Annotated in this window: 94 protein-coding genes (2 of these 94 running past the window's edge); 28 read left to right on the top strand and 66 right to left on the bottom strand. The window is 37.5% G+C overall.

The window, feature by feature from the left end; all coding sequences use genetic code 11:
- The 7 genes from H1R81_RS05000 to H1R81_RS04970 all read right to left on the bottom strand — a co-directional run.
- On the bottom strand, positions 1–739 hold the beginning of the coding sequence (locus H1R81_RS05000; RefSeq protein ID WP_181839564.1) for an LruC domain-containing protein. It extends 1,334 nt beyond the left edge of the window; the window shows 739 of its 2,073 coding nt (coding positions 1–739); its start codon is at positions 737–739; the stop codon falls past the left edge of the window.
- Between the two features lie 118 nt (positions 740–857).
- Positions 858–2,921 carry an LruC domain-containing protein gene (locus H1R81_RS04995; protein WP_181839563.1) on the bottom strand — a complete coding sequence of 688 codons (2,064 nt, stop codon included), beginning with the start codon at positions 2,919–2,921 and terminating at the stop codon, positions 858–860.
- Positions 2,922–3,389: 468 nt separating this feature from the next.
- Positions 3,390–4,916: an aldehyde dehydrogenase family protein gene (locus tag H1R81_RS04990; RefSeq protein WP_181839562.1), complete on the bottom strand. Its 1,527-nt coding sequence runs from the start codon at positions 4,914–4,916 to the stop codon at positions 3,390–3,392.
- Positions 4,917–5,120: 204 nt separating this feature from the next.
- Positions 5,121–7,793 carry an MGH1-like glycoside hydrolase domain-containing protein gene (locus H1R81_RS04985; protein WP_181839561.1) on the bottom strand — a complete coding sequence of 891 codons (2,673 nt, stop codon included), beginning with the start codon at positions 7,791–7,793 and terminating at the stop codon, positions 5,121–5,123.
- A gap of 187 nt (positions 7,794–7,980) precedes the next feature.
- Positions 7,981–8,577 (bottom strand): tRNA-(ms[2]io[6]A)-hydroxylase, encoded by a 597-nt coding sequence (locus H1R81_RS04980; RefSeq protein WP_181839560.1) that lies wholly within the window; start codon positions 8,575–8,577, stop codon positions 7,981–7,983.
- A gap of 3 nt (positions 8,578–8,580) precedes the next feature.
- Entirely contained in the window at positions 8,581–9,252 is a 672-nt protein-coding gene (locus H1R81_RS04975; RefSeq protein ID WP_181839559.1) for a hypothetical protein, read from the bottom strand.
- A gap of 66 nt (positions 9,253–9,318) precedes the next feature.
- Positions 9,319–10,515: a class I SAM-dependent methyltransferase gene (locus H1R81_RS04970; RefSeq protein ID WP_181839558.1), complete on the bottom strand. Its 1,197-nt coding sequence runs from the start codon at positions 10,513–10,515 to the stop codon at positions 9,319–9,321.
- A 207-nt stretch (positions 10,516–10,722) separates the two neighbouring features.
- Between H1R81_RS04970 and H1R81_RS04965 the strand changes: the two genes are divergently transcribed.
- From H1R81_RS04965 to acs, 9 genes are all read left to right on the top strand, one after another.
- Positions 10,723–12,213, top strand: coding sequence for an alpha/beta hydrolase (locus tag H1R81_RS04965; RefSeq protein WP_181839557.1), 1,491 nt, complete (start codon positions 10,723–10,725; stop codon positions 12,211–12,213).
- Positions 12,214–12,858: 645 nt separating this feature from the next.
- The gene (locus H1R81_RS04960; RefSeq protein ID WP_181839556.1) at positions 12,859–14,439 is read left to right on the top strand and encodes a SulP family inorganic anion transporter; all 1,581 of its coding nucleotides are present in this window, start codon (positions 12,859–12,861) and stop codon (positions 14,437–14,439) included.
- Positions 14,408–15,082 carry a carbonic anhydrase gene (locus H1R81_RS04955; protein WP_181839555.1) on the top strand — a complete coding sequence of 225 codons (675 nt, stop codon included), beginning with the start codon at positions 14,408–14,410 and terminating at the stop codon, positions 15,080–15,082. The genes H1R81_RS04960 and H1R81_RS04955 overlap by 32 nt, the downstream gene beginning before the upstream one ends.
- Positions 15,083–15,284: 202 nt before the next feature.
- The gene (locus H1R81_RS04950) at positions 15,285–16,604 is read left to right on the top strand and encodes a hypothetical protein (protein ID WP_181839554.1); all 1,320 of its coding nucleotides are present in this window, start codon (positions 15,285–15,287) and stop codon (positions 16,602–16,604) included.
- 642 nt (positions 16,605–17,246) lie between these two features.
- Positions 17,247–17,669, top strand: a complete 423-nt coding sequence (locus H1R81_RS04945; protein WP_181839553.1) for a terminase gpP N-terminus-related DNA-binding protein — start codon at positions 17,247–17,249, stop codon at positions 17,667–17,669.
- A 51-nt stretch (positions 17,670–17,720) separates the two neighbouring features.
- Positions 17,721–19,283 carry an MFS transporter gene (locus H1R81_RS04940; protein ID WP_181839552.1) on the top strand — a complete coding sequence of 521 codons (1,563 nt, stop codon included), beginning with the start codon at positions 17,721–17,723 and terminating at the stop codon, positions 19,281–19,283.
- Positions 19,284–19,295: 12 nt separating this feature from the next.
- Positions 19,296–19,529: a DUF6814 family protein gene (locus tag H1R81_RS04935; RefSeq protein ID WP_181839551.1), complete on the top strand. Its 234-nt coding sequence runs from the start codon at positions 19,296–19,298 to the stop codon at positions 19,527–19,529.
- Entirely contained in the window at positions 19,526–20,578 is a 1,053-nt protein-coding gene (locus tag H1R81_RS04930; RefSeq protein WP_181839550.1) for an acyltransferase, read from the top strand. Before H1R81_RS04935 ends, H1R81_RS04930 begins: the two co-directional genes overlap by 4 nt.
- 82 nt (positions 20,579–20,660) lie before the next feature.
- Positions 20,661–22,562 carry an acetate--CoA ligase gene (gene acs, locus H1R81_RS04925; RefSeq protein ID WP_181839549.1) on the top strand — a complete coding sequence of 634 codons (1,902 nt, stop codon included), beginning with the start codon at positions 20,661–20,663 and terminating at the stop codon, positions 22,560–22,562.
- A 205-nt stretch (positions 22,563–22,767) separates the two neighbouring features.
- Here the strand turns inward: acs and rplS are convergent, their stop codons facing one another.
- A complete protein-coding gene (rplS, locus tag H1R81_RS04920; RefSeq protein ID WP_181839548.1) occupies positions 22,768–23,121 on the bottom strand; it encodes a 50S ribosomal protein L19 in 354 nt (117 codons plus the stop codon).
- Positions 23,122–23,377: 256 nt separating this feature from the next.
- Complete coding sequence (locus H1R81_RS04915; RefSeq protein WP_181839547.1) at positions 23,378–24,427, bottom strand: VOC family protein; 1,050 nt, start codon at positions 24,425–24,427, stop codon at positions 23,378–23,380.
- Positions 24,428–24,605: 178 nt separating this feature from the next.
- Between H1R81_RS04915 and H1R81_RS04910 the strand changes: the two genes are divergently transcribed.
- Complete coding sequence (locus H1R81_RS04910) at positions 24,606–26,123, top strand: NAD(P)H-hydrate dehydratase (protein ID WP_181839546.1); 1,518 nt, start codon at positions 24,606–24,608, stop codon at positions 26,121–26,123.
- Positions 26,124–26,230: 107 nt separating this feature from the next.
- On the opposite strand, the gene H1R81_RS04905 is transcribed toward H1R81_RS04910, so the two are convergent.
- Entirely contained in the window at positions 26,231–27,505 is a 1,275-nt protein-coding gene (locus H1R81_RS04905) for an OmpA family protein (protein WP_181839545.1), read from the bottom strand.
- 167 nt (positions 27,506–27,672) lie between these two features.
- On the opposite strand from H1R81_RS04905, the gene H1R81_RS04900 reads away from it, so the two are divergent.
- Together H1R81_RS04900 and H1R81_RS04895 are read left to right on the top strand one after the other, a co-directional pair.
- Positions 27,673–28,164 carry a peptide deformylase gene (locus H1R81_RS04900; protein WP_181839544.1) on the top strand — a complete coding sequence of 164 codons (492 nt, stop codon included), beginning with the start codon at positions 27,673–27,675 and terminating at the stop codon, positions 28,162–28,164.
- Positions 28,165–28,244: 80 nt separating this feature from the next.
- Positions 28,245–28,424, top strand: a complete 180-nt coding sequence (locus H1R81_RS04895) for a hypothetical protein (RefSeq protein WP_181839543.1) — start codon at positions 28,245–28,247, stop codon at positions 28,422–28,424.
- A gap of 95 nt (positions 28,425–28,519) precedes the next feature.
- Here H1R81_RS04895 and H1R81_RS04890 read toward each other — a convergent pair whose 3' ends face one another.
- The 7 genes from H1R81_RS04890 to H1R81_RS04860 all read right to left on the bottom strand — a co-directional run bounded on the left by H1R81_RS04890 (position 28,520) and on the right by H1R81_RS04860 (position 35,585).
- Positions 28,520–29,428 carry a flavin reductase family protein gene (locus H1R81_RS04890; RefSeq protein WP_181839542.1) on the bottom strand — a complete coding sequence of 303 codons (909 nt, stop codon included), beginning with the start codon at positions 29,426–29,428 and terminating at the stop codon, positions 28,520–28,522.
- A gap of 11 nt (positions 29,429–29,439) precedes the next feature.
- Positions 29,440–30,606 (bottom strand): cation:proton antiporter, encoded by a 1,167-nt coding sequence (locus H1R81_RS04885; protein WP_181839541.1) that lies wholly within the window; start codon positions 30,604–30,606, stop codon positions 29,440–29,442.
- A 58-nt stretch (positions 30,607–30,664) separates the two neighbouring features.
- Positions 30,665–31,891, bottom strand: a complete 1,227-nt coding sequence (fahA, locus tag H1R81_RS04880) for a fumarylacetoacetase (protein ID WP_181839540.1) — start codon at positions 31,889–31,891, stop codon at positions 30,665–30,667.
- 38 nt (positions 31,892–31,929) lie between these two features.
- Positions 31,930–32,361, bottom strand: a complete 432-nt coding sequence (locus H1R81_RS04875) for a MarR family winged helix-turn-helix transcriptional regulator (RefSeq protein ID WP_181839539.1) — start codon at positions 32,359–32,361, stop codon at positions 31,930–31,932.
- A gap of 156 nt (positions 32,362–32,517) precedes the next feature.
- The gene (gene phhA, locus H1R81_RS04870; protein WP_181839538.1) at positions 32,518–33,249 is read right to left on the bottom strand and encodes a phenylalanine 4-monooxygenase; all 732 of its coding nucleotides are present in this window, start codon (positions 33,247–33,249) and stop codon (positions 32,518–32,520) included.
- Between the two features lie 16 nt (positions 33,250–33,265).
- Positions 33,266–34,396 (bottom strand): 4-hydroxyphenylpyruvate dioxygenase, encoded by a 1,131-nt coding sequence (hppD, locus tag H1R81_RS04865; protein ID WP_181839537.1) that lies wholly within the window; start codon positions 34,394–34,396, stop codon positions 33,266–33,268.
- Positions 34,397–34,424: 28 nt separating this feature from the next.
- On the bottom strand, positions 34,425–35,585 hold the full coding sequence (locus H1R81_RS04860; RefSeq protein ID WP_181839536.1) for a homogentisate 1,2-dioxygenase: 1,161 nt from the start codon (positions 35,583–35,585) through the stop codon (positions 34,425–34,427).
- 620 nt (positions 35,586–36,205) lie between these two features.
- On the opposite strand from H1R81_RS04860, the gene dapF reads away from it, so the two are divergent.
- From dapF to H1R81_RS04840, 4 genes are all read left to right on the top strand, one after another.
- Positions 36,206–36,982, top strand: coding sequence for a diaminopimelate epimerase (gene dapF, locus H1R81_RS04855; protein ID WP_181839535.1), 777 nt, complete (start codon positions 36,206–36,208; stop codon positions 36,980–36,982).
- Between the two features lie 202 nt (positions 36,983–37,184).
- A complete protein-coding gene (locus tag H1R81_RS04850) occupies positions 37,185–38,732 on the top strand; it encodes a putative maltokinase (RefSeq protein ID WP_181839534.1) in 1,548 nt (515 codons plus the stop codon).
- 1 nt (position 38,733) lies between these two features.
- Complete coding sequence (locus H1R81_RS04845; RefSeq protein ID WP_181839533.1) at positions 38,734–39,174, top strand: DinB family protein; 441 nt, start codon at positions 38,734–38,736, stop codon at positions 39,172–39,174.
- Between the two features lie 25 nt (positions 39,175–39,199).
- Positions 39,200–40,147, top strand: a complete 948-nt coding sequence (locus H1R81_RS04840) for a threonine/serine dehydratase (protein WP_181839532.1) — start codon at positions 39,200–39,202, stop codon at positions 40,145–40,147.
- A gap of 33 nt (positions 40,148–40,180) precedes the next feature.
- On the opposite strand, the gene H1R81_RS04835 is transcribed toward H1R81_RS04840, so the two are convergent.
- Positions 40,181–40,624: a hypothetical protein gene (locus H1R81_RS04835; protein WP_181839531.1), complete on the bottom strand. Its 444-nt coding sequence runs from the start codon at positions 40,622–40,624 to the stop codon at positions 40,181–40,183.
- 28 nt (positions 40,625–40,652) lie between these two features.
- Positions 40,653–42,299, bottom strand: coding sequence for an adenine deaminase (gene ade, locus H1R81_RS04830; RefSeq protein WP_181839530.1), 1,647 nt, complete (start codon positions 42,297–42,299; stop codon positions 40,653–40,655).
- Positions 42,300–42,528: 229 nt separating this feature from the next.
- Here ade and H1R81_RS04825 point away from each other — a divergent pair, with 229 nt between their 5' ends.
- Entirely contained in the window at positions 42,529–42,894 is a 366-nt protein-coding gene (locus tag H1R81_RS04825) for a hypothetical protein (protein ID WP_181839529.1), read from the top strand.
- Between the two features lie 101 nt (positions 42,895–42,995).
- Here the strand turns inward: H1R81_RS04825 and H1R81_RS04820 are convergent, their stop codons facing one another.
- The 21 genes from H1R81_RS04820 to H1R81_RS04720 form a co-directional block, all read right to left on the bottom strand.
- Positions 42,996–43,541 carry an NADH-quinone oxidoreductase subunit J gene (locus H1R81_RS04820; RefSeq protein WP_181839528.1) on the bottom strand — a complete coding sequence of 182 codons (546 nt, stop codon included), beginning with the start codon at positions 43,539–43,541 and terminating at the stop codon, positions 42,996–42,998.
- Positions 43,542–43,572: 31 nt separating this feature from the next.
- Positions 43,573–44,124 (bottom strand): NADH-quinone oxidoreductase subunit I, encoded by a 552-nt coding sequence (locus H1R81_RS04815; protein WP_181839527.1) that lies wholly within the window; start codon positions 44,122–44,124, stop codon positions 43,573–43,575.
- A gap of 59 nt (positions 44,125–44,183) precedes the next feature.
- On the bottom strand, positions 44,184–45,359 hold the full coding sequence (gene nuoH / locus H1R81_RS04810; RefSeq protein ID WP_181839526.1) for an NADH-quinone oxidoreductase subunit NuoH: 1,176 nt from the start codon (positions 45,357–45,359) through the stop codon (positions 44,184–44,186).
- A gap of 10 nt (positions 45,360–45,369) precedes the next feature.
- Positions 45,370–46,464 carry a 2Fe-2S iron-sulfur cluster-binding protein gene (locus H1R81_RS04805; protein WP_181839525.1) on the bottom strand — a complete coding sequence of 365 codons (1,095 nt, stop codon included), beginning with the start codon at positions 46,462–46,464 and terminating at the stop codon, positions 45,370–45,372.
- Between the two features lie 35 nt (positions 46,465–46,499).
- Positions 46,500–47,834: an NADH-quinone oxidoreductase subunit NuoF gene (nuoF, locus tag H1R81_RS04800; protein ID WP_181839524.1), complete on the bottom strand. Its 1,335-nt coding sequence runs from the start codon at positions 47,832–47,834 to the stop codon at positions 46,500–46,502.
- Positions 47,835–47,894: 60 nt separating this feature from the next.
- The gene (gene nuoE, locus H1R81_RS04795; RefSeq protein WP_181839523.1) at positions 47,895–48,392 is read right to left on the bottom strand and encodes an NAD(P)H-dependent oxidoreductase subunit E; all 498 of its coding nucleotides are present in this window, start codon (positions 48,390–48,392) and stop codon (positions 47,895–47,897) included.
- Positions 48,393–48,408: 16 nt separating this feature from the next.
- Positions 48,409–49,647, bottom strand: coding sequence for an NADH dehydrogenase (quinone) subunit D (nuoD, locus tag H1R81_RS04790; protein ID WP_181839522.1), 1,239 nt, complete (start codon positions 49,645–49,647; stop codon positions 48,409–48,411).
- 61 nt (positions 49,648–49,708) lie between these two features.
- Positions 49,709–50,209 carry an NADH-quinone oxidoreductase subunit C gene (locus H1R81_RS04785; RefSeq protein WP_181839521.1) on the bottom strand — a complete coding sequence of 167 codons (501 nt, stop codon included), beginning with the start codon at positions 50,207–50,209 and terminating at the stop codon, positions 49,709–49,711.
- Between the two features lie 175 nt (positions 50,210–50,384).
- On the bottom strand, positions 50,385–50,927 hold the full coding sequence (locus H1R81_RS04780) for an NADH-quinone oxidoreductase subunit B (protein WP_101726045.1): 543 nt from the start codon (positions 50,925–50,927) through the stop codon (positions 50,385–50,387).
- Positions 50,928–51,148: 221 nt separating this feature from the next.
- Entirely contained in the window at positions 51,149–51,526 is a 378-nt protein-coding gene (locus H1R81_RS04775) for an NADH-quinone oxidoreductase subunit A (protein WP_181839999.1), read from the bottom strand.
- A gap of 230 nt (positions 51,527–51,756) precedes the next feature.
- Complete coding sequence (locus tag H1R81_RS04770) at positions 51,757–54,702, bottom strand: T9SS type A sorting domain-containing protein (protein ID WP_181839520.1); 2,946 nt, start codon at positions 54,700–54,702, stop codon at positions 51,757–51,759.
- Positions 54,703–54,816: 114 nt separating this feature from the next.
- Entirely contained in the window at positions 54,817–57,534 is a 2,718-nt protein-coding gene (locus H1R81_RS04765; protein WP_181839519.1) for a sialate O-acetylesterase, read from the bottom strand.
- Positions 57,535–57,820: 286 nt separating this feature from the next.
- A complete protein-coding gene (obgE, locus tag H1R81_RS04760) occupies positions 57,821–58,819 on the bottom strand; it encodes a GTPase ObgE (RefSeq protein WP_181839998.1) in 999 nt (332 codons plus the stop codon).
- A gap of 180 nt (positions 58,820–58,999) precedes the next feature.
- A complete protein-coding gene (locus H1R81_RS04755) occupies positions 59,000–59,578 on the bottom strand; it encodes an adenylate kinase (protein WP_181839518.1) in 579 nt (192 codons plus the stop codon).
- A 175-nt stretch (positions 59,579–59,753) separates the two neighbouring features.
- Positions 59,754–61,481 carry a hypothetical protein gene (locus tag H1R81_RS04750; RefSeq protein WP_181839517.1) on the bottom strand — a complete coding sequence of 576 codons (1,728 nt, stop codon included), beginning with the start codon at positions 61,479–61,481 and terminating at the stop codon, positions 59,754–59,756.
- Between the two features lie 250 nt (positions 61,482–61,731).
- Positions 61,732–62,631, bottom strand: coding sequence for a PstS family phosphate ABC transporter substrate-binding protein (locus H1R81_RS04745; RefSeq protein WP_181839516.1), 900 nt, complete (start codon positions 62,629–62,631; stop codon positions 61,732–61,734).
- Between the two features lie 150 nt (positions 62,632–62,781).
- Entirely contained in the window at positions 62,782–63,024 is a 243-nt protein-coding gene (locus H1R81_RS04740; RefSeq protein ID WP_220275167.1) for a hypothetical protein, read from the bottom strand.
- 2 nt (positions 63,025–63,026) lie between these two features.
- Complete coding sequence (locus H1R81_RS04735) at positions 63,027–63,854, bottom strand: energy transducer TonB (protein WP_181839515.1); 828 nt, start codon at positions 63,852–63,854, stop codon at positions 63,027–63,029.
- A 27-nt stretch (positions 63,855–63,881) separates the two neighbouring features.
- The gene (locus H1R81_RS04730) at positions 63,882–64,433 is read right to left on the bottom strand and encodes a biopolymer transporter ExbD (protein WP_181839514.1); all 552 of its coding nucleotides are present in this window, start codon (positions 64,431–64,433) and stop codon (positions 63,882–63,884) included.
- A 33-nt stretch (positions 64,434–64,466) separates the two neighbouring features.
- Entirely contained in the window at positions 64,467–65,072 is a 606-nt protein-coding gene (locus tag H1R81_RS04725; protein ID WP_181839513.1) for a biopolymer transporter ExbD, read from the bottom strand.
- Between the two features lie 53 nt (positions 65,073–65,125).
- Positions 65,126–65,890 carry a MotA/TolQ/ExbB proton channel family protein gene (locus H1R81_RS04720; protein WP_229251070.1) on the bottom strand — a complete coding sequence of 255 codons (765 nt, stop codon included), beginning with the start codon at positions 65,888–65,890 and terminating at the stop codon, positions 65,126–65,128.
- Between H1R81_RS04720 and H1R81_RS27395 the strand changes: the two genes are divergently transcribed.
- On the top strand, positions 65,775–66,236 hold the full coding sequence (locus H1R81_RS27395; RefSeq protein ID WP_229251074.1) for a hypothetical protein: 462 nt from the start codon (positions 65,775–65,777) through the stop codon (positions 66,234–66,236). The two genes, H1R81_RS04720 and H1R81_RS27395, sit on opposite strands and share 116 nt — an antisense overlap.
- A gap of 88 nt (positions 66,237–66,324) precedes the next feature.
- Here the strand turns inward: H1R81_RS27395 and H1R81_RS04715 are convergent, their stop codons facing one another.
- Positions 66,325–67,941, bottom strand: coding sequence for a M28 family peptidase (locus tag H1R81_RS04715; RefSeq protein ID WP_181839511.1), 1,617 nt, complete (start codon positions 67,939–67,941; stop codon positions 66,325–66,327).
- A 106-nt stretch (positions 67,942–68,047) separates the two neighbouring features.
- Between H1R81_RS04715 and recQ the strand changes: the two genes are divergently transcribed.
- The gene (gene recQ / locus H1R81_RS04710; protein ID WP_181839510.1) at positions 68,048–70,189 is read left to right on the top strand and encodes a DNA helicase RecQ; all 2,142 of its coding nucleotides are present in this window, start codon (positions 68,048–68,050) and stop codon (positions 70,187–70,189) included.
- 33 nt (positions 70,190–70,222) lie between these two features.
- Here the strand turns inward: recQ and H1R81_RS04705 are convergent, their stop codons facing one another.
- The 4 genes from H1R81_RS04705 to H1R81_RS04690 all read right to left on the bottom strand — a co-directional run bounded on the left by H1R81_RS04705 (position 70,223) and on the right by H1R81_RS04690 (position 74,919).
- Positions 70,223–70,906: a hypothetical protein gene (locus H1R81_RS04705; RefSeq protein ID WP_181839509.1), complete on the bottom strand. Its 684-nt coding sequence runs from the start codon at positions 70,904–70,906 to the stop codon at positions 70,223–70,225.
- Positions 70,907–71,007: 101 nt separating this feature from the next.
- The gene (locus tag H1R81_RS04700; protein ID WP_181839508.1) at positions 71,008–71,481 is read right to left on the bottom strand and encodes a YdeI/OmpD-associated family protein; all 474 of its coding nucleotides are present in this window, start codon (positions 71,479–71,481) and stop codon (positions 71,008–71,010) included.
- A gap of 108 nt (positions 71,482–71,589) precedes the next feature.
- Positions 71,590–73,020 (bottom strand): hypothetical protein, encoded by a 1,431-nt coding sequence (locus H1R81_RS04695; protein ID WP_181839507.1) that lies wholly within the window; start codon positions 73,018–73,020, stop codon positions 71,590–71,592.
- 66 nt (positions 73,021–73,086) lie between these two features.
- A complete protein-coding gene (locus H1R81_RS04690; protein WP_181839506.1) occupies positions 73,087–74,919 on the bottom strand; it encodes an ABC transporter ATP-binding protein in 1,833 nt (610 codons plus the stop codon).
- 246 nt (positions 74,920–75,165) lie between these two features.
- On the opposite strand from H1R81_RS04690, the gene H1R81_RS04685 reads away from it, so the two are divergent.
- From H1R81_RS04685 to H1R81_RS04675, 3 genes are all read left to right on the top strand, one after another.
- A complete protein-coding gene (locus H1R81_RS04685; protein ID WP_181839505.1) occupies positions 75,166–75,657 on the top strand; it encodes a hypothetical protein in 492 nt (163 codons plus the stop codon).
- A gap of 11 nt (positions 75,658–75,668) precedes the next feature.
- Positions 75,669–76,979: a cation:dicarboxylate symporter family transporter gene (locus tag H1R81_RS04680; protein ID WP_181839504.1), complete on the top strand. Its 1,311-nt coding sequence runs from the start codon at positions 75,669–75,671 to the stop codon at positions 76,977–76,979.
- Positions 76,980–77,104: 125 nt separating this feature from the next.
- Positions 77,105–79,381 carry an NADP-dependent malic enzyme gene (locus H1R81_RS04675; RefSeq protein ID WP_181839503.1) on the top strand — a complete coding sequence of 759 codons (2,277 nt, stop codon included), beginning with the start codon at positions 77,105–77,107 and terminating at the stop codon, positions 79,379–79,381.
- A gap of 99 nt (positions 79,382–79,480) precedes the next feature.
- On the opposite strand, the gene H1R81_RS04670 is transcribed toward H1R81_RS04675, so the two are convergent.
- The 7 genes from H1R81_RS04670 to H1R81_RS04640 all read right to left on the bottom strand — a co-directional run bounded on the left by H1R81_RS04670 (position 79,481) and on the right by H1R81_RS04640 (position 86,510).
- Positions 79,481–79,879 (bottom strand): DUF2752 domain-containing protein, encoded by a 399-nt coding sequence (locus H1R81_RS04670; protein ID WP_181839502.1) that lies wholly within the window; start codon positions 79,877–79,879, stop codon positions 79,481–79,483.
- Positions 79,880–79,888: 9 nt separating this feature from the next.
- A complete protein-coding gene (locus H1R81_RS04665; protein ID WP_181839501.1) occupies positions 79,889–80,359 on the bottom strand; it encodes an RDD family protein in 471 nt (156 codons plus the stop codon).
- A gap of 152 nt (positions 80,360–80,511) precedes the next feature.
- Positions 80,512–81,330, bottom strand: a complete 819-nt coding sequence (locus H1R81_RS04660; RefSeq protein WP_181839500.1) for a hypothetical protein — start codon at positions 81,328–81,330, stop codon at positions 80,512–80,514.
- 78 nt (positions 81,331–81,408) lie between these two features.
- Positions 81,409–82,128 carry a bacillithiol biosynthesis deacetylase BshB1 gene (gene bshB1 / locus H1R81_RS04655; RefSeq protein ID WP_181839499.1) on the bottom strand — a complete coding sequence of 240 codons (720 nt, stop codon included), beginning with the start codon at positions 82,126–82,128 and terminating at the stop codon, positions 81,409–81,411.
- Positions 82,129–82,353: 225 nt separating this feature from the next.
- Positions 82,354–83,475, bottom strand: coding sequence for a M23 family metallopeptidase (locus H1R81_RS04650; RefSeq protein ID WP_181839498.1), 1,122 nt, complete (start codon positions 83,473–83,475; stop codon positions 82,354–82,356).
- Positions 83,476–83,565: 90 nt separating this feature from the next.
- Positions 83,566–84,507: a thioredoxin-disulfide reductase gene (gene trxB, locus H1R81_RS04645; protein ID WP_181839497.1), complete on the bottom strand. Its 942-nt coding sequence runs from the start codon at positions 84,505–84,507 to the stop codon at positions 83,566–83,568.
- Between the two features lie 128 nt (positions 84,508–84,635).
- Positions 84,636–86,510: an OmpA family protein gene (locus H1R81_RS04640; RefSeq protein WP_181839496.1), complete on the bottom strand. Its 1,875-nt coding sequence runs from the start codon at positions 86,508–86,510 to the stop codon at positions 84,636–84,638.
- An 88-nt stretch (positions 86,511–86,598) separates the two neighbouring features.
- On the opposite strand from H1R81_RS04640, the gene hemJ reads away from it, so the two are divergent.
- Positions 86,599–87,141 (top strand): protoporphyrinogen oxidase HemJ, encoded by a 543-nt coding sequence (gene hemJ, locus H1R81_RS04635; protein WP_181839495.1) that lies wholly within the window; start codon positions 86,599–86,601, stop codon positions 87,139–87,141.
- A 165-nt stretch (positions 87,142–87,306) separates the two neighbouring features.
- On the opposite strand, the gene H1R81_RS04630 is transcribed toward hemJ, so the two are convergent.
- Both H1R81_RS04630 and H1R81_RS04625 read right to left on the bottom strand, forming a co-directional pair.
- A complete protein-coding gene (locus H1R81_RS04630) occupies positions 87,307–87,906 on the bottom strand; it encodes a porin family protein (RefSeq protein WP_181839494.1) in 600 nt (199 codons plus the stop codon).
- Between the two features lie 144 nt (positions 87,907–88,050).
- On the bottom strand, positions 88,051–89,997 hold the full coding sequence (locus tag H1R81_RS04625) for an LTA synthase family protein (protein ID WP_181839493.1): 1,947 nt from the start codon (positions 89,995–89,997) through the stop codon (positions 88,051–88,053).
- Between the two features lie 85 nt (positions 89,998–90,082).
- On the opposite strand from H1R81_RS04625, the gene H1R81_RS04620 reads away from it, so the two are divergent.
- From H1R81_RS04620 to H1R81_RS04605, 4 genes are all read left to right on the top strand, one after another.
- Complete coding sequence (locus H1R81_RS04620) at positions 90,083–90,376, top strand: hypothetical protein (RefSeq protein WP_181839492.1); 294 nt, start codon at positions 90,083–90,085, stop codon at positions 90,374–90,376.
- A 49-nt stretch (positions 90,377–90,425) separates the two neighbouring features.
- The gene (locus tag H1R81_RS04615) at positions 90,426–92,300 is read left to right on the top strand and encodes an ABC-F family ATP-binding cassette domain-containing protein (protein ID WP_181839491.1); all 1,875 of its coding nucleotides are present in this window, start codon (positions 90,426–90,428) and stop codon (positions 92,298–92,300) included.
- A gap of 79 nt (positions 92,301–92,379) precedes the next feature.
- Positions 92,380–92,832, top strand: a complete 453-nt coding sequence (locus H1R81_RS04610; RefSeq protein WP_181839490.1) for a VOC family protein — start codon at positions 92,380–92,382, stop codon at positions 92,830–92,832.
- Positions 92,833–92,864: 32 nt separating this feature from the next.
- Positions 92,865–93,530: a DedA family protein gene (locus H1R81_RS04605; RefSeq protein WP_181839489.1), complete on the top strand. Its 666-nt coding sequence runs from the start codon at positions 92,865–92,867 to the stop codon at positions 93,528–93,530.
- Positions 93,531–93,579: 49 nt separating this feature from the next.
- On the opposite strand, the gene H1R81_RS04600 is transcribed toward H1R81_RS04605, so the two are convergent.
- From H1R81_RS04600 to H1R81_RS04555, 10 genes are all read right to left on the bottom strand, one after another.
- Complete coding sequence (locus H1R81_RS04600) at positions 93,580–93,933, bottom strand: LytTR family DNA-binding domain-containing protein (RefSeq protein WP_181839488.1); 354 nt, start codon at positions 93,931–93,933, stop codon at positions 93,580–93,582.
- A 267-nt stretch (positions 93,934–94,200) separates the two neighbouring features.
- Positions 94,201–95,673: an arylsulfatase gene (locus H1R81_RS04595; protein WP_181839487.1), complete on the bottom strand. Its 1,473-nt coding sequence runs from the start codon at positions 95,671–95,673 to the stop codon at positions 94,201–94,203.
- 105 nt (positions 95,674–95,778) lie between these two features.
- The gene (locus H1R81_RS04590; RefSeq protein ID WP_181839486.1) at positions 95,779–96,819 is read right to left on the bottom strand and encodes a cellulase family glycosylhydrolase; all 1,041 of its coding nucleotides are present in this window, start codon (positions 96,817–96,819) and stop codon (positions 95,779–95,781) included.
- 49 nt (positions 96,820–96,868) lie between these two features.
- The gene (locus H1R81_RS04585; protein ID WP_181839485.1) at positions 96,869–98,581 is read right to left on the bottom strand and encodes a GMC oxidoreductase; all 1,713 of its coding nucleotides are present in this window, start codon (positions 98,579–98,581) and stop codon (positions 96,869–96,871) included.
- A 129-nt stretch (positions 98,582–98,710) separates the two neighbouring features.
- A complete protein-coding gene (locus H1R81_RS04580; RefSeq protein ID WP_229251047.1) occupies positions 98,711–100,012 on the bottom strand; it encodes a vanadium-dependent haloperoxidase in 1,302 nt (433 codons plus the stop codon).
- 285 nt (positions 100,013–100,297) lie between these two features.
- Positions 100,298–103,690 (bottom strand): VCBS repeat-containing protein, encoded by a 3,393-nt coding sequence (locus tag H1R81_RS04575; protein ID WP_181839484.1) that lies wholly within the window; start codon positions 103,688–103,690, stop codon positions 100,298–100,300.
- Positions 103,691–103,777: 87 nt separating this feature from the next.
- Positions 103,778–105,637, bottom strand: a complete 1,860-nt coding sequence (locus H1R81_RS04570) for a RagB/SusD family nutrient uptake outer membrane protein (protein ID WP_181839483.1) — start codon at positions 105,635–105,637, stop codon at positions 103,778–103,780.
- Positions 105,638–105,656: 19 nt separating this feature from the next.
- Positions 105,657–108,788: a TonB-dependent receptor gene (locus H1R81_RS04565; RefSeq protein ID WP_220275183.1), complete on the bottom strand. Its 3,132-nt coding sequence runs from the start codon at positions 108,786–108,788 to the stop codon at positions 105,657–105,659.
- A gap of 571 nt (positions 108,789–109,359) precedes the next feature.
- The gene (locus H1R81_RS04560) at positions 109,360–110,382 is read right to left on the bottom strand and encodes a FecR family protein (RefSeq protein WP_181839481.1); all 1,023 of its coding nucleotides are present in this window, start codon (positions 110,380–110,382) and stop codon (positions 109,360–109,362) included.
- 46 nt (positions 110,383–110,428) lie between these two features.
- Positions 110,429–110,986 (bottom strand): RNA polymerase sigma factor, encoded by a 558-nt coding sequence (locus H1R81_RS04555; RefSeq protein ID WP_181839480.1) that lies wholly within the window; start codon positions 110,984–110,986, stop codon positions 110,429–110,431.
- A 548-nt stretch (positions 110,987–111,534) separates the two neighbouring features.
- On the opposite strand from H1R81_RS04555, the gene H1R81_RS04550 reads away from it, so the two are divergent.
- Entirely contained in the window at positions 111,535–112,689 is a 1,155-nt protein-coding gene (locus H1R81_RS04550) for an MFS transporter (protein WP_181839479.1), read from the top strand.
- Positions 112,690–112,735: 46 nt separating this feature from the next.
- On the opposite strand, the gene H1R81_RS04545 is transcribed toward H1R81_RS04550, so the two are convergent.
- Both H1R81_RS04545 and H1R81_RS04540 read right to left on the bottom strand, forming a co-directional pair.
- Positions 112,736–114,670, bottom strand: a complete 1,935-nt coding sequence (locus H1R81_RS04545) for a heparinase II/III family protein (RefSeq protein WP_181839478.1) — start codon at positions 114,668–114,670, stop codon at positions 112,736–112,738.
- 88 nt (positions 114,671–114,758) lie between these two features.
- On the bottom strand, positions 114,759–115,343 hold the end of the coding sequence (locus H1R81_RS04540) for a heparinase II/III family protein (protein WP_181839477.1). The gene runs 1,278 nt beyond the window's last position; only the last 585 of its 1,863 coding nucleotides appear in the window; its start codon lies beyond the right edge, outside the window — the gene reads right to left on this strand; the stop codon is at positions 114,759–114,761.

Below are 115,343 nucleotides of genomic sequence, written 5' to 3'. Positions count from 1 at the left end.
ACCAATCGGCACCTTCATGTACAAATGTGACCCAAACATCAGACAACTCCTTGATATACAAAACATTACGATTAAAAGTATTAAGGTAAGAAGGATGAGTCCTGGTAAGCGGGTCTCCTTCTGGCAGACTTGCATTGATATTATCTAAAAATCTGGAGGTAATTTCATCTCTGTTTTTTTCCAGATATTTAGGAACTCCCAGGGCATTCCAGCCTCCCAAGTATTCAAAGGAAGGATAATCCTGAGCAATAGCTCTTGCACCTGATAACTCCTGAGTTCTTAATGGCGAAGTAATTACATTGGCCGAAGTTTGAGGCTCTTTGCCTCCTAAGGTCAAAAGAACTTTATTGTTAACTATCTCAACAACGACTTCAATAGGTAATCCGATATAATTGGGTCTTATGGCAACTTTGGTAATATAAGTTGGTATTTTCTGGACAAAACTCAATGAGCCGGAAGACGAACTTGCCCCTTTAAATAATAATTTGTTTTCAGGATAACTAAAAACCGAAATTACAACACCCTTAATGGGTTTATCCGCATTGTTAAGTGTACGGACATCAAATTTTATTTCACTACTTGTATTAAAGTTAAAATTTGAGGGGATTGCCAGTTTATCCATTTTTGTATTCGAGCTTCCTTGTTGATCAGACTCAGGCATTAATTCAGTCAGTTTTGGCGCACAGGCATTAACCAATAGTATAAAAATTACAGACAAGCAGGTAAGTGTTTGTTTCATAGCTTTGTAATCTGATGGTAATACACCAGATTAACAGCAATTATGTTGCCATCTTTTATAAAATAAAATCGCTACCGTCAGCCGACGATAGCGATTCCCTATCACAAATTTTTATCAATTATTTACTCTTAAATATCTTGCTTTCGTCTGTATATCCGGTTTTCTGAAGATACCAGTCCGGATAAGACGTTCCCCCACTTTCTGCCCATTCTGCAAACTTCAGATAGCTATCAATAATAGCTTGTGTTTCTGCAGGATACCTGAACTCTGTTGTAAAATCAAGTGCCCACGGTAAGCCTGTAGCTGTTTTATAGTAAATACCCTTTGTTGGTTGCGACTGATCATTACCTGTACCAAATAAAGATAGATCAGCCCTACTGGTTGGAGCCATGTTTGGTAAATGTACTTCTTTACCTCTTTCATTGGTTCTGAAACTGAACGGATTGAACGGAGCATTACCTAACGTACTTTTATTGACAGGACTCGTAAATACAATATTTAAATTTAAAGTATCTGTAGGGGCTACAATAGACGACCCTTGTGCCGTATTAACAAACCCGTCATAAGATTTCATTCGCTTAAAGGCATTGTCAAAGGCAATCACCACGGCATATTTCTGATCTGCTTCTAAACCATTCGAAGCAGTTTTAATCTTACCGTCTGTTAATGATGCTCCTGTTACCGATTTCACTGCTGATGGATCAATTGGGATCTGGAATCCCCATCCACTGGCAAACGAAGCACCAATAGCCTTAACATATGCCTTCACCTTCATTTCAACTACCTGATTCGAGGCATTTAATACTTCCTGAAACTGATAGTTCACAACAAGGTCATTCAAATCGTAATCGCCTTGGGACGGCCACAAATCTTCATAAGCCAAGGTGCTGTATGTGTTTTTTGATGGAGTGTAATTGTTTATTGCTCTTGCCGGATCATTCGGATACTCATCACGGCTGTCACCTACTCCATCTCCATCGGTATCTTTTGCTGAATCTACTACAGGGACATTATCTGTATCAATAGCTTTAACCGGATTCGATGTGGCAAAGAAAATGGCATCGTTAAAGTCGTTATCACAATTAATTGGAGTATTCTGGCGGCTAACATCCTCAAAAGCAAGTACCATGCGATTTGTCTCAGGGTCGTTCAACACAATCAAATGACGACGAAGATTTGCTTGCGTTTCAATATTTAAGGCATCCTGGCTATAATGTGCGTAATAGCCTTTACCGACAGTGTTTGAGCTGTAGGCATTTGCTAAAAGAACAAATCCGATTGCAGTATTAGCATTGAATCTGCCTAATTTTACTTTATCGCCTGTCACTAAACCACCACCATCGCCTTTGTAGGAAACATTTGGGAAAATGATATTAATTTTTGATATATCCGATGGCTTGGTTGGTGGAGCCGCCGGATCAAATGTATAGTAGCCTAAGGTATTTAACCAACCAGCACCTTCATGCACAAATGTTACCCATACGTCTGATAACTCTTTAATAACCAAATAATTGCGATTAGCAGTATTCAAAAAGTCCGGATGCGCCGATGGAACTGGCTGCCCTTCAGGAACACTTGAATTGATTTTCTCTAAAAAGCTTGAAGAAACGGCATCTCTTGTACTTTCTAAATATTTAGGCACACCATTGCTATCCCAGCTACCCATATACGAAATAGGCGGATAATCTTGTGCATTAGTTCTGGCTCCGGCGATCATAGTTGGAATCGCTGGCTCAACTACATAACCGGATATTTGCGGGTTTTTGCCACCTAAAGTCAATTGCACTTTATTGTTGGCAATTGTTACAATCATCTGTGAAGGCAATCCGATATAATTTGGTTTTATAACTACTTGTTTGACATAAGTAGGTATTTTCTGGCTTATACTTAACAAACCCGCAGATGAAGTAATGCCTTTAAATAATAATTGCTCTTCAGGATAACTATAAACCGATACTACCACACCCTTTATTGGCTTGTCTGCATTATCAAAGGTGCCTATATCAAATTTTATTTCTCCACTTGTATTAAAATTAAAATTGGCTGGAATACTCAATTTATCCATTTTAGAGGCAGAGTTGTTAGTACCAGGAGTAGGTACTAAGTCTACGATTTCCGGGGCACAGGCATTTAATAAAATAGCAAAAGTTACTGTCAATAATTGATAAAATCTTGTTTTCATCGTTTAAATAATATTTATGATCGTTAGATAAAATAGCAATTTTCAAGCCATTTTACATGACAAAGGTCAGCTAATAAAAGATGAAAGAACGGACTTTTCGATATTCAGAAGAAAAAGAGGGATATTTGGTAAGTTTTATAGGTTAAGCCAAAAAACAAGAAAAAAATTGCACTTTTTTAAGTTATTAAAAGGTGACACTTAGAATTTTGGCATAAAATTCGTAGAAAAAAAATCCTTTTTTAACAAAAAAACCGAAGCTATTGCTAACATCGGTTTTGGTGTAATAGATAATATGTTCTGAACTCTGATTTATTAGTGCCTGATTTGCTTTTTTATTAAATCATAAGAGTAGTTAAGCACTTCTTTCGAATATTATTCCGACAAGTAGGCAAGGTTTTTTTTAACAGTCAATAAGCCATAAATCAAAGTAACCATACAAATCAGTTAACTCCATTTCAAGGCTATTTGTCATATATCAAACTTAATGCCCTGTGCCAATGGTAAGTTCGTACTGTAATTGATTGTATTAGTCTGGCGACGCATATAGTTTTTCCAGGCATCAGAACCACTCTCACGCCCCCCTCCGGTTTCTTTTTCTCCACCGAAAGCCCCACCTATCTCGGCACCTGATGTACCAATATTTACATTCGCAATTCCGCAGTCTGAGCCATTTGCCGACAGGAACTGCTCTGCTTCACGAAGATTAAGTGTAAAAATAGCTGAGGATAATCCTTGGGGTACACCATTCTGTATGGCTATGGCCTCGTCAAGCGTTTTGTATTTTATTAAATACAGAATTGGAGCAAAGGTCTCATGGCAAACCATTGGAGTCTGATTAGCAACCTCTACAATGGTTGGTTTTACATAGCAGCCTGATTCATACTCACTACCATTTAATACCTCATTACCAAAAAGTATATTTCCACCTTCATCAGCTACTCTTTCAATCGCAACTTTATAATTATTTACTGCATCAGTGTCAATCAACGGACCTACATGGTTATCGGTATCTAAAGGGTTACCAATACGTAATTGCGAGTAGATTTTTATTAGCCGGCTCTTAACATTTTCATAAATATTTTCATGAAGAATAAGGCGGCGTGTAGTAGTACATCTTTGTCCTGCCGTACCTACTGCGCCAAAGACAACCGCAGGAATAACAATCTGTAAATCAGCATTTTCTGTTACGATAATAGCATTATTGCCACCTAATTCCAGTAGACTTCTGCCCAAACGACCTGCTACTGCCTGGCCTACTGCTTTGCCCATGCGGGTAGACCCTGTGGCAGAAATTAGTGGCACTCTTAAATCGTTCGATAACCACTCACCTACTTTTCTGTCACCGACAATTAAACCTGATATTCCTTCAGGCACATTATTACTGCGCAACACTTCCTGAATAATATTCTGACAGGCAATAGCCGACAAAGGTGTTTTTTCAGAAGGCTTCCACACGCATACATCACCACAAACCCAGGCCAACATAGAGTTCCAGGACCAAACAGCAACCGGAAAATTAAAAGCTGAAATGATTCCTACAATTCCCAACGGATGCCATTGCTCATACATCCGATGCTGTAACCGTTCAGAATGCATACTTAGCCCATATAACTGACGAGACAACCCCACTGCAAAATCGCATATGTCAATCATTTCCTGTACTTCTCCCCAACCTTCTTGCAGACTCTTACCCATCTCATAACTTACCAGTCTGCCCAGATTATCTTTATTGGCACGAAGCGCATCTCCCATCTGGCGAACAATTTCACCACGTTTTGGTGCAGGCACCTCTCTCCATATTTTATAGGCTTCTTCGGCTTTAATAATTACCTTTTCGTAGTCATCATGTGTTGCTTGCCGGACCTTTCCTATAAGTTCTCCATCAACCGGAGAGTAAGAACTCAGAATCTTACCGCCTCCTGCCCAATTTTCCACCCCTGTACTTACTCCGTTGTTAACAGCCTTGATATTTAATGCTTTTAATACTTTTTTCATTGCTGGTTTTGTTTGTTGGATTAATTATACAAAGATATGAAAGTGGAATACTTAAAAGAAGATTGAACGAAATATTATTTGGAATTAACCTCTACAATCCAGGTTTTCCCTTAAGAAATGCTATAAAAATGCCCCTCTTCCAGCAGTACAAAAGAGAGGCAGAAGGAATACCCAAAGCAATGCCAAATAATATTTGGCAAATTATTAAACCAGACTCTTGCTTAAGTCTGTACTTACTGCGCTATACTCGCTTACAGCATCAATTAAATCAGCTACAAGCCCTGTCCACCCACACTGATGGGCAGCACCCAATCCTGCCCCGTTATCCCCATTAAAATATTCATAAAAAAGATAGAGGTCTTTAAAATAAGGATCATTATCAAATCTGTCAACGCCTGTCATGGCAGGTCTTTGATTAGTCTTATTCATCATAAAAATATTAATAAGGCGTTGAGCTACCATCATTGTAGCATCTTTTATTGACATGATATTACCCGAATTGGTTGGGTATTCAATCTCAAAATCATCACCATAATATTCGTAGAATTTCAACATGGCATCAATTATCAGATAATTGATCGGAAACCAGATTGGCCCACGCCAGTTGGAGTTTCCACCCATTATACTCAGGTCTGATTCAGCAGGTGTATATTTGACACTCAGCATCTCTCCCTGCATATTAAATTTATAGGGATGCTCGTCATGACACTTCGATAAAGAGCGAAGACCATAATCTGATAGAAACTCAGCTTCATCGAACATACGTTTCACAACCATTTTCATTCGATGCCCTCTCAGTAACGATAACAGGTGTGTCTCACCCTTTCCTGGCTCGTGCCAACGCGAAATCAGAGAAGCTAAGTCCGGCCGGTTATTTAATACCCATTCGAGTCTTCTTTTGAAATCAGGTAATTTTGCCAGGGTTTCTTCATTCAGCACTTCAACTGCACAGAGAGGAATCAGCCCTACATAAGACCGGATTTTCATAAAGATAGTCTCGCCATTAGGAGCGTGTAATTTATCATAATAGAATTGGTCTCCCTCATCCCACAAACCTAAATCATTTCCTTTGATAGGCTTATTGATAGCTCCTGCAATATGCAGAAAATGCTCAAAAAACTTGGACGCCATGTCCTGATACACAGGCCTTTCAAGTGAAATTTCACAGGCAATACGCAGCATATTCAAGGTGTACATCGCCATCCACCCTGTGGCGTCAGCCTGTTCCAGCTTTACACCCGGAATCTGTGTATTACGATCAAATACCCCGATGTTATCAAGGCCCAGAAAGCCTCCCCCGAATATATTGTTACCTTCTTCATCTTTCTGATTAACCCACCAGGTAAAATTCATCAATAATTTATGAAAAACCTTCTCTAAAAACAGGATATCCCCTTTACCATTATTCTTTTTATCGATTTCATAGACTTTCCAGGTTGCCCATGCATGTACCGGAGGGTTTACATCAGAAAAATTCCACTCATAGGCAGGTAATTGCCCATTGGGGTGCATATAATACTCGCGAAGAATAACGGCTAACTGTCTTTTGGCAAAATCAGGATCAATACGGGCTAAGGTAAGTGTATGAAAGGCCAAATCCCATGCCGCGAACCACGGATACTCCCATTTATCCGGCATTGAAAGGATATTCGCCATATAAGCATGCTTCCATGTATGATTTCGCTGGTAGGCACGGCCTTTAAATTCAAATGGCATTTTCGGATCGCCATTTATCCATTCATTAATATTATAATAGTAAAACTGCTTGTTCCACATCATACCGGCAAATGCCTGCCGCTGGATTTTCTTAAGCTCTTCACCTTGGATGTTTTTTTGTACCTCTGCATAGAAATCTTCTGCATCCTGCAATCTGAGCGCAAATATTTCATCAAAATCTGTAAACGGCTTACTATGCTTATTCTGACTGAATCTGAGGCGGATACTTACCGAACCTTCGGCTGGTATTTTTTTAGTAAATTTAGCCGCTGCCTTTGAACCAATCCGATTCGGATTCACATATTTATCCTTGCCTGTAATAACATAATTACTAATACCATCTTTTACATACATGGTATTATTAGGTTTGCCAAACACCCGCTCCATATTGGTTTCATTCTCACAGAATATCAGTTCATCAGCATCTTCTATATAAAACTTGTATTTACCAACAAGATGATGATTGGCCTCGATCTGTGAATTGGCAATTCCGGTAAGAATCGGTCTTTGCTTGAAATTTTCGTACCCCCACGACCACGTATTTCTAAACCATATAGTGGGCAATATTGTAAGAGGGGCAGCTTTTTTACCACGGTTATGCGCTGTAACCTTAATTAACATATCCGATTCATCAGCTTTAGCATATTCAATAAATATGTCAAAATACTCATTATTATCGAAAATGCCAGTTTGCAGAATTTCAAATTCCGGGTCTTTCCTTGAGCGTTTAGAATTCTCGTCAATAATTTTCTTATAGGGAAATTCGTTATGCGGGTACTTGTAAAGCATCTTCATATACGAATGCGTAGGCGTACTATCAAGGTAATAATACAGTTCTTTTACATCTTCTCCATGATTACCTTCAGAGCCCGCCAGGCCATAAAGGCGTTCTTTCACGATTTTATCCTGGTGATTCCAGAAAGAAAAAGCAATACACAGAAACTGTTTATTATCCGAAACCCCACCAATTCCATCTTCTCCCCATCTATACGCCCACGAACGGGCCATATCATGAGAAACGTAGTCCCATGTGCTACCATATACGCTGTAATCCTCGCGAACAGTTCCCCACTGTCTTTCCGACAGGTAAGGGCCCCATCTTTTCCAGCCTTTATTATCTTTTCTTAGGTTAAGTCGTATCTTCTCCGCCAATTCTGTCATAATAGGTTCATTTAGGTGGTTGTCGCAAAAATAAAAAAAAATGCACACGAAGAAATACCCCTTCTCTAATCACTTGTAAAAATCAAAAAACTTGTTGCTATAATACAATATGAATAGCAAAGTATTCTCCTGCATCAAAAAGCAAGAATTGTTCCTCATAGAAATTAATTCAAAAAAAAAGACAGATTTAATGAAATCTATCTTTTCTTACCTCCAGGTTCCTCATTATTTCTGCTTCCTGCGCCAAAAACGTTTCCCATCTCTTCCTTACTACTTCTTTCGGCATATATTCTTCTGCCAGTTCTATAAAATTGCGGTAATGTCCTGCTTCAGAAATCATCAGTTCATGATAAAACTTCCTCAGGCTTTCGTCTGCTATATTCTCAGAAAGCAATTTGAATCGCTCGGCACTCCGGGCCTCTATTAATGCACATAAAAGTAATTGCTCCAGTAGCCGGATATTATAATCGCTGGTTTTTTGCAAACAGTTCTGTAGTTTTTCTACATATTCATCTTTACGTTTATGTGTCAGTTTAATACCTCGATTCCGCATTTCCTTTAAAACACGCTGAAAATGCCCCCACTCCTCTGCTACAACAGGCGTAAGAATCTCTACCAATTTTTCCTTATCAGGATAACGAACAATCAGAGATATACAAGAAGAAGCTGCTTTTTGCTCACAAAAAGCATGGTCTATTAAAATATCTGCCAGATTCATCTCTGCAATATTTACCCATCTGGGGTCACTTGGCAATTTAAGCCCAAGAGTCGTAAGCGATTGCATCAACTATTGTTTTTTGGTTTTTACTGTACTTAAAGACTTTTGTTTTTCTTCCAAAGCTATTTTTGCATTTTCCAAATCCTGCTTATTGGCAATTTCTTCTTCTAATAGTTTTTCTAATTCTACCTTATTTTCTTCAATTTTGCGCAATAAAGTCTCTTTCTCACGTTTGTTTCTTTCAATATCTCTTGCTATCCGCTTCCCTGTTTTTTCTACTCTGTCAAAATTCTTCTGTGATTCACCTGCATCTCTTTCTGCCAATCTTACATCTTCATTCTGCATGGCATAATTATAAAATTCTTTCATAAATTTTTCGACTTCATAATAACTACCAGAACTACCTGAGACAGGAGTACCACCAATATCAAAAGAGGCAAAAACCTTCGTTTTTGATTTCTGGTCAGAGATAATTTTAGTCAATAGATTGACAGGTTCAGATGTTAGGTCGGGGATACTGGCCGATGCTATATTATATACGTCTCTGTTCTGAGATATACTACCATATTTGGCTAAAAATAGTGGCCAGTCTTTTTCAATAAATTTCTTTTCAACACTCAGGGTCATATAAAACCCATCTTTACGGTCTTTGCCAAAAAGCTCAGAGCCGCTCAAAATAGTCTGTGCATATAACCCTTGGCTCATGTATAAAACTATTAGTAATGTGCCTATTTTTTTCATCACGATTCTTTTTTTATTTTTGACTAAAAATAAACTGTCAGGTAACAACAAAAAACCATATATTCGTCAAACATCAGTCTGAGTAGTTTTCCTGCAAATTAAAACTATTTTCTGTTGATGATGGTTCTCGGTAGCAAAAAGATACATATCTCCTCCATCTTTCAATCCCAATTTCTTTTTAATTTCTTCTGGCTTCATCGGAAAATTTCGGGTAGATATATTTGCCTGATTGCCCGGAAGTTTAGATAAGATTTCTTTTTTATCAAATTTACAAACCGCTTCGCATTTAAATATACGACCTGGAAAGTCAGCTTTCAATTCATCAGAAGTGTAAATATGGCTATTAGGGGCAAGCTTTTCAAGGCCAAATACATTTCCCACAAGCTTAAAGGCTCCCGCTTTTAAAATAGTAGGATTGGGTTCATAAATATATTTCTTTGGCTCACTATAGGAAATGTATGCAGCCTGTTCATATTCATAGCTGAACCTGAAATGCTGAAACGAATCACCAAGAAAATTCGTACAGACAATAGCTGGCTCTGGGATCTCCTTTTGTTTTAGAAATAAAAGTTCCTTCACTTCATTCTCAACTGCTACTACAAATACTTCCGAAATAGGCTTAAGTTGTTCAATTGCTTGTTTTATATCCAGAATTGGCGAATATTTTATCAGATAATTGCCTAATTGGTGTCTTATTTTCAGTATATCTGGTTCGCAATCTTCTATTTTAAATACTTTATTTTTAGCGGCATTTCTTCGAGCAGGGTCTATATAACAATCTGTATCAGGTTCAATAGTTATCTGATTCAGAAAACTGCCTGCTTCTTCGTTAATCACCTTTATATTTTTGAAACCCAGTACATCAAAATTATATCGGGCTATCTGGCACAAGGTCTCATTTCTTTCCACATATATTACCTGATTATAATGCCGGGCAAATGCAGAGGTGTCTACACCCATTCCTCCTGTAAGATCTGTTAATTGTTTATGGGTTGATTTATGAAAAAGTCTGGCTTTGTAATCTGCCGTTATTTCGGAGGACGACTGTTCAACTGACAAAGGAGCCGGGAAAATGATATGGGTATTGGCATACCAGATTGGTAATTTATAACGGGCTTTTTTACGGGCTATCCATTGGTCGGCTACTAATCGCAAGAAATCGGCATCCATCCTTTTCTGATTTTTCAGAATATACGTCTGAATATCCGACTCCTGAATCTGATGTGCCGTATCTCTTGCTTTTTTCAGTATTTCCAAATCCATAAAACCTTTAGTTCTGATATACCATAAATCATAGCAAAAGTACGAGAATTAAAATTTTCGACAAATTCGATTCATAGGTTATAATAATGAGCTTTTTCATATTTCACATTCACGATAAATAGATAATAGCCCTTTTCTACCGAAGAATCGAAATAAAAAAAGTAAATTGCTCCATTGAACTTCACAACCATTCCTCTTTATAAATTTATGATTAAGCAATTAACACTTATCCTATTACTATTCATACACCAACTCCGGGCACAAGAATCACAAAAGCCTGTAAATCAAAACCAGCAAAGTTATCAGGCAGAACTAAAAGCTTTGGGCAAGAAATTCAGTGATAGTTTTTATCCGAATTATAGTCAAATATATGCGCTACCCGAAAAAGCATTTATTGATAAAATAGATTCAGCCAGGAAAGGCTTTGATGCTACCCTTAATAAGTATAAAGCTAAACTTGAGACAGTTTATGTTGAAAATCAACAGTTGGAAATTAAGTATTATTTCGACAAACTATTGATTGACTATCCACTTACACACGAGGTTTATGGAGGAAAGGTTTTAGCCACAACTTCAAAAATACCAGAAATGCTAAAAACTAATCTTACCGACTTTAATAAACCGGAATTACTGAAAAACTCAGATTTCACAAATTACTTTAAAGCCTTTTTATCATTTCAAACCTATCTCGAACTCAGAAAAGGCCTTTATAAAAATCAGGATAACCAACATTTCAAGGCACAATGGAAACTGATTCCAAAATATGTTTCTAATCTTAAATGCAGAGAATACTGGCAATATGAGTATCTTTTCAATCAAATAGATAATAATGGTATTAAGCACATTGATACCATATATAAAGAGTTTAATACAACCTGCAAAGACACAGTTTATCTAAACAAAATAAATAATATCTATACAGAAGATTTGGCAGGAAAAGAAGGGCATATAATTAAAACCTACAAGACAGTAGGATCTTTTAGTTTAGATATACACCTTTTTGTACCTGACAATCAGACTGAGAAAAGACCTGCTATTGTATTTTTTCACGGGGGTAGCTGGTCAGAGGGCAAGCCGGATTGGTTTTTTTCTACTTGCCAGAGCTATGCACAAAAAGGCTGGGTAGCCTGTGCTGTTGAGTACCGGACGTATAGCCGACACGGAACGTTACCATTTGAAGCGGTAATGGACGCTAAATCTGCCATACGATGGATAAGGCAAAATGCCGATGTTTATAAAGTAGATACCACCAGAATTATTGCAACAGGCAATTCTGCCGGAGGGCATCTGGCTTTGACCACTGCTTTGGTTGATAACTGGAACGAAAAAACAGACAATTTAAAGTTCAGTGCCAAACCGAATGCCCTGATAATTAATGCTGGTGTGTACGATTTAACTGATGACCTGACAGCATGGATCAGAAAAGATTTAAAAGATAAAAATCAGGCAAAAGAAATATCTCCGAACTATCTCATAAGAAAAGACTTTCCGCCAGCACTGATTTTTCATGGAACACTCGACAGGAATGTACCCTATCAGTCAGCCCGGAAATTCGGAGAAGACATGGTAACTGCCGGAAACTATAACCTTACATTTTTACCTTTGACAGGAGCCGGACATTTTATCTGGTTTGACTCCCGCCAAACAGAAAAGATGGCAAATGCCCGAAGCAGATTTTTGGAGAAATTGGGTTACTGATTAGCTGCCTGCAAATCAGGATTCAAAATTAAATTCTAATAAAATCTCCACATCTATAATTTTTTGCAAGTATTCCTTTGTATCTTTGAACAAAAGTTCGGGATTTTTCGTTACGCACCTAAATGAGCGATCTCGCATTACCATCGTATGATTAATAGAATTGCAGTCTTATTTCTGTTTCTGATTATCGAGTGTTCGACTTTCAGCGAATACGTCAAAGGTTTCTTTGGCGAGGTAATCTGCTGCAGTGTAGATCCCTGCGAAAGTGATGAAAATGAATGCGAGAATGAAAATCAGGACAAAAAAAGTGAGCCAAATAAGTATCTGATGTCTTTTTTGGGGCTAAACTTTACATTTAAATACTTCTCTTCTGAAAAAAGTATTTACTTTTTCACACAATCTTCAGAACTGTTTCCTATTCGATTGATCCAATCGCCCCCTCCCAAAGCATAATTAATACCCACTATTGCTATAAACAATAGGATTGCTTAAACAAGAAAACACTTGTTTCTTAACGAATGGTGTCTACTATTCTTAATTTATTTATCAGTTGTTCTGCATTATATTTTATTTGATATTTTAAAATTTTAAGATATTAAGCTTAAATAAACTATAGAATTTCTGAACTATCATTCTATATAAAACATGAAATCATTATTAAACTTTTCAAATCTGAAACATGATTTCCCATCTGGGCTTGTGGTCTTTCTGGTTGCACTCCCACTTTGCTTAGGTATAGCCCTGGCTTCTGGAGCACCGTTAATTTCAGGGGTCGTTGCAGGCATAGTGGGTGGTATAGTAGTTGGTGCCATTAGTGGCTCACAAGTAGGTGTAGCTGGGCCTGCTGCCGGCCTTACCGTTATAGTGCTCAACGCCATCACAGAATTAGGTGCATTTGATTCCTTCATTCTTGCTGTGGTTTTAGCCGGATTCATTCAGATTATTCTTGGAGCAGTCAAAGCCGGTGTTATAGGTTACTACTTCCCTTCTTCCGTAATCAAAGGTATGCTCACGGCTATAGGCATTATTATTATTCTGAAACAAATTCCCCATGTTTTCGGTATTGATCAGGATTACGAAGGAGATGAAAACTTTATTCAGAAAGATGGCGAAAACACTTTCTCAGAGTTATTAAACATCACCGATCGCCTGAATGAAGGCGCGCTGATTATTGGAGTCATTTCTATACTTGTTTTGATATTTTGGGATACAGACTTCATCAAAAGAAACAAAATTTTAAGTATTGTTCCGGGTCCTCTCCTTGCTGTACTATTAGGTGTATTTTTAAACAGTGGCTTGAGTATATTACCTCCTAACTTTCATTTACAGAATAATCATTTAGTAAACTTACCTGTTACTAATTCTCTATCTGATATTACAAGTTTCTTAGTCTTTCCCGATTTTTCTGCTATATCCAATCCACTTATCTGGAAAACTGCTTTTGTAATTGCCATTGTTGCCAGCCTTGAAACCCTCCTCTCTGTCGAAGCAACTGACAAATTAGACCCACAAAGCCGACTCACTCCAACCAATCGTGAATTAATAGCCCAGGGCTCTGGTAACATTATTTCAGGTTTAATAGGAGGTTTGCCAGTTACCCAGGTTATTGTCCGTAGTTCTGCTAATATCCAGTCTGGCAATAAATCAAAATTATCAGCAATCATTCATGGTATTATCCTTCTGGTCTGTACTTTAAGTATTCCGGGTTTGCTTAATCTCATTCCGCTTGCCTCTTTAGCAGCGGTTCTGATTATGGTAGGCTACAAACTGGCAAAACCAAGTATGTTCAAATCAATGTTTAAAGAAGGTCCAGACCAGTTTGTGCCTTTTATAATAACGGTTTTAGCCGTTGTATTTACAGATTTGCTTACTGGCATAGCCATAGGTGTGGCCATAGCCATGATATATATTCTCTATACCAACTATAAAGGTTCAATGACTGTCGTAAGACAAGATAAAAACGTGTTAATTACCTTCAATAAAGACATTTTCTACTTCAATAAATCGGAGTTAATGCAAAATCTGGCCACATTAAAGTCTGGTGACCAGGTTTTGGTTGATGGCAGCAAAACCACCTTTATTGATCATGATATATTCCTTACTTTAGAAGAGTTTCAGACAGAAGCCAAAGTCAGACATATCAATATTGAATTTAAAAATATTAAAAGAAGAAAATTAAATTATAGAAAAAGCGATGGAATCGTATCAAAAACTCTTGTTAGCTAATAAAGCATGGGCAGCTGAAAAACTTCAGTTAGACCCTACCTATTTTACCAACTTAGCTGCCGATCAGAAACCCGAATTTCTTTGGATTGGCTGTTCGGACAGCCGTGTACCTGCCGATCAGGTAACAGGTACACAACCTGGTGAAATTTTTGTACACCGCAATGTCGCTAATTTAGTCATACATACTGACATGAGTATGCTAAGTGTATTACAATATGCCGTTGAAGTATTGAAAGTAAAGCATATTCTGGTAGTAGGTCATTATCAATGTGGGGGCGTAAAAGCATCTATGACCAACAATGATTATGGATTGATTAATAACTGGCTGCGCAATATAAAGGATGTCTATGCAAAATACCAGGACGAGCTGCAAAGCATTGATGATGACAAGGAACGTTTTGACCGGTTAGTGGAAGTTAATGTAATAGAACAGGTAAAAAACCTCGCTAAAACTACGATTGTACAAAACGCGTGGAACAACGATGAATATCCAAAATTACATGGTTGGGTACTTAATTTGCACTCGGGTCTTATTAAGACTATTATTGAGATAGATTCAAAAGACAACGATGCTTTAGAAGACGTTTATAACTTTGACTTCAATAAGACAAAAAACAAAAAAGTTGAAGAGGTGAAAAAATAATCTTACAGTTTGCGTTTGTTTCAATAAGGCGCTTATCGATAGGTTTCTCATACGCTTATCGTTTAGGCGTCTTTATTTTAATAAGCTACTCAAAGACTGCCAACTTAATAAATTTTAACTAAAAGAATCTGTTGTTACGTACTCTCAGGCTCAGGTCCAATCAGTTAAACAATTTTTATTGAATCACACCGAAGATAATCTTATGAAATTTGCTAAAACTGTCTTTTTATATCTCATCATTGTTTCATCTCCGCTGTTTTTGCAGGCACAGGTTTTAAAAGATGGAAAACTGACACTCAATGATGACGGCTCTCGTTATGTAAAACTTACAATGGTAAATCAGGCCTGGTTGCGTAACACACAGTTAAATGAGGGCTCAACGATTTTTGGATATGCCTCTTCTAATAAATGGGATATTGGCATCCGTCGTTTCAGAATCCAATTTTATGGGCAACTGACTGATAGAGTCTTTATTTACAGCCAGTTTGGAGAAAACAACTTTAATGGCATTTCAGACCGTAAATTTGGCTTCTTTATTCACGATGCCCTGGGTGAATATGTGCTTATTAAAAACAAACTTTCTTTAGGAGGTGGATTAGCTGCCTGGAGTGGACTGGCTCGTTTTGCATCTCCTTCAGTCGGAAGTATATTAGGTGTTGATGCTCCTCTGTATCAGCAATCAACCAACGATATCACAGATCAGTTCTTAAGGAAACTATCGGTCTACGCCAAAGGCAAATTAGGTAAATTTGATTATCGACTTGCCTTATCAGACCCAATGGCTTTTCAGAAAGCTGCCTCTTATAATAGTGTATTAAGTGCCGATATTGCCAATTTTTCTTCAAAACCACCCAGGTTTCAGTGGAATGGCTATTTCCAATGGCAGTTTCTTGAACAGGAAAGCAACCTTACACCTTATATGACTGGCACATACCTTGGCAAAAAAAAGGTTTTCAATATAGGCGCTGGATTCGTTTATCAGCCTGAAGCCATGTGGACATTAGCTGCAAATAAAATCGATACAGTTCAAACCAGTATGGTACAATTAGCATTAGATGCCTATTATGATGCACCTGTAGGTGCCGAAGGCCAGTCTATAAGTGCCTATGCTTCTCTCGGATACTTTGATTTTGGCAAAAACTACCTTCGTAATCTTGCAGTAATGAACCCTGCCAACGGGAGTTCCAGAAAAGACCTGATTAATGGTTCAGGCAATGGATTTCCGGCTTACGGAACTGGTAATGTCTTTTATACGCAGATAGGTTATAAATTCAAGGATAACCTGATTGGCAAAACTACACTTTTACCTTATATTTCTTTCCAGCATGCCGATTATGAACGCTTGAATCAGCGAATGAACTTCTATGATTTTGGGGTGGTCTGGCTATTAAATGGCCATAATTCTAAACTGACTCTTGCTTATCAGGACAGACCCCTCTTCTTAACCGATAGTAACAACAAAGGCGAATCCAGTAGCAGAAAAGGCTCGGCAATTATTCAATATCAGGTATTTTTCAATTAAGAAGAGGCTCGAATTCCGACAAAAAAATAAGCCCTAAGATTTTCTCTTTAGGGCTTTTACTTTGCGGATTACGTAACTGAAATGCACTGCACTAAAAGTATTCGTTTCTCTAACTCTTTTATAACAGGTTAATACTCTGGCAGTCGTTCTGGTTTTAGCAAAAGTTGTTACTCACTTCTTTTGCTCAAGCACATCCGACTAAGCTACTCCAAGCTTACAACTATTTCGCACCAGTCGAAAAGTGAACAAGAGCGTAAATCATAGCATCATTGTTTTCAATTAAGTTATTACTCAAATAGTCTTTAATAGCAGTAACCTGCTATTAAAGACTTCATTTGGGTTTTAGTTTAAATGGCTATTCAGTTTTTTTCTATAAAGTTGATTACCTAATCAAACATATATACGGAGACTTTAGAAAACCGGATTTATACTTTTCAAAAAAATTTGTCTTTTTTATTTTACCGAAAAAAACCTTGACTTATGCCGACAAGAGTTTCATAAATGATAAATATTCGGCTTTAATTATCATTAATAATAGAAAATAGCAAAGTTTAACTATACCGTGCTATGAAATATAATATTAAGTTGAAACTTTGTATGCTCCTAAAAAAAATTATCTTTGCTAAAAAACTATAGAACACAATGGAACTCCCTCACTGCCCTCAATGTGATTCTAACAATATTTCCAGAAATGGGATCGTCAAAGAAAAGCAGCGTTACAAATGCAAAGACTGTGGATACAATTTTACCGTTGATAAATTGGGTAAAAGTATCGAAGGCTATTTTGTAACAAAAGCGTTACAATTGTATTTAGAGGGCCTCAGTTTCCGTGAAATTGAACGACTTTTGGGTATTAGCCATGTTTCTGTAATGAACTGGGTCAGAAAATATCAGATCATAATTCCCGGCAGAAAAAACAATTACAGGCCAAGCACACTCATTCTGACCTACGCCGAACTAATCGAATTTTATGCCAACAGAGAAAATCTGCGTGGCATTGGCGTTACAGTAACCGAAATTGATGATAAATTTATGCTTATCAAGTGGGAACGTACAAAAAAGTAAAACAGCAACCAACCATTAAAATATCAATCTATTCCCTTAAACTATTAGTACATGTCTCAAAAAAAGCAAAGTTTGGGCTACATTATTGGCGCTTCGTCAGTAGGTACGCTTATTGAATGGTACGACTTTTACATTTTTGGTAGCCTTGCCACAGTTTTAGCTTCAAAGTTTTTCCCGACCGATAACCCCACGGCGGGTTTTCTAAATACTCTTGCCACTTTTGCCGCAGGTTTTGTTGTAAGGCCGTTTGGGGCTTTGGTGTTTGGCCGTTTAGGTGATTTAATCGGCCGGAAATATACTTTCATGGTTACTCTCTTGCTAATGGGAGGGGCTACCTTCGCCATTGGACTTATACCAAGTTATCAAACCATTGGTGCATTAGCTCCTATTCTGGTTCTTTTGCTGAGATTATTACAAGGCCTGGCATTAGGTGGTGAATACGGCGGTGCCGCCACCTATGTAGCCGAGCACTCACCAGTCCATAAAAGAGGTTACTGGACCTCCTGGATACAAACCACAGCTACAGTAGGGCTATTTGTATCATTAGGCGTGATTATGATTACACGAACTTCCATGTCGAAAGAGGCTTTTGATGAATGGGGATGGCGTTTACCCTTCCTTGTATCTATTCTGATGGTATTAGTTTCTTTCCTGATTCGCCGTAATATGTCAGAATCGCCCCTGTTTGAAAAAGCAAAAAAAGAAGGAAAAATCTCAACCAATCCGCTAAAAGAATCATTTGGCAACAAACTGAATTTCAAGTTTGTCTTATTAGCCCTTTTTGGAGCTACAATGGGACAGGGAGTAGTGTGGTACACAGGCCAGTTCTATGCCCAGAGTTTCCTGTTAAAGACCTGTAACATTGATGATGTTCAGGCCAATAGTATCATGATGTGGGCCTTAATTATGGGTACTCCTTTCTTTATTGTATTCGGAGCCTTGTCTGATAAAATCGGTAGAAAAGGCATTATGCTCGCCGGAATGTTATTAGCTGTATTACTATATAGACCTATCTTTGACAAAATTTATCAGACAGTTAATGTTGCTAACAAAATAGAAATTAATACTACTGATAAAACAAATATTCAGGTAGAACTGATTGCTAAAACCATCGCAGATTCGGTAGTAACAACTACAACCATGCACGACTATGAAGATGGAACCATTATGAAAGAAGTAATAAAAACCACTAATCTGGCTGATAAATCTGTTACACCACCAAAAGCAGAAACCAAAAAGACCATTACTATTAACAACACCGATAAGTGGACACTGGTACTACTGGTATTCTGCCTGATTATATTTGTTACAATGGCCTATGGCCCTATTGCAGCTTTTCTGGTTGAAATGTTTCCGACTAAAATCCGGTATTCTTCAATGTCTCTGCCCTACCATATCGGCAATGGAGTATTCGGAGGTTTAATGCCTGCTATTGCTACTTTTCTGGCTACACAGGCAAACGATATAAATACTAAAGCGAAAGCAGCAGGGCAGGCAATGGTATTTGATAAACCCTATCTGCAAGGTTTATACTATCCTATTATCATTGCTGGGGTATGCTTTGTAATCGGATTGATCTACATTAATGGAAAAGACAGAAATATTCACGACTAACCCTTAAAAACTATGAACGCAATCAGAAAAGCATTAGGTATTTTGTGGATTCTAATAGGTGTGAGTGCCGGAATTTACTTAATTTACTTTCAGGCATTACCCCTATGGAAGACCGGAGGCAATGATCTTGTACCTGCTATTATCTATACTTTTATTCTGGCCCCTATCATTTCTTTTGGAATGTCTGTATTCGGCTACTATGCCTTACAAGGAGAGTATAGCACCAGAGATGGTGAAAAACTATGAAAAAATATTGGGTAACAAACCTCCGGGTTTTTGCAACGCTCACAGTTATTTTATTACATGCAGCGGGCTATGGTTCGTTGCATGTTAAGAAAATTCCTTATTCAGACTGGTGGATTTGCCATATCATCAACGTTTTTGGCCGATTTGCCGTCCCTGTATTTGTCATGCTTTCAGGCTATTTACTCATTGGCAAGTATGAAGAGTTAAATAGTTTTCTCAAAAAACGCTTTACCCGTATTTTTGTGCCCTTTCTTATCTGGAGTCTGATTTATATTATCTGGTCTAATTTTAAGGGTTTAGCCAATGAAAGAACCCTCTGGACTGTTGGTGATTTTGTAAAGAAAATATTAACCGGTGGCGGTGGTGGTGCAGGGCATTTATGGTTTGTGTATATGCTTTTAGGCATTTATACTTTTACTCCGGTTATCAGCCGATGGATTAAAGGCACAGAAAATAGCCGAAATCATGATGCCCGGCGCAATGAAATCAGCTATTTTATATTCTTGTGGGTAGTTGGCAATGTAGTTTACACTTTAGTAAACAAGTGGTTGGGATTTGAAATTAAATTTGACATCAGGTATTTCACAGGCTTTGTTGGCTACTTCGTATTAGGATATTGGTTAGGTAATTCTGGCACAAAACTCTCAAAAATTGTGCTTATCCTCTTATTTTTAGCATCCTGGGCACTAATAGCTTATATTTGTTATACAGTTTCGTGGCAGGCTGGAAAATACATATATGATTATACAGATTATTTAAGTCTTCCTGTAATGCTGATGTCTGTTTTCATATTTTTATTGTTTCAGAAAACTTGCAATGTGGATTTTCTGCCCAAAGTTATGACCGAATTAGATACGACAAGCTATGGTATCTATCTGGCTCATGCCTTAATTTTGAGGATATTATCAAGAGAATACCAGATAAATTTTACATGGATTCACCCATTAGTCGGAATTTCTGCTCATTTTCTGATAACTGTTGTTATCAGCTACCTGATAGTAAAAATTATCAGCAAAATTCCTAAAGTGGGCAGTTGGATTGTAGGATAATTATCTGCGATATTTGCAAAGCTATTGTAATAGCACTTTTGGAGTACTATCATTATTTTTCTAATTACCCTCTTATTCAATCATGCTTATTCAAACCTACGAAGAGTATCAAAAAGCCTATGAGGCAAGTGTGCAAGACCCTGAAGGCTTCTGGGCTGAAATTGCTGCCAATAATTTTGAATGGAAAAAACCCTGGACAAAAGTATTAGACTGGAATTTTAAAGAACCTAAAATACAATGGTTTGTTGGCGGCAAACTGAATATAACCGAAAACTGCCTCGACCGACATGTAAGAGAAAAACCTCACCAGCCTGCTATTATCTGGGAACCTAACGACCCTGGTGAAGATAGTATTACCCTTACCTACCGTCAGTTATTTGACCGTGTATGCAGCTTTGCCAATGTGCTCAAACGCAATGGAGTAAAAAAAGGTGATAGGGTTTGCATATATATGCCCATGATTCCTGAATTAGCCATTGCTACTTTGGCTTGTGCGCGTATCGGGGCCATTCATTCAGTAGTATTTGGTGGTTTTTCGGCCTCTTCTATTGCCGACCGTATCAATGACTCTCAGTGTATAGCAGTAATTACGACAGACGGAGCCGTAAGGGGAAACAAGACTATTCCGATGAAAGATACAGTCGATGATGCTTTAATCGGATGTCCGTCGGTTAAAAAAGTAATTGTAGCAACACGCACCCGTACCCCTGTTAGCATGATAAAAGGTCGGGATGTTTGGTGGGAAGAAGAAGTAAAATTTGTAAATTCTGATTGCCCTGCTGAAGAAATGGACTCAGAAGACCCATTGTTTATACTTTATACTTCTGGCTCTACCGGAAAACCCAAAGGAGTAGTGCATACCTGTGGGGGCTACATGGTCTACACAGCTTATACTTTTATGAATGTATTTCAGTATAAAGCAGGTATGGTTCATTTCTGCACTGCTGATATAGGCTGGATAACCGGACATTCCTACATCGTGTATGGACCCTTAGCATGCGGTGCCATTTCATTGATGTTTGAAGGAATCCCTACATATCCCGATGCAGGAAGATTCTGGGAAATTGTCGAAAAACATAGTGTAAACATACTTTATACAGCCCCTACGGCTATTCGCTCTTTAATGGGTTTCGGAACTGAATATGTTGAAGGTAAAGATTTAAGTTCCCTTAAAATATTAGGTTCGGTCGGCGAACCCATCAATGAAGAAGCCTGGCACTGGTATTCTAAAAATATCGGAAAAGACAATTGTCCGGTTGTAGATACATGGTGGCAAACTGAAACCGGAGGTATCCTGATTTCAGCATTAGCAGGCATCACTCCTTTGAAACCGGCCTGGGCTTCACTCCCGTTACCGGGTGTGCAGATGTTGCTGGTTGACGAAAACGGTAATGAGATTTTAGGTGGCAATGTCAGTGGTAATTTATGTATTAAATTCCCATGGCCATCTACTATCCGTACCACCTGGGGAGACCATGAACGATGCCGTACCAACTATTTTGCCGCGTATCCTGACCTGTATTTTACGGGTGATGGCGCCATGCGCGACGAAAACGGTTTTTATAGAATCACAGGTCGTGTAGATGACGTATTGAATGTGTCAGGACATAGAATTGGGACAGCCGAAGTTGAAAACGCTATCAATATGCACACAGGGGTGGTTGAATCGGCTGTGGTAGGTTACCCACATGATATTAAAGGACAAGGCATCTATGCTTATGTAATTTGTGAAACTCATATGAATGATCTGGAGTTAACCCGTAAAGACATCCTGGCCACCGTTTCACGTGTAATCGGCCCGATTGCCAAACCCGATAAAATTCAGTTTGTAAGTGGCTTGCCCAAAACACGTTCCGGCAAAATTATGCGTCGTATTTTAAGGAAAATTGCTGAGGGCGAGACGACTAATTTAGGTGACACCTCTACTCTTCTTGACCCTAATGTGGTTGAGGAGATAAAAAATGGAGCACAGCAGATGCGGTAACTTTATAACTATTTTTTGTTTGAGAAATCCCGCTTTTAAGAAGCGGGATTTTATTTTAAATAGCTTAAATTAAGAACTCCTGTAAACAAAAAAAGCCGCTTCAAAGAAGCGACCTTTTCCCATACAAAATTATGAAAAAGCTATTACTTTTATCTTTAGACATCTGAAACCTTGAATAGTTTAACTATTGTTGGTTTGATGTACATTATTTCTTTAATTCTTTGATACGAGCAGCTTTACCTTGTTTTCCACGTAAGTAGAACAATCTTGCACGACGTACTTTACCATAACGCAATACCTCAATTTTATCAATACTTGGCGATAAAACAGGGAAAATTCTCTCTACACCCACGCCATTTGAAATTTTACGAACGGTAAAACTCTCACCATTTGTACCAGCATTACGACGCTGAATAACTGTACCAGTGTAAACCTGAATACGCTCTTTGTTACCTTCTTTGATTTTAACGTGAACGTTTACAGTATCACCTGCTTTAAAATCCGGTTGTTTTTCTCTTTTGCCAGTAAATTCTGACTCAACCAATTTAATCAAATCCATTGCTTTGTTATTTACTTGATTATTAATTTACTCGTTTAGTGAAGCGGCTGAATCGTACATATCCAGCATTCTCCTAATCGGAGTGCAAAATTAATAATTATTCCTGTAAAATCCAAAAAACGAATGGATTTTTCATTTGTTGTATTTGTTGGTGCTAATATATAAAAAAAAATTACTTGGGTAAAATTTGATTGAAAAAAAATTTAGTTTTTTTTCAATTTCGTATAAAAATATTCGTTACCCCTGCTAAACCCCTTTAATCCTCAGCTTTTACCTTACCCCAACCCATTGTAGCCACCATCCAGTTTGGCAAAGGTTTCTGTGTTTTTCTTTTCTTCAGATCAAGATACCAGCCTATTTTTTTAATAATAGGCACTCTATGTGTTTCAACGAACTCTATCAATGTACCATCAGGGTCTTCAATATAAGTAAACCTGCCACCGGCCTCTCCCATATCAAAGGTATCGCTACTGTCAACCGTAAAAGGAAAACCATTTTTCTGACAGGATTGTTTCAGATTATCCATATTTAATGTGTCGAAACAAAGATGAATAAATCCTAAATCTCCCCAGCTACGATCACCGAATATTTTTCTTGGCCTGGCATCGGTTTCTATATTCTGTATGAGCTCAACCTCTACATTGCCTAACAAGCGGCTGAATGCACCTTTATCTTTAACGGTTTTACGCAATAGCACCCTTCTGAAACGGGTATTACCTTTACCCAAAGTAGCAAAATCATTAAACTCTCCGCTTTTATCATACACTATTTCATTAATACCCAAGGTATCTTTATATAATTTCAGAGCTTTGTCAATATTACTTACCCCGATTATTACGCCAACTACACCACCAGTCAGACTTCCGTTCGGCTTAAACCATGAGTTATCAGACACTATCTGCAACTGATTACCGTAAGGGTCCTGAAGCCAGCTATGGCTTTTATTTTCCGGCGAAACCTCAACCTTTAGTTTTTGGACTTCAGCAAATTGCTTTACATCTAAAGATTTAATCTTGATCGCAAATATACCGTAATCGCCTAATTCAGGAGTAAAATCAGGGGCCAGAGGTTCCGGACGATTCGATTGCCAGATTTCAGCACCGCCGCCCCCTGCCATGTTTAAGGCAAGAATCGCACGGCGTTGTCTGATAATACCGTTGGTATGCGGAGTCATCAATTTAGCTTCTGCCACATCATCAAAAAGAGGTACATTCAACCCTAATATTTTATTATACCAATTGAAAGCTTTCGCTGCATCTCTTACACCAATCCCCACTTGTTGAATTCCACTAATAAATTCTGACATAAATTCGTATAATTAGGTTTAAAAAGTGTTTGTTTTATATAATTAAAGACAAGTAAGAGAGTTGACTCCCCTAAAGGTATTTAATAATTCTTAATCAAGCGTAGAAAAATAATATATCAAAAGCTCATTGTATTTTTGTGATACGAATAAGCTCATTTTTTATTAAAATACAAAATTGATGAAAATTTTATTAACAAGAAAGAAGACGGAGGCAGGCAATTATATATCAGAGATAAAAGAAGCAGACGAATATACCATTGCCCACCAATCTATCGCATCAATCGATTTGATGGAACAGGCATCAAGCGCATTCGTAAGTAACTTCATTCAGCATTTTCCAGTCTCTTACAAAAAAATAATCATATTATGTGGTTTAGGAGATAATGGAGGTGATGGACTCGCCATTGCCCGTATGCTCTATGCTTTGGGTTATGAAGTAAAAGTATATATTATCAATTATTCGTCTAAACAATCTATTAACTTTCAGATAAATCTTGAAAGATTAAAAAATAAAATCCACTCGCAGTGGATTAATAACCCATGTGAAATTCCTGACTTTCTACCTGATGAATTAGTGATTGATGCTATTTTGGGAGTAGGGCTTTCAAGACCGCTCGAAGGTTTAATAAAATCGGTAGCAGAGAAACTAAATAAAACTAATAATGAAATAGTAGCTGTTGATATTCCGACAGGTTTATTTGCAGATTCATTGAATGCAGAAAATGATGCAATCATAAAAGCCACTCAGACAATCACTTTTCAATTGCCAAAATTAGCTTTTGTACTACCCCAGAATGCTGAATTAGTAGGTAGCTGGACAATCGTTAATATTGGGCTTAATGAAAGTTTTATTGAAAAAACGCAAAGTACTTATGTCTATACTGATAATGAAACTGCAAATGCTTTGATTAAACCCCGAAAGAAATTTGCGAACAAGGGGAATTTCGGCCATGCCATGATGATGGCCGGGAGTTATGGCATGATTGGTGCCGCTGTACTTTCAACAAAAGCTTGTTTAAGGTCTGGTGTAGGTAAAATAACAATTTATACACCTGAATGTGGATACGAAATTCTTCAGACAGCTATTCCAGAAGCTATGTGTCTATGCGATAAAAGTTCTGACTTCCTTGAAAGACTTCCAGAATTAGATAATTATCAGGCTGTAGGTATAGGTTGTGGCATTGGCACAAATAAGACCACTGTTGCAATGGTAGAAGAATTATTAAAAAAAGTAAAAGTACCAGTTGTAATAGATGCCGATGCATTAAACATTATTGCAGCCAATAAAAATTTTTTAAAACTTATACCTAAAAGTGCCATTTTAACCCCGCACCCCAAAGAGTTTCAACGCCTGATTGGTAAAAAATGGCAAAACGATTACGAGAAGTTAGAGATTCTGAAAGACTTCGCAATTGAACACCATTGCATTGTATGTCTTAAAGGAGCATTCACATCTGTTGCACTGCCAGATGGAACAATCCATTTTAACTCAACCGGAAACCCGGGCATGGCTAAGGGGGGTAGCGGAGATGTACTCACAGGGATAATTTTAGCACTATTAGCCCAAGGTTACGTGCCAGAAGAAGCTGCCATTTTAGGTGTCTACGCGCATGGATTAGCCGGAGACAAAGCAGCACAACTCAAAGGCACTACTGCTATGATTGCCAGTGATATAATTGAGAATATTAAGTTTTGATGTTTTTCTTCATTAAAAAGCACAGAGAAAAACTGAGCATTATTAGAATTACTCACTTAAACTCTGTGCTATATCATGCACTATTTTTTGCAGTTGTCGAATAACAATCAAGGTTTCAAAATTACAAATTCTACTCTCCTATTCAACTTTTTGCCTTCTTCAGTAGCATTATCTGCAATAGGTTTTGTATCTCCGTAACCCTTAAACTGAATGCGCTTACCTGCAATTCCTTTACTGATAAGATACTCACGTACATTAAAAGCCCGCTCTAACGATAAACGCTTGTTTTGCCCGGGATCGCCAATATTATCCGTATGCCCTTCAATAATAATAGTCATAGTCGGGCTATTTTTCATCATCTTTAAAAGGCCATTCAGTTGCTCAAAAGACTCAGGTAATAACCCCGACTCTCCGGTATTAAAATAGACCTTATCAAGTCTGAATTTATTTTCCTCCACTTTCACCGGGGCAGTTTCTTCTTTGGGCTGGACAACCGTAGAGGTATCAACAACAGGAGATTTAACCTTCGGTTGTTCGACCTCTGAAGGAACTTTCTTTGAAGTTTCTTTCTGGACTGGTTTTGAAACAATTTTCTCAACCACAGGATTCAGGTAGATATTCTGAGTAAACTGCTGATTCTTCTTGATTTTAGACAAATCCAGACTGGCCTGTTCAGACTCGTATCCTTTCGCTATAGCTGTGAATGTGTAAGCATCAGGGCTTAAAGCGAAAGAATAATTGCCGGATGCCGAAACAATTGCAGAACCTTTTTTTGCAGCGTTTTTATCAAACTGATAAACCACTCTGCCCATAATAGGTTTCTGAGTTTTGGCATCTATTATTTTCCCTTTTACAGTCAGGGTGATAGGCCCGGTAGATGCGGTTGGTATTTTTCTTAAAGGATTTCTGATATGAACCCCGTAAAAATTCCAGAATTGCAAAGTTTGCTCAGGAGAGTTTTTACCTTCTATCAGATTAAAAAGCTCAATTCCTGGGTCTAATCTTTCATAATAAACGGTAAAATTGTACACTTGTCCAGGTGAAACAGGTTTTGAATCAGGGAGTTCGGGTATGCCGGTTGCCCTGATATATTTAAAACGTTTGCCGTTTCCGTTCAGGTAGCTCTTAGGATTAATAGAAATAGTAGCGGTAGATTGCTGGGGTCTTTGATTGGGCAAAGGAATCGGAAAATTATAATTCTGGCTTCTTCGATTACTGTATTGATAGCTGAAAGAAATAATTGTAAATTCGTCCCGGAGCTCCACTTTGGTAATATCAGTATCGTAAGTTACCTGGTCATCAATTTCCGGCGTATGCGTAATCGTTTGTCCAAAACTTTGAATGGAGCAAAAGAGGAGGATTATCAGACATATTCTTTTCATGGGCGTAAAATTTATTGCACAGACTTTCGCTCTAACCGTTTCTTAGTTTAACACAAAAGAGTCATATTTGTTAAAAGCTGTTATCAGATATATTACGAAATCTACCCGAAAATTATTATATACAATTTTTGCATCAACAAAAATGCAATATTTTGTTAAAAAATTATATGAAACACCTTGAAGATTTAGTCTTATTAGGCGATCCACGCTTATATGAAGTCTGCGAACCAGTGGTACCTGAAGAATTACCTAAGGTAAAAGAATGGGTAAAAGATTTACACAATGTAATGCAGGAAATACGGGCAAAATATCATTTTGGCAGGGGTATTGCCGCCCCACAATTAGGAATTATGAAACGCCTGATTTACATAAATATTGACACTCCGGTTGTTATTATTAATCCAGAATTTGAAAACATGAGTGATGAAATGTTTGAACTCTGGGATGATTGCATGAGTTTTCCGAATTTACTTGTTTATGTAAAACGCCATAAATCATTAACAATGAAATATTTAGACGAAAACTGGCAGGAAAAAAGATGGCAGGCAGAAAGTGCAATTTCAGAACTATTACAACATGAATACGATCACCTGAATGGAGTCTTGTGCACCATGCGTGCCGTTGACGAAAAATCCTTTCGGTGGAAACCCACTCCTTAAATCTGCAAAACAGTGCATGTGGGCTGGCACAGTTTTTTATGAGTTTTAATTACTTAATTCACTAAAACTTTATAACAGCCATGAAACTATTAAATTATCTTTTAGTCATCTGCTTTGTATTGATTGTTTCCTCATGCGATGCCATTGCTGGTATTTTCAAAGCCGGCTTTAATACAGGCATTGTAGTAGTAATCATTGTGATTGTCCTGATTATAGTAGGTCTTTTCAAAATGTTCGGAGGTGGCGGCAATAAGGGGTGACGCTTAAACTAATCTACTAATTAAACTAAGCCTTACAGGTTTTAGCCCCACTCTTTAAATCGTCAAATTTGCTGATTCGGAGGGTGGGGTTTCCTTTATCGGGTATTGTATCCCAAAAAATCATTGTGGCTTTGCAATAGAACCAGCCATGCTTCTTTTACTTTATTCATTTCTAAAAGCCTTCGCGCCTCGTCATGCAATAGATTATCTAAATAAGCACAACCATTTATAGATTGCTCTATAATATCCTTTATCGTTTGGGTCTTCCGATACGCCATTACCTCGGTTTTATCCGGTAACACTTCAATATTTCCTAATTGTCCTAAATGATTCCCTGTCAGTATTTTCGATAACCGGATACTTTCTGGAATAGCATCGTACCCGATACCAATCTTTGTATTAGGTTTCTCAACCTCAAACATAGCTCCTTCGCTTATATGGGCATACCAGTCTGCCCCCATCCGGGCAACCCAGTTGGTTTTGCGTTGGTCAATTTTTCCATTTTCACCAATAATATCCTCTGCAAAATGCGCCATTATTATCTGGCATATGTATAGATTCATAGTGCCAATTTCGCGCACCTCCAACACCTTGCATTCAAACTGGGCCGGAGATTCTTTTACTCTTGGCGGTGTTACCAATATTGATGGTTCAGGTGTAAATCCTGCCTTAATAAATTCATTAATGCCACGTGGATACTCAATACTCGCCAAAGACATTTGCTGTACCATTGCAAAATCAACCATATTAATAACTACCTCTGGCACTTCGGCAATATTTAAAGCAGTGTCTTTCTTCGAACCGTCACGTCCGCGGTTATTAGGGGCAAACACCAATATTGGTGGATTAATACCCATAATATTAAAAAAACTGAACGGGCTTAAGTTTATATTCCCATGCTTGTCTGTACTACTCACAAACGCAATAGGTCTGGGCGCAACCGTACCCGTCAGATAACTATAAAAAGCTCTTGGCTCTAAGTCTTTCGGATCAAGTGTAAGCATACTCTTTTTAATTAAACAGTTTTTTTATTCCTTATCAGGCCAAACATCATCACAAATGCTGTCAAAAATATAATCTGTGTAAGCAATCCTTTATTTACTTCTAAAACCTGATGTGTTTCAGGTATTGCCAAAAACAACAAAATGGTTATCAATCCTCGTGGTGCAATATAAAGCAGAGGCGCAATCCTGATTTTTAACAGAGTAAAAATCAGATATCTTCCGGCAAAAATGAATACCAGTATCAACAAAGCATTAACAAAATCTGATAAGCTGAGAAGTGCCTCAATATCTGTGTAATAGCCAAACATGATAAAAAAGAAAGATCTGATCACAAATGTTACTTCTGCAATAAGATGTTCAAATGAATTAACCTCAGCTTTTATGCTCTCAGGATTAATCCATTTTTTAACAAAATCAAATTTTATAAGATGTACATTGTTCAGAAACAAGCCAAAAATCAATACCAGAACCAATGAGGGCAAATGATATATTTTTGTAAATATGTAAAGCAATATCAGAATCGTAACAATCGGAATATATTTAATATGATGGTTCAATTTACTGATCATACTACCCAGAGCTATGCTCGCGATAATTGATAAAGCCATGATTATGATAATATCAAATAAGAATGAAGCAAAAGTGCCTATCCCGAAAAAATCATGTAGTACAAGAAAGTTAAAAAAAATAATCCCCAGTATATCCGATATCGAACTTTCATAAACTACAAACTCACGGTTATGAGAATCCAGATTTTTCACACTTGGAATCGCAATAGCACTACTGATAATACCCAGAGGAATTGCATTAATCAGACATGTCAGAAAAGGTTTATCTGTAAGATAAAATAACCCGATTGCTAAGACTGTACTGAAGAGAACCAAACCGGTAAATGCACTTTTTACGGTCGATGTAAATAATTTTCTTTTTTGTGCATTAATTTCTAACTCAAGAGCTCCCTCCAAAACAATCAGAATCAACCCCACCGTGCCGATTACCGGTAGAAATGGTTCTAAATTCGGAACATGAAAATTTGAATAATTCGTGATAATTTTGGCAAGAATACCAACCGAAAGTAATAAGACCACTCCGGGTATTTTAGTGTTTTTGGCAGAAATATCAAATAGGTAAGCTATCAGAATCAGCGAACAAATGATAATGATAATAGTGTTGGTCATTTGGTAGTGAGGTTTAGCAATATTGATGAGAGCTATCAGGTCGTAAATTACAAAAAATTCAACGACTCGCAACTATTTCACCACTCACTTCACCAAATCCTACTCTGATACCATCTTTTTCAGAAAACCCGCCTATTGTCAAAGTATCGCCATCTTCTAAAAAGGCTCTTTCCAGGTTATTTTCCAATACTATGGGTTGTTTCCCACCTATACTCAATTCTAATAAACACCCTGAACTATCTGGAATTGGACCACTGATAGTGCCTGACGCTATTATGTCACCAATTTTCAGATTACACCCATTTATGGTGTGATGCGCTATCTGTTGTGCCAGATTCCAGTACATATATCTGAAATTAGTATTTGAGATTGTATATGCTTTTTTGTCTTTTGTTATAAGATTGACCGCCAGCTTAATATCAAAATTTCTTTTCCCTTCAAAAGCAAGATAGGGTAAAGGTAAGGGGTCTTGTACTGGTGTTGCAGTTCTGAAGTGGGCTAAGGCCTCTAAAGTAACAACCCACGGAGAGATAGACGAGGCAAAATTTTTACCCAAAAATGGCCCTAATGGTTGATACTCCCACCTTTGAATATCCCTTGCAGACCAATCATTAAAAAGAACCAGTCCGAAAATATAGTTTTCAGCATCTTCAGTGCTTATATTCTCACCTAATAAGGAATTTTTACCTATAATCGCACCGATTTCCACCTCAAAATCCATTTCTTTAGTCGGCGAAAAAACAGGATTCAGACTATCTGCTGGCTTAATCTGCCCTTTTGGTCGAACTACTGGTGTCCCAGATACCACGATAGAACTTGCACGTCCATGATAGGCAATCGGTATATATTTCCAGTTAGCAACCAGCGGGTTATCAGGCCGGAACATCTTACCTACATTAGTGGCATGCTCCAGGCTCGAGTAGAAATCTGTATAATCACCTACTTTAACAGGCAAGTGCATTTTTACCGATTCGATTGGATAAAATGCCTCTTTAAAATACCTTTTTAAGGGGGATTTCTCCTTTATAAGCCATTCCTGTAATTGTAAGCGAACGGCATTTGTTTTCTTCTTTCCTAAATTAATAAAATTGTTCAGATAAGCCTGATTACATACATTACGGGGAACTTCTATTAAACCAAATTTCCGTAACTGCTCCATATCTATCACAAAATCTCCGATGCGCACACCCATACGAGGAGACTTCCGGCCAATACTAAATATACCAAATGGAAGATTGTAAATAGAAAAATCTGAGTCTGAAGGAATATTTAGCCAGGAATTCATCACAATTTAAACAAATTAAACAAAGTTTCAGAAACGCATTAACTCACGTTTTTATGAATCGTGTTCATAATTCTAACTAATTCATCATAATCTTCATCAGTTAACCCATCCCATGATTTCATCCTGATTTCCCCGATTACCTCCAGGGCTTTAGTATGTAACTCTTCACCTTCTTCGGTCAGAAAAATATTGAATTTTCTTCGGTCATCATCTGCCATTTGTCGTCTCACTAATTTCTTTTCCACTAATAAATCTAAAATACGGGTTACGGTCGGAGCATCTTTGGCAGTGTCAACTGCCAGATCGTTCTGGCTGACACCCGGTTTGGGTTTAATATGGTCAAGAACTACCCACTGGTCAACTGTCAGATCTATACCATTATCAGTCAGCCCCTTCTGCATAAAACTACGAATACGCTTGATCGTGGTATCTATTTTAAAAAAATAAGAGCGTTGGTCAGAATGTGTCATTTTTTTAGTTTGTCAATACTTTTGTAAAACGGAATGTCAATCCGCTATTGTCATAAAATATAAATTATGTTATTTATATTTCAATACTTAAAAGAATATTCTATTGCGATGCTTTTAAGTGACAAAATATTTTACAAAAGTAGAAAAAACCTCCAATTATTGACATACTAATAATTGTTGCTCCAAAACTTTTTCAAATTCAGACAATGAATGAAATAACTGTTCATAAGAATCAATGATGAAATACTTTTTCTGATACTCATCAATTTTTATTTCTGTAGCAATAATCTCTTCAATAGTAAAAGGTACTCTTTCAGGTATATTGCTATGCAGACTGTACTCACTTTCACCACTTGATGATAAAATACCTCCACCATAAATCCTTAATTCATTGTTTTCTCGCACTAATCCAAATTCCACCGTGTACCAATACAGTCTCTGCATCATTTTGATGGCCGTCTCATCTTCAATATACTTTAATGAAATCTTGCTGAATTCCGCTAAAAAATCACAGAAAGCCTGATTGGTCAATAAAGGAACGTGTCCGAAAGTATCATGAAACATATCCGGTTCTTCCAGATATTCCAGTTGGTCTCTGCTTCTTAACCAGGTCGAGGCCGGAAATTGCCTCGCAGCCATCAATTCAAAAAATTCCCTGATCGGCACCAATCCGGGCACGCCAACTACTGACCAACCCGTCAGGGCTACCAATCTTGGGTTTAGTTCCTTTTCAAAATCCGGAATATGACTTGCCACAAAACCAGCTTTTTCAATACCAGCTAAATAATCTTTACTTGCCAGAGATGGCAATTTTTCTAATTGTCTTTCAAACAACAGTCTCCACACTTTGTGGTCATCTGTCGTATAAGATGAATAGGTTTGGTTCATAATTTTATCTGGTTTATCACAAAGTACCTCTTAACTCCTGCTCTCTTTCAATGGCCTCAAAAAGTGCCTTAAAATTTCCTTTCCCAAATGACCGGGCACCCTTTCTCTGAATAATCTCAAAAAACATAGTAGGGCGCGGCTCAACAGGCTTGCTAAAAATCTGTAACAGATAACCTTCATCGTCTCGGTCTACTAAAATACCCAAAGCCTTTAATTGCACTATCTCTTCATCAATATCTCCTATACGCCCTTTTAATTCTTCATAATAACTATCTGGTACGCGCAAGAATTCTACCCCTCTCTCAAGCAGATGCGTAACGGTCGTAATAATGTCATCAGTTGCTACAGCCAGGTGTTGCACACCTGCTCCCTCATAAAAATCAAGGTATTCTTCAACCTGCGACTTCTTCTTACCTTCTGCAGGTTCGTTTATAGGAAACTTGATCCTGCCATTACCATTCGACATCACCTTGCTCATCAAAGCCGTATATTCTGTCGAAATATCTTTATCATCAAAACTCACCAACTGGCTAAAGCCCATTACGCTGGCATAAAAATTCACCCAGTCGTTCATTTCATTCCAGCCAACATTACCTACCATATGATCTACATATTTGAGACCTACCGGCGAAGGATGATAAGCAGGTGTCCATGCTTTAAAATCAGGTAGGAATACCCCATTGTATTTGCTTCTTTCCACAAAAACATGAACCGTATCACCATAGGTATGAATACCCGAACGCACCACATACCCGTAGTCATCTTCCTCTTCAACAGGCTCAAAATAAGGCTTTGCCCCACGTGAGATAGTTTCATAGTAGGCATCTCTGGCATCATCAACCCACAAAGCAACTACTTTTATACCATCTCCATGTTTGTCTATATGCTTGCCTATTTCAGTACCACCATGCAAAGGAGACGTAAGAACCAATCTGATTTTGCCCTGTTGTACAACATAGCTCTCACGGTCTTTTAATCCGGTTTCAAGTCCGGCGTAAGCTAATGGTTGAAAGCCAAAAGCCGACTGATAATAATGAGCCGCCTGCTTGCAGTTACCTACATACAGTTCTATATAATCAGTGCCATTAATTGGCAGGAAATCGGTATTCCCGATCTCATTCATACGTTTTTTTTGTTGATGAAGCATAATTGCATTAGTTTTTGAGTAGAAATAATTACCCTATCCAGCTACCAAAATATTTACCGTCGTCCAATTTCAGCGCATCCTCTGTAAGCAGAAGGGGTCTGAAAGTGTCAACCATTACTGCCAGTTCCTGAGTTTCTTTTTTGCCGATACTCCTTTCCATTGCTCCTGGGTGCGGTCCGTGCGGAATCCCCCCTGGATGCAAGGTAATATGCCCCTGAGCAATATCATTACGGCTCATAAAATCCCCGTCTACGTAGTAAATCACCTCGTCTGAATCAATATTTGAATGATTATATGGCGCAGGTATGGCTTTAGGGTGATAATCAAATAGTCTTGGACAAAACGAACAAACTACAAAAGCATCTGTCTGAAAAGTCTGATGCACGGGCGGAGGTTGATGAATACGCCCGGTAATCGGCTCAAAATTGTGTATTGAAAACCCCCACGGATAATTATAGCCATCAAAACCTACTACATCAAAAGGATGATACCGATACACTAAACTATGGAGCTTATTTTGTTTTTTTATTTTTATGACAAATTCACCTTGTTCATCATGTGTTTCAAGATTTTCCGGCAATTTATAATCCCGCTCGCAATAAGGCGAATGCTCCAATAATTGCCCGAAATAATTGCGATAACGCTTGGGCGTATAAATTGGTGAATGTGACTCAACATAGAAAATACGATTATCTATTGTATCAAAATCTATCTGATAAATCATTCCTCTTGGAATAATCAGGTAATCGCCATATTCAAAAGAAACATTTCCTAATTGTGTGCGAAGTGTACCAGAGCCTTTATGAATAAATAGAAGTTCATCGGCATCAGCATTTTTATAGAAATAATCGCGGAGAGATTTTTGTGGAGCAGCTAATCCGATTATACAGTCTTTATTGACCAATATTGGCACCCTGCTCTCCAGAAAATCCTCTTTAGGAAGCACATTAAACCCAATAAACTTGCGCATCATTAACTGATTCGTATCAACAATTTTAGGACTTAAATCTATGCTGTCTCCTACCTGTATAACCTCTGTTGGCCGATGTATATGATACATCAACGAAGCCATGCCATCAAAACCAACAGTCCCGAATAGTTGCTCATAGTAGAATCCGCTTCCATCTGGTTTTTCAAATTGTGTATGGCGCTTGGCTGGTATATTCCCGGATTTATGATAAATAGGCATATATTTGCTATAACAATTATTGCTACACAAATTAAAATAAAAATAATTGTTATGACAAATAATTTATTATTATTTTTTTATTAAATAGGATTTATCAGGCAATCCACTTCAAAATTTCATTTAATCATACACCCAGATATTTAGAATCCTGATAAAGTATTCTAAATTTGAAACGCATAAAACTTAAAGTAAGGAAATGATAAAATCTGATACAGATAGTTTATGAGAAAAGAATTAAGTTTGCGGGGAATATGTTATTATTGTAAGGCACAGACCTAAAAAAAGAAATAGTTCAGGCATTCTGTTAAATGCAAATACCTCATTCGGTTTTTTAAGTAAAGCTATGTCGTCAAATAAAAAACGTTTAGTCGTCAACAAAACCTTTGATGTGTGTTCGCAATCTTATTGTGCATTTAAAATGATGTTTTATATACATTTTTAAAAAATTATGTATAAAAAACCGGGATTTATGTTACTCAGAGACGTTTTCTGATTGAAACTTCACCGTGGGCAAAACGTTTTATAATCAACAAAACCTTATCGGCTGACAGAGTTAAAACATTATCATCAATCTAACCGATGAATGTTTAATTTCAACGGCCTGTTACTAATTAAAAAAAATGACCGAACAAAACTATTCCGGAAATTTCTATAAATACCAGGGCACAGGAAATGATTTCGTGATGATTGATAATCGTGACGGGCAATTTCCTGTCAATCAGGCTTATATTGAACATCTTTGCCATCGCCGATTCGGCATCGGAGCAGACGGACTAATTCTACTACAAAATGACCCTGACTACGATTTCAGAATGGTTTATTTCAATGCTGATGGACGTGAGGGTAGTATGTGCGGCAATGGCGGAAGGTGTACAGTGCGTTTTGCCGAAGACTTAGGCATATTTAATGGAAGTACAAATTTTATTGCCATTGATGGTGAACACCAGGCATCGGCCGATTCGGCAGTTATTTCATTAAAAATGGGAAAAGTACATAGCCTTGAACATAATGAGTACTATGACTTTATGAATACAGGTTCACCACATTATGTAAGATACATCTCAGACATTCAGAACTTTGATGTTTTTAACGAAGGCCGAAAAGTAAGATATGCTGTTGATTGGGTAAAACGAGGTGGCACGAATGTAAACTTTGTAGAGGTACTTGATAATGAAACCATCTATGTACGAACCTACGAAAGAGGTGTGGAAGATGAAACCTATTCTTGCGGAACAGGTGTGACCGCCTGTGCCATATCTGCCTATCTGAAATACGGTATGCAAAGCCCTGTCAAAATCATTACCAATGGTGGTAATTTACAGGTATCTTTCGACAATGATTTTCAGAATATATACCTGACTGGGCCTGCTGTCAGGGTTTTTGAGGGGAAATTATAATACTATCTCTCATTTAAGAATAAGCTTATGGATACTATTTAATTTGAGATTTTGTTGTTGAGACACACTTTTCATCAGATTAAACAGACTCACATCTTGCACATTAACTGATCATTAATAAAACATGAAATATCATAAATAATTAAAAAAATGTAAGGTTAACTACTATCTTCGCAAATATTACTTTAACCATCTTGCTACAATGACTGAATTCGTTTTAACCATAGAGTGGAAAGGATTTGAGAAAGATAAGTATGTACATACTGTTTTAGAAGATAATATTCTCCCCCCCTATATTCAACAATGCCGCTGGTTTGCAGGGAAAGCCCGGAAAATCAAACAGTTAAAAGTAAGACACGTTGTACACTTTGAAGAATTTATCTTCATGGTTTTTGAGGCTCGATACGAAGAAGGCGATAGTGAACAGTATCTCTTACCGCTTTCTTTCATTGAAGAAAACACACAGTCAATTCCATCAAAAGGCATTTTAAGTAAAGCGATGATGGATGACAAAACAGGCCACCTGGTTGACGCGATTTATGATGTCCGTTTCCGTAGCGCAATATTCCAAGCTATCTTCAATCAATCTCAGCTCACACAATACAATCAGGATTTACTAAACTTTGCAAAAGGTAAGGCATTTGTTGAAGAATCAGAAATAACAGATTCGGTTCTACCTGATATTGACTCCTCTAACTCCGCCATGATTTTTGGTGGCAAATACTTTCTGAAACTCTACCGTAAACTATTTTCAGAGACTAACCCTGAAGTAGAGATGGTTGAATTTATTACGCAATACTCTGAATTCAGAAATATCCCATTATTTGCAGGAAGTATTACCTGGAATCGAAAAGATGAAGCCGCTACTACTTTTGGTGTAATGGTGCAAGTAGTAGAGAATATCAAAGACGACTGGAGCATGACAGGCGATTACCTGAATGACTTCTTAGAGGCCTTTGTAGAGGGAAATTTCCAGATTAAAGAATCAGTTTTTGATAAAGTCACCCAATTGGCCCATCGTACTGCGCAAATGCACCTTGCCTTGTTTGCTTTGCGTGGAGCTGATAATTTCAATGCTGAGCCATTTGACAGGCAATATAGAAGATACCTCCATGAAAAATTTGAAAATTTATTAGAGCGTCGGTATAATTTATTGACAGATAACTACCTTAAGTTAGATGTTCAGGCACAAAACCTGGCATGGACATTCATGGAGGCCAAAGACCTGATTCTTGATTTCATTGACCAGGTACTTACACGTCCTTTATCCTCTTTCCGAACCAGAATTCATGGTGATTATCACTTAGGTCAGATTCTGGCTACTAACGATGATCTGGTAATCATTGATTTTGAAGGAGAGCCCGAAAGCAGCATTGCTGAACGAAAAATCAAACATTCTCCGCTAAAAGATGTCGCTGGCATGATACGCTCCTATCATTACGCAGTTTCGGCCAAACTATTTAATTCAGCCGAAACCAGCCATACAGATACTGTTGTGCTTCAGCGTGCCGCCGACCGTTGGTACAAACTCATTAAAGATACTTATCTGGAAGAGTACTTATCAATGTTTGGTTCCCCTCACCCCCTATTCAAAGACCCGAACGAGGTAAACTACTTGCTCTTATTTCATTTATTAGAGAAAGCCATTTATGAATTGGGTTATGAGGTCAATTATAGACCAACCTGGGTAAAAATTCCATTAAAAGGAATAGTAGAAGTAATTAATGAAATTGAAAAATTAAGACGTTGATATGAAAGCTTATTTCCATAAACTTTTTGAACACGAGCATTGGGCGAATATCGAGGTTTTAGAAACATTTCTGGAGGCAACAGAAGTATCTGACAGAGCACATGAAATAATCTCTCACATGGTCGCAGCTCAAACCATCTGGATAGAGCGTATAAATGGCACACCTTCAGATACTAAGGTTTGGTCAGTCTATGAAAAAGTAGCCCTGCAAGGATTATTTGATGCAAATTATGAAGCGTTGCAAACACTGATAGATAGAGAAGACTTTAATAGGGTGGTAACTTATATAAACTCAAGAGGTGCACAATATAGCAGTACCGTGAGCGATATACTGACACACATGGCTTTGCATGCTTCTTATCATCGTGGACAAATCATTTTATTAATCAAAGGTCAGGTAGAGAAACTTCCAGCCACTGACTATATTTTTTATTACCGTTAATACAGTTTCTATCATCAACAAGCATATGAATCATATTCCAACATTTGACGACATCAGAGATACGCATGATAGAATCAGTGTTTATATCAATAAAACACCAATACTGACTTCTGACCCAATCAATGAATTGGCAGGCTGTCATATATTTTTTAAATGCGAGAATCTACAAAAAATTGGCGCATTTAAAGCACGTGGAGGAATGAATGCTGTCTTGTCTTTGAGCAAAGAAGACCAACAAAAAGGTATCACTACACATTCATCAGGAAATCATGCACAGGCCATTGCTTTAGCCGCTAAAGCTGTTGGTACAAAGGCTTATATTGTAATGCCCAGCAATGCCCCTGAAATCAAGAAAAATGGAGTGAAATATCTGGGTGGAGAGATTATTGAATGTGAACCAACTTTAGAAGCCAGAGAAACCACTGTACAAAAGGTAATCGACCAAAAAGGAGCAACTTTTATTCACCCTTTCAATAACTATGATGTAATAGCCGGACAGGCTACAGCAGCCATAGAATTAATTGAACAAGCCGGAGACCTGAATGTTATAATAGCACCAGTAGGTGGCGGCGGCTTGTTAAGTGGCACAGCCTTAGCAACCCATTATTTACTACCGCATGCTGAGGTAATTGCCGGAGAACCGGAAGGGGCAGCCGATGCTATCTTATCATTCAAAAGTGGCAAAATAGAAAAGGCACCCTATATTAAAACTATAGCGGACGGTCTCCTCACAAATCTGGGAGATAAAACTTTAGAGATTATCCGTACCTACGTAAAAGATATTATCACAGTTAGCGAAGAAGAAATTATTGCAGCTATGCGCCTAATATGGGAGCAATTAAAAATTGTGATTGAACCATCTTCCGCAGTTCCATTTGCGGCATTATTGAAAGAAAAAGAACGATTTGCAGGTAAACGGGTAGGGATAATTTTGACTGGTGGAAATGTTGATTTGGGTAAATTGCCGTTTTGAGGGAATTTCTTTTTAATAGAATTTCTTATAAAATCATAATCTTTCTATTATATAATTTATTAATGCAGTTAAAAAAAAGGTTGCCAACATTGAAGATAAAATTACTCCAGATATTGCTACAATATCATAAATTGGAGGTAAGTCTTTAAAGTCATACTTTTTATCAAATTCTTTAATGATAAAAAATCTTTTGCCCTTTTTTGAATATAATGTTTCAATTCTATAAGAAAAACAGAAGGTAAATATTACTATAAATATAAGAGTGATTATCAGTAGCCAGCGAATGTCAATTTCTAAAAATAATTCTTTTAACAATGGTGAAAGTATAAACCCTAAACAAATAAATAAATACACAAATACTGCTGCAACTCGATTGGCAACTTTATAATGATAATTTACTTCTGGTGATTTTTTAATACTTGCCTGAAAAAAGAAATAATATAAAAAATCAATCAAATGTTGAAGTTTTTTAATCATGCCTTAAAATATAAACTAACTACATTTATTATTCCTGCCCCCTAAACAAATCCACAAAACTAAAAGTATTCCCATCAAACAATCCCAAATCACTCAGTTTTAAAGAAGGTATAACCAATAATGCCATAAACGATAGACTCATAAATGGAGATACAAGCGTACTACCCAATTGTTCCTTGGCAAATTTATCAATCATGGTATAGCTCTCAGCTATTTTATAGCCGTCTTCATTACTCATCAATCCGGCTACCGGTAAGGCTAAAACTCCTTTTTTCAGATTACTTACTGCAGACACGCCACCTTTTTCTCTGACTATCAGATTAACCGCTTCGCAGATAGATTCATCATCTATTCCGACTGCAATAATATTATGAGAATCATGAGCAACTGAGGAAGCAATTGCCCCTTCTTTTAAGCCGAAGTTATTAATGAAAGCTACCACAGGCTTTGCCTCAGAATAGCGATTATATACCACAATTTTTAATATATCATTTTCTATATCCGAAACTACCTTTGCTTCTACAATTTTGGGTTCAACCAGAATCTCTTTCGTAATTAATTGCCCGTCTATCGTTTGAATTACTCGCAGGAGATTTCCTTTATGGGGTGCCACAACTACTATATCCTGTGGGTTCAGTGGTTGGCAGTTAAAATTATTAACTACCTCGCTTTTCAGATTCTCTATTAATGAAGTACCATTTTCTGCTACTTTCTCTCCATCAATATAGGTTTCCAATACTTCAAAGTTTTCCAGATTATCGACAATAATAAAATCTGCCCAATCGCCCTCTCTTAATAACCCTACATTCATTCGGTAGTGCAATACCGGATTAATTGTAGCCATGCGTAATACCTTAAACTTATCAATGCCCTTAGTCATTGCACGTTTGATTAGCTGATTGATATGGCCTTCTACCAGATTATCCGGGTGTTTATCATCAGAGCAAAACATCATTTCTGAATAATATGTATCCGCTAAGGGAATCAGCTCTTCAAAATTCTTGGCGGCACTTCCCTCCCGAATCAATATTTTCATACCTAATTTCAGCTTTTCTAAGGCTTCTCCTTTGGTGAAACACTCATGATCGGTTTCTATACCTGCTTCAACGTATTTTTTGGCGGCTGCACCTCTTAATCCAGGAGCATGGCCATCAATAGGTTTATTAAAGGCTTTGGCCAATGCAAGTTTCTGCATTACAGCAGGGTCTTCATTTAACACCCCAGGGAAATTCATCATTTCGGCCAGATATCCTACTTCTTTATAAGTAAATAATCTGGCAATATCTTCAACGGTTACATTAGCACCTGCGGTTTCAAAATTAGTAGCAGGTACGCACGAAGGTGCACCAAAACAGAATTTAAAAGGCACTTTACGCCCATCTTCAATCATGTATTTCACACCCTCTACTCCTAATACATTGGCAATTTCGTGCGGATCAGATACTGTGCCAACTGTGCCATGAACAACGGCTAATCTGGCAAATTGCGCAGGAGTTAGCATTGAACTCTCAACATGGATATGCGCATCAATCAAACCCGGCAGCATATACTTTTCTCCCATTCTTTCAACTCCTATATATTTTATCTGCTGAATCCTTCTGTTTTCAATTGTTATCTCTCCAAATTCAATTGTCCCGTCAAACACATTTACAAGGTTGGCTGTATAGGTTATCATCGTCTCTAAAACTTGATTAAAAAGGGTAAATAGCTTTATTGATATTCAATTGTATCATTTGAAAAATGAAGTTATCAATCTTTTTTATAAAAGGCTAAGATAAGCCATCAAAAGCCCTAAAAATAAGTATTTTTTATCAAACACGTCCCTTTCAAAAAAACATTTATTTTTTTTATACTTTTTGAATGATTTTACGTTTAAATGTATGAATTAATCAAAAGTATTTAAAATGAACAAAAACAATATAGAGTTAAACGAAAAGTTTACTGAAAGACGTCGCTTCGATTTGCTGGCAAGTTTGGCAATTGATGCGGTGGGTATGGTTACTTTTATATTACCTGCATTAGGCGAAACTTTTGATTTGGTTTTAGCACCAGTTATTGCCGCCTTAATTTTTGCTGTTCACCGCACTACCTTTGGCGCTGCATTCGGGTTTCTTGAAGAGATTTTACCATTTACAGATATTATTCCTACGGCCACCATTTTGTGGGCGTATCGTTATATTTTCAAGAAAAAGGAGACATGGCAACAGTTTGTAGAAAAGTATAATAAGAAAAATAATACCGTTATTCGCGTAAAAGAATCAACAATCTAATGATTGAATCCTAATAAATGCAATGCGTACATTGCAACAAACAAAAATCCCTTTCTGAACCAGAAAGGGATTTTTCATAAATACTATCTCTTATTTTACTTTTAGAAATGTCTTTCTCCGGTTTCTCTTTTACCAAGCATTACTGCACCTGCCATTGCTACTAAAAGCAATATTGAGATCAATTCGAAAGGTAAAAGATACTCGCCATATAAAGATTTCCCTAACACCTCAACCATACCACTTTGAGAATTGTAGGTAAGTGGATTCACAGGTTCTCTTTCCGCTCTACGCAAGAAAATAATTAAAATTCCTCCCAGAATAACCGCAGTTACAACAGCGGTGAAAATTACCTTGTCTTTTTTCATTTCCTCACTCTCCTGTCTAAGGTTCAGGAACATGATAACGAACAGGAACAAGACCATGATAGCACCCGCGTAAACAATGATATTAACCGCAGCTAAAAACTGTGCATTCAGCAGAATATAGTGTGCAGATAATGAAAAAAATGTCACGATCATATAAATAACGCTATGCACGGGATTGCGAGACATCACAGTACCCAAAGCGCCGAAAAGCGTTAATACAGATAGAATCGCAAAGGTGTAATAAATGGGCGGAAGGTGTAGTATGTTTTTAAGATATTCCATATTATAAGTATCTCAAATTGTTATATCTGAGTTAAGCGTTTTTCCAAAGTTTCATTGCATCCTCTTTCGTCCATGCATCACGGCGATAGCGATTATTAGGGTCTTCAACTAATTGATCCTTGCCATAAATTACATCTTCACGATCGGTGAATACAGGTACAAATTTATCATGGCGTAAATAGACCGCTTGTTTAGGACAAGCTTCTTCGCAAAGACCACAAAAAATACAACGTAGCATATTGATTTCGTATACAGCTGCATATTTCTCTTCACGATAAAGGTGCTCTTCACCTTTTTTTCTTTCCTGTGCTACCATTGAGATTGCTTCAGCCGGACAAGCCACTGCACACAAACCACAGGCTGTGCAACGCTCACGTCCTTCTTCGTCTCTCTTTAAAATATGGTGCCCACGAAAAACAGGTCCAAGATATCTTTTTTGTTCAGGATACTGAATCGTTGGTTTTTTCATGAAAAAGTGACGAATCGTAATTCCCAAGCCTGTTGCTAAAGATGGTAAGTAGCTGCGCTCAAATAAACTCAGCTCACTCTTATCAGTTTTTTTAGCTCTATTAGTTAATTGCATATTTTTAATATTTCAATACAAGTTATTAATCCGTAACAGTTTTAATAGCTTGTTGTATTTTAAGCACCTAAAACCGCTGCCCCTTTTCTCGGACGCAAAGCCCAGAAAATAGAGATTACCAGAATCAATACTGCCAGACCAATCCAGATTCCGGCTAATTTGTAGCCTGAAAGCATAGCTACTGCAGTAATAATCAGGTTTCCGACAGCCAATGGAATCAATCCTTTCCAACCTAAATTCATCAATTGGTCATAGCGGAAACGTGGAACTGTCCAACGAACCCACATAAAGAAGAAGATTCCGAAAAGGATTTTGGTAAACATAGAACCGATACCGATAAAAGTAGCAATGTTCTGCCCAATAGCCTGACCGAAAGCACCAACCAATTGAGCCTGCACCCAATCCATACCCGGATAGTTGTAGCCACCAAAAAATAAACAAGCGGTTACTGCTGAGGATGCAAACATATTGATATATTCGGCAAATAGATAAAATCCCAATTTCATTGAACTATACTCTGTATGGTAACCACCAACCAATTCAGTTTCACACTCTGGTAAGTCAAATGGTGTACGGTTACATTCTGCAAATGCGCATACAATAAATATTAAGCACCCCAATGGCTGATAGAAAATATTCCAGTTAAAACCGTGTTGTTGCTCAACAATTGTTCGAAGCGATAATGAACCAGACATCATCAGAATAGCGATGATTGACATACCCATAGCTAATTCATAGCTAATGTTTTGAGAAGCAGCGCGGATAGCACCTAATAAAGAGAATTTGTTATTAGATGCCCAGCCACCAATCATTACCCCATAAACTCCCAAAGAAACTACACCAAATACATACAGAATACCAATATTAATTTCAATGGCTTGTACAGTTACTTCTTTCCCGTCAATCAGGAAAGCTCCACCGAAAGGCACTACAGCACTTGACATTAAGGCTGTAAGCATTGATAAACAAGGTCCTAAAATAAATAACCATTTATCAGCCTGTGCTGGAATAAAGTCCTCTTTGAAGAACATTTTACCTGCATCGGCCAATGGCTGCAATAAACCACCCCAACCGGCACGATTCGGACCACTCCTGTCCTGAATATAACCCGCTACTTTACGCTCTGCCCATGTTGAATAGGCTGCAATGCCAAGTGTAATTGCAAAAATCACTAATATTATAAGGGCTTTCCAAAGAAACATAGTTTCGTTTACCCATTGCATAAAACCGTTCATAGTTTGTTAATTACTTATGACCAAAATATTTTTCGTCTTTCGCCATCAAAGCTTTATAATCTTCCGATTGCTGAATCTCGCTCATTTCATGCAGATATGGACGATCATCATCAATATTTTTGTATTGAGATTCAGCCAGTTTCAAAGCAAAATCAGGTTTCTTAACCAGGTTTTTACTGTATTTATTAGCCGAGATAACCGAAGCACGAGAAACCTTGGTTGGGCCTTCTATCGTCCAGTCGCTGGTTTGTTTTCTTTCGAAACGACAAGTATTACAGATAAATTCTTTTACTTCACCCCATTCGTTTTTACGGGCAGTTACACGAATCACTTCATCGCCACGATACCATAATTGTACTTTACCGCTACATTTTTCACAATCACAATGAGCATCAACCGGTTTTGAAAACCATACACGATTCTTAAAACGATAGGTTTTATCAGTTAAAGCACCTACAGGACAAACATCAATTACGTTTCCTGAAAAATCGTTATCAATAGCCTGACCTATATAAGTAGAGATTTCAGCGTGATCTCCTCGTCCCATTACTCCATGTACTCGTTTGTTAGTAATCTGATCGGCTGTGTAAACACATCGGTAACACAAAACACAACGTGTCATGTGAAGCTGAATATATGGGCCTATATCTTCTTTCTCAAATGTACGACGGTCTTCTTCGTATCTGGTTGTACCTACGCCATGTTCGTATGAGAAATCCTGTAAATGACATTCTCCGGCCTGATCGCAGATAGGGCAATCTAACGGGTGGTTGATTAATAAAAATTCAACAACAGATTTTCTTGCATCTACTACTTGTGGATTTGTGTAGTTTTCAACTACCATACCATCCTGAATAGGGGTAATACAAGATGCTACCAGTTTAGGCATAGGACGAGGGTCTTTCGCTGACCCCGCAGAAACTTTTACCAAACATGCACGGCATTTTCCTCCTGAACCTTTTAAGGGTTCATAATAGCACATAGCCGGAGGTGCAACCTCTGGGCCTATTTTACGTGCTGCTTGCAAAATGGTTGTTCCCGGTGGTACTTCAACCTCCACACCATCAATGGTTACTTTAAATAATTGAGGGGCTGTATTTTCCATAAAATCTAATTTCTTAATTCAATTAAAACAGGGGCTTACACTAACACACTCTCTTTCATATAAACGGCACCTGGTTTTGTGGCTGCTATTGGTTCTTTGATATGCCACTCAAATTCATCACGGAAATGACGGATAGCCGAAGCAACCGGCCATGCAGCAGCATCACCTAAAGGACAAATGGTATTACCTTCGATTTTCTTCGAAATATCTACCAATAAGTCAATATCATGCATTGAGCCTTTTCCGTGTTCAATGCGATTCAATACTTTTTGCATCCAGCCTGTTCCTTCACGACAAGGAGAACATTGTCCGCATGATTCATGCTCATAGAAACGAGCAAAATTCCACGTATTACGTACGATACAAGCCGTCTCATCAAATACGATGAATCCACCTGAACCCAACATTGTTCCAGTTGCAAAGCCCCCATCTGATAAAGACTCATAGCTCATTAATCGGTCTTCTCCGTTAGCAGTTTTCAGGAATAAATGACCCGGTACTATTGGTACTGACGAACCGCCTGCAACAACGGCTTTCAAATAGTGTCCTTTACGTACACCACCACAATATTCGTCTGAGTTAAGGAATTCGTCGCAAGAAACACCGAGATTAATTTCATAAACACCCGGCTTATTAATGTGCCCTGATGCCGAAATCAATTTTGTACCTGTACTTTTACCTATACCGATGGCTGCGTAAGCTTCGCCACCATTATTAATAATCCAGGAGGTAGTTGCGATAGACTCAACGTTGTTTACAACAGTAGGGCATTGATATAAACCTTTTACAGCAGGGAATGGGGGTTTATTTCTTGGATTCCCTCTTTTCCCTTCCAACGACTCCAACAATGCAGTTTCTTCTCCACAGATATAAGCACCACCACCCGGTTGAACCACTAATTCTAAATCATAACCACTACCCAAGATATTTTTCCCTAAAAAACCTGCCGCTTTTGCTTCTTCTATGGCCTTTTCAAGAATATGAATCACATACATCAACTCGCCTCTTACATAGATAAACGATTTATTAGCACCCAGAGCATAGCTTGAAATAATCATCCCTTCGATTAATAAATGAGGGATGTTTTTCATTAAGTAATGGTCTTTGAAAGTACCCGGCTCTGATTCATCAGCATTACAAACCAGATAACGGGGAACACCCTCTGGTTTTGCCAGGAACGACCATTTCATACCCATCGGAAAACCTGCTCCTCCACGACCACGCACACCTGATTTCTTTACTTCTTCTACCACCTCTTCAGGTGTCATTTTCTTAATTACCTTCTCAACCGCTGTATAGCCACCTTTTTTGCGATACACATCAAAAGTTTCAATACCTGGGGTGTTAATATGTTCGGTTAATATCTTCATGATTCTATTATAGAAAATCAAAACTTTTATTGATCGCTGTTTATATGATGAACAGCAGCATTATCTCGACAATTCTCGAATTATGTCATCAACTTTATCGTTAGTCAGGTTCATGTAGTACTTTTCACGAATCTGAAAACAAGGGCCCCAACCACAGGCTGCAAGGCATTCTACTTCTTTCAACGTAAAAAGGCCATCAGAGGTTGTCTGCCCCTTTTTAACACCTAATTTTTGTGTAAGGTGGGCATATACTTCTTCTCCCCCCATTAATACACATGGACCTGTACGACAATACTCAATTACGTGCTTGCCTACTGGCTCTAAATGAAACATGGTATAAAAAGTTGCTACTTCATATACTTCTACAGGAGTAATATCCAACAATGAAGCAACATAATCCATAACCTCCTGACTCATCCAAGCAAATTGTTCCTGAGCCAAATGCATAATTGGCATCAAAGCTGATTTTTGTTTTCCTTCTGGGTAACGTGCAATCATTTCTTTGGCTTTGGCCAGACGTTCAGGAGTAAAAGTTATCGTATTTTTGGTTTCAGTCATTTTTTGTAATCAAATTTTAGGCATCTAATTCTCCTGCAATTACGTTGAGACTACTCATGATTGCAATGGCATCTGAAATGGCAACACCTTTACACATCTCAGGGTAAGCCTGGTAATAAATAAAACAAGGGCGACGGAAATGTAAACGGTATGGGGCACGGCCGCCATCGCTAATCAGGTAGAAACCTAATTCGCCGTTACCGCCTTCAACTGCATGATATACCTCTCCTACCGGAGCATCAATTTCACCCATCACAATCTTGAAGTGATAGATTAGTGCTTCCATATTACTATAAACCGCTTGCTTCGGAGGTAGATAATAGTGGTTTTCGTTGGCATAATAAGGGCCTTCAGGAAGGTTTTCCAACGCTTGTTTAATAATTTTAATACTCTCCCACATTTCTTGATTCCGCACCATGAAACGGTCATAGGTATCACCATTGTGTCCTATAGGAATATCAAACTCAAAATCCTCATAAGAAGAGTATGGCTCCATTACACGCACGTCATAGTCTACACCTGCGGCACGTAAGTTAGGGCCAGTAAAACCGTATTCCAAAGCACGCTCCCCGGTGATTGGTCCTACGTTTACCACTCTATCAATAAATATTCTGTTTCTGTTGAAGAGTTTCTCAAATTCCGTCAGTGCCTTTGGTAAATCATGATAAACCGCCTGCTTGATTTTTTTTAATGCCGTTGGCGATAAATCACGCTCCATACCTCCGATGCGACCCATATTCGTTGTCAGACGAGCACCACACATCTCTTCGTAGATTTCATATATCTTCTCTCTCTCCTGAAACAAGTATAAGAAGCCTGAATAAGCTCCTGTATCTACGCCAAGGATAGAGTTACATATCAAGTGGTCGGTGATACGAGCCAACTCCATCATGATTACCCTGATGTACTGCGCACGCTTAGGCACGGTTACACCCAATAGTTTCTCTACAGTCATATGCCAACCCATATTATTTATAGGTGACGAACAGTAGTTCATACGATCGGTAAGGGTAGTAATCTGATAAAAAGGACGACGTTCTGCAATTTTTTCAAATGCCCGGTGAATGTATCCGACAGTTTGTTCTCCTGATACGATTTTTTCGCCATCCATTTTCAACACGTTCTGGAAGATACCGTGTGTAGCGGGGTGGGTAGGCCCAAGATTGAGTGTAGTATATTCTGTTTCTTCAACAATTGGCCTGTTCAAAGCCAATGCATCAGTAGTGTTTTTAGGGATAATCAGTTCTTCTGCCATTGTTTACTATTTTCAATTAACCTCGAATAGTCTATGCTCGTATGCTAATTGTTCAAATTTATTAACGTCCGAAAAGTGCATCAATCTTATCCTGACGGGTAGCATCTTCTAACGGATATTCTTTTCTCATCGGGAAATAATCCATCTCATCAATATTCAGAATACGCTTCAGATTCGGGTGACCATCAAAGATAATTCCGAAGAAATCATAGGTCTCTCTTTCAAGCCAGTTTGCTGTGGCATATAAAGTGGTAGCTGTGGGGATATGAATATCATCGGCTGATAGGAACACTTTAATACGGATACGCTTGTTGTTCTCCAGGCTATGTAAATGATAAATCACACCAAATTCTTCACTTTTATTATCAGGTAAATGAAGACCACAAATATCTGTAAGAAAACGAAAACGGAATGTTTCGTGCTTGTTGAGATAGACCAGAAGATTAATTATATTCTGACGATTGGTTGTAAAAGTAAGCAACTCATAAGGTTCTTCAAAGTTCTTCACATTTTCTCCAAAATGAGCTAATAAATCTTCTGCTATTTGTTGATTACTTAACATGTAAATCTATTTAGTGATTTTCGTCTTAAACTTTGATTTACCTGATTTAATGATTAAAATGATATAGAAATTTATGTCAAAATCATGATTCCAAAATCAATCGTAAATCTTTACATTATAAATTCAGTGAAATCATAATAATCAGCTAAATCAAAGTTCAGACAAGTGCTATTATCTACTGAATATTATATGATTCTAATAAGGCTGAGTATTCAGGGGTATTTCTGCGGCGGAGCGACTCATTTCTGGCCAACTCCTGAATCTGCATTAAGCCATCAAGAATCTGTTCAGGACGAGGCGGACAACCCGGTACATATACATCAACCGGAATGATACGGTCGATACCTTGCAATACTGAATACGTATCAAAAATACCACCACTGGATGCACACGCACCTACAGCAATTACCCAACGTGGCTCGGCCATCTGCAAATACACCTGTTTAACCACCGGACCCATTTTTTTGGCAATGGTACCCATCACCATTAATAAGTCAGCCTGACGAGGTGAGAAACTTGGTCTTTCTGAACCGAAACGTGAGATATCGTAGTGCGAACCCATGGTAGCCATAAACTCAATACCACAACAAGATGTTGCAAACGGCAATGGCCATAACGAATAGCTGCGTGCCATACCGATAACTTTATCTAATGAAGTAGCGAAGAAGCCTGCTCCTTCAAATCCTTCTGGTGCTTCCACCATTTTTACTGAACTCATATTCGTTATCTGTGCTTGTTTTAAAGACTTAAAACGTTTTTAAGCCTAAACAATTTTAAGAAATCTGTGAGAAATAAAATTAGTGACTTAGTGATTGAACGGTCCGCCGTAGCGGCGAATTAGTGAATAACTAACTATTCGATTTCTATCAAACTATGTTTCTCAATTGCTACTAAGACACCTAAAAAACAAAATTGTCGGATGGTTAATCCGACTTGTATTTATTCTTTGTCCCAGGTTAATACACCTTTCTTAATGATGTAGTAGAAACCAGACATTAATAATGCAATAAAAAATATCATTTCAACGAAACCAAACCAGCCTAACTTCATAAAGTTTACAGCCCAGGGATACATAAAGATAATCTCTACATCGAAAAGGACAAACAGGATAGCTATCAGAAAATACTTGATTGAAATAGGAGTTCTGGCATCACCTTGCGCCTCAATACCACATTCAAAAGGGTCGTCTTTTTTTGCACTATGTCTTTTCGGACCAATTGAGTGAGTAACAATCATTGTAAAGACTATAAAACCAATAGCAGCGATTAACTGCACCAAAATAGGGAGAAAATCTGAAGGCAAGTATTCTTTCATGATAACTGTAATAGTAATTAGCAATATAGGGTTTTATGGATTTTCTGCCTATATCAATAACAATTAAATGCTTCGTTTAGTTGCAAACCAATTGCGTGTCAAAATTACTAAGGAAAGTTTAGAAACAAAATAAAAAAGGTTGAATATTAAGCGCCTGTTAAAAAATTATAGCTCGACCGCAAGTGCAGGTTTTTGGTCAGAAAAATAATCTTCAAATAGGCTCAGCCCCTCCTTCAGTATTTTATGAGAAGTTTTTGTGTTGCCTTAAAATCTCCGCTTGTCAGTCTTATTATATATACTCCGGGCTCGAGCATCCTCAGATTTAATTCTCGCTTTTCCTTCAGTTCCGAAATTGACCCTGTAAAAACGTTCAGTCCGCTCAAGGTGAATACATCTATTTTTGAATTCGGATTATCACCGAAGGTCTCAATAGTAAATAATCCGGTTGGATTGGGATTTGGGTAAACTCTCAAACCATTATCACCTATCGGAATCAAAAAGCTGAGTACTTGCGAAAAAGGCGAATAACAGACCAAAGAGCTGTTGTTAGTATTAGAATATTTTAATGCCGTACGAACCGCAAAGTTTCCTTGCTGGCGTACCTTTACAATTGAAGTTGTATCAGTCAGAGTAGTTTCATCAAGTTTCCAGTTAAAATACTGTCCGGGAATATTTGTTGCCGGAATCGCAATTACCTGATAGGCACCGTCTTTTTCTAATACTGGTGTTGGAGGAGTATCCTTTACAAATACATGAAAAGAAACAGGGTCTGATTCACAGTTCTTTTCATCTCTGATTTTAAGAACATACGTAGCTTCCTGTTCGACAATTATATCTTTTGAAGTAGCTCCGTTACTCCAAACATAGCTGACTGCATTACTACCATTTAAAGTTATATTACTTCCCTCACATATAGTATTTATGTTATCTACAGTAGAGATTGAAACCGATGGAGGTGGAATAAAACTAAGCGAAATAGAATCAGCCATTGATTCACATCCATTTATATCTCTTACCCGAAGTGTATAAAGACCCGGACTCTCAATTGTAACATCTTTTGTTTCGGCTCCGGTGTTCCACATATAAACAAAATTCTCGTCCGAAGCTGCGGCTAAATTAACCACATTTCCCGGACAGAACTGTTCGAGTCCTGTAGCAGCAATTTTTACTGAAGGCAAAGGATTAACAATAACGTTCTGAGAAACTGGTAAAGAAATACAACCGAATCCATCTTTAACTCTTAATGAGTACTCGCCGCTCTCTTTGATGAAGTTGGATTTAGTTGTGACTCCATTACTCCAGAAATAGCCATTAAAATCAGCATTGGGGTTAAGGTTTACACTCTTTCCCAGACAAAAAATCGTGGGACCATCTGGTATAATTTCAGTAACAGGTCTGTCCCTAAGCCCTACTTCAATAAAACTCGTAGATTCACAACCATTCTGGTCTCTCAGCTTTAAACTATATGTTCCGGCATCTTTTACAACAATATTTTGTGAAGATGCATTAGTATTCCATTGATAGGTAACATTCTCAAAGTTATCAGTTACAAGAGTAATGCTGTCGTCCGGACAAATAGGCAATTCCTTTGTGGTAAGTATATTATTTCTTGGCAAAGGATTAACATTAACATTCACAGATCCAGATACCGAAGGGCAGCCGTTTAAAGTATAATTTGTTAGTACATAAGATCCTGATGTGCGTGCAACAATAGCCTGACCACGCTCTCCATTACTCCATACATTCCCGCCTGGTTCACTTGCAATTAAAGCAACACTCCCCCCATCACAAAAAGTAGTTGGGCCGGTAACATTTATAGACGGCTGAATCACAGGATTATTTGGCGAAATGGGTACAGGCTGCGAAAAAAGCGTATTGCCAGACCAATCTGTAGTTTTGACAGTATAGCTGCCATTATTTACAATAATTGATCGGTTATTATTTCCATTACTCCAATTAAAACTCTGATATTCTCCATTTACCTGAATTGTAAATCTATTATTTGGGTTTGTAGGATTACAAGACAAACTAACATTTACTAATCCTCTTGATTCTAATGGTTGAGAACTTGAGAAAAATCCATCATTTAAAGCAGCATTCCAGTATTCAGCCGCTCTATTCAAACCATCGTTATGAAAATGCACACCATCCGCTCTGAAATTTGCCCCAAATATTTCATCAGTATTTGGGCCTGGATAAACACTATGTACGTTTCCAATAGTAACATTCTGGCCGTCTATTACATTCTGATGTATATTTGGGTTACGAGAAGATCTGGCTATAACCCAAGCGAGGTTCCCCTTTCCAGAATCGTTACGACTTTTCTCAATAACTATTTTAAGATTATTAAAATAAGAGTTCGAAGAAGTCTGATCATCACTTTCACCTTGTTGCCAAAGAACAGCTCTTACCCCTGTGCGTGTAACATACTGTTGTAAGGCAGCCTTCAATGCTCTATATGGCATTCCCGGCACTGCAATAAAAGATGGCAATTCCTTACGCAAATCTTCTCCATTGGAAGAACGTTGCCAGGCATTAACACCAATCCCTCCTAAAGCGGCCCCATAGAACAAAACAGGAACATTATATCTCTGGGTCAACCTGTCTCCTAAACGTCCCCAAAACCAGGGAACATAGTTGTAGGGAGCCATTCGGGAGAAGTTTCCCATATGTGAAAACTGAAAAGGAAATTGGTTTTCATTCAATGCTGCATCATAATAATCGATGGTCGAAACGCGGTCATCGCTGGCACCAATAGCACCACCTGAGTAACTCGGATCACCTTGTGCATTTGACTGTCCGGCAACAATAAATACCTCACCAACACCTACTCTTTCAAGTACAGTCGATGTTACTACCTGTCCATTTAGAACCCCTCTTACTTCGATATTATACCAACCACCACTTAATTGAAGAAATCCATTGAAAATCCCTGTGGTTAAGAAATCCTGTATGGTAGTCCAACCCACTTCATTTCCTTGACCCGGAGAAACAGGAAAAGCGCGTGCATCGATGCGGTCTAATTGCTGGAAATAGCTTCCGGCAATATTTACATTGGCTTGATTATTATTATTTCGCTGAAAGACAATTCGCGAAACAGGGAAGGTAATTTGTATTTGTGAGTAGGCACTGAAAACTGTAAAACTCAATACTATTACCAACCATTTTTTTTTAAGCATACTTACCTGGGTTAAAATTTATTGCATGGAGTAACAAATTTACTAATGCCATCAATGATTAACAACAGTGTAAGGTTGATTATAGTATCAAAATTTTATTTAATGGTAAAAAAGTTAATTTCGTTCAACAAAAACCCGTTTAAGTACACTGAAATCTTTGTTCTTTATTGTTACTATGTATTTCCCCATCGGTAAATTTGCCAGTTTCAGAGTTTTTCTTGAGTCGAATTTATAAACAGTATATTCTCTTAAAATAGCTCCTTTCATATCATAAAATGTTATTTGCACGTCCTCAAGGTCTTCGAGAGTTTCAATATTCACAATATCTTCTGTAGCAGGATTAGGAAAAATGCGAGCCCCGTTATCAGACGGGTCAATCTGGAAAACAAACGGTTCTGAAATTTTCGAATAACAACGAAGAGAAGTACCGTCTTCTAATAAATAAAAAATTGATCCTCTGAGTGTATAAGAACCTGACTCTTTAGCTTTAATTATAGCCTCTTCTTTAGACAACTTTATCCCATCTTTATACCACTCAAATTTTGAGTCGAATGGGCCATTGGTTAAGGCTTCAAGTGTGTATGGTCCCGATTTGAGAATACCTAAATTTAAAGGGTTCTCTTTTACATTTACACTCACTTCGTCAGAAGGTGGTGAAATACAACCATTCTCATCACGAATCTTAACAGAAAATACACCCGAAGTGCCAACATTAAAGTTTTGCTCAGTCCGGCTGTTGCTCCATAAATAACCAACACTTTGTGTAGCAGCCAGATTAACACTGTCTCCATAACAGAAAATAGTAGGCCCTCCTGTAGAAATAGTAGGCTTTTGAGGAATGGGATTTACCTTGATCGTAATAGTATTTGATATTTCCTGACAACCGAACTGATTGGTTGCAGTTACAAAAAAATCACCGCTATCAGCAATCCTTAATTGTGGTACTGTCTGCCCGTTGTTCCATTGAATTTCGCTCAACACATCCGACGAAATAATTACCGTTGTATCAGCACAAAAAACTGTTGGACCATCTACACTAACGATAGGTTTTTGTGGTTTTGGGTTAACATTTACCGCTATTTTCTCTGAAATGCTTTCGCAACCAAATTCATTTTTCACTTTCAGAAAATACTCGCCAGACCTATCAACTGTAATCGATTGATTACTTTGTCCGGTATTCCATAAATTGCCTGATTGATTGGTTGAGCGGAGATTTACTGAATTATCCTGGCAAAAGGTTGTTGGTCCTTCTGCAACTATTTTTGCTTCCGGGTTTGGATAAACCGTTATATTTACACCATTAGACGTATTAAAACAACCTAAATAATTATGCCTGTTTACTACATAATACCCTGGCTGAGAAACCATTATTGACTTACCATATTCACCAGTACTCCAGGAGATTTCCTGATCAGTCGACGACGTCAGGCGTACACTTCCACCCTGACAAAACTCAGTAGCACCTTCGGCTGTCAGAGACGGTCTGTCAGGAACAACTTCTCCAACATAGTTTACTCCTGCTGTATAATAAACATTCCCTATATAGTCTACCGCTTTCCCTCTGAAAAAACCATTTTTTATTTGAATACTTGAATTGTTGTTCAAGTTTCCAAAACCGTTTGTCCAATAATATTCTTTAAAGCCATCAGGCATAAAAATAGTCAAGGGTGCATTTGAATTATCAGGACTGCAATACATCTGAAAAAACAATGGTGAAGAGGCTGGGACTGGATTAGATCTGATAAAGAAATCTTGATTTAGCCTATCGCTCCAGGCTTCGGCTAACTGTAGCAAGCTAAAACTTTCAAAATGAACCCCATCTGAACGATGTGTAATATCATCAGTATCGGGACCATTAAACACATTAGGGTACTCCCTTATCACTGCTCTCTGAGCTTCAATAATTGTTTGTGAAGTGCCTCTGCGAGTTCGGGAAACTTTGCTCACCATCCAACTGACATCACGCCCGCTATCATTCCTACTTCTTTGAATTACATATTGTAAGGCATTTTTGTAGACATCAAAGCTTGTACCTTTATCATTGTCAGTCTCCCCTTGATGCCACAATATTGCTCTTACTCCAAACATATTAGAATAATTATGCATCGATTTACGGATATTTTCAAAAGGATATCCTGGTTTGGCATAATTTCCGGAATAAAAATCCTTTCCTGCCTCTCCATCAGCACTCCTGCTCCACTCTTCAATACCAAGTGCCTCAAAAGCAGCATTAAAAAACATGATGGGTACGTCTAATTTTGCGGCTAACAAATCGCCTAATTTACCCCAGCACCAGGAGCCATTACCTAATGGAGCTAATTTAATATTTTCATCAAGGTGACCTATAACAGGAAAAGGAACTTCGGTGATTTGTCCGTATGAGTAGAAGTTTGTTATGACATTTACCCTGTCATCAAGGGCTGGTGGATTACCTCGACCTTCGTAACCCTGCGCATTAGACTGACCCGCGATTAGAAAGACTTCGCCAAGCCCGACTTTTTCAATAAATACAGAATGGATAACGTTATTGTCTCTTATTGCCCTCACCTCTAACCGATACCAGCCACCGACTGCATAAATTCCACCTGAGAAGCTTCCGAAATTAGGATTTACGGAAATAGGTATCCAATCGACCGTTGAACCTCCCTTTATTGACACTAATCTGGCATCAATCCGATCGACTCTTGTCTGAAAAGTTCCAGCAATAGGTATTACGCCTCCACCCGAATTATTCCGCTGAAAAACAGCCCTATTCATCGGAAAGGTAATCATGAGTTGTCCAAAAACACTTGAATGTGCCAATAGGAAAAAGCCCACAAGTATTTTCTTCATGGTCTTAGTTAAATAGTAAAGGTTCACTCAATCAATAATTAGTTTTGTGGAATAAAATATACTTTTTCATTTTTGCTTATTCATTCGTCACATTAAACTACAAATAAATTCATAACAAAACACCCATGATACGAACGTATGATGGTAGTGCATACTTTATCTTTTGTATTCCGAAATTAAGAATTATATTACAAGCGGCGGATTAAATTTCTTTAATCTGAATTTAAATCAGAAATTTTCTAACTTCTTCATTACAGACAGCAACAAAGCGTCAATAAACGAATAATTAGTTGGCTGCTTGAATATTATCCCAGATCAAGTCCTTTAATTCATCTATTCCCTGATTCAAGAAGGAAGAGAAAAATACATAAGGCAAGCCTGCTGGAATTTTCTTCTTAATTTTTGCGACTTGCTTCTCGTCAACCAAATCACATTTCGAAATACCTAAAATTCTCTTTTTATCGAGTAGTTCCGGGTTGTACTGTTTTAATTCTTTGAGCAGGGTTTTGTACTCCTTTGCAGGATTTTCACTATCGGCAGAAACCAGAAACAGCAGTATTGAGTTTCGTTCGATATGCCTAAGAAAACGTAGTCCAAGGCCTTTTCCTTCTGATGCACCTTCAATAATACCTGGTATGTCAGCCATTACAAAAGATTTATAATCACGATAGGCCACTACGCCAAGATTAGGCGTAAGAGTTGTAAAAGGGTAGTCAGCAATTTCAGGCTTTGCAGCAGAAACTACCGACAGTAATGTTGATTTACCAGCATTAGGAAAGCCCACAAGGCCTACATCTGCCAGTACTTTAAGTTCTAATACTATCCAGGCTTCCTCTCCTGCCTCACCAGGTTGAGCATATTCAGGAGCCTGATTTGTCGAGTTTCTGAAATGGTAATTTCCTAAACCACCTCGCCCACCAGAGAGCAAAACTATTTTTTCTCCATCCTGAGTAACTTCACCAATAATTTCACCTGTCTCGGCATCTTTGGCTACTGTTCCAAGAGGTACTTCAATTATTTCATCTTTACCTTGAGCTCCGGCTCTTCTTCCACCCTCACCAGCTACACCATGTTCAGCTTTAATGTGCTTCCTGTATTTAAGGTGTAAGAGTGTCCAGTGCTGTGTATTGCCTTTTAGTATCACATGGCCGCCTCTACCTCCGTCACCACCGTCGGGTCCACCATTAGGCACATGCTTTTCTCTGCGAAAATGCTTCGAACCTGCCCCTCCATTGCCAGAACGGCAGTTTATTTTTACATAATCTATAAAATTGCTTGTCATAATCTTTAGGTCAAATTGAATTGAGCGATTTTGTGATTGAGTGATTTGATTTTTATCGCCAACTGCAACATTTAAATTGATATGTCTTAGCTATTTTATTTTATAGATTGATTTCTTAAAAAAGAGAACTTGAATTAATGAATATGAATAAAATCACTCAATCACACATTCATTAAATATATTTCAATCTACCTTCGCACTATCTATTGCTTCACAAATCGTGCCGAATATTATTTCAATCTCGCCAATACCATTTACCTTTACTACTTTACCTTGATTTTGGTAATAAGGTAATACATGAATTGTCTTGCTAAAATACTCATCTATACGTTTCAATAATTTATCTTCATCGTCATCGGCTCTTCCACTTACTTTTTTCCTCTCCGCTATACGGTTCTTGATCTCCTCTTCTGTTACGTCTAATTGCAATACAAGGTCTATTTTTTCTCCTTTGCCATCGAGAAAAGTATCAAGGGCTTCCGCCTGATTGACTGTTCGAGGAAAACCATCAAAAATAAAACCACTTACATCAGGATTCCGTTGCACTTCCTCCTCCAGCATATCTATCGTAATAGAATCTGGCACAAGTAAGCCATCAGCAAGGATTTGCTTTACACGTTTCCCAAGGTCAGTATTCTGACTGATATGCATTCTGAACATATCGCCTGTCGAAATATGAGCAAGTTTGTATTTATCAATAATTTTTGCAGATTGAGTGCCCTTTCCGGCACCTGGAGGTCCAAATATTACAAGATTAAACATAAGTAAAAAGATAAGTCCATACCTCCTCTTATATCATTTTGATATAAGCAGGTCGGCAAAAATAAAATCAAAATTTATAATTTGTACGATTTCGGTATAAATAATTTATCATTTGGTCAAAAAAACGGCCTGATTCTGATCGAATCAGGCCGTTTTCAAATGAAATTTAAAACTATCAACCCTTAGGGCCACCGCTACTTCCAGAAGGATTATTATTGGCAGGTGGAGTTCCCGAACCATTTGGTGTAGTGGTTGTACTCGTTCCATTGATACTTTCTAATACCTTTGTTGCTTGTTGATTATTCGGATCATAAGTCAATACAAGATTCATATATTCCTTGGCCTTAGCAGTGTCTTTGTCTAACAACAATGCCTTTATACCCAAATAACCGTAAGCTTCAGCCAGATATTTCTTCGTAAGGTCTTTTGCTTTATCAGCTTCAGGTACTAAAGAAATATATTTTTCATATATTGGTGCTGCTGAAAACGTCGAATCGTTCGGATCAGCATATTGTTTTACACGTGCTTTCAAGATATAAGGCGTTAACCAGGTATCTTTATATAGCACAATTGTTGTTGATAAAGCTGAATCTGCCTTTATATAATCCTTAGAACGAATATAGGCGTCAGCTAAATTATAATAATCTGCACCGTCAGCTTTTGCGCCCTCTTTAGCAATAGATTGTTCATAAGTGGTTGCAAGCTTATCCCATCTTTTAGCTGCTTTATATACGTTCACGATATCAGTTGTATAATCAGTAGTCGTATCACCTAATGATACGGCCTTCTCCATATAGGTAATACCAATCGAATCGTTAACAGCTTTGTTTACATCGTCATTGATACAAATATATCCACGACCAATTGTTCCGTAATCAGACGCTAAATGACGGTCTTCTGGAGCTTTTTTCAGAAATTCCTGAACATTTTTCACGCCTTCAGCACATTCACCTTTTTCTATCTGGGTATAACCTCTTAAACGATATTTAACCGGATCCTGAATTTTATCAAAAATTGAATTCAAAACTTCAGTAGCTCCATCGTAGTCTTTAGAGGTAAAGGCTAATTTTACATATCTTAACTTGGCCTCATCAGTTGCCTCACTCTTCTCAAGATACAATTTTGCATTTTTTGCGGCCAAATCAAATTTACCGAATACCTGAAAAATACCACTTAAATAATAGTAAGCTGGTGCATGCTCCGGATCTGCCTTGATTGACTCATTCAAGTCTTGCTGAGCTTTTGGATAGCTTTTTCCCTGAAACCAAACTCTACCCATTAATGTGCGGATAACAGCAGTTTTCTGGCCCATATTCAAAGCATTTTCGAGAGCTGTCATAGCAGAGCCACCATCATTTTTAAGCAAATACGCTTTAGCTAAAGCAATATAATAATCAGGATTGTTTTTAACTTTTAGTACATCTAATCCTGCCTGAATATTCATTACAGCTTCTGCTGGGTCATTCAGTTTAGGGTTTTCTGAAATAGCATAAGCTTCACCGATTCTGAAAAGTACTTCAGGATTCTTATTTTTGGTATCCTTTCTTATGTCATCAAAATCTACTTTTGCACCTGCTTTATCACCCGAAAGTAATTTTACAGCCGCTAAACCAACACGATTAAGTGGATCAGGTCTTTTACTGAGTGTAGTACCCTTGGTAAAGGCCTCATTTGCTTTAGCCAGATCCGGTTCAGGCAAATTAAGATAATAATATCCCTGATAGAAATAATTTTCTTCTGTTGGTGCAGAAGTTACCAATTGATTGAAAATTGTCCCGGCAGCGTTGTATCGCTCGGCATCCAAATTTCTCAGTCCGTCCTGCACTGTTTGTGCCAAGGTGTGGAATGTCAACGCCAGCACCGCCACCGCTGATACTGACAAAGATCTCAAAATCTTGTTCATTTTCACTCTGAAAGTTAGGTTTACGAATTCCTTGTATTAAAAAAAAATTAAGCAAAGTTAAAAAATCTATTCCAAACAGAAAAAAATTTGTTGCTGAACGTATAAACTTTTTAAATCTTTTGCTTCTACTGATTAAGACAAAATCTTTTACATGAGGTTTATTAATAAGTTGTTAATATATATTTTTATTAACTAAAACCTTTAAAACAAATATTTAATCTGTATTGTTCGGTTCTTCTGCCATATTAACCTATTTTACTTGCTCTTTGTTAATAATTACACCTTTTGGGTATATATAATAGGGTATTAGCCCGGATTTTTCTACCACTAATTGTCCTATTTGGGCACAACAAAAACGGATAAAGGCTTTTGTGAGACCGTAGTGATCCATTGTATGGAGATACACTCTCCTCTCTAAAGGATATTTTCTTGCTCTTAATGATTCAGTGGTAGGTTTGTAATAGTCATTATCACCAGGGTTATCGAAAGCAGAAACCCCAAGTACCTTTATTCGACTAATAAAAGTGCGGCTATTCTTATCATCTAAATCACTAATCCAATTACCTCCTATTAAACCTATAGCCTTCGGATTTTTCTCGATATAATCTATTACATCTTTATTGCCATTGGCAGCAAATATATTTGCTCTTTTAATATCCTGAATATTTAGTTTCTGAATCATATAATTCAGGTTGCTTGAATTGCTGTTATCAAAAACCAATTTATAATCAGTATATGCCTTTCCTTCAAATATTTCTTTCAACTCTTTCAAAGAAATATGCTCTATCGGGTTCTCATGATTTGTAATGAGTGCTACGCCATCCAAAGCCATTTTTGCAGGAAGATAAGCGATTTTGCGGGAAGCAAAAATGGCTTTTTCATTTTCCGTCGCTTCACGCGTGCCTATTGCTATATCAACAGAATCTTGCATTAGTAGTGCCATTGCTTTTTGCTCTGGCATATATTTCACATGCAATATCGCATTAGGATAATGGGCGTTATAGGCCATTATCTGCGCTTCAACAATAGGTTTTAGTGATTCGTCGGCTGCAATTGTTATCTCGCCGTCATTGGGTAAATCAGGCTTCTCAGGTTTGGAACACTTTAAAAATAGTAAAGCACACAATAACAAGAGAAGGAATTTTCTCATCGTAGTTATCTAATTAAAGTTTAAGTTTGAACAGTGTAAAAATAAGTATTAGTAAACGATAAAGTCAAGCGATTCGGTACAATATTAAAAAAAAATTAAAAAACATGCCACTCTGTGGTACAAAGTGGCATGCCTGTATTAGAAATTTAATCAGTTATTCATCGTATCCCTGATTGATACGTAAGCCCTGTATGCTCTGTAAATACCATAGACAATCAGGAGTGCACCTAAGCCATAGGCATAATTATCAGCCAAGGGAACCATCAACCATTTCAATTTGATCACAAAGTATCCTAAAACAATATATACTAAGGCAAATAAACCCATAGATAATTGCAGGACTCTCTGAAATACCTGACGCTGCTTATCTGATGAATTACGTCGTGTTGCCATTATTACTCAAGTTGGAAATTGATCGGCATCGTAAAGAACACCCTCACAGTACGACCATTTTGTTTACCTGGGTTCCATTTTGGCATCGACTTAATTACGCGTTGAGCTTCCTCATCGCAACCGAAACCGATTCCTTTCAGAATTTGTACATCACCAATGTGTCCGTCTTTTTCAACAACGAACTTAGCAAATACTTTTCCTGAAACGTTTGCACGCTGCGCTGCAGATGGATATTTAAGGTTTTTACCAATATAGGCATACATTTCCTTTATACCACCCGGAAACTCAGGGTTTTGCTCAACCGTTGTGAAGATTTCGTCTTCTTTTGGTTTTTCAATTTCAGCAGGTTTAGGTGCCTCAACCGGTGGAGGTGCAGCAGCTACCTCTTCAGTTTCAATACCTTCTTTGGTTACATTTGAAATAACCTTATTCTCAACCTCCTCCACTTTTGGTGGCGGTTCTTCATTCTTTACTTCTTCGTCAGCTTTTGGTTCTGGCGGAATGAATTTAATCTGAGCTACTTCCGGCTTTGGTGGTTCCGGTTCTGGCGGAGGAGGAGGAATATCCGGCTTTTTTTCTTCCGGTTGTTCTTCCTTCAACTTAGAAAGATCAATCTCAACGCTTTGCAAATCTTCTTCTTTTGCTCCGCCGAACTTATTGAAACTCCAAGCCGCCAATAATGCCCCACCAAATAACCCGATACCAATCAGAGCTGCTCTGGTAAGGTATCTTGAGTAATTTTTCCTTAGTGAATATGCACCGTAGTCCTTGTTACGTCCTTCGAATACGATTTCATCTAAGGTGATGTTCTTAGCATTTTTTGCTTCCATTTGTTTGTTTGTTTTTCCTTAGATTACTTATTTTTTTGGCTCTGCAAGTTTTTGGTCAAGCAGTTCCTTTTCTTTCGGAGCTAAATCAACAATTGCATAGCGGTCAGACTTTGTAATTGCCATTTCGTCCAGAATATCTACTGTATTCTTCCAGTTTGCCTCATCACTTGGTTTGATGATTACTGTAAACTTGTTTATATCAAGCGCATTGGCTTTTTTTACTAAAACAGATTTTCTGATGCCCTCAGGCGAGTAATCTGTTTCGTTTAAGTCAGCTAATGTTAATTCTGGAAGAGGTTTCTGATACCAAAATATTCTGTCGTCTTTGCCCATCAGAACAGTAATGGTGTTGGTTACCTTTACTTCTGGTGGTGGTGGATCATCAGGATTTGGTTTATCAGGCATGTTCAGCTTCATCATATTTGGCTTGCCGAACGTGGTGGTATACATAAAGAAAGTGATAAGTAAGAAGCCAAGGTCCACCATTGGTGTCATATCAGGTTTTCCACCTGCTTTCTTGGACCGAACCTTACCACCGCCTTTTTTCCCACCACCACCGGATTCCTGTATTTCTGCCATTTTCTATCTGGTAATTTAAGGGTTCAATGAAATTTACTTATCTTCTTTGTTTTCTGAGTCGGTAATTAACTGAAATTTGTTAATATCATTTTTACCTAATTCAGCAAACAATTTCTTAATTGCAGGATACTGCGTTTGCACGTCACCACGAACAGCCAATTTAGCCTTTTTGTTAATATCAGTCAAATAGGTCTTAACCCAGTCAACCAATTCGCTTTTGGTACTGTCATTCGGGATACCCTGAATTCTAACTTGTCCTCTCTGAGCTTCCGGTAATGCCAGATATTGCTTTAACGAAGTAATAGAAACACCAGTTTCAGCTAATTTCGTAAAATTCTTCTGTTCTGCATCTGAAAGCCCTGCACCATACTTATCATTCATTTTCTGAATGAGTGAGTACCTGTCAAGCGGGTTCGTAACGCCAAAATAGTATTTGCCGTCTTTGTCAATTGTAATTGTTGCCATATCCTTGTCCTCAACTTTAATCTCTGAGACTGATGAAGGCGTATCTACTGTTACAGACTCCTGACTTTTGAACTGGGTAGTCATGATGAAGAATGTAAGGAGCAGGAACGCAACGTCACACATCGCAGTCATATCCATTGATGGACTCTTTCTGGCTGGTTTCGGTGCTGCCATAGCTTTGCTTGATAGTTTAAATTAAACAATCTGATTTACTTTACTGCTTTATCTTAGTGATGAGCAGCGAAGTTTTGCTGAAGGCTCATTCCGATTTCGTCAATTTTGTACGTAAGCGTATCTATTTTTGAGGTAAATAAGTTATACATAATAATAGCGATTGCTGATGTACCGATACCAAGGGCTGTATTAATCAAGGCCTCAGCAATACCAGTTGCAAGAGCAGACGCATCAGGAGCACCACCACCAGAACCAAGAGCAAAGAATGAGCGAATCATACCGATTACCGTTCCTAATAGAGCTACAAGGGTTGATACTGAGGCAAGTGTTGAAAGAATAGTAAGGTTTTTCTCTAACATCGGAAGCTCTAAAGTAGTAGCCTCTTCAACTTCTTTTTGTAAAGCAACCAATTTCTGGTCTTTAGCCATTGTGTCATCTGTAGCTAATTGGCTGTACTTTTGGAGGGCAGTTTTTGTAACATTACCCACTGAACCTTTTTGTTTGTCACATTCTTTAATCGCATCAGCAATGTTGTTTGAGTCAACTAATGAACGTACTTTACGTACAAAAGCATCTAAATCACCAGTACCAGAAGCTTTATTGATTGTAATGAAACGCTCGATAGAGAAAACTAATACCGAAAGCATAAAGGTTAATAGGATAGGTACAATAATACCACCAGAGTAAACTATACCCATAGCAGTGGTTGGTTTGTGTTTAGTTTCCGGGTCAGAGAAGTTTGAAGGATCTCCTAAAATAAAATACCATAAACAAAAACCGATAACGAGTAAAATTGGGATAACGAACGCTGGATTCAATCCACCACTTGAAGACTTAGGGGCTGCTGGTTTTGCTGCTGGGGCTGTAGTCTTTTTTTCCATTAGCTTTGAAAATTTTAGGGTTTTAAAAAATGAAACAATGAATTTTTTGGTAAATAAAAGTGAAAATTTTAAAAGAAAGAATATTACTAAAAGAAAATTTTGTAAAAACCTGTCATATATTCTTTTCAATCTTGGGACAAGTTTAAGCAAAATCGGCGAAACAAAAAATATCGGGCATGATAATTTTTTATTAGCAAAATATTCTTTTGCATTTTTTAAAGATTATTTATTTCTTTTTAATGCAAAGTCTGAAAACATAACTTTTTCATTATCAGATAGTTAAATATTCAAGTTTGTTTTATATAACTAAGATTTTCGTTAATAACCCCCTTGACACGAAATAAGGCTATTTTTACAAAAAAATGTAACATTTAAGGTTTATTGCTATCAACCTTAATGCGTTCATCACGATTCGCTACCTCCCATGCTGTATGAAATACTAATTGAGTTATCTGCTGGTACTTTGGAAAAAGAATTTTCTCTACATCGTCGCCAGGGCGATGATAATCCGCATGTACCCCTGTAAAGTAGAAAATTACTGGTACTTTATGTTTAGCGAAGTTATAATGATCTGAACGATAATAAAACCTGTTAGGGTCCTTAGGGTCGTTGTATGTATAATCTAACTGAAATTTAACCGAATTATTGTTCGCTTCCTCACTTATTTTATGAAGTTCTGAAGATAATTTATCCGAACCTATCAGATACACATAATCTTCTTTTGGAGCATGTTCTTTATCAATACGACCAATCATATCAATATTCAAATCACAAACCGTTTTTTCTAATGGAATGACAGGAGCTTTATCAGCGTAATATTGAGAGCCTAACAAACCTTTTTCCTCACCAGTTACGGTCATAAATAAAATACTTCTGCGGGGGCCATTACCTTCTTTTTTTGCCTGAGCAAACGCTCTTGCTAACTCTAATACCGCACAAGTGCCAGAGCCATCATCGTCTGCTCCGTTATGAATCTGTCCGTTCTGGATACCTACATGGTCATAGTGAGCAGTAATCAATAATACTTCATCTTTTTTATCAGTTCCTTCCAGAAAACCCATAACATTCTGGGTTTCAACAGGTACTTCTCCCCTTTCTGCTTTTACTGAAACCGTAGATTCTTTTGCATTACCTGCTGTGCTTTTACCGGTAGCAGTAATTTTATTTACCAGTTTATCAAACTTTTTAGGCTTAGTAGCAAGCATTTCGGCCGCCATCGCTTTCGAAATATAAAAAGTTGGATTTGATGTTGCTTGCTCCGGACTGGTTGATTCATTAAAAGACATTCGATTAAAGCGCGAAAGAACGGCCTTTCTTTCAGCAGCCAGCGTCTTGAATTGAGATTCATCTGAATCGGTAACTACAAAAAACATTTTAGCACCTTTATTCAAGGCAATATTCATTTTCTTCTGAAATCCGGTTTTTTCCTCCCATTCTGATTTTTCACCAGCTTTAGTAATATAATACTTCCCTGAAACATCCTTAGGTTCTCCATCTAAAATAACAACCGCTTTGCCTTTTACATCTATATCTTTGTAATCGTTATAGGTATCCGATTCGACTCCATAACCTGCAAAAACTACTTTTATTGATTCCTCCTGCGGAATACTCGTGAGTCCGTTAGGATAATAGTCTTTAAAGAACTCTTTTTTCTTATTACCAATCTTGATATAAGCATCTTTCCATCCCTTTTTATATAGATTAAAAAACTGAAAATAACCTTTACCACCTTTTCCATCAGAGGCTAACGGCTGCAAGCCTAAATCTGCAAAACGTTTGGCTATATAATCTGCTGCTTTCCTTTGCCCTTCCGAGCCTGTATCACGGCCTTCGAGTTCATCAGAAGCAATATAAGTAAGGTCTTTTCGTAAATTGTCAGCAGAAATAGTATTGGCATATTGCGCTACTTTTTCAACAGAGGTGCTACTCTGGGCATAAACGAATGAATAGGAACTAAAAAAAACAAGGGCTAAAAAGCTTTTTTTCATACAATAATTCAGGTTTGTTGAGTTATATTGGTGTAAAATTAAAAGGATTTTGCCGAGAGATAGCAGATTTATTTATTATTTTGTTAAAAAATGTATTAAACTTCGAATGACTAAAGAACAGGTTCTTAAAAAATATTTTGGTTATGATACCTTCCGCCCACTTCAATCTGATATTATCGATACTATTTTAGCAAAGCAGGATTGCCTCGTGCTTATGCCAACTGGTGGGGGGAAATCAATCTGTTTTCAGGTACCTGCGATGGTCTTCGAAGGGCTAACCTTGGTCATTTCTCCTCTGATTGCACTAATGAAAGACCAGGTTCAAGCCCTGCAAGCGAATGGTGTTCCGTCTGCTTTCATTAATAGTACTCTCTCGGTGAGTGAACAAAGAGATATTGAAATACAATGCCGTTCAGGAGCGTTGAAATTACTTTATGTTTCTCCCGAAAAACTGCTAACCCCCAACTACCTTGATTATATAAAAACTTTGGAGATCTCTCTCATTGCCATTGATGAGTCACATTGCGTTTCTACCTGGGGGCATGATTTCAGACCTGAATACACCCAGTTATATATACTTAAAGAGATTTTTCCTGATACCCCTATGGTTGCCCTCACAGCCACTGCTGATAGAGTTACCAGAAAAGATATATTAAAACAATTGGGCATTTCTGATGCTAAAGTATTTATATCCTCATTCGACAGACCTAATCTTAAACTGGCCGTTTCACCAGGACGAAATCGGTTAAAAGTGATTCATCAATTCATTACTCAACGGCCAAAAGACTCAGGCATTATTTATTGTCTAAGCCGTAAAAATACAGAAGAGGTGGCTGAAGGATTACGAAAAATGGGTATTACTGCCATGCACTACCACGCCGGAATTGATGCCAAGACACGCTCAGAAGTGCAAGATTCTTTCATCAAAGATGAGATACAGGTAATTGTAGCAACCATTGCTTTCGGCATGGGTATTGATAAATCAAACGTGCGATTTGTAGTACATTATAGCTTGCCATCCAACGTAGAAAGTTTTTATCAGGAAATAGGTCGTGCGGGTAGAGATGGATTGCCTTCTGATACCTTATTGTTTTATAGCTTTGCAGATATTGTCACCCGCAAAGAGATGATCGGTAAGTCGGAATTGCCACCTGAAATGAAAGAGGTGCAGTTGGCTAAGCTCGACCGGATGAAACAATACGCAGAAACAGAAATCTGCCGAAGAAGGGTATTATTGAGCTATTTTAATGAAGAAGCCCAGAATGATTGTGGCAACTGTGATGTTTGCCAGAATCCACCAATAAAATTTGATGCCACAGTTTTTGCCCAAAAGGCCTTATCAGCCATTGCAAGAGCCAATGAAAAAGTGGCTATGGGTTTGTTGATAGATATTCTCAGAGGTGCGCAGAACCGTAATGTTTTTGAGCATAACTATCAAACACTAAAAACCTTTGGTGTAGGTAAGGAACTACGGTATGAAGAATGGGCAGATTATATCACACAGATGCTGAACTCAGGAATAATTGATATTGCTTATGATGAACGACACTCCTTAAAGCTGAATGCTTTGTCATGGCAAGTGCTGAAAAGTGAGAGAAAAGTTGAGCTGGTGAAATTTGAGCCATATGAACAAAAGAAAGCAAGACAGGAAGAAGAAGCCCCAAAAGAAAAATCAAAGAAAGAGATTATTAAAGATGCTTTGTTTGAAAAGTTAAGAATATTACGCAAGAAGATTGCAGATGAACTAAGCCTCCCTCCTTTCGTCGTATTTTCTGATGCCACACTTTCTGATATGGCGCAAAAGAAGCCTATTAATAAAATCCAGATGTTAGCCGTATCAGGTGTGGGTGAGCAGAAGTTTAAACAATTTGGCGAGAGGTTTATCAATGAGATTTTAGACTTTGCCAGAGAAAACACAGAACCCGGCAAAACACGAGTTGTGAAAGGGTTTACTTATGTTGAAACATTAGATTTATATAATAAAGGGCTGTCGGTGGAAGATATTGCACAATGGCGAAACCTTAGTCCGGTTACGATTATCAGCCATCTGATAAAACTTAAGGAGGAAGGGAATGATATTAATCTGCACGATTTGATTCCAAGTTACGAGTATAACCAGATTATAGCTTCGGCCATGCGTTTGAACATGCAAAAAGGCGATGCATTGAAACCTTTGTTTGATGATTTAGAGGGATTATATGATTATGGGAAACTGAGGATTGCTTTGGCAATTTGGGAGGGTAACTAAAATATCTTCTTTTTCGATTGATTTTAGTTCAATTTAATACCAGGTTACCAAATGCCCTGTAAGATTGGGTGAACCAATTCTTAAAACTCCAAAAGTGGGCGCGTTTTCTAGTTTCATTTCTAAACTTACGTTAGCACCTTGAGGTAACCTCAGTAATTTTGAAAAATGAATATAATGTTGGTCAGCATTATCTCTGACCGGGAAATAAAAACGATAACTCCTATAGTAACTATTAGGTAGGCTCTCACTAAGCCAAAAAACAATTTGAGAATTATCCTCGGGAGCGAAAGAGGACATATCAAATTCAGTATTAAAACTAATTTCATAAATTCCGTTATCGAGAGATACAAAGTGATTAGGGTCTGTTGGTGAATTACTTAGGTTAAAATTATTGCCTAAGTCAAAAAATTCAGACGTAAAGTTAATGTAGGTATATTCGTCAGACCTTACAACCTGTGAACTGCTTCCATATGCCGAAAAAGCAGGTGTGATGCGCATGGGTGTTCCGTTTTCAGGGTCTATCCAGGCAGAACCATTACAATAGAATATTTTATTCTGATTGGTATTGAAAACTACCTTGCCTTTATCTGCCACAGTGCAGGCAGGATTAGAAGCTACTTTGGGTAATTGAAAAGTATTGGGATGCAAACTGATTGATTGTCCAAATGCATTTGTGAGAGAAACTATACAAAGCATTATAAAAAGAGCTTGTTTCATAGGAGTCTGAGGATTTTCATAGCTTAATTTTACCTCAAAGAAACAAGATGAAGTTTTCAGAATCAATCACGGTTTGCCGTGATTTTTGGAATAAATCCCAATCATGGCACTCTTACGTCTTTCGATTTATCTTTCAATTGAGCTATGACCTTAGCTATATTCTTCAACATCGTTTCATCGGTCTTTACATAAAACAGGTATTTCAGAATATCTTTTTTACGGGAAGCCGTCAGACTCTCAAATGCGGTCTCTAAATCATTTTCACGCAAAGCAATTGCCAGTAAATCAGGCATTGGGTAGCGTTTGTCTTCTGCAATAGTATCCTGTTCAATCGCAAAATCTGCTATCTCGCCAACGGCGGTCTTTCCTCCTTTCATCATGATGAAATTGACAAAAAGACGATAAGGTGCATTTTTAACTGGCACTAAAGTTTGTGTAAAATCAAAACCATTTATCTGACCTTTGATTTTGATATAGCCTTTTTGTTTGAGCAATTGCGTGGTAATTTCCTCAGGCACATCAACAGCCCAGTTGATACCCGTTTGGTATATTTTTGCTTGGAAAGTGTGAGGCATGAGATGATATTTTATCAAAATTTCGTCGTTCAATTTATAATTGCGCTTCTTCTTCAAAACAATTCACAGGAACAGTCAACCAAACTTTAAATAAGCTTTTTGCTTGATTTATATTAATTGCTTAGAGGAAACAATATAAACTAATATTGGTCGCTTTGTTTCTTCATCTCTTTCTAATTTCACAAATCCAGCTTCAAATTTCCAAATAAAATCTACTTTCTCATCACTATAAACAAATTTCTTTATTTTTAAAGTTAAGTCTTCTTCATTTTCGTATCCAAAAAACTTACTAACTCTATTAATTACCCGTTCAGATTCAGTAAAAAATATTCCCCTTGAAAAATTCTTAAATGCTCTTTTAAATGTGATAATAACTCCTTCATGTTCTGGATAGTCTTCATAAACCACAAAGTTGAAAAAGTTAAAATAAAAAATGGGTAGTTTAAAGGCAAAAATCTCAACTTCATTGCCTTCACTTTTAGCATAGCTTTCTATTAGATTTTCGCTTTTAATTAAAGTGAATACTGCATTTAGAAAATGCTGATCCAAATTCTGGATATGCATTTTTTCTTTTATAGTTCCTATAAAATCTTCTGGTGAAATTACTATTGTCTGAATATTAAGTTGGTGATACAGTACTTTTGCTTTTACCCGAAGTTTTTTATCAGCCACTACAAAAAAATCACAATGAGCCGCATAGAAAGAATGTTCTGCATCATTATGAATATTTTGCATATTATCGGTTGGTTTAGGAAGTTTATCAGATTTGTATCCAATCATATCAAGCATTAAATATGCATTAGTGTAATACTCATACTTAGTAATTGGTTCTTTTCTATGCTCAAAGCTTGATTTTACGTATTCCGAAAAAGTAAGATTTAATCCTCGCTCATGTAAAAAAGCGTCAATATTGTTTATTACATCGTCAATCTCCCAATTACCAGAATTTGGGTCTAATTTAAATCCATTATCTGCTATCGTCTTTCTGAAATCTTTGTAATACTCTTTATCTTGAAGTAATTTCTTTGCAAATGGGAAGATGTTATTCATCAAATCCCAGACAGTTGAATTCTCATTTAGATATGGCAACATCTTCTTAAATGTTTCTTCCTTCTCAACTTTGTTGGGCAGGTTAATTGGAAGTGACTCAAATATTTCCTTAAATAATGTCTCAATTTTCCCGTTTCCGACATCAATCTCGTCTAAATCTTTGATTATTTCTTCCATATTTATCAATGGAAAAAGGTCTTCTCTTTCCTTTTCAATTTCAAAATATTCTTTTGGGCTGCAAAAAAGAAACTCCATTCCATTTTTACCCCATCTCAGAAAATGCCTCTCTGCTAAAAAATCAAGATTATTTAAATCTTCATTAAAGTAAGGGTTGTCCGGCTTATAGCTTTTCATTAAGTCACTAAAATGTGCTGGAGAATATGGAAACTGTAGATAATCTTTATGAAGTTCAATAAAACTTCTAAAGTCTAAGAAATCTTCTCTTTTATAATTGCTGATTACATTCCAATCAAAATATATTCTTATCATTTTCCCTACTGCTTAAATTAACTTTTATTCAATTGATGAACCAAACATCTAATTTTATGAACTCTATTACTTATACCCTTCAGCCTGTAACCTAAACAACTCAGCATACCGCCCATTTTTCGCCAACAATTCTTCATGGCTACCTATCTCTAATAATTCTCCCTTATCTAAAACTAAAATACGGTCTGCCATGCGTACAGTTGAGAATCGGTGAGAAATCAATACAGCAGTTTTACCCTTAGTCAATTCTGCAAAACGACGGAATACTTCATATTCTGCACGGGCATCAAGCGCAGCAGTTGGTTCATCTAAAATAATCACATTGGCTTCTCTCAGATAAGCCCTTGCCAAAGCTACCTTCTGCCATTCTCCTCCCGATAATTCTATACCTTTGGCAAATCTTCTGCCCAAAGGCTGGCTGTATTTCATAGGTAGTTTTTCTATAACTGAGTCTGCAAGACTTTGTTCGGCTGCCCGTTCCAGATGATTTTGTTTGTTCAATGAGTCAATATCTCCCACAGCAATATTATCTCCTGCCGTAAACTGAAAACGCTGGAAATCCTGAAAAATAACCCCAACCTGCTGACGGAGTTCTGATAAATCGTATTCTTTCAAATCATAGCCATCGAGCAATATTCTACCCTCATCCGGGTCATACAATCGGGCCAATAATTTTACTAATGTAGTTTTTCCTGAACCATTCTCTCCTACCAAAGCCAGTTTTTCTCCAACTTTCAGGCTAAAACTTAAATGACGGTTTGCCCATCTTTCAGAATTCGGGTATTTGAAACCTACATTCTCAAAAGTAAAACCCTCTCTTATAGGATTTGGGATTAGTCTTGGTTTAGGTGGAGAAACGATATTTGGTGTAATTTTATAGAAATCGAATAAGTCATTCAAATATAAAGCCCCTTGTGAAATGCTATTAAAACGTCCTAAAATTCCTTCTAATAAAGACTGTAATTGTCGGAACGAACCTGTTAAGAAAGTAAGGCTACCGATACTTACTACACCTTTTACGGTTTCAAAAACAATAATGCTATAAGCAGAAAAATAGCCAATAGTGCCGATAGCCAACAAAAGGCTTCCCCACGAAGCTCTTTGTATAGAAAGTTTCTTGTTTTCGATAAAATAGCGGGTTGAGAGATTACGAAAGCGGTCGATCAGAAAACCTGATAAGCCGAAAAGTTTTACTTCTTTGGCGGTTTCATCACTCGCACCAATGTATCTGTAATAATCTAATTCCCGTCGTTGAGGTGTCCAGCCTCTTTGAAGTGAGTAACTCCGTGCATTAAAGTATAATTCACCGATAAAAGAAGGAATCACCGCTACCAATAGCAAGAGTATTAACCAGGGGTTAAATGCTATCAACCCAACCAATAAACTACCCATAGTAATGGTATCTTGGCCTTGGGCTAAGGTTTGTGAGAGTAAGGCAGTTCTGCCAGTTACCTGTTGTCTGGCTCGCTCGAGTTTATCATAAAAGGTCGCATCTTCAAACTGGGCTAAATCCAATGAAGCAGCGTGCTCCATTAACTTAACGGAGGTTTTATTGGCAAACATATCACCTAAAAGACTATCCGTCAGACCAATGCCTCTGGCTAATAAATCACTGATTATCACTAAACCGAACTCTGTGCCTATTAAAAGCCATAAATGGCTATAGTCAATAGATTTTTTATCTATTAATAGCACTACTTCATCGATCAATAATTTACCAATATACAAAACTAATAATGGAATTGCCGAACGGATAAGCCTTAATAAAATGTTACCGGTTGCCAAAGCAGGTGAAGTCTGGTAAACTTCCTTTACAAAAGTGGGTAGGTTATTAAGCGCTTGCAGTCGTTGTCGTATATCTATCTTCTCTTCTTTTGGGTCTTTGGGAATAGTAGCCATTTTAGGTCAAATAATTTGATTATTAAACACATGGTTACTTATTTTAGGTTCAAATATTTTTTTAATATTCACTTTATATAGAAATCTGATTACCGCTGATTTATTACGACTGGGTGATTAACTACAAAGCGTTTAAGCTCAATCACTCGTTGAATGAAAGAAAAAAACTTCATTCATTTATTCAACTGAATTAAATGCTTACATTTGTTTTTAAACCTGATTCTATCACTTTTTGTCATCAAACTCATGAAAACGCTACTCTGTGCCATTCTTACTTGTAGTTTTTTTATAACCCTTGCCCAATCAGATAATATCGAAACCGAAATAAATAATCAGGTGTGGCTACCGTTTATTAAAACCTATAATAATTTCGATGCCATAGGTTTCATGAACCTGCATTCAAGAGATTTGGTGCGAGTACCTGTTGACGCAAAGAAGATTTATACGTTTGAAGAATACAGTATAAATAATCAGCAGAGTAATGAAATGAGTTTACGAAATAAAAGAAAACAAGCCATTGAATTCAGCTTTGAAGATCGCATCCACAATGAAACCTCTGCTTTTGAAACAGGCTATTATAAAGTTACTTCAAGCGATAATCAAGGAAAAACCAGAACCTTCTATGGGAAATTCACAGTTGTGCTCCGAAAATTTGGCGACAGGTGGAAGATTGTACTTGATAGCGATACCGGGAAAAATATCACAGAGTCTAATTTCCTTAGTGGAAAAAAACTATAGCCTGACACAATATGAAAAAACTATTCACCAACCTTACATTCTGGGTGTTAACTGCCATTATTTGCGGTATTCTTTTAGGTCATTATAATCCGGAATTTGCTTTAAAACCTATCATCGAAACAGGCATCAAACTCAATCTTTTTATTTCAGAATTTGAAATAAAAACCTCATTCAGCGAGTTTCTGAGCAGTATTTTCATAAGTACGGTAAAACTATTCATTAACCCAATTATATTCCTGACTATCACCTTAGGTATTATTTCAATGGGTGATCTGAAAAAAGTGGGTAAAGTAGGTGCCAAAGCATTAATCTACTTTGAAATTGTGACCACAGTTGCTCTGATTGTAGGTATTTTTGTTGCCAACATTTTACGCCCGGGTGATGGTGTTGTCACACAGGATATTAAGGGTGGCGATATATCAAAATACACCCAAAGTGCTGACCATTTTAGCTGGACAAAATTCTTCTGGGACAATGTAACACTTCAAGTATTGGTCGTAGCGATTATTTTAGGCATTATTTTAAGCAACTACTCAGGCCGCCAGTCGGTCGTGAATTTTCTTTCTCCAATTTCCAGAAAAGTATTCTGGGCCTTACACAAGGTTATGTTGCTTGCCCCTATTGGTGCTTTTGGAGGAATGGCCTTTACTATTGCTAAATATGGCATAAAAACATTGCTTCCATTAGCTAAACTTATGGGTACCGTTTATACAACTATGGCAGTATTCATTTTTGTGGTACTTTATTTTATACTCCGCTATTATAAAATCAGTCTTTGGAGATTTTTGAAATATATAAGAGAAGAGTTGTTAATCGTATTAGGAACCTCTTCTTCGGAAGCCGCACTGCCCTCTTTAATGGAAAAATTGGAAAGGATGGGTTGCTCTAAATCAGTAGTAGGCTTAGTTGTTCCGGCAGGATATTCTTTTAATTTAGATGGCACTACCATTTATCTTTCGATGGCTGTCATATTTTTAGCTCAAGTATTCAATGTCCACTTGGATATTCAGCAGATTCTGACCATCATCGGTATTCTGATGGTTACTTCTAAAGGAGCAGCAGGAGTTACGGGAAGTGGCTTTATTGTATTAGCCTCCACCCTGACTGCTATAAAAGTAATTCCGGTTGAAGGTCTTGCGCTTTTATTGGGTGTTGATAGATTTATGTCAGAAGCCCGTGCTATCACTAATTTTATTGGCAATGGAGTAGCAACCGTGTGGCTCTCAAACAACGAAAATGAATTTGACCGCAAGAAAATGAATTATGCTTTCAATCATATAGAAGCACAGGAAGATATTATCATCGACAATATTAGAAACTAAAATAATCATATTTCATCAATTAAACTATCTTTCAGAGCCTTGAAACAGGCCAAAAAGGATATTTCCTTCTATCTAACAATTTTCTATGCTTACCTTTGTGCATAGGAACAAAAACTTATTCGAAAATGAGTACGAAAAAAACACTGAAAGAAGAAGCCTTATATTATCATGCCAAGGGTCGACCTGGCAAAATAGAGGTGATTCCATCGAAAGAAACGGCCACTCAAAGAGACCTGACATTAGCTTACTCACCTGGTGTTGCAGACCCCTGTATGGCAATCTACGAAAACCCTGAAGATGTCTATAAATATACAGCTAAAGGCAATCTGGTGGCGGTAATTTCTAATGGCACAGCTGTATTAGGTTTAGGTGATATTGGCCCCGAAGCAGGAAAACCAGTAATGGAAGGGAAAGGACTTTTATTTAAAATATATGCCGATATAGATGTATTTGATATAGAACTCAACACCAAAGATGTTGATGAGTTTGTAAGAACTGTTAAGATTCTTGAGCCCACTTTTGGCGGGGTGAATCTGGAAGATATTTCAGCTCCTGAGTGTTTCGAAATTGAAGAGCGACTGAAAGCAGAAATGAATATTCCTGTAATGCATGATGACCAACACGGCACCGCCATTATTTCTGCAGCAGCTCTATTGAATGCCCTGGAGTTGGTGGATAAAAAATTTGAAGAGGTAAAAATTGTCATTAACGGCGCTGGTGCTTCTGCTATTTCATGTACACGTTTATACAATTCATTGGGCGCACAAAAGAAAAACATCTTTATGTTCGATAGCAAGGGGCTAATTCACCCAAGCCGTACAAATCTTGATGGTAAAAAAATTGAATTTGCTAATGAGGCTATGTCTGCCGAAACTACTTTAGCTGAGGCATTAGCTGGAGCAGATGTATTCATTGGTTTATCGAAAGGAAATACGTTAAAGCAGGAAATGGTACAGTCAATGGCTAAAGATTGTATCGTATTTGCGATGGCAAATCCTACACCAGAAATTTCTTATGACGAAGCAATGGCAGCACGTCAGGACATTATTTTTGCTACAGGTCGTTCAGATTATCCAAATCAGGTAAATAATGTATTAGGCTTCCCATATATTTTCAGAGGAGCATTAGATGTGCGCTCGAAGGTAATCAATGAAGAAATGAAACTGGCAGCTGTAAGGGCTTTGGCCGATCTGGCTAAAAAGCCAGTACCTGATATGGTAAACTTAGCATATGGCGAAAACAATATGGTTTTTGGGAAAAAATATATTATCCCTAAACCAGTTGACCCTCGCCTATTGACAACCGTTGCGCCGGCAGTTGCAAAAGCTGCAATGGATACCGGTGTTGCAAAATTTCCGATTGTTGACTGGGAGGCTTATGACACACAATTATCTAAACGCTTAGGACAGGATAATACACTTAGCAAGGTGATTATTACAAAAGCCAAACAAAATCTTAAGCGTGTGGTTTTTGCTGATGCTGAAAACCTGACTGTACTAAAAGCGGCACAGCAGGTAATCGACGATGGTATTGCTATTCCTATTTTGTTAGGTAATGAACACCGGATCAATCAATTGGTATTAGAAAACCATATTGATGTTGCCGGAGTTGAAATCATTGACCCGCGTACAAGTAAAGAAGAAGCTCGCCTGCAGAAATTTGGGGATATTTTCTACGAAAAACGTAAACGCAAGGGCTTAAATAAGTTTGAAGCCAGAATGTCAATGCTGAATCGTAATTACTTTGGAGCCATGATGGTAGAGACTGGAGAAGCAGATGCAATGATTGGAGGTATGACCAGAAACTATCCTGAAACGATTCGTCCTGCTCTTCAAATTATTGGCCGCCAGGAAGGTGTGAAGAAAGTATCTGGTATGTATATTCTCATGAGCCGTTTTGGTCCACTATTCCTTGCCGATACTACAGTTAATTTCAACCCGACAACAGAAGAAATTGTTGAAATTACTGAATTAGCTGCAAAAGAAGTAGAGAAATTCAATATCAAACCAAGAATTGCTTTATTAACATACTCGAACTTTGGAAGCGCAGATGGAGACGACGCGTTAAAAATGCAAAGAGCAGTATCAATTCTAAAAGAAAAACATCCTACCATGATAGTAGATGGTGAAATGCAGGCACACTTACCTTTTGATCTGGATCTATTGCGTGAGAACCATCCCTTCTGTGATTTAGTCGATGGTGGTGCAAATACACTTATTTTCCCTAACCTATCAGCCTCTAACATTGCTTATAACCTGGTAAAGGAAATAGCTAATATAGAAAAAATAGGACCTATACTCTTAGGTATGAAAAAACCTGTTCACGTATTACAATTAGGAAGTTCAGTGAGAGAAATTGTAAATATGGTAGCTATTGCTGTTGTTGATGCCCATGTAAAATAATAAGGCTCAAATTCTTCAAAAAGGTGTTATCTGTATGAACTGATAGCACCTTTTTAATATACTTTTCTGGTTTTTAATTTCGTCTTACAAAGCTCAATTTCAATTTAAGGGTACTAAATAATTAAATGGCTTGAACGGAAAGTTTCTTAATAAAAAAAAGAGAATTACAAAGATTAAAATTGGAAGAATAATTTTATTTGAATAAAATTCAGGTGGGAACATTCTTTTTCCACTTAACTCTTCTAATAGCTTCAAACCTACGACAGGTAATATTAAGTAAATTAAAAGATTATCTTGCAATGCAGTTCCCATATGCCCATGTAACAAGGCATGGAATGCCCGCTGACCGCCACAGCCCGGACAATATAAGCCGGTAGTTTTATAAAAAATACATTGCATATTAGGTAAAAATCCCAATGATGGAAAATAAAAATAATAAGCGGCAATAGTGAATACTATTACCGCCAGTGATATTTTATATACTAACCTATTTCCCATAAGTTGGCCCTATGCTTCAACTACAAATGTTTTGGCAGCCATATCGTGTAAATTCTGCTCCTCTTTATTAAATAAACAAACCATTAGCAAAAAAACACAGAATTGGCCTGAAACATATTTTACCAATGCCCTTATAAATGCTTCACCGGTGGTCAGTTGTTCGCCGTTTTCTTTTACTACTTTAATTTTCATAATACTTTTACCAAGTGTGCCTTGCCGTGGCGAGGCTGTTAATAAAGCATCATAAACAATTGGTGCCACCATCGCAACAATTATTATCCCGAAAATACTTATGCCCCCTGTTACTGCCATAGCGGCTGCTTCGCCATCTGAGAGATCTCTTCCCCCCCCTAAGCCCAAAAACGCGAAGATCCCACCAAAAGGAAGCAATATCAACGTAAAAGCAATACCAAGAATGATACCATCAATAAAATAGGCAAGAAAGCGTTTGCCAAAACCGGCTAACCGAAAATTGTTCATAAGAAAATGAGTTTAGAGGTTTAGATAAGAGACTAGTTTAGATAACATTAAACTTCACCAAATCTAAAAAATAATTCCCTATAAATACAAATTTTCTCTTTAAAATATCCTATTAATCAATTAGTTGCAAATAATATTTTACTCAATGGCAGTCAGTCTTTTTTTATCAAATCCATTACCTTCACTTTTTCAAAAACATCTACATAACTTTTTACACTGGCATTATAAACTTTCACCCCTATACTCCTTGCATACTTTGCCAGCACTTCATAGCCATAAAAGGCTTTATGCAAAGAAAAAAGTTGCTGACTCATGTATGATGTTTCTCTAATCGCTATATCATAATCTTTCTGCCCGTAAAAGTGAGTGTCACTTACTACCAGATTATTTTCATCATCCAGTTTAATCATTTCATGCCATGAATGGTCAGCTCCAAACAGATAAATCTCTTTAAAACCCATATTTAATGAATAAAATAATGCCGCAACCAAAACGTTCTGGCACTGAGGTATCCCCAAGCCACGTTTAAATAGCCAATAGATAAGCCACGAATAACCTGACACGATCGTATAGTTGAAGGCGATAGGTTTTATCTGAGGATTCTGCGCCAGTTCATTTCTGAAATAGTCAGACTTCAACATTTTTACGGGTATAAATAAATTAAGCTCCCAGGAAGTATTTTCAATAAGCCCCCTTAGGCCAGTTCTGCCATGCCAATGGTCAGGATTCATAAAAGACCAGTCAAGCAACAGATAGTTTTTCGGCTTAATCTGAGTATATTCCTTGGTTGTAGAGAAAAGGTTTACTGCGATAAGTTCGAGTTTATTCAGAAATTGCAGGTCTCTTTCCAGTGTTATTTTTAGTGATGGACCATTACCCAAAATGCCACAACGAGAATTGGTAGTTTTGATTGTTTTAAGTGAGAAATCAGACAAAAATAGCACCTTTATCAAAGATAAGGCGCTATTCATAAAAAGATTGATTGAGTGTTGTACTGACAAAAGGAAATTAATCATAAGCGCTAATTTTCAATCAAAACAAAGCTATTATTAAATCAAATCAAAGAGGTCTTTTACACCAAGCATTTTGGTTTTAGTAAAACCCTCACCAAATCTGGCTCCGATACTATGCCCCATTTCCTGTGCACGTGCTTTCAGAAAATCTAAAAATTCCGGACTTGTCAGATATGATTCTGGTTCAGTGCTGTTAGGATCATGAAACTGGCTTTTGTAGGCTCGTATAGATGCCTCCTTCAAATCCCAGTATTTAGATATGTCTACAACTAAATCAGGTTTAATATAACGGTCTTGGATGTAGTGATATAAAAACTTTGGCCGCCAGGTAGTCTGTAATATCCCATCATCTTCATAAGTTTTTATCATTCTTAAGCCCGATAAAAAACAAGCATCTAACGCAAGTGCAGCTCCCTTTCCATGATCAGGGTGGCGGTCTTCAATCGCATTAGCCAATACAATATCTGGTTGATAGCGCCTGATAACCCTTATAAGCTTCATCTGATGCTCTTCGTCATTTTTGAAAAAACCATCTCTGAAACCCATATTCTCTCTTACAGATATATTTAGAATCTTACAAGCTGCGGTTGCTTCAGCAGCACGAATTTCAGGTGTACCTCGCGTACCTAATTCTCCTTTGGTAAAATCTACAATTCCTACTTTTCTACCTTTTTCAACAGCTATTGCCATTGTACCCCCGCACGACATTTCAGCATCATCGGGGTGAGCAGCCATAACAAGTATATCTAATTTCATGAATATTTAGTGAATGAGTTATTTCTTCTTGAACTTTGATATAACTGTTTTTTGGATTTCACTGATTATAAAACAGAATATTTTTTATCAATTACAATTAAGCAAAATACTCAGCTCAGGTAAATCATAAAATCTGTTAAATCACGGTTCAAGACAGCACTTTAATAATAAAAAAAAAGCGGCGCAAATAGTTTCACGCCGCCATTAAATATCATCTTAAAATTCTTATTTTACTCTTAATCGGTACCCCGGTCTCAATTTTGTAGAAAGTTTGATGCGATTCATTCTTGCTATATTCCCGGCGGTTGTATGAAAACGGTCTGCAATTTCAGAAAGCGTATCTCCTGAACGCACCCTTGTCCAGACTTTCCTGCTTACAGCTTGCGGTTCGTCAAACTCAAAGTCTCCTTTGCTTGCACCACCTCTCAGGTAATCATACACACGTGAAGTCATAGTAAACTCAGCAGAATTGATATCTATTTTTTCAGGATTAAAGGTAAATATATTCTTTGGGTCGAAAGGATTACCTTCATAGCGTGTTTCAAAGTGGAGGTGAGGTCCAGAGCTTCTTCCAGTACTTCCCCCCTTACCGATTTCATCCCCTGCTTTTACAACTGTATTGGCCTCAAAATTAATTTTCGATAAGTGTCCGTAAAGAGTTTCCAAACCGTTGTAATGTCTTACAACAACACATCGCCCATAGCCCCCATGTACCCCCGCCACACGAATAATACCATCAAAAGCAGCATAGATAGGCTCTCCTGTATCTAAGTCTAAGTCAATACCAGTATGCCAACGACGCCATCTCCAGCCAAACTGTGAGTTAGTTACACCCTTTGCCATTGGTCCAGACCAGTATCGGCCTTGAGAAATATCGTATAATTGAATCGGAACAACCTCTTCATAATCCTTTGCGTCAATACCATAGGGGTCGATTATATCAGTATTCCAAACCGAAAAATAACTGGCAATTTTTACCATATCATCGCTACCAGCAAACTGAGCTTCTTCTTCTATCTCAACAATTTCTATCTCTCCTTCATCAATAGATGAAGTATCTTCATGCACAGCGGCATTCAGCTCTTTAATAGGCTCAATTTTCAGATTACTACTTTTGTCAGATTTGGTTGCATTAAACTCATTAATAAAACGTAGTTTAGGCTCTTCCTCAAAACTAAACTCATCATCTTGTTTCTGAGGTTTGTTAAGATTCTTGTTTTTTGTTTCTTTCTGAGTAGAAGGAATAGTCGGTTTGTTCAGTTTTATCCCCCTTTCTCTTGTTGTTTGCGCATAACTTATGCTCAATAGAAAAAACAAAGCAATAATGGTAAATAAAGCCTTTCTCATTTTGTATTTTGTTTTTAGGTTGCCCTATAAAAAAGTATCAGCCAGACTGGTCTGATACTTTTTTATAACAATATTAGGCATTTTTATTATCTAATGCAAACTTTTCTCTGCTAAATACCGCTCTGCATCTAAGGCTGCCATGCAACCTGAACCAGCGGCCGTAACCGCTTGACGATAAATTTTATCCTGCGCATCACCGCAAGCAAATACACCCTCAATATTGGTTCTTGAACTTCCCTTGACTGTCTCTATATAACCTGCCTCATCCATATCAAGAAATCCTTCAAAAATCTGTGTATTAGGTTGGTGGCCAATGGCTACGAAAAACCCTGTTACATCTAAAAGTGACTCCTCTTGCGTGACATTATTCTTTATTCTTACACCTGTAACTCCATCATGTCCTAATACCTCCATTGTTTCTGTATGAAAAAGGATCTCAATGTTCGGGGTATTCTCAACACGCTTCTGCATAATTTGTGATGCTCTGAACTCCCCTTTACGAACAAGCATATATACTTTTTTACAAAGCTTTGATAAATAGTGGGCTTCTTCACAAGCCGTGTCTCCTGCTCCGACAATCGCAACGTTCTGCCCTCTGAAAAAGAATCCATCGCAGACTGCACAGGCAGAAACTCCATATCCGTTTAATCTTTGTTCAGACTCTAAACCTAACCATTTTGCAGAAGCACCTGTGGCAATAATAACGGTATTAGCAATGATTTCATGTGAGTCGTCAATAATAACTTTGTGTTCAAGAGGGGTAGAGAAATCTACTTTTGTAGCCATTCCCCATCTATTATCTGTTCCGAAACGCTCTGCTTGTTTTTTGAAGTCTTCCATCATTTCCGGTCCCATAATCCCATCAGGATAGCCCGGAAAATTCTCAACGTCAGTGGTAATAGTTAATTGTCCTCCCGGTTGACCGCCCTGATACATTACCGGTTTTAAACCTGCTCTTGCTGCATAAATTGCTGCTGTATAACCAGCAGGACCAGACCCTAAAATCAACACTTCTACTTTTTCTTGTGCCATTATATTGATAATCGTGAATGTAATGATTGTTAAACTTATCAGCTATTGATCTTGCTAATAGCCATATCTGATAAATGAACATAGTTTTTGAGATACAAAGTTCATCAAATTTGGTCGGATAGACAAGTTTACAGTATTTTCATTTCAATCCTACGATTAAACTGGCGGCTTTCTTCTGTATCATTGCTGGCAATAGGCCGAGTCTCTCCATAACCTACGGCTTTTATATTAGCAGCATTAACACCTTTACTAATCAGATAATTAACCACAGCCTCGGCTCGTTTCTGTGATAAGCCCAGATTGTCAGTGTCTCTACCAACATTGTCTGTATGTCCGGAAATCTCTATTTTAATTTTCGGGTTTGTTTCGAGAACTAACTTTAGTTTATCCAATTCAAAAAATGATTCTGGCTTTAAATCTGCTTTGCCCGAATCGAAGAAAATATTGTGCAATACAATGTCTGTATCTGGTTTAAAAGGTTGAAGAGCAATATTTACAACCTTACCGTTAACGTCAGTTTTCTCAGAAAAATCAAAAGATAGACTCACATTCAGATAATCATTCTTACTAATATATAAACCAAAGTGGCTACCATTAGGTAGTATGGCAGTATATTCACCAGTCATTGCATCCGATTGCACTCTTTCAAGAGTCTCCCCCGTTTTTAAATCAATCAATTCAATATCTGCAGATATATATTTCTTGGTTTGAGCGTCCTGAACAAAGCCTTTTACATAATTTACCCTACTGAACCGATTACTCAATTCTTGAGGAATATCAAATTCATATAGACGAGTCGTGTTTCTCGTATCTGACGAATAATAACCTTTTTTTCCATCAGAAGTCACAAATAATGCCACCTGGTCTTCGTGAGTATTAATCGGATACCCCAGGTTTTCAGGTTTTGTAAAAGTGTAAAGTTTTTGTTCCGTCATATAGAGGTCGAAACCTCCCAAGCCTGTATGGCCTTCAGATGCAAAGAAAAGTGTATGTCCATTGGCATGAATAAATGGCGAAATATCATCTTTTGGTGTGTTGATGGTATTACCTAAATTCAAGGCAGGTGACCAGACATTATTTTTCAATTCGCTTACCCATAGGTCTTTTTCACCAAACCCACCCTGCCTCTTAGAAGAAAAATACAATACATGACCATCGTTTGACAAACTCGGTTGAGATTCCCATTCTCTGGTATTAATGTTTGCACCTAAGTTCTCCGGTGCACTCCATTCACTACCTACCCTTCGTGAAATATATAAATCGCAGCTTCCGAAACTGTCTCTGGCATCACAGCTTGTAAAAACGAGTGTTCTTCCATCGGCCGAGATACTACAGGTTCCTTCATTAGCTGGCGTATTAATATTAGAGGAAATACTAACAGGTTTTGTCCATTTACCATCAACCAATTGAGAATAAAATAGATTTTCATCACCCTCTTCCGAACGGGCTGTAAAAATCAGGGTTTCATTGTCGGCTGTCAGTACAGGAAAATATTGATTATTTTTGAAATTGATAACCTCCCCCATATCACTTGCATCAAAGCTCAGCTTTTTTTTCTGGGCTTTAATTGCAAAGTTACAACTCTCCAATTGCTTGGTCAGTTGTTTCACAATCAGGCTATTGGGAGGTGAGTTTTTTAAAGAAAATTCTAAAAGCGTCTTCGCTTTTTCATATTCTCCGGCACGCAAAGCACGAGTACCGATATAGGTATATGCCTGACGATAGGTTGGCTCATTGGGTTTGAATTGAATAGCCTTGGCATAATACTTCAGCGCGTTGCCTTCATTTCGCACTGTTTCACTCATTTGACCTAACTTAAAATAAGCATCAGCATAGGTTGAATCTCTTTCAATCGCTTTCAGTAAACTTTCAGTGGCATCGTCCGATTTTCTGGCTACAAAACTCTTTATACCCTTGTTGTAATACTCCTTTGCCTTTGGGTCTTGTGCCATTGTAACATTAATCATACAGATTAATAAAAGTGACGAAAACAGCTTATTCATCTTAAAAATCAGTTTTATTGTTTAAACGTATGGTTTTGTTGCTTATTTTTGTGGGTTTATAAAATCATCAGTTTTAAATTATAACTTAATGCTTCATCTTTATCTTAAATCTCTGCATATCATAGGTTTTGTCTCTTGGTTTGCTGGATTATTCTATCTGGTTCGTATGTTCGTTTATTATTCCGAAGCCGAACAAAAACCCGAGCATCTTCAAGAGGCCTTTAAAAAAGAATATATTCAGATGCAGAAAAGAGCCTATAAGATTATCTGCAATCCTGCTATGATGATTACCTGGACATTCGGAATATTAATGCTCATTAACTCTCCTTATTTTCTACAACAAGGCTGGTTGCATATAAAATTAGTACTATTAGTTTTGTTAACAGGCTATCATATATTTTGCAAAAAAACTATTGAGCGCCTTGAAAAAGGAGAAAAATATATGGTATTTAACTCTTTTCAATACAGATTGTTAAATGAATTACCCACATTATTTTTAGTAGCTATTGTGTTACTGGCAGTAGTAAAAAACTTAATCAATTTTGTTTATCTGCTCTTAGGAATACTTGCCTTTGGATTTCTTCTCTTTCTGGCGGCAAAAGCCTACCGCAAACATAGAGAAAGTAAATAGAAAATACATCTAACAACAAACCTGAGATAAACAACACGCAAAGAAACAGCAAAAAATATACCGTTTTATACATTTTAGTAAACCAAAAACCCCTCCTCAGTAAAAACCAAAGAGGGGTTTAGGGAAGGGAGGTGAATCCCTTATTTATTTTCTGTGGTTTGATTATTATCTGATCGGAAAACTCACCCCCAAATTAATATTTACCCCGGTATTCTGATAACTTGTACTTGGCTCTTTAGTTATATCACCAAATCCACGAATGTATCTGACATCTGTATTTAACCATGTTTCACGTTTGATTCTGAAATTGAAACCTGCACCAATCTGACCTCCTACATCTGCTGAATTAAATACTTGCTGCCCGTTTGATAACTCATTACCGCCCTTATCTGTAGAACCAGCCAGAATACCTAAGTATGGCCCCGCAAACAATTTAGGACGTAAGGCATCACCTCTTTGTCCGAAATAATAAACAGCCAACACAGGGATCTGAATATAATGAATTCTCTCTAAATTTCCTCCATTTTGTACTTTCGTCCCCATTTGTGAGTAATTACCCTCTACTGTAACTCCAAAATTACTATTAATGCTATGATTTAAGAATAAACCTGCATTCAAGCCCGCTGCTACGTCAAAACTCTCTGCTTTTGGCGCGTATGATGTAAAATTAACCCCTAATTTCGGCCCCCATGAAGTAGTTGGTTGAGCATAACCTAATACTGACATTGAAAGCAAAGCACCTAATAAAAACAATTTGGTTTTCATGATAATGATATTTAATGGTATTTAGTAGTAAAAAAATTACGATTGTATATCATAAAATATCATTCCACAATGAGTTAATCAGTTATTAAATATTCGCTGTGGCAACGCATATACAGCGGATTGGGCAATATTTTCCCCATAAAATCATTTTACTGTATTCCTTATAATCCAATCGTTTTCAATTAAGCCATTTCTGTAAAATTGAATGTAGGCTTTCAATTTTTTAATGTATAAATCCTGATTTTTAATAAGCACTTCTTCTTTTTTTACATCATTAAAAAATTTTAATCTATCTTCTACACCTCTTTCCAGATAAAAAAGCCCTTGATTATCCTCTTGGGTTATCATTCGGTAAGTCCCTGAATTATATTGCAAAGCAATTCCATTGGTATTGGCAAAAACAGATTCCCCAAATGGTAAAACGCTATTCTGATTTATATTCAGAAAATCAAGAATACTGGGTAGTATGTCTGTATGTTGACAAACCTTGTAAGGGTTTGAAACCTTACGCAAGTTTTCTGAAACCTGCTCATCTCCATGAAACAAAATTAAAGGAACTCTATATGCGCCCAGAATATTGGCATATTGCGGTTCGGTATTGATTTGTGTATGGTCAGCCGTAATAATAAATAAAGTATTATTGAACCAGGCTTCCTTTGATGCTGTTTCAAAAAAACGTTTGAGTGCAAAATCAGCATAACCAATGCTCTCATGTACATTGGCTTTGCCTTTCGGGAATCTACTTTTATATTGAGCAGGAATTGTATATGGATGATGGGAACTCAATGTAAAAACACAACTTACAAAAGGCTTATTCTCTTTTGAAAGCTCCTTGGCAAAATATTGCAAATAGGGTTCATCAAATATCCCCCAGTTATGATCAAAATCGCGCTCTTTCAAAGTCTCAGGATATTGATCCAAACCATAATATCTGCCAAATCCAGCCTGTTGTGAGAACCCCTCAAAACCCATAGAGCCATTCCTTGCCGCATGAAAAAATGAAGTTGAGTAGCCCTTAGATTTCAGAATACTACCCAAACCGTAAAAATTATTAGATTGATACGATGTAGTAATAAATGGTTCATCAATCAATTGAGGAATAGAAGAAGTTATGGCAGGCATGGCAATGATGGACTCTCTCCCATTTGCAAAGCAATTTTCATAGAAAACTCCTCTCTTGGCCAATGAATCAAGAAAAGGTGTATAACCTTTATAAGGATTTTTATATCCCATATATTCCTTGGCAAAGCTCTCCAGAATAATAACTACAACATTCTGAGGTTTTCGGTTTTTAACAATACCCGAATCAATATGCATGGCTTTGTCTCTGCTAATTCTTTTTAAGAGTTGCTGTTGGTTCTCGGCAAAGAAATTTACTTTTTGAGTACCTTTAGCATCAATTGTAGTCAGAAACGTAAAAGTAGAATTAAGTGCAAGATTTCCTAAGTTGACATCATGCTGGCTAAATGCCTGATTAATTCGTAAGGGTTTTTCCTGCAACCCTCCTCTGAAAATAAGTACACTTGTACCAATAGCCAAAATCCATACAATAAGTTTTACATATTTGTTTTTAAAAATTATATCATTCTCCGCATAAACCCTTACCATATTTATTCGGGCTGTAACTGGTGTACCTTTCATAAAGATATAGCTGAGTATTGTCAGGATAAGAAAAAGGTACCAGTAAGCCCCCATCAAATTAAAAGCCTGCTGTCCAATGTCTCTCACAATACCGAAAATTTCAAAGATGGTTCGACGACCAATAAATTTATAATATTCTAAATCGGCAATATTCAACCAGAAGAAAGTAATATTAGGTATCCAATAGAGATATTTCAGGAATTTTTGATAAAATGCTGTATCTACAAATCTGAATGGCAATAAGGAGCAAACAGTTAGTAATGAATTACTTATAAAAATGGCAGACAAATCAAAAGGTAACCCTACGAGAAAAGATTCAAAAATTTCTCCGAATGTATTAGTCTGAAATGAATGCATGTTGAAAAGCACAAATAGCACCCGTAAAATAAAATAGAAGATTAAAAGCCAGGCTAATCTTTTGAACCAGACAATTAAATGTAAAAAATTCATAGTGGTTTTGTAAATTTGAGCAAATTTATTGTTTTTGACGGACCACAGACACATAATCGCTGCAATCCATTTAAAAAAATATTGTATGAACCTCCAGACATTTAAAAGCACTCTTTCGGCTGCAAAAGTTCCACAAGATATTGCCCCTCTACTACAAGCACTCTGGTATGATTATAAAGGAGACTGGGAAGCCTCGCACAATATTGCGCAAAGCAAAGAGGGTACACAAGAATACGATCGTTTGCACGCCTACTTACATCGCAAAGAGGGCGACCAATGGAATGCCAATTACTGGTACAAACGAGCAGCAGAAACAATGCCTGAAATATCGCTGGAAGAAGAATGGGAAGAATTAGCCAAACGATTAACCAAAAATTAAGTTTATTTTTGCCGCATAAAACAGAGGGAACGGGATTATCTATAAAACTATGAATTATTTATCAGCCGAAAATATTGGGAGAAATTTAGGAGAACGCTGGCTTTTTAAAAACCTTACTTTTGGTATTCTTCAAGGAGAAAGAGTGGCATTGATTGGTTCAAACGGTTCAGGAAAATCATCATTACTCGATATGCTGGTAGGCAAAATAGATGTTGATGCCGGTGAAATCAGTATCAGAAAAGACATCAGAACCGGTTATCTTGACCAGAATCCTGACCTTCCTGCCGGAAAAACAGTGTTAGAAACCATTTTTGCTTCTGAAAACGCCCTTACATTGGCCATCAAAGAATATGAAATTGCCCTGAATCTGCATGACGATAAACGATTAGCCAATGCCATCGAAAAAGTGGACACACTCAAAGCATGGGATTATGAAGTAAAAGTAAAACAGATTTTAGGCAAATTAGGTATTACTGATTTTGATAAATTAATTGGCAATTTATCAGGCGGTCAGCAAAAGCGAGTAGCTTTAGCCCGTGTACTAATTGAAGAACCTGATTTTTTGATTTTAGATGAACCTACCAACCATCTGGATTTAGATACAATTGAATGGCTTGAAGGTTACTTATCATCTTCTAATATTACTTTACTACTGGTTACACACGACCGTTATTTCTTAGATAAAGTCTGCAACCGAATTTTAGAATTAGCCGACAATCAGATTTATAAATTTACCGGAAACTATAATTACTACTTAGAGAAGAAAGAAGCTCAGGAAGCTGTCAATGCCGCAACCCAGAAAAACTACCGGAATTTATTAAGAAAAGAGTTGGAATGGATGCGACGTCAGCCCAAAGCCCGTGGAACGAAATCACAAAGCCGGATTGATGCTTTTTATGATTTGAAAGATAAAACAATCAAAAAAGGCCCTGAAGAAAAGCTGGAACTCAGCATGAAAATGGAGCGGATGGGCAGCAAAATCATTGAAATTAATCATATAAGCAAGGCTTTTGATACACAAAAAGTGATTGAAGAATTTTCCTATACTTTTAAAAGAGGCGATAGAATTGGTATTGTAGGGAAGAACGGGATGGGTAAAACTACCCTGCTTGAAATAATCACAGAGAAGGTCAAACCTGATATGGGCAGGGTTGTGAAAGGAGAAACTATTAAAATAGGTTATTATTCTCAGGAAGGATTAGATTTTGAAGATGGACAAAGGGTAATAGATGTAGTGCGGGAGATTGCCGAATACGTAAAAATGGCCGATGGAAGCGAGCTTTCTATCTCTAATTTCCTGACACTTTTTTTATTTCCACCCGCTATGCAATATAGCTTTGTTCATAAATTGAGTGGTGGAGAAAAACGACGTCTGCAATTATTGAAAATACTGGTACAAAATCCGAATTTTCTGATTTTAGATGAGCCTACTAATGATTTGGATATTTCGACACTTAATGTATTAGAAGATTTCCTGATTAATTTCGGTGGCTGTATGCTTGTGGTATCTCATGACCGTTATTTTATGGATAAAATGGTGGAGCACCTTTTTGTTTTTGAAGGCAATGGCTACATCAGGGATTTTCCAGGGAATTACACCGATTACCGGAACTGGAAAGACGAACAGCCGATTCAGAACAACGGGAATACTGACAACACTTCTACAACTAAACAAGCAATTGCACCACAGGTTCAGAAAACAGAGACGAAGCGTAAACTAAGCTTTAAAGAACAAAAAGAGTACGAAAGTCTGGAAAAAGAGCTTGAAAAATTAGAAACAAACAAAGCTCAATTGGTCGACAAAATGAATTCCGGTAATGGTTCGCATGAAGAACTGGCAATATGGGCAAAAGAATTTGAGCAGATTACTGACGCTATCGCTGAAAAAGAAATGCGCTGGCTGGAATTATCAGAATTGGCCTGACTGATGTTAATTTGCCTTTTATGTAATTGATTAATAAATTATTAAAACTATTTTCAACCTTTATATAAACGCAGTACCTATGAATCTTTCTAAATGTATTCTTGTTATTTTGTTAGGCATCTCTGTAAATAGCTTTGCTCAATCGAGTGGTATTCCTATTCAGTCCTATAACCACGTAGGCTTGTATGTAAAAGACCTGCAGGCAAGTGCTAAATTCTATCGTGAAATTGTGGGTTTACAACCACTTAATGTGCCTGATAATTTATTGGCTATCAGACGCTGGTTTCAGATTGCTCCGGGGCAGGAATTACACCTTTTAAAGGGGAGACAAGAACCTGTAACCAATAATGATAAAAATGGTGGGCATTTTTCATGGACAATCCCCGCTAAATCCGCAGATAGTATTGAGGCTTATTTAAAAGAAAAAGGAGTGGCTTATCATCGCCAGCAAAGATTTGATGGTGCATTTCAGATTTATATCACTGATCCAGATGGTTACGTAATTGAACTGAATGAACCTAAAGTACAATAAACATCTATTCAGAAAAGATAAAAGATATTTCGATGGAACAGGTAAATGGTTGGTTACAATATTTAATGGACTCGGAAGAATTAATCCGAACGGGGGGCTTAGTGGCTATTACCCTTATTATTTTCATTGAAAACGGTTTCTTTTTCGGTTTCTTTCTTCCTGGTGATTATCTTTTGTTTCTTTCAGGTGTTTTTTGTGGTACCAAAATCCTCAACGTCCCTCTTCCACTATTAATGATCTGTATTTTTATGGCCGCGATAATAGGCTCTTTTGTAGGTTATTTTTCTGGATGGTACTTTGGAGACCGAATACAGGCAAGGCCGGATTCACTTTTTTTTAAGAAAAAACACATAGAAAGTACACGTAAATATTTTGCCAGATATGGTAGCCAAACCCTAATTATTGCCCGTTTTTTACCAGTTGTACGCACCTTCTCGCCTATTCTTGCAGGAATCGTCAAGATGCAATTCTATAAATTCACCATTTTTAATATTTTAGGAGGAGCCATCTGGGTACTTACCCTCGTAGGGGGTGGTTTTTATTTTGGTGAAAAATTCCCCGGTATTATCAACTATGTAGAATATATTATCATTTTCTTTCTGGCAATTACTACTTTTACAGTTATCCGGGGCTACCTCAATGCTAAGAAAGAATTGAATGAAAATAAAGAAAAAAATGAAGCAAACCTCTCAAAATGAGAGGTTTGCTTTTTTAGTCACAGTTTCAAATTATCATTTTAGAAGTAAATCAAGACACTAAAGATTCTTTCAAATCACAATCTCCTGGATTCACTCTTGGTAAAGATTTAAGACTCTTTTTTACAGCTACTCTTCTTCGTCGGGCAACTTTAATTTCATAGCCGTTTGTCAGATAGATTCTCACATCTTTATTATGAGACTTGTATTGTCCGATATATAATTGGTTCACAAGATATGATTTACTGACTCGCAGAAAGCCTTTCAGACGCTCATCTGATTCATGATACTTAAGCGTCAAAGAGGACACAATTTTTTTTCCGTCTTTCAGATAAAACTCAGTATAGTTCACGTCTGCCTTCAGATAAACTATATCCTGCGCAAAAAAGTTATAATTCTTTAACATGACTAAGGGTTTTAGGGGTTCTTTTAGATACTTTAATCGGTGCAGATAATAGCAGTTTGAACAACTGAGGATTACTCTTATTTAAAAGGAATCCCCCTTTTTTTAACAAATTTCTAAAAGAACATATGGAGATGAAATACTTAAAAAATAGTATTTTTGAAAAGATGATATACTGTCCAGACAGTATAAGTCTTGCCACCAAACAAATATTCTGGTAACAATCAACAATTTATAATTTCAAGATACTGATTGAAAAGTATTAATAGGTCAGAATTTGGGGTCAAGGAACTCCCATTCTCTGATATGTGAAGGTTGGTGTTCTCGTTTAGCAATGGAGTCAAATTGCTTCACTAATTCAGGATATTGTTTACTTATATCATTTGTTTCTTTTTCATCGTTTTTTAAATCATAAACCTCCCATTTAGCCTCTTTGTCTTTTTTCATATTACTTTTCACACCTTTCCAGTTACCTATCCGCACGGCAATCTGACCGCCTTTCTCAGGAAATTCAAAATAAAGAAATGAGTGTTGTTTTTGAAGTGGCGTATTGCCCAATAATGTTGGCAAAAAAGAAATGCCATCGTTTTTTGGAGCTTTAACACCCGTCAGTTCAGCTAATGTTTCCATTAAATCATACTGAACAGATACCAGATCTGATGTCTGCCCGGCTTTTATTCTCTCTGGCCATCTGGCTATAAATGGTTCTCTGATTCCCCCTTCATATAAATCCTGCTTACGCCCCCGTAATCCACCTACACTGTTAAAGAAATTTGTATCTGCTCCACCTGCATCGAAGGTAGCACCATTATCACTGCTAAACATCACCAGTGTATTTTCATCTATATTTAACTCTTGAAGTAATGCCATAATACGTCCAACCTGCTTATCCATATAGGTAATCATGGCAGCATAGGTTGATCTCGGATATAGCGTTGAAGCATACCCTTTCTCACCTCTGTATGGTTGTTCCTCGAATTGACCCACATATTCTTTTATCGCTTCATCTGGTGCTTGTAAAGACAAATGCGGCCCCGTATAAGGTAAATACAAAAAGAAAGGTTCATCCTTGTGCTGTCGGATATATAACAACGTTTTCTCTGCCATTTTAGTCAGCGAATAATCCTTTCCTTTAAATTTCTCAAATGCAAGTGGATTAGTTTCATTTTTAGGCAGAGGCTCATGAACTTTTATATATGAATTCCGTAATGTATCCCATTTGCCATTTTCCCAAAGGTGTGTCGGATAGAAATTATGAGCCTGTTTCTGGTCAAGGTATCCGTAGAAATAATCAAAGCCATGCTTATTTGGGTCTCCGGTAGTGGTACTCATTCCTAAACCCCATTTACCAATAGCTCCTGTAGCATATCCTGCCTTTTTCATTAAATCAGCAATTGTAAAAACACCTTCTGGCAAAGGCATTTGCCCCCCCTCCTTATGGTCTTCAAAACCGCCTAATTCGTAGTTACCTCTGATATACGAATGCCCGCTATGTTTACCCGTCATTAGCATGGTCCGGGCAGGTGCACAAACTGGTGCTCCTGTATAGTGTTGTGTAAATCTTATCCCCTCTTTTGCTAATTTATCCAGATTGGGGGTATTAATTTTTGTTTGTCCATAACACCCCAACTCTCCATAACCCAGGTCATCTGCATAGATATAAATAACATTTGGCTTTCTATCTTTTTGAGCGAACAAACCAAATGGGCTGACAAATAAAAGCAAAATTATGAGGGCTCTCATATCAATTAGTAGACTTAATCTGAAAAATTAATCGACAAAAATTAAACAAAGAGTATCATGAAACAATTTATGTCTCTTGATACTCTTTACCTTTAATAAACTATTCTATTTCTTCGTAACTGCTTTAATTGCATCTGTTTCACTTTGTTTGTAAATAGATCCATCTGGTCTGAAAATATCATGAAACCATAAGGCAGGTTCACCACCATTTGGCATGGGCTCATCCCATGCATAAATTGTATTGGTTTTACCCTTTACTAAACCCCAGTTAATTGCTCCTACCTTATATTTAGCAAATACAGGAAGGCAGGTTTCAAAAGTACTTTTGTGCTTCCTTGCCATATATTCAGTGCATATCAAAGGCCGTTTGAATCTACTTTGCAGGTCTTTAATCTGAGATTCCAGATTCTGTGCATCTTTATAATTATGAAAAGTAATAATATCTGAATTATCAAACATAAATTCATTGCTCATCGGGTGATCGGTCCACCAACCTGAAGTTATCGGTTGCGAAGGTTTCGCTGCTCTTGCCCATTCAAAAGATTTCTTCAGCAAAGGCATTACAGCATCATTATAACCCGAATTACTTGGCTCATTAAACAAATCCCACACTACCACACGTTTATCATTGGCAAAAGTACTGATGATTCCTTTGGTATAAGCCTCAAGGCTACCCCATGTTCTCGAATCAAACAACATCTTCGTTCCAGGACATCTCGCCCAACCTGAATTATGTTTACCAATAACCGGTTCCATTTGTTTTCCTGCCTTTGGATTATCGTTCCAGCATGAATCAAACAAAACAAACATAATCTTGATATGGTGCTTATCTGCAATAGCTAAAAATTGATTAATACGACTTATAAAGCCCTCTTTGTCGGTATCGTAAGGAATATTATGTAAAAATACACGCATGATATTCATACCTAATCCTTCTGCCCAGCCTAATTCCTTATCAATGGTTATAGCATCAAAAGTATCTTCCTGCCACATTTCTAATTCATTAATAGCTGTGCTTGGAATAAAGTTAGCACCTACAAACTGAGGTTGCTTGGCATACCATGCATTGGCTTTTTCTACTGTCCATCGTTGTGCGTTGGCAAAAAAGGAAACAAATACTAAGAGAAACAAAAGGCTTTTTTTCATACGAATTTGCATACTCAATCTATAAAGTGATAAAAAATTTGAATTAGAATTATAATCTATGGGCTTTCATTTCCTTTACTGCATGGTCAACTGCCCTTGCAGTAAGAGCCATATAAGTCAGAGATGGGTTTTGTGTTGAGGTAGATGGCATACAAGCTCCATCAGTTACAAATACATTTTTACAATAGTGCATCTGGTTCCATTTATTCAGCATTGAAGTCTTAGGGTCTTTACCCATACGCACTCCTCCCATCTCATGGTTTTCGCTTCCTGGATTTCGTTTGGTGTCAGAGGTCTGAATATTAATGAATCCTGCTTTAGAATACATTTCTGAAAACTGCTCCCAAAAATCCTTTAGCATCTTATCATCGTTGTCATCATACTCTACCGAAACGTGCAATTGAGGAATTCCATACTTATCCTTTAAATTTTTATCTAACCACACACGGCTTACCTCTTTAGGTATGGTTTCGCCCATCATATGTGAATTGATTTGCCATAAACCTAATTTTGGCTTCATTAATTGGGCTTTCAAATCTTCACCAATACCAGAGCCATTTGGAACCAACCCTCGGGAAGTACTGAAACCAGCGGCATAACCTCGCAGAAAATCGGTTTCCTGCTTATAGACATTACGGAATCGAGGAACATAACTACTATTGGGCCGTTTGCCTTCGGTGGTTGAGTCCAGAAGCCCGTCATATTCTGCGGTAATACGGCCTCTGAAAGTATGGAAAGCCATATATTTCCCTAATATGCCATTATCATTGCCTAATCCGTTCGGGAAACGGTTTGAAATAGAATTCAATAAAATAAGGTTAGAATTGACAGTAGAAGCATTAACAAAAATGATTTTTGCATAATAATCGATCATTTCTCGTGTATTTGCATCTATTATACGAACGCCAGTGGCCTTTTGTGTTTTATCGTCATAAATAACCGAATGTACAACTGAATGTGGCCTGAGAGTAAGTTTGCCTGTACGCATAGCCCAGGGAATAGTAGCCGAGGCACTACTAAAATATCCTCCATAGGGGCAGCCACGCTCACAAATAACCCGATTCTGGCATTGCGCCCGCCCTTGTTTATAATGAATTTCTTTGGGTTGTGTCAGATGAGCTGCCCTACCAATTACAACATATCGGTCTTTATAATGGGTGGCCATTTGTTGTTTAAAGTGTTTTTCAACACAACTCATTTCATGAGGAGGTAAAAACTCTCCATCTGGCAACGTCGGCACCCCGTCGCGGTTTCCTGTAATACCTGCAAATTTTTCAACGTAGCTGTACCAGGGAGCTATATCAGCATACCTGATAGGCCAGTCTGTGGCATAGCCATCACGGGCAGGACCCTCAAAGTCAAAGTCACTCCAGCGTTGAGTCTGACGTGCCCAAAGCAATGAGCGACCTCCCACCTGATACGCACGCATCCAATCGAATGGTCTTTCCTGTATATATTCCTGCTCTGCGTCTTTCACTAAAAAGTGCAAAGTACTTTCGCTGAAAATATAATGTCTGCTCGGAATTTTATACTCTTCTATAACAGCCTTTGGCACTTGACCTAAGTGTTCAAACTCCCAGGGGTTCTTTAAGGTAGTAGGATAGTCTTTTACGTGTTCAATATTTCTGCCACGTTCTAAGACCAGTGTTTTCAATCCTTTTTCGGTGAGATCTTTGGCTGCCCAACCTCCACTCATACCGGAGCCAATCACAATAGCATCAAAAGTGCGGTCTTTTATACTGTCTATATTCAAATATGACATCAGGGAATTTGTTAGGGTTCTTTAAAAAAAACAGGTTGATAATCAATCACGTTTAAAAACGCTTTTATCCTGTAAATATTCTAAAAATCAACCAAAAAGGCAATATTCTTTCTTGAAAAGATTCAATTTTTAATTTAACCTCTTTAATACCTGCTGCCCTACTTTAGTACCTTGCGTTTGTCCACGCTCAATTGCATCAATAAAATGAATCCCACCATAGAAACGCGAAATTGCTGCTTCTTCGGCAGCAGCATGAAACGATTGAAACGTACGGGGTGCCAGACCATAGCGTTTTTCAACACTGTCTGTATAAGCAAAATTCTCCCCTAAAAAATGTGTGAGAATTACGGCTGATGTAGTTGAAATTGTAGAATGTCCACTCAGATATTCAGGAAAAGGAGGGGTTTGCAATAATGGTCGCCAGTTTGGATCAATATATTTCCTGATAGCTGTTTCAGGCCGGACACGGTTACTCCGATACTTTTCCCCCCAGCAACCGATAAAGCCATCCATAAGTCCGATGGCTACTGCCGTATGTATCTGGATAGTTTTAGCAAGACTTAATTCCTTCTGCTTACATACAATTCCAACAATTCCCATCCAATGTGCGCCAGGAGAAATCTTTTTAACGCCAATCATCAGGTGTCCGTTATCTTGCAAAGCAAAAGGGTTACAATCCCAGAAAGCGGCTATCTCTTTATTTTCCTGAGGTAATTTTTCATTGTAAAGGTCAAGCATTAACTGATAGAACTCCGACTTCTTATCTGTCGAAAAAGGTACTGGTTTAATTGGATTAAACTGATTGGCTGAATCAAGCGTAAAAGAACGAACAGTATGAAAATAAGGCTCTACAGGAGGGAAATATGCTGGGGGAGTCGGAAACCAGTCTCCGTCTTTCCCACCTGGTGTATAACGAGGATAATTACTTATCTGGTTGTATTTATCCGCTTTGGCATATGCTAATATTTGTTTACTTATACTTTGAGCATAGGCCAACGAATTTTCCATAACTTCAGAAGAAAAACCAAGCGTTTTGCATGAGTCTATCCATTTTTTTTCATAGTCTCCCATTAATTTGCCAGATGGCTGCATTTTCCTGGCGGTTTCCATCATAGCTAAAATAGCTGCTACATCTGTAGAAAAAATTCCGGAAATATTTTCTTTATTGATGTCAGGATAATCATTTAGTTTACCTTTCATCGAAGGGATAGAATCATTATTCTGAGAAGTTACTTCATATGCTGCCAGACAGGCATAAGAAAAGAATCGGGAAGCCAGAGGCGGGTTTGTAACATCATGAATCATAATGTCAGTCATTCTATTTATGACATTGCTTACCTCCTTGCTGTCAAGGCTTGGCAATTGTTCGGTGTTGTTGGTACAACCAATCGTTATATAAGCAGAAGCTAATATTAGTACTACAAATTTCATTCGTAAATAAATAGCGTTAAGGATATTAATTTGAACCTGTTTAAACTTTTCTTTTTTTTTGAAGCCTATCTCGAAAATTTACTGTTTGAGCGTCAGCGAGTTTAAATTTTCTTGATTTTTTTGTTACTTTTTGTATCAAGACAAAAAGTAAGGCTAAGAACAAGCATCAATTGTATAGTTTTTATATAAGTTTAAACAGCCTCTTTATAAGGTGCCGTTTCCCCAAGAAGAATCTACCAGAAAACTTTAAATTTGCCAGAAATCTATCTATACAGAACCCGACAATTAATTACTAAAAGAATAGGCTTTTAATGCTTGCTGGTTAATGCCAAAAAATAGTATGTTATTTACAAATAACATACTTCTGATGTCACCCTTCAGGTTTAACCCTGATTGTTGTTGATTTACAGATGTAAAATTCCCCGTTCCGTCTCCCTTTAAAACAAGCCCGAAATTAGCATCATATTTACCAAATCTCAAACGTCCGCGATTAATGTTTCCAGCAAGTACTAAATCTTTTTTTCCATCGGTATTTACATCAATTGAAGACATAGCAAATACAGGTGAAAACTGAGCTTCTAAAGGCAAGCGCTTTTCCTGAAACTTGCCTTTGGAGTCACATATAAATAGAGTTGTTTTGAGCGTATTAATGGTTAATTTTTTCACCTCAACCAGTTCTTCAGTGGTAAAAATTTCAGTCATACTTGCATCTGCATAGCTTTTATAATCAGGGAAGCGGGTACGCATAATACTTAACTGGTCGAGTAATTCGTCACGGGTTACATAAGGAAAACTTTTGCCTTGAATATAAAAGCATAGAATGGGGTCAATCGAGCCGTTATCATCAAAATCTTTAAAAAACAATTCAGCAGGTTCTTTTTCAGTGGCTTTCAGTTGAGAGTTCACCCCTAAGTTACCTACCAGTAAATCCATCTTCCCATCATTATTAAAATCTTCCAACAATAGTTTATTCCACAATCCGGCGTATTGTTTTTCAAAATAAGTAGTGGTTACATTAATTAATTTTTTATTATCTAAACTGAATACCTGAATAGGCATCCAGTCTCCCACAACAATCAGTTCAGCTTTTTTATCATTATTCAAATCATACCACATAGCATCAGTTACCATACCAATATTTTTTACAGCAGAGCCAATATTATCTGTCTGATCAATAAATCGGGCTATTGCCCCACTACTTTGATTAATCAGAATATAACTCTGCGGTGTTTCAGGATAACTACCCGGAATCACTCTACCTCCTACAAATAAATCAGGTTTACCATCCAGGTTAATATCAGTTACACGTACACAGCCTTTACTAACTAACATTCGTGGTAACGCATTATTTGCTTTTGTAAAGTTGCCATTGCCATCATTGAGATAAAGACGGTCTTGTAACAGAGGGTCATTTGGCATCATATTCCCATATCCACCACTTGCCACATATAAATCAGCGAAAGTATCACCATTGGCATCAAAGAAAATAGCATCTGCATCTTCGCTTTGCTTATCTGTTTCAAATGCAGACTGTGTTTTAGTTGTGAAACTCCCACTCTTGCCCTGAATATGCAAAGCCCCGGGTTGTCCACTACCTCCCCCTATAAAAATATCTTCCAGTCCATCTCCATTCACATCTGCTTTAGCCATACAAGGACTACTAAACGAAAGTGGATTAATCAATAGTGTTTGCCTCTTAAAATCATTAATGTTATTACCTGCGGCTATATATTTAATCCCTGTATTAGTTTCCTTGAATATCGGAGCAGATGATTGGATGGACCGGTTGGTAGATTTTGCATCTTTTTCTTCTAATACCAACAGCTTATCTGTAGCCACATTTGTCAGTATTTGTTGTTTGCCACTTAGCCAGACAATTTTAACCGAATCAATAGTAGTCTGATTTCCTGATCCGAAATGCAAAACTGGAGATACACTTGACTGATAGCCTCTTGTTGGCATCTGTTCAAGATATTGTACTTTTCCGTCTTTATATAAAGAAACTTTTGCACCCAATCCTAATTTATTTAATCTTTCACCATTAAGTTTGATTTTTAAATAGTGGTTTTTGACCAGTTTATCGGCATCATTCTGATAAATAAAAGCAGGTTGATTAATATTGTTTACTACTAAATCAAGGTCACCATCATTATCAAGATCTGAATAGGCCGCGCCGTTGCTGTTGGCATTGTGGCTCATACCCCAACTGCTGACAACATTTTTGAATTGCAGGTTCTGACCATTTTTATACATATAGTTAGTCAGATTAGATGAGGGAATTTTCAGGACTAAATCCAATACATTCTGACGCTGAATATTTGCCTGATTATTCTGTACATAATCACTCATATACTTCAGAAAATCCATATTGGTATAATCACGTAGATAGCCATTCGTGATATATAGGTCTTTCCACCCATCATTATCATAATCAGCAAATAACGCACTCCAACTCCAATCGGTATTTGATATTCCTGATAATTGACCAATTTCCGAAAACTGTGGATATTTCGATACTGAATTGGTATTTAAAACTCCCTGATTCAATTGCAGCATATTACGCATATACTGATGCCCGAAACCTACTTTTACGTTGAAATCAAATTTTTCGAAATTATCCGGAGCCATCAATAGTTTTTGTCTGCGGTTATCCTCAGGTAACATATCCAGTGTAAAAATATCTGTCATCGCATCATTATTAATATCAGCTGCATCGCTCCCCATTGAGAAGTGAGAGAAATGGCCCATGCCCTCGCTTATCTGATTAGTGAAACCACCTTTTTTATCGCTGATATACAAAAAATCCGGAATGGTATAATCATTTGAAATGTACATATCCTGCCAGCCATCGTTATTATAGTCAGCAATGGCTATGCCAAGTCCGTACGATAGCGCAGAACTTAACAAACCGGCTTGCCTGGTAATATCTTTGAAGATAGGCTCACCGTTTTTCCCTTTATCATGTCTGAAAAAACGCATGCCGTTTTCAAAGTCTTCTTTTTTTAATATGGCGGCGGTTGTGGCTTCATCTAATACTGGCAAAGATTTAGGATTATGATTCAGCAGAAACATATCTAAATCACCGTCTTTATCATAATCAAAAAATCCTGCCTGTGTGCTTGTGGCGGGACTATCCAGGCCATAGTCGTGTGCTTTTTCAATAAATGTGGGTATTCCATTGGTATTTTTACCCTGATTAATAAATAATTGGTTAGTACGTTTCTCAGGCAATAAATTACCCGAATAGCAAACATATATATCTAATAAGCCATCACCATTTACATCAGCCATTGTTGTTCCGGTTTTCCATGGTCCTTCCCGACCTGCCACACCAGCAGCAATAGTAATATCTTCAAAGACCATTGAGCCTTTATTAAGATAAAGACGGTTTGATTGCATATTGCTTGTAAAGTAAATATCATCTAAACCATCATTGTTTACATCTCCAACAGCTACTCCTCCACCATTATAAAAGTACTCATACATAAGCACATTAGTATTGAGACCTTCATTGATAATATTCTGAAAATCAACATGTGTTTTCTCCGTTGTTAATAAGGTAAAGAGCTGAGGTTCGTTTGAAGATTCGGTTGTGGGATTATCAACAGATTTCTTATCACTTTGGCAAGCAATTAAAGATAATAATAGGCTTAGTGAAACGAGGCTAAATACTTTCATTGGATAGGTTTAGTGCTTCAATAACAAAAATTTTGGGTAGTTGAGCACCCATAAGGCACTCAACTACCCAATTTATTAAAATATCTATTAGTACCCAGGATTCTGTACTAACTTATTATTACGGTTCATTTCGTCACGATGGATTGGTAAAAAATACATTTTATCTAACCACGTACGATTTTCTTTACCAGGATCCATATCAGTTACTTTATACTCATAGTTATAACTGTTTGGATCATATTTGTATAAAGAAACTGTTTTACCTGGTTTCAAAGTACCTAATACGGTTATGATATTGGCTTTTCTACCTAAGGTTGTCGGGGCAATCATCCACCGGCGTGCATCATGATAACGTTGCTCTTCAAATGCCATCTCAATACGGCGTTCGTTTCGATAACGTTGTCGAAGTGCATCTCCCGACTCTGTTAAAGCAGGCATTCCTGAACGGAAGCGTATTTTATTTAGCCAGGTACGAGCCTCAGCATCTTCTCCTAATTCAATACAAGCTTCAGCATAGTTAAAGATAGCCTCAGTATATCTTAAATGTGGCCACGGAACCTGTTGCCATGTATTCTGATCGACTATACCTGGATTCGGATCAATGAATTTACGCATATAATAACCCGTATAACTTCCATTCCAATCCTCAACAGTGCTTTTTCGAGTATCCAAACCAAAATAAGGTGTTTTTGTACCTGAACCGTCACCTAACTCGTACTGACCTGTTTGTATCTGATTTACAGGATCTTTAGCCGCTACGTCAGCAGTACGAGGCTTCCATGGAGCTCCATCATATAACAGAGAAGCATAGAAACGAGGGTCACGACCAACATAAGGTTGGCTTGCTTGTTGAGGATTTTGCCAGCTGAATTTCGTTCCATCCATCATCTCATAGTCATCTACAAAATTTTGAATAGGTGTATTACCAGCCCAGTTATGATAACCATTCGGACCATTAAATAATCCCTGACGGCCACCATTCTCTTGTTTTGCGTTAATAAAGTAACGGGCAAAAATCAAATCCTTTTCACCTCCATTTCTCGACAGCGCAATATTCATGTAATTAGTGCTTCCTTCTTCTTTACTGACTGGGGCAGACAGGTTCAATGCTACTCCATAGCCTGTCAGATCTAACACCGCCTTTGCAGCTGCTTTTGCTTTAGTCCAGCGTTCAGTACGTGATCCTGTAGAAATTGCCAGAACCTCCGGTTTGCTAAATGCAGCCATTGCACTTGATTTGGCCTTTGCAGTATTCATATCGTACAAATCACTTGCCGCATAAATCAAAATCCGGGATTTAAGCGCCAAAGCCGCTGCTTTTGATGCACGCCCTGCTGCTAATGTAGTACCCTCAAGCAAAGTTGCTGCCTGATCACAATCCTTTACAATGAAGTTAATACATTCTTCCATTGAATTACGAGGAGCCATGTAATCTTCCTCACCTAATGTATAAGGGCGATCAACTAAAGGCACGCCACCAAAGTACCGAACTAACTGATGATAGAAATAGGCACGCATAAAAGTAGCCTCACCTCTTAATCGCTCAGCTATTTTATTACTATTATTAAACTTGGGAGCCTCAAGATTCTTAAGGGCAAGATTACATGCTCTAATACGGCTATACATATTCACCCAGCTTAAAGTACCATTTATCCAACCCGGATCGGCTGGATTTGAGCGTGACTCCGTAATAGTTGTTATATTACGACCAGGGTGAGTAAATGCAGTTTCATCGGTCAACGAAGCCAACATTTGTTCATCAAAACCTCCATTTCCAAGTCCGCCATACAATTCAGTAACAAATGCTTCAGCTAATGCAGCATCTGTCCATACAGCAGCCTCCGACACCTGATCAAGAGGGCTGGTGTTTACAAAATCATCATTACAACTTGTTACAGCAAGTCCGGCTACAACAGTTGCTACCAATATTTTCTTAAATTTATTCATTGCTGTTCAATTTAATTTTTTAGAATGTTGCTGTTAGACCTGCATTAATAATTCTCGATTGAGGGTAATATTGCCCTGTTGAATTCGTAGTTTCAGGGTCATACACCTTCAATTTATCCCATGTCAATAAATTTAGTCCATTTACATAAACTCTAAAATTATTCAAACCAACTTTTGAACCCCAGGCATTTGGAATAGTATAGCCTAACTCGAAGTTTTTCAAACGGATATAGTCTGAACTTCTTAGCCAGTAAGTATTACCACCAGAGAAATACTGGTCGCTACGGTTGGCAATGCGAGGGTGAACGCTACTTGGATTATCAATTGTCCAGCGGTTTTCGTAAATATCTAACAAGAAATTACCAATATTACCAGACTCGCCTGCGCTAACATATTGCTTTGCACCTGCTGCGCCCTGGAATAAGATAGTCAGATCAAAGTTTTTGTACTGTGCCGTAATATTAGCTCCTCCCTGAAACAAAGGTAACTGGGTATTATCTGTACGAACCTGATCATCAGGTGTAATTTTACCATCACCATTGTAATCTTTGTATTTCATATCACCAGGACGCAATTGATTTACAATAGCTTTGTAGTCTATTGGATTAGCATCAATTTCTGCCTGATCTTTGAATACACCATCATAGATATAGGCCTGGAACGTGTACATTGGCTTACCTGTAGTACGTTGCCATTCAGGTGCTCCAGGAGCTTCGTCCCAGAATAGTACTTTGTTTTTGGCATAACCTCCATTCACACTCACACTATATTTGAAATCGCCAGCCTGGCTACGATAACCCACGTTAAACTCCCATCCTTTATTAGAGACTTCTCCAATGTTTTCAGCAGGTAATGTCAAACCTGTTGATTGAGGTACTGAAGCATTTCTGAACCATAGGATATTAGTACGTTTGTTAGCAAAGAAATCTAATTCGAATGATAATTTACCATTGAATAATGAACCTTCTAAACCAACATTTGAGTTATTGGCCACCTCCCATGTAATATTGTTATTAGGGATACGTGTTTCATACAAAGTTTTCGTTTCTACATTACCAATGATATAACTGCGGAATCCGTACGTTGATAAGTACTGATAAGTAGCAGGTGTTGAAGTGTTAGGCAGATACACCTGATCGTTACCCATCTGACCCCATGAACCGCGTAGTTTCAGGTAGCTGACCATTGGTAGCCCTTTCCTGATAAAGTTCTCTTCAGACAATACCCAGCCTAACATAAAGCCCGGAAAGAAACCATAACGTGTTTCAGGAGGGAATATGTCAGAACCATCGTAGCGCCATAAGAATTCAGCCAGATATTTTTCTTTGTAATTATAAGCAGCACGACCAAAATAGTTGATACGGGCACTGTTATAAGCACCCCCACCATTGTTTTTCTCTAAATCACCACCGGCAAATAACTGGTCAATAGCTGTTGAAATAAAGTAGCGGCGGAAGGCATTGAAGTTTGTTCCCTGTATTCTTTCCTGGTTTGTACCAGCTAAAACAGTAATACCATGTGCACCAAATGTACGCTCATAAGTAGCAATACCACCCAATAAAATATTTAATTGTGTTTCGTTACCTAATGTCAGACGTGGTTCGGCAGGGCCACGCTTACTGGCAACCAACACAGGGGTACCATCAGGGTTAGTTCCTGAACCTTTTTCATATAAGGTCCATGGTGTTTCCCAGCGTCTTTGCGAACGGATACGCTTATCAATCGCAGCTGTACCTGTAAATTTAAGTCCCTCAATTCCTGGTATTTTTATATCTAATTGTCCATTGGTCTGGAAATAGTCCTGTTTATCGTGTTCATAACCAGTCTGATTAGTTGTAATAACAACAGGATTTTCACCATTTTCAATATCCGGGCCAGGTAACCCATTAGGCCAGTAAGCTGGTTGATGAGGTTTTCCACGCATTTGCATACGGAAAATAGCACTCGCTGGCTTGGTAGGGAAGCGTCTGAACTCTTCACGGCCAACCAAACCTACTTGTAAATTAACGTATTTGTTAATTTTGGCATCAAGGTTAATTCTGATGTCATATTGTTCATACGCTGTAGCAGATTTCTTGTAGTAGGCATCTTGTTTCTGATAGCCTAAAGACGTCAGATACTTTACATTTTCAGTACCACCATTCAATTGTACATTGTGACGTACCTGAGGCGACCAGTCTTTTAATGTGGCTGCATACCAGTCAGTATTCGGATATAACCATGGGTCTGAGCCATCTGCATATTTCTGAATATCCGTCGGTGAGAAAGGAGCTTTTCTTACCTCACCATTAGGTCTGTTATATACACCATTTGTTTTGTACGCCTGATTAGCAGCAGCCCATTCACCTACTGGCAATTGATAAATATCAAGGTCGTTCAACATCTGAACATATTGTGCCGCATTGGCTAATTTAGGCACAACTGTTGGCTGTGCAAAACCCTGATTGAATGAATATGACAATTCAGGTTTACCGGTTTTACCCCTTTTGGTAGTAATCAGAATAACACCGTTTGCAGCACGAGAACCATATATTGCCGCAGAGGCATCTTTCAAAACCGAGATGCTTTCAATGTCCGCAGGATTCAATCTGTCAAAACCACCGGCACGGTTAGGAATACCATCAATTACGATCAAGGCATCGCTATTATTTAAAGTATTTGCTCCTCTAATGCGGATAGCTGAACCATCATAACCAGGCTCTCCACTTCTGTTGACGGCAACAACACCAGGGAGACGACCTGCAAGAGAGTTACTTAAGTTTACTGCGGGCGATTTTACTAATTCATTACCCTTTACACTTACAACCGAACCAGTTACAGTTTCTTTTTTCTGAACACCATAACCCACTACCACGACCTCACCCAATGATTTTACATCTGGTTTCATGGCTACATCAATAGTTGTACGGTTGCCCACAATAACTTCCGTTGGCTCAAAACCTACAATACTGAAAACCAGAACAGCCTGATTATCAGGCACAACCAGGGTATAGTTACCGTCGGCATCGGTAGTTGTTCCTCTTGTTGTACCTTTTATCAAAACACTTACACCTGGCAAACCTTCACTCTTATCGGCTTCAGTTACTTTTCCTTTTACTGTTTGCTCAATAATCTCCCCATTTTGCATCCTTAATTCATCAATGTGAGACATTTTTTTCAATTGAGATTTTTTACGCAGCAAAATTCTGTCTCCTATAACTTCATAAGAAATCTGTAGTGGTGTAAATAAATCGTTAAGTACCTCAGCTAAATTATTGCTGATAACAATTGATACCTTTTGATTCAATCGTATAGTATTTGAACTATACACAAACTTTACATCAGCCTGTTTTTCTATCTGGCTCAGAATTTTTTTAACTTCAAGTGATTCTATCTTTAACGAAACGTTTGTCTTAAGAACTTCTTGTCCATTCACATCGTAAGCGTAAGAAAGTCCGCTAAAGAGGGCGACCATCAAGAGTTGAGTAAACGTAATTTTCATTGCTTTGAGCAAAAAATTTTTTCTACGTACGTCTTTTTTCATACATTTAGGTTGTTTTTATACTTGTGATAGGTAAAAACTAATCTCTCAGGCTCCGAATTGCCGTTCGGTTGAGAGCTCGCAAGGCCGATGATGTTAATACATTGTCGGCTTTTTTTGTTTCATGTTTTCATTTAGGTTTTGTTTTTAAAAGTTTTGTAATTATTTATAATTTATTAAGGTTGAATAAATGGTCTCTTTATTATTTACATCCTTCTCCGCTTACAAAAAAGCTGGTTCCTCTCTCTTCAAATCTTGCATTCACAGTACGACAGACTAATTCAAGTTGTGTAAATAGCGGGAGGTCATTTAAATCAGCTGTCAGGACACATTGATTTAAATCCTGGTTTTCTATTATTATTTCAATACCATACACATCTTTTAATCGCTGAAATACCTGTTGAAGTGGCACTTCTTCAAATACGAAGTCAATTTTGCTTACTCCTGGTGTCAAAACAATAGGATTTTCTACAATTCCAGGTGTTATTTTCTTTGAGCTTTTATCAAAAACTACCTTCTGATTTGGTGTCAGAATAACACCATTTTTCTTATCAGACAATTTCTCTGACATTTCATATACTGACACCCTACCCGATGTTACAGAAACTTCTATGGCCTTTGAATTATCATAAGACTTCACATTAAAACTCGTACCTAAAACCTCTGTTACCAAATCTCCTGTGTGAACAATAAAGGGGGCATTTGGATTTCTTTTGACTTTAAAAAAAGCTTCTCCTTTCAGATACACATTCCGGGTTTCTTTGCCGAAGTGCTTAGGATAACTGATACTACTATTCTTTTTTAGCTTTACAACAGTTCCATCTTCCAGTTTTATTTCACTATCACTGCTCGACGTATTTTTAACTTCAATATCGCTTGAGTGTTGAGTCGGGAGAGTTTCTGCTGTTACCTCTGCTTTTTTATCTTTCATTATCAGAAAAATATTGGTTAACCCAATCAGAAGTAAAGCTGCAATCCCCCATTTAAGAATCATAAAAATTCTCTTCTTGGATATGCTTGTCTCCTCCTCTCCAGCACCTATTGTATTATCGTAAATCCGGCTCCAAAGACGCTTTTTAATGGCCTCCTTTTCATCTGAATTAAGAAGTAACTGACTGTTTTTGAGCATATTTTCCTGCCATTCCCAAATCAGTTTTTCTTCTTCAGTACTACATTCGCCTGCTAAATATTTTTCTAAAAGTTTGTCGAATTCATGCTGGTTCATAGACCTAAGGCCCGTAGATAACGGTATCTTTAATTTTAAACAAAAATTAATTGTTTGTATGATAAGCCCTTAGTTGCTCCTTTAAAACCTTGAGGGTTTTGGTCAGGTGGTATTCTACTGCTTTTTCAGAAAGATTCATTTTATTAGCAATATCTTTGACCGACTGATTTTCAAAACGACTTAATTTAAAAATTTCACAACTTTTTTCAGGGAGCTTTTTCATTGCTTCCTCTACTGCTTTTGACAAGTCAGTAAAATGAACGGTTTCGTCTGTTGAGTATGATTGTTGTATCTGGCTTAAAATCAGATACTCCTGGTATTTTCTTTGTGTAATCTGCGACTTTATGTAATTAGTTGACAAATGTTTTATAGAAACTACTAAGTAAGAGCTCAGGTGTTTAATAACACTTAACTGTCGTCGGTTCCAAAGACTTTCAAATAAATCATGTACTAATTCTTCGGCCTCTTCTTTGGTTCCAATTTCATGATAGGCCACGCCAAACAATTTGTACCAGTACCGATTATATATCTCTTCAAAAGCTGTTTCATTGTCGCTTCTTAAGAAATCAACCAATTCTTCATCACTTAGTTTTTGGTACTTCATTATAGATAGGTCAGTTTTCAAACGTATGAATTCTAATATATATAGTCAATCAACCCGGCTAAATCCCTAAATCATTTTAAATATTCTTAAAAAAATACAATCAAAAACGGTTTAGCAAATTCCATTCCTGAGGTATTTTCAGTTAAAAATTTCAATAATGAAAGTGAAAATTACAAGCTGATAATCTCTAAAAATCAAACAGTTAGCTTTTTTTTGAATATGGAATCTGGGGAAAAAAGAATTATTAAAAAAATTTAAAAATTCTGATTAAAATCCTATTCCATCGGGCAAAGATTAAAAACAACCTTCTGATATGAGTTAATTCATATCAGAGAGATCAGACTTAATCAAGACTTTTTGGGAAAGTTTGTACTCAAAAAATTTACTGGACGAGGTTAATTAGGTTTCATGGGTTAGCTAATACTATGTGTAAATTTGGGAATATTCTCAAAGATTAAAAAGTAATTAATATTTTTTTTTAAAATATATCTATGGTCTCTCAAAATGTTCATTTCTTTGAGGGAATAATTCTTTAACCTTATCCAGATATGACCTCTTCTCTAATCAGTGATTTATCTACACAAAAAAAATTACGTAAAGCTCGTATTTCTACTCTATTCATTTTTTTAGTTTGCGGTATAGGCTTGGCAACATGGGTTCCAATGGTGCCACTGGCCAAAATCAGACTTCAATTGAATGATGCCGCTCTTGGCCTTATTTTATTATGTTTAGGCGCAGGAGCGATGACAATTATGCCATTTACAGGCTCGATTATTAACCGATTTGGTAGCAGAAAAGTAATGCTAATAGCCGGATTAATGATTGCCTTAATATTACCCCTCCTTTTATTTGCAGATACAAGCATTACTCTGTCCGTCTCATTGTATCTGTTTGGAATTGCCATTGGTGCGATTGATGTTTCGATGAATGCACAAGCTGTAATTATACAAGAGCGGGTCGGTAAATATATTATGTCTTCATTTCATGGATTATTTAGTGTAGGTGGACTGATCGGTTCGTTAGGGTTAGGTTTTTTCTTTGGCTTGGGTTTATCATCAACAGTAGCGGTATTTTCTATTTCTGCATTATTAATATTTATTTCCTTAAGCCAATACAGAAATCTGCTACCTCATTCAGAAGAAAAGAAAGTAAACACATCAACCCTTACTATTCCAAAAGGACGTGTACTAATTCTGGGTTTGATGTGTTTTGTAGCGTTTCTGGCTGAAGGGGCAATTCTTGACTGGAGTGCTGTGTTTCTTCAATTTCATAGAAACTTTACTCAATCTACCTCTGGTATTGGTTTTGCAGCTTTTTCAGTTGCCATGTCTGTTATGCGTTTATCTGGCGATAAAATTATCAATTCGTTTAGTTCTCAGAAAGTAGTTCTATACGGAGGGCTTCTTGCCGCAGCTGGTATCCTCTTAGCCATTCTGATACCTTACGGAATAGCAACAATTATAGGTTTTGTATTGGTCGGAGTAGGTTGTGCGAATATCGTTCCTGTATTTTTCAGCTCTGCCGGAAATCTGCCCGATATGTCTCCAAGTGCAGCTATTGCTGGAGTAACCACACTTGGATATATCGGACAATTAGCAGGCCCTGCCTTTTTAGGATTTGTAGCAGAACTTACCTCTTTATCAGTTGCTTTGGGTTCTGTAAGCGTTTTGCTTGTGATTGTAGCATTTTCTTTTAGAAGATAAGGATAAGTTATTGAGCGGTATTTGACTAAATATATGACGGCAATCACTATTCCATCATAATAGTAAAAACACTTTTGCTTTTTTGCAATAGATTTTTATTGGTGAGTATCATACGTCTTACAGGGTGATTATCCCATTTTGTTTTAAAACTTTTATACTCCATACCTTCAGTTGAAGGGAAGTCGGTAGAAACTGTCCAGCTTTTAGTATCATATAACAAAATCACATTTTGTCTTTTGGGCGTTGTCAAGATAATCTTTCCAGGTATATCGGTGTTTATTTCACAAACTGTCATAAAAACCTGCTCCAGTGAGATCGGTTTCTGATTTAAGATATAATCATCTGTAATCTCTACCTGATTTTTTATCTTGTTCAATTTTACCGTTCGGTTCCATTTCTGAACCCCTGCTTCCTTATCGTAAGACGGAGCAATATCCATATTCAAGGCAGCCTCTTTTTCATTTACTGTACATTCCACATTGGCTCCTTCATAGTGGCGGCCAGCTAACTGCCCTTTGCCATTAATAATCGGGAGGTTATGATATTGCGATTGTGTAAACCATAATTCATATCGTTTCGAAGAAAAGGTACGGGCAGTATAATTACCACGCCCGGCATCAATAATTACTGGCTCACCATTAGCATATAACAGAAAATCCCCCACATCATTATGGTTATGACTTTCGGCATTGTGTCCGGCATGAGTAGCTAAATAAAAACCATTTGATGCGCGGGTAGTGAGTACCTGAATATCCTTAAACCAGGCATCAGCATTAGGTTTGTAAGTAGTAGTAACTTCTGGTATTTCATTCACTGTAAGAATATTAGCGATTCTTCTCATCCGATGAAAACTACCATTTGAAGTAGCCGTAGAAGGGAATCTTTGAAATGCCCACAAACCAAATTGCATAAGTGTGTTATCTTTCAGTGCTTGCCCGAAACGATACAACATCAAACCATCCGGGCGTAGTTTAGGGTCTGCATCTGCAAAATTCACAAAATAATCATCAGCAATGTGTGTTTTATAAATATATGCCGCCAGTTTTTGTATAATTGGCTGGTCATAGATATTTATTTTTCCATTTGATGCACTTGATAGTGTTTCAAGTGCATCAAAAACACAAGCGCCAGCGGCAAACCAATAACTTGGACCCTCATCACACCCCCCATCATCACCTAAACTATTCAGGTAAGCATCCATCAAAGTAGAATAAGTATAAGCATTAATAGCTCTTTTGTTTTCGTCAGATTCTATAAATAAATCAGCAATCAATAAGTTAGAAACAATCCAGGGGTTCCAGTTATTAACTGGATTTTTTTTACTTAACCAACCATATCTCTCAACCTGTTTGATAGGCTCAAAAATTTTGCGTTTTGTTTCTGAATAAATTCTTTTACGGATAAGTGGTGAAATCTTATCCAATTTTTCACCAACAAAATAGTCAGTCAAGCCTAAAACTGATGCTGTTTCGGCAGCGAATAAATCAACCGTAGGGTCTTCTGCATCTGGTAAACCATTTTTTGCCTTTTGCACCCCTAAATGCGCCGGAACTCCCCAGTAGGTTTCTTCGCATATGGCCCATACATAGTTCATAATGTCCTCTGTAAAACGACCTTTCCCTTCAACCGATTCAGCCATCACTAAATCCATCAGATTAATACGTCGGCCAAAAGATATTTTTGAATGTTCTTCACGGTCACCGGAGCGAACATAATTCATCAGAATTGTTGCCGACATCTGAGGCATTTCTTTTTTAGCCGTTGCTTCGCCTGCTTTTATAATTGATTGAATTAACGAATCAGGCAAAGCTGCTTTCCATTCTTCCGGTGTTTTCGGATACGGCTTCCATTGGCTTTTAGGTACGATGCTCGACTTATAAGCATCTATAGAGTATGTATTGCCTAATATATTTCGTTGTTTCACCTGAGCCTGAGCAATTAGCACAAGGCTAAAGAATATAGAGGTAAAGAAGGTTTTCATAAGTTTAAGAATTTAGTGATTAAGTGATTTTGTCTGAACTTTAATTAAATCATTTAAATCAAAGTTCAGACAAAATCACTCAATTATATTATTTCCAGTCTTTCAAAGCCGGAATAGTTTGTTTAATGTTTGTTTTTGTGCCTTCGGGTATTAACAAAATAGTCAGGTTGGTTTTGCTGCTTGCAGAAAGTGCTGCTTCAAAACCTATCAGTGTTGTACCCGGGTTTGGAGCATCAAAATCATTTTTACCTTGTGTTGACCAGGTTTTCAGAGTGGCATTTGCAGGTTCCACTACTTTTAGGTGCAACTTCTTGCCTTTGTGTATGAGTGTAGCTGACGCATGGGTATCAATGTGTACTTCTGCCGGAGTTAACATTGACCATCGGACTGTAGTTGAGTTTTGGTCTGCTACAATTTCGTCTTTCACAGCTACAAACTTTTGATCTACAATCGCTATTCCTCTTATTACTTCTTTAGTTTTATATACGCCGCTAATATCGCTGATAGCACTTATAAATTTGGGGTTGGCAGTAAACTTTTGAATACCTGCTTTACCCTCTACTTTTTGAAATTCATTATCAAAAGTTAGAGTACTATGAGCCAGATTATTGTATCGAAATATTTGCCAGCGTTGAGAATTTTGTTTCATATCCCATAAATTAACACCTTTCGA

Source organism: Emticicia sp. BO119, assembly GCF_013912375.1.
In the GTDB taxonomy this organism is placed as follows: Bacteria; Bacteroidota; Bacteroidia; order Cytophagales; family Spirosomataceae; genus Emticicia.
This window is presented reverse-complemented; position numbering and strand designations above follow the sequence as displayed.

Coding starts and splice junctions, on each gene's coding strand:
- H1R81_RS04995 (WP_181839563.1), bottom strand. CDS start 2,921: ATGAAAACAAGATTTTATCAATTATTGACAGTAACTTTTGCTATTTTA.
- H1R81_RS04990 (WP_181839562.1), bottom strand. CDS start 4,916: ATGAAAAAAGTATTAAAAGCATTAAATATCAAGGCTGTTAACAACGGA.
- H1R81_RS04985 (WP_181839561.1), bottom strand. CDS start 7,793: ATGACAGAATTGGCGGAGAAGATACGACTTAACCTAAGAAAAGATAAT.
- H1R81_RS04980 (WP_181839560.1), bottom strand. CDS start 8,577: ATGCAATCGCTTACGACTCTTGGGCTTAAATTGCCAAGTGACCCCAGA.
- H1R81_RS04975 (WP_181839559.1), bottom strand. CDS start 9,252: ATGAAAAAAATAGGCACATTACTAATAGTTTTATACATGAGCCAAGGG.
- H1R81_RS04970 (WP_181839558.1), bottom strand. CDS start 10,515: ATGGATTTGGAAATACTGAAAAAAGCAAGAGATACGGCACATCAGATT.
- H1R81_RS04965 (WP_181839557.1), top strand. CDS start 10,723: ATGATTAAGCAATTAACACTTATCCTATTACTATTCATACACCAACTC.
- H1R81_RS04960 (WP_181839556.1), top strand. CDS start 12,859: ATGAAATCATTATTAAACTTTTCAAATCTGAAACATGATTTCCCATCT.
- H1R81_RS04955 (WP_181839555.1), top strand. CDS start 14,408: ATGGAATCGTATCAAAAACTCTTGTTAGCTAATAAAGCATGGGCAGCT.
- H1R81_RS04950 (WP_181839554.1), top strand. CDS start 15,285: ATGAAATTTGCTAAAACTGTCTTTTTATATCTCATCATTGTTTCATCT.
- H1R81_RS04945 (WP_181839553.1), top strand. CDS start 17,247: ATGGAACTCCCTCACTGCCCTCAATGTGATTCTAACAATATTTCCAGA.
- H1R81_RS04940 (WP_181839552.1), top strand. CDS start 17,721: ATGTCTCAAAAAAAGCAAAGTTTGGGCTACATTATTGGCGCTTCGTCA.
- H1R81_RS04935 (WP_181839551.1), top strand. CDS start 19,296: ATGAACGCAATCAGAAAAGCATTAGGTATTTTGTGGATTCTAATAGGT.
- H1R81_RS04930 (WP_181839550.1), top strand. CDS start 19,526: ATGAAAAAATATTGGGTAACAAACCTCCGGGTTTTTGCAACGCTCACA.
- acs (WP_181839549.1), top strand. CDS start 20,661: ATGCTTATTCAAACCTACGAAGAGTATCAAAAAGCCTATGAGGCAAGT.
- rplS (WP_181839548.1), bottom strand. CDS start 23,121: ATGGATTTGATTAAATTGGTTGAGTCAGAATTTACTGGCAAAAGAGAA.
- H1R81_RS04915 (WP_181839547.1), bottom strand. CDS start 24,427: ATGTCAGAATTTATTAGTGGAATTCAACAAGTGGGGATTGGTGTAAGA.
- H1R81_RS04910 (WP_181839546.1), top strand. CDS start 24,606: ATGAAAATTTTATTAACAAGAAAGAAGACGGAGGCAGGCAATTATATA.
- H1R81_RS04905 (WP_181839545.1), bottom strand. CDS start 27,505: ATGAAAAGAATATGTCTGATAATCCTCCTCTTTTGCTCCATTCAAAGT.
- H1R81_RS04900 (WP_181839544.1), top strand. CDS start 27,673: ATGAAACACCTTGAAGATTTAGTCTTATTAGGCGATCCACGCTTATAT.
- H1R81_RS04895 (WP_181839543.1), top strand. CDS start 28,245: ATGAAACTATTAAATTATCTTTTAGTCATCTGCTTTGTATTGATTGTT.
- H1R81_RS04890 (WP_181839542.1), bottom strand. CDS start 29,428: ATGCTTACACTTGATCCGAAAGACTTAGAGCCAAGAGCTTTTTATAGT.
- H1R81_RS04885 (WP_181839541.1), bottom strand. CDS start 30,606: ATGACCAACACTATTATCATTATCATTTGTTCGCTGATTCTGATAGCT.
- fahA (WP_181839540.1), bottom strand. CDS start 31,891: ATGAATTCCTGGCTAAATATTCCTTCAGACTCAGATTTTTCTATTTAC.
- H1R81_RS04875 (WP_181839539.1), bottom strand. CDS start 32,361: ATGACACATTCTGACCAACGCTCTTATTTTTTTAAAATAGATACCACG.
- phhA (WP_181839538.1), bottom strand. CDS start 33,249: ATGAACCAAACCTATTCATCTTATACGACAGATGACCACAAAGTGTGG.
- hppD (WP_181839537.1), bottom strand. CDS start 34,396: ATGCTTCATCAACAAAAAAAACGTATGAATGAGATCGGGAATACCGAT.
- H1R81_RS04860 (WP_181839536.1), bottom strand. CDS start 35,585: ATGCCTATTTATCATAAATCCGGGAATATACCAGCCAAGCGCCATACA.
- dapF (WP_181839535.1), top strand. CDS start 36,206: ATGACCGAACAAAACTATTCCGGAAATTTCTATAAATACCAGGGCACA.
- H1R81_RS04850 (WP_181839534.1), top strand. CDS start 37,185: ATGACTGAATTCGTTTTAACCATAGAGTGGAAAGGATTTGAGAAAGAT.
- H1R81_RS04845 (WP_181839533.1), top strand. CDS start 38,734: ATGAAAGCTTATTTCCATAAACTTTTTGAACACGAGCATTGGGCGAAT.
- H1R81_RS04840 (WP_181839532.1), top strand. CDS start 39,200: ATGAATCATATTCCAACATTTGACGACATCAGAGATACGCATGATAGA.
- H1R81_RS04835 (WP_181839531.1), bottom strand. CDS start 40,624: ATGATTAAAAAACTTCAACATTTGATTGATTTTTTATATTATTTCTTT.
- ade (WP_181839530.1), bottom strand. CDS start 42,299: ATGATAACCTATACAGCCAACCTTGTAAATGTGTTTGACGGGACAATT.
- H1R81_RS04825 (WP_181839529.1), top strand. CDS start 42,529: ATGAACAAAAACAATATAGAGTTAAACGAAAAGTTTACTGAAAGACGT.
- H1R81_RS04820 (WP_181839528.1), bottom strand. CDS start 43,541: ATGGAATATCTTAAAAACATACTACACCTTCCGCCCATTTATTACACC.
- H1R81_RS04815 (WP_181839527.1), bottom strand. CDS start 44,124: ATGCAATTAACTAATAGAGCTAAAAAAACTGATAAGAGTGAGCTGAGT.
- nuoH (WP_181839526.1), bottom strand. CDS start 45,359: ATGAACGGTTTTATGCAATGGGTAAACGAAACTATGTTTCTTTGGAAA.
- H1R81_RS04805 (WP_181839525.1), bottom strand. CDS start 46,464: ATGGAAAATACAGCCCCTCAATTATTTAAAGTAACCATTGATGGTGTG.
- nuoF (WP_181839524.1), bottom strand. CDS start 47,834: ATGAAGATATTAACCGAACATATTAACACCCCAGGTATTGAAACTTTT.
- nuoE (WP_181839523.1), bottom strand. CDS start 48,392: ATGACTGAAACCAAAAATACGATAACTTTTACTCCTGAACGTCTGGCC.
- nuoD (WP_181839522.1), bottom strand. CDS start 49,647: ATGGCAGAAGAACTGATTATCCCTAAAAACACTACTGATGCATTGGCT.
- H1R81_RS04785 (WP_181839521.1), bottom strand. CDS start 50,209: ATGTTAAGTAATCAACAAATAGCAGAAGATTTATTAGCTCATTTTGGA.
- H1R81_RS04780 (WP_101726045.1), bottom strand. CDS start 50,927: ATGAGTTCAGTAAAAATGGTGGAAGCACCAGAAGGATTTGAAGGAGCA.
- H1R81_RS04770 (WP_181839520.1), bottom strand. CDS start 54,702: ATGCTTAAAAAAAAATGGTTGGTAATAGTATTGAGTTTTACAGTTTTC.
- H1R81_RS04765 (WP_181839519.1), bottom strand. CDS start 57,534: ATGAAGAAAATACTTGTGGGCTTTTTCCTATTGGCACATTCAAGTGTT.
- H1R81_RS04755 (WP_181839518.1), bottom strand. CDS start 59,578: ATGTTTAATCTTGTAATATTTGGACCTCCAGGTGCCGGAAAGGGCACT.
- H1R81_RS04750 (WP_181839517.1), bottom strand. CDS start 61,481: ATGAACAAGATTTTGAGATCTTTGTCAGTATCAGCGGTGGCGGTGCTG.
- H1R81_RS04745 (WP_181839516.1), bottom strand. CDS start 62,631: ATGAGAAAATTCCTTCTCTTGTTATTGTGTGCTTTACTATTTTTAAAG.
- H1R81_RS04740 (WP_220275167.1), bottom strand. CDS start 63,024: ATGGCAACACGACGTAATTCATCAGATAAGCAGCGTCAGGTATTTCAG.
- H1R81_RS04735 (WP_181839515.1), bottom strand. CDS start 63,854: ATGGAAGCAAAAAATGCTAAGAACATCACCTTAGATGAAATCGTATTC.
- H1R81_RS04730 (WP_181839514.1), bottom strand. CDS start 64,433: ATGGCAGAAATACAGGAATCCGGTGGTGGTGGGAAAAAAGGCGGTGGT.
- H1R81_RS04725 (WP_181839513.1), bottom strand. CDS start 65,072: ATGGCAGCACCGAAACCAGCCAGAAAGAGTCCATCAATGGATATGACT.
- H1R81_RS04715 (WP_181839511.1), bottom strand. CDS start 67,941: ATGAAAAAAAGCTTTTTAGCCCTTGTTTTTTTTAGTTCCTATTCATTC.
- recQ (WP_181839510.1), top strand. CDS start 68,048: ATGACTAAAGAACAGGTTCTTAAAAAATATTTTGGTTATGATACCTTC.
- H1R81_RS04705 (WP_181839509.1), bottom strand. CDS start 70,906: ATGAAACAAGCTCTTTTTATAATGCTTTGTATAGTTTCTCTCACAAAT.
- H1R81_RS04700 (WP_181839508.1), bottom strand. CDS start 71,481: ATGCCTCACACTTTCCAAGCAAAAATATACCAAACGGGTATCAACTGG.
- H1R81_RS04695 (WP_181839507.1), bottom strand. CDS start 73,020: ATGATAAGAATATATTTTGATTGGAATGTAATCAGCAATTATAAAAGA.
- H1R81_RS04690 (WP_181839506.1), bottom strand. CDS start 74,919: ATGGCTACTATTCCCAAAGACCCAAAAGAAGAGAAGATAGATATACGA.
- H1R81_RS04685 (WP_181839505.1), top strand. CDS start 75,166: ATGAAAACGCTACTCTGTGCCATTCTTACTTGTAGTTTTTTTATAACC.
- H1R81_RS04680 (WP_181839504.1), top strand. CDS start 75,669: ATGAAAAAACTATTCACCAACCTTACATTCTGGGTGTTAACTGCCATT.
- H1R81_RS04675 (WP_181839503.1), top strand. CDS start 77,105: ATGAGTACGAAAAAAACACTGAAAGAAGAAGCCTTATATTATCATGCC.
- H1R81_RS04670 (WP_181839502.1), bottom strand. CDS start 79,879: ATGGGAAATAGGTTAGTATATAAAATATCACTGGCGGTAATAGTATTC.
- H1R81_RS04665 (WP_181839501.1), bottom strand. CDS start 80,359: ATGAACAATTTTCGGTTAGCCGGTTTTGGCAAACGCTTTCTTGCCTAT.
- H1R81_RS04660 (WP_181839500.1), bottom strand. CDS start 81,330: ATGAATAGCGCCTTATCTTTGATAAAGGTGCTATTTTTGTCTGATTTC.
- bshB1 (WP_181839499.1), bottom strand. CDS start 82,128: ATGAAATTAGATATACTTGTTATGGCTGCTCACCCCGATGATGCTGAA.
- H1R81_RS04650 (WP_181839498.1), bottom strand. CDS start 83,475: ATGAGAAAGGCTTTATTTACCATTATTGCTTTGTTTTTTCTATTGAGC.
- trxB (WP_181839497.1), bottom strand. CDS start 84,507: ATGGCACAAGAAAAAGTAGAAGTGTTGATTTTAGGGTCTGGTCCTGCT.
- H1R81_RS04640 (WP_181839496.1), bottom strand. CDS start 86,510: ATGAATAAGCTGTTTTCGTCACTTTTATTAATCTGTATGATTAATGTT.
- hemJ (WP_181839495.1), top strand. CDS start 86,599: ATGCTTCATCTTTATCTTAAATCTCTGCATATCATAGGTTTTGTCTCT.
- H1R81_RS04630 (WP_181839494.1), bottom strand. CDS start 87,906: ATGAAAACCAAATTGTTTTTATTAGGTGCTTTGCTTTCAATGTCAGTA.
- H1R81_RS04625 (WP_181839493.1), bottom strand. CDS start 89,997: ATGAATTTTTTACATTTAATTGTCTGGTTCAAAAGATTAGCCTGGCTT.
- H1R81_RS04620 (WP_181839492.1), top strand. CDS start 90,083: ATGAACCTCCAGACATTTAAAAGCACTCTTTCGGCTGCAAAAGTTCCA.
- H1R81_RS04615 (WP_181839491.1), top strand. CDS start 90,426: ATGAATTATTTATCAGCCGAAAATATTGGGAGAAATTTAGGAGAACGC.
- H1R81_RS04610 (WP_181839490.1), top strand. CDS start 92,380: ATGAATCTTTCTAAATGTATTCTTGTTATTTTGTTAGGCATCTCTGTA.
- H1R81_RS04605 (WP_181839489.1), top strand. CDS start 92,865: ATGGAACAGGTAAATGGTTGGTTACAATATTTAATGGACTCGGAAGAA.
- H1R81_RS04600 (WP_181839488.1), bottom strand. CDS start 93,933: ATGTTAAAGAATTATAACTTTTTTGCGCAGGATATAGTTTATCTGAAG.
- H1R81_RS04595 (WP_181839487.1), bottom strand. CDS start 95,673: ATGAGAGCCCTCATAATTTTGCTTTTATTTGTCAGCCCATTTGGTTTG.
- H1R81_RS04590 (WP_181839486.1), bottom strand. CDS start 96,819: ATGAAAAAAAGCCTTTTGTTTCTCTTAGTATTTGTTTCCTTTTTTGCC.
- H1R81_RS04585 (WP_181839485.1), bottom strand. CDS start 98,581: ATGTCATATTTGAATATAGACAGTATAAAAGACCGCACTTTTGATGCT.
- H1R81_RS04580 (WP_229251047.1), bottom strand. CDS start 100,012: ATGAAATTTGTAGTACTAATATTAGCTTCTGCTTATATAACGATTGGT.
- H1R81_RS04575 (WP_181839484.1), bottom strand. CDS start 103,690: ATGAAAGTATTTAGCCTCGTTTCACTAAGCCTATTATTATCTTTAATT.
- H1R81_RS04570 (WP_181839483.1), bottom strand. CDS start 105,637: ATGAATAAATTTAAGAAAATATTGGTAGCAACTGTTGTAGCCGGACTT.
- H1R81_RS04565 (WP_220275183.1), bottom strand. CDS start 108,788: ATGTCTCACATTGATGAATTAAGGATGCAAAATGGGGAGATTATTGAG.
- H1R81_RS04560 (WP_181839481.1), bottom strand. CDS start 110,382: ATGAACCAGCATGAATTCGACAAACTTTTAGAAAAATATTTAGCAGGC.
- H1R81_RS04555 (WP_181839480.1), bottom strand. CDS start 110,986: ATGAAGTACCAAAAACTAAGTGATGAAGAATTGGTTGATTTCTTAAGA.
- H1R81_RS04550 (WP_181839479.1), top strand. CDS start 111,535: ATGACCTCTTCTCTAATCAGTGATTTATCTACACAAAAAAAATTACGT.
- H1R81_RS04545 (WP_181839478.1), bottom strand. CDS start 114,670: ATGAAAACCTTCTTTACCTCTATATTCTTTAGCCTTGTGCTAATTGCT.